Genomic DNA, 115,343 nt, shown 5'->3' with positions numbered 1-115,343 from the left:
AGGAAACACTATCAGAAATAAAAGCAGTGATGGTCGAGTTTTTAGAAGGTAAACTGAATCAGGAATCCTATCAGTTGACCGATGACCAGTTACGTTTTCTGGCTGAATATGCAATCGAGCAAACGGGCGTAGAAAAAGCGAATGATATAGGGAAAGTCCAGGGTTATGTTATGAAAAGAGTAAATAATCATGTAACTGGGGAAGAGGTACGAGAAATTGTGAGAGAGCTATTGGAGCAATAAATAGTTGGTTGAATAAGCCGCAGTGTGTTGTCTCACACCACCTGCGGCTTCCTCATGGCTAAAACTAGCTCTCATTGTATTTAAGTATCTATTCCCTAGTGAGTTAATGGATTACTACAATGGGGCCAGGCAGGGATAGAGCTTTTCAAATACTAACAAAAGGCAGCTACTAATATGGTAGATATATTCACTGATATCATGATCAAATTACCACTGGAACGCGTAGCAGCCTATGCAGGAAACCTCGATTATGCTCCGATTAATGGTGTGAAGCGTTAGAAGTATAGAAAATTTGATTTACAACTTAAATGGTTTACTGTAAAGTGTTAAAGGGTGAAGGTTTTAAAAATTTCAATTCTTATGAAAAGTGACCGAGGGATAAGCATGTTGACGTCACAGCGGCCTTCCCGTTGGAGTGGACGCTAATTCCTGCACAATCTTAGATTCTGCAAGATAAGAGTTTGGCAATTCATAGCGAAGCTCTTTCCTAATAGGAAAGAGTTTTTAATTTAAGGTTCTTTGATTAAAAAGACGATGATGAGCACATTAATCCTAAAAAGGGGGGCACTAGATGATTTCGATTGAGCAGCTGTGTAAAGTCTATCAAACGAAAGACCGCAAGATTATCGGCGTCGATAACGTAACGATGACGGTCGAAAAGGGAGAGATTTTCGGAATCGTCGGTTATAGCGGGGCAGGGAAAAGTACATTGCTTCGCTGCATAAATATTTTGGAAAGGCCGACAAGCGGGAAAGTGACGTTAGACGGAATCGACCTGCTATCCCTTTCTCCAAAGGAATTAAGGACCGCTCGGCAGTCGATCGGTATGATTTTTCAAGGATTTCACTTAGCGATATCAAAAACTGTATTAGAAAATGTCTCGTTTGCCTTGAAAGCCTCAAAAGTGGCAAGGGCTGAAAGAAAAAGGCGTGCTTTGGAGCTTCTTGATCTTGTAGGACTCTCCGATAAAGCCAATCAATACCCTGCCCAATTAAGCGGGGGGCAAAAACAGCGGGTCAGCATCGCTCGCGCACTGGCAAACAATCCAAAGGTGCTTTTATGTGACGAAGCTACTTCTGCTCTCGATCCGAACACCACGCAGTCCATTCTTAAGCTACTGAGGAAAATCAACCGCGAACTCGGTTTAACGATTGTATTGATTACTCATGAAATGGAAGTTGTCAAAGAAATCTGCAATCGTTGTGCGGTGATGGAAGAAGGTCGGATTGTGGAAGAAGGCGAAACATATGATATGTTCGCGCGTCCGCAAAATGCATTAACGAAGCGTTTCATTCAAACAGTGCTTGACTTCAACCTTCCAAAAGAGCTGCTGGAACGCAGTAAAGGGACGATCGTCCATATGAAATTCACGGGTGAGATAGCAGGGGAGTCAGTCGTATCTGACCTTTTGCAAAACTATGAAGTTCGCGGCAATATTCTTCACGGAAAAGTCGACTATATCCAAAATAAAGCGTTAGGAACTTTCGTCATAGAATTAACAGGTGAAGACAAAGAAGTACAACAGGCCATAGAGAGTGTAAATGAGAAAGTAGAAGTGGAGGTGCTGCCGCATGATAGATCAATTCATCACTCTGCTGCCGGAGCTGAATAAATCGTTTCTAGAAACGTTAGTTATGGTTGGTATTGGTCTCATTGTGGCCTTAATCGCCGGCTTACCGTTAGGGCTTTTGCTTTTTGTTACAGACCGTGATTTATTTCTTGAGAATAAATGGGTGAAAAGCGTGACAGGAGTTATTGTGAACTTGGTAAGATCCGTACCATTCATCATTTTACTTGTCTTTTTATTTCCTTTTACTAATTTCCTGGTAGGTTCAACGACGGGACCTGTAGCCGCATCGGTCGCCTTATCAGTGGCTGCTATTCCTTTTTATGCCCGAATTGTCGAAGCATCTGCCAGGGATATCGACCGCGGGGTTATCGAAGCGGCGATTGCCTGTGGAGCTTCGCCCTGGTTGATAATTAAAGATATTATTTTTCCAGAGATTAAGTCTGGTTTGATAAGTGGGCTGACAATTACCGCTATAAGTTTAATCGGCTATTCTGCGATGGCAGGAGCGATTGGCGGAGGAGGCATCGGTGACTTAGCGATCCGTTACGGCTATTACCGTTATGACAATTTTGTTATGTTTACGACGGTCATTTTATTAATTGTTCTAGTTCAAGTCATTCAGTATGCGGGTGACTTCTTAGCTAAATACGTAAAAAAAGGGTAAAACATTTTGAGGAGGATACAACATGAAAAGAGTATTCGCTTTATTCATACTTCTTTCCACCGTTTTCTTAACTGCTTGTGGAGAAGATGAGGGTAATGCAGGTTCATCAGATGAGAAAGATACGATTAACTTTGGTGCGACGGCTGGTCCGTATAGTGATATGGTTACGCAAGCAATCGCTCCTTTGCTAGAAGAAAAAGGGTATGAAGTAACAAACAAAGAATTTACAGACTATGTTCAGCCAAACAAAGCCCTAGCCAATGGAGACTTGGATGCCAATCTTTTTCAACATAAAATTTATTTAGATTCTTTCGCGAAAGAGAACAACCTGGATTTGTCTGAGGTTATCATTGTGCCAACCGCTCCTATGGGAATTTATTCAAATAAATACGAAGACCTCGACAGCGTGGAAGAAGGGAGTACAATGGGCGTTCCTAATGACCCGACAAACTTAGCCAGAGCATTGATTGTACTTGAAGATGAAGGTCTTGTGAAAATCAATGAAGATGTCGACCCTCTGCGAGCTTCTCTAGCAGACATTGAAGATAATCCAAAATCCCTCGATTTCGTAGAAGTAGAAGCAGGTCAACTGCCCCGACTCGTAGACAGTGAAGACTTAGCGGCTGTCCCGGGGAACTATGCACTTGCAGCAAAGATGGATTTGTTAGATGCCCTGGCTCTTGAAGATATGCCAGACGATTATCGTAACCGTGTTGTGGTAAATACAGAAGATATCGATGCGCCCTACGTAAAAGATATCAAGGAAGTGATCGAGTCGGATGAATTCGAAGAAATTATCGATGAAGAATTCCAAGGATTTGGTAAACCGAAATGGATGGAAGAAGAATAAATGTATTTAAGTATCTGATTAACTTTAATGCCGCAGTATGTTGCCTCACAACAACTGCGGTTTTTTATATCCAAAAATAGAGTTCCTTGTATTTAGTCTATTACCCAGTGAGTTGATGATTAACTATAGTGATGCTTAGGCATTTTTGTTTTAAATATAAAGTATCACATGCTTTCTATTTACATATATTGTATCAATACTGAAATTTTTGAATTTAAAACCAACTAAACCACTCGTATTAATTGATGATTAGTTCTGCGCCACAAAAGTAAGACTATCTTAGAGAGGTGAACAATTATGGCTAAGTGGGTTGGTACGGATCCCACGTTTTATCCTTCTCCTAAATCAGCAATGGAAGCTCCGAGGGAGAAGCTTGCTTACGTTGCGCTCCTGCAGCCGGATGCCCTTGGGGTCATTGATCTTGACCCTGACTCAGAGACTTACGGACAATTGATTAATCAATTGCTTTTACCTGGGGAGGAGGAAGACGAACTCCATCATTTCGGCTGGAATGCCTGCAGCTCTGCGCTTTGCCCTACCGCTTTTCATCCTACACTTGAAAGACGTTATTTAATCCTGCCTGGTATCCGCTCTTCCCGTATTTATATTGTCGATACAAAGCCAGACCCGAAGAGTCCCCGTATTGTAAGAACGATTGAACCGGAAGAAATCAAGGAAAGAACGGGCTACAGCCGATTGCATACTGTTCATTGCGGACCGGATGGAATCTTTATCAGTGCCCTGGGTTCCGGGGATGGCGACGGTGGTCCTGGCGGTATCCTTGTTTTGGATCATTTCAACTTTAATGTGTTAGGTGCCTGGGAAATGGACCGGGGACCACAGCATTTTTCCTATGATTTTTGGTGGCATATTGCCCATGATGTGACGGTAACCAGTGAATGGGCAACACCGGATCTTTTTGAAAATGGATTAAATCTGGATGCCCTGTTGCAACGGAAGTACGGTCATAAAATGCACTTTTTTGACAGCCGTTCCAGAAAGCATCTGACTGATATTGATTTTGGAGATCAGCATCAGATGGTATTAGAGCTTCGCCCCGCGCATAATCCGAAGAAAACGTATGGATTTGTGAGTGTTGTCACCGATGTGACCAATCTGGCCAGCTCGATTTGGACGTGGTACCAGGAGGATGGGAAATGGGACGTGAAGAAAATCATTGAAATTCCTGCCCAGCCGGCCGACCCGGATCAGCTTCCGCCAGCACTCAAAGACGTTGGTGCAGTACCGCCTTTAGTGACCGACATTGTGCTATCCCTTGATGATCGTTACCTTTATGTCCCGTGCTGGGGGACCGGGGAACTAAGGCAATATGACGTCAGTGACCCCCTCAACGCGAAATTGACTGGCAAAGTGGAGATTGGAGGAATTGTGAATCAGAAAGCACATCCAAATGGTAAAAAGATAACCGGCGGACCGCAGATGGTGGAATTAAGCCGGGACGGAAAACGGCTTTATTTCAGTAATTCCCTCTATAGTTCCTGGGATGATCAATTTTATCCGGAAGGCATTCAAGGAGCTGTCGTCAAAGTAGATATCCTTCCAGAAGGAGGAATGGAAATCGATCCAGACTTCCTGCTCCAATTAGAGAAGGGCAGGGCCCACCAAATCCGACTGGATGGGGGAGACTGCTCTACGGATACGTTCTGCTATCCATGATTTTGATCGGAGGAAATTAACATGGAAATGCTGGTTTCTGAGGGCAGTCAGATTGCCATCGCTGCCCTTCTTGGTGCCTTTCACGGGCTAAATCCGGCGATGGGCTGGCTCTTCGCCGTTTTCCTTGCCGTTCAAAAAGACGACTGGCGGGTTCTCATTTATGCGATTATCCCGATTGGCATGGGGCAAATGTTAGGGGATGGAGCAGTCGTCCTGCTTCAGACGATCGCTCGTTTTCAATTTCCTTTGCATATCGTCCATTTGAGCATCGCTTCCATCGTGCTTGGCTACGGGATCTATCGTTTGTTTCGCTATTTCCGTCATGTGAAATGGACGGGGGGATTGAAGGTAGGGTACGGACAGCTGCTGCTTTGGTCGTTTCTCGCTGCCTCGACCCATGGTTCCGGACTGCTGCTCTCTCCCTTCATTTTAGGAGCGGATTCTATTGCTGACATTCTGCCGCTCTATTTATTTCATGAACTTGCGATGCTGACTTCAATGACAGTGGTTGCGTTCACTGTGTACCATATTGGCATGATGAAAATACGAAAATATATCGTTAATTTTGATTTGATCTGGGCTGTACTATTAATCGTTGTCGGTCTGATTCTCTTTTTGATGAATGTGAACATTGGTGGAGAGATACCTGGTCATATGCATTGAAATCCGATAATTTTAAAGTGCCTTTAAAGTGCCGGACCCCCAGTAAGTTAATGCTTTACTGCAGTGGGGGCCAGGCACTTTTTCTTTAGTATTAGGTCCTGCTTCGATAGTGAATCCGAAACAAATAACTGGTATGGTAACTAAAGAGATGATTTACAGGGAAAAGGCTACTTAAAAGCGTCTGGTCTTTTGGGGCTTAATTAAGAACTAGGAAAGAGAGGTGAGGCTAATCAATTCAGAGGTTAGTATTTTAGGTGTGTTAGTAGCAATGGCGTTAACGATAATCTTGATATTCAGGAGAATTAACCCTCCATATGCCATGATGGCAGGTGCTTTAGCTGGCGGAATTGTCGGAGGCCTTCATATAACAACTACCCTCGACTTCATGATCGAAGGTGCTCAATTACTGACACCAGCCGTATTACGGATTTTAGCAGCAGGAGTTTTGGTTGGGGTTTTAATAGAATCAGGCGCGGCCAACGTCATTGCGAATACAATTGTTACAAAAATGGGAGAAACAAGAGCTTTATTAGCGATTACGGTATCCACATTAGTTTTAACAGCAGTAGGTGTGTTTATCGCAGCAGCTGTTATTACAGTTGCCCCGATTGCGTTAATGATCGCCAAACGAACCGGAGTTTCAAGACTAAGTGTTTTAATCGCCGTCGTATGTGGGGCGAGAGCAGGGAATGTAATGTCACCTAACCCAAATACCATTGCAGCGGCTGAAACCTTTTCCTTACCGTTAACGAGCGTCATGTTTGCTGGACTAGTGCCAGCTGTCGCAGGAGCGGCGTTTACATATTTTATAGCAAAAAAAATAAATAATAAAGGTTCCATGGTCACTAAAAACAGGGAAGAAAAGACAGATGAGATGAATAAACCTTCTTTTTTTGCGGCCATTTTAGGGCCATTGTTTGCGATTTTTCTCCTATCCTTACAACCGTTATTCGATATTAAAATTGATTCATTACTTGCATTACCAGCTGGAGGGATCTTTGGGGCGGTCGTGATGAGAAAAACAACAGATTTAAAGTCTTATATGTCAAGTGGGCTTCAGAAAATGGCTGGGATATCCATTTTAATACTAGCGACGGGTACGTTAGCCGGCATTATCGTGAATTCCTCACTCAATAGCATGATTATGAGCGGCTTGAATGCATTTGATTTACCCATCTCTTTCATAGCACCTCTATCAGGTTCGTTTATGGCGTTAGCGACAGCATCCGCAACATCTTCTGCGGCGATTTCCAGTAATGTGTTTGGTGAAATATTGTTAGAAAATGGAGTCAGCGCTTTAGCTGCTGCAACGATGATCAATGCTGGTGCCGTTTCTTTTGATCATTTACCGCATGGTCCACTCTTTCACATTTCACGGGATAGTTTCTTCATGCATATGAAAGAACGACTGAAAGCACTGCCATATGAAACGTTAATTGGGATTGTAATCGTGATTGTTTCTACAATTATTTATGGAGGTTTACTTTAAAAGCTTGAGTACCTGGAAAGTTCTTACTTACATCTGAAAATCCTCCAACATTTCGATATTAAGCTTGGGGAATATATTCATTCGTTTCGGATGATTAAACCATGTTCTGATTGGATTTTAGCAGTGCATTTTTAAAGTGCCTGACCCCCAGTGAGTTAACGCTTTACAGCAGTGGGGGTCAGGCACTTTTTATATGGTCACATGCATTAAAACCCGGCACTTTTTCTTTAAAACTAAGACAGTAAATCCAATATAGGGTTTACTGTCTTTTTGACTTTTTTGTGAACTTTTTTTGAAATGGATTTGTTAAAATTAAGAAAGTAAACACCTTGATATTAGTGGAAATAATCCCATTTCATAAAATGTTGTCACTTGTTCCTTGTGACAAACCTTGGTTAAGATTAGATTTACTCTGAATATTCTCAATTTTATAATGAAAACGTATTCAATAAAGGCCTTTATAATTTTAATTAAAAAGAGGGAGGAACGGTTGTGAAACACTTTAAAGTCTGGTATACAAGTGTACTTATTTTACTGTTAGTAGTTTTGGCTGCTTGTTCGGAAAGTAGTTCTCAGGATATCAATACGGAAAGTGAGGGAGCAGAGAACATCAATCCTGATAAACAAGTGGAAGCACCTTTTGAAGGATGGGTAGAAGGACTGCCGCAGATTACAGCTCCTGAAGGGTTTGAGTGGAAGCAATTTGAAGGGGTAGAGTTGAACTTTATTTCTGAAAATACACCGCCTTCTTCTGCAATTGCAGCGAATATCGAACAGTTTGAAGACGTGACAGGTATTAAAGTTAATATTGAGCAAACTGATTTAGCAACAGTGGTTGAGAAAGCAAGTCTCGATTTTAATGCTAAATCAGCTAAATATCATCTTATCTATGCGGATCCATATCAAATTTTAGCAAAACAATCCCAGCATTTTGTTGATTTAAACCAATTCATAGAGGAACCTACAATGCCTGGATTACCAGGAGGTCTTGAAGACTTTTCACAATCACAATTAGAAGCAGCTGGGTACATGGGTGATAAGGAAGCGCTTTATGCACTCCCTTATGACAACCCGACCATGGTGCTGGCATATCGCACAGATGTTTTTGAAAAATATAAAGATCAGTTTGAAGAGGAAATGGGATATGATTGGACACCTGATGAAGATATGACTTGGGAGCAATATTATGAGATTGCTAAATGGATCACTGAGAAAGCAGAAGAAGGAGTCATTACCGAAGTCAACTATGGGACAGGACATCAGGCAAAGCAGCATGACTCGTTAATGAACGATTTCAGTAATATATTAGCATCCAACGGAGGAGATTATTTTGAAAAAGATGACCTCGGAAGTGTCGGTTCTACGGAACCTGGAAAATCTGCCATGGATAGCGATGTAGCAATTGAATCCGCAGAGTTTTATAACAAATTATTAAAAGTTGCTGACCCGGGGAGTACTTCTTGGGATTGGTCAGGCCTTGCAGAAGGTTTTGCAGCTGGGAATATTGCAATGATTCCAGAATGGCATGAGTTTAGCTCGATGTTTGAAGATGAAAGTAGTTCCAATGTAGCTGGAAATGTAGCTTGGACGACACTTCCAACTGGTAACGAACGTAAAGCCCATATGTATGGTGGTACTGGAATCGGTATTAATAAATATGCGAGCGAAGAAGAAATTAAGGCATCCTGGTTATTTGTTCTATGGTCTACATCTCCTCAGGCGCAGTACATGATTTTAAAATCTGATCAGGGTGGTTCCACTCCTACTAGAAATTCTGTGTATGAGCTGGAAGAAGTTCAAAACGGAATGGAGCCAGGCACACCAGAATCAGAAGAAATGCCAAACCTTTTAGCTATGAAGCCAACACTAAAAGCATGGGAGGAAGAACATGCTTATATGCGTCCAAAGATTCCTCAATGGCCGCAGGTTGATACTTTTATTTTCACGGAACTTTCCAAAATGCTTGCTGGCCAACAAGATCCTGAAGAAACTGTAAATAAAATTGCTGAGCAGACGAATCAGCTGACGGATCGGTAATTACTGAAAGAAGGGGGAAGGGCTTCTTCTCCCTTTTTTCAATACTCATGAGAGGTGGTGTTCGTGTTGCAGAGTGAATCACAAAGTCTGGCTGCTCGGGCAGTAAAGTCTTCTAAAGTAAAGAACAAACGCAGGAAAAGATTCAGCACAGAATTCTGGATGCTTTTGCCGTCTATGATTCTTTTAGCTATTATCAGCATCTTCCCATTTTTGTACTTAATTTATGCAAGCTTTATGGATTTTACCTTATCCTTTGACACGCCTATGTTTGCAGGGCTGGATAATTGGATCAGAGTTTTGACAAATAGTCATTTCTGGGCGTCATGGGGAAGAACGGCGGTTTATGTGGGGGTAGGACTATCTTTGCAATTAGTATTGGGTGTCGGTATGGCCCTTGCTATCTATCATTTACCTAAAGGTAAAAATCTTGTCGTCACTCTATGGATGATACCCGTCTTTGTTGCTCCGGTAGTAGCGGGGTTGTTAGGAAGGTATCTTCTTAATTCCACCTATGGGTTATACGATTGGATGCTTAGTTTAGTAGGTATCGAAGCTCAGATCCTTGGAAATGTATCCACTTCTATGCCGGCCATCATCTTAATGGACGTATGGGAATGGACTCCTCTGATCACATTAATAGTTTTGGCGGGATTGAATTCCTTATCAACAGAACCTTTGGAAGCAGCAGATGTTGATGGGGCCACTTATATTCAAAAGTTGATTTATGTTATTTTGCCACTGATAGCAAAGACCATTGTGGTTGCCTTACTCGTCCGTTCTATGGATATCCTCCGTTTTGTAGATAAAATCAAGATTGCTACAGAAGGCGGACCGGCGGATTCGACTAAAGTTGTCGGCTATTACTTAATGGAAGTAGCCTTTAAATTTCAGGACTTCGGAACAGGTGCGGTGCTTGGGCTGACCATGTTGATCGTTACCATATTCTTAGGCCAATTTTTCGTTAAATTTATGGGGAAAGGAGAGTAATAAATGTCTACAACTACGTTAAAGAGAAAAAAGATGCTCTCACTAACTGCCTTATATTCTGTAGTTATACTAGGATTGATTTGGGCTCTTCTTCCCATTGTTTGGATGGTTTTGTCATCACTAAAAACACAAGCTGGTATGTTTACCATGCCTCCTAAATTTTTCTTTGAGCCTAATTTTGACACCTTCAAGTACATGTTTACAAAAGGTGGATTTTTAGGGTATCTCACTAATAGTCTAATAGCTTCTGTTTCTGCTACTGTTATTTCGCTGGTATTTGGCGCGCTTGGAGGATATGCACTGGCCAGAGGGAATTTTAAAGGTACCAAACATATCTCCTTCTGGATTATCAGTACGCGTATGGCCCCGATCCCAGCTGTAATGCTTCCACTGTATCTCTTATTCACCCATTTGAATTTAGTTGGAACGATGACTGGGTTAATTTTTGCTTATACGACATTTAACCTTCCATTTGCTTTGTGGATGATGATGATTTTCTTCAGAGAGGTGCCGGAAGCATTAGAGGAAGCAGCAATGATTGATGGCTGCAGTAAGTTTCAGGCATTTTGGAAAATTGCTGTTCCAACGGCAACTCCAGGATTAGTTGCCACAGGTATATTGTGTTTAATGTTCGCGTGGAACGATTTTATGTTTGCGTCGATCTTCTCTGGACATAGCACCCAAACAATACCGGTTGCTGCTTCGATGCTGATTACCCAGCAGGGGATTGCCTGGGGACAAGCGATGGCTACAGGAACCGTCATTATTACTCCAATGGTAGTAGCCGGGTTGGCAGTGCGTAAGTATCTCGTTCAAGGACTGTCTATGGGTGCTGTTAAATAAATACAGGAGGGATAAATATGAGTGTAAAGCAAGAACAAAATTTGACCGAGGCTATTCCGAAAACGATGAAAGCTGCAGTCATGAATGATCTTTTTGATATAGAAATAAAAGAGGTGTACGTTCCTGATTTAGAACCAGATGAAGTACTGATAAAGGTTATGGCTGTCGGCATTTGTGGATCGGACATACATTATTACGAGCATGGAAGGATTGGCCCTTATGTAGTAGAAGATCCAATTATTTTAGGACATGAGTGTGCTGGAATCGTCGTCAGGACAGGTGCAAATGTGACCAAACACCAGGTGGGTGATCGAGTAGCAGTAGAGCCTGGGGTTACCTGTGGAAGGTGCGAGTACTGTAAGTCCGGCCGCTACAATCTTTGTCCTGAAGTAGAATTTTTGGCCACTCCTCCAGTTGACGGGGCATTCGTCCAGTACTTCAAGCACCGCGAAGATTTTGTGTATTCTATTCCGGATCATTTGTCTTTTGAAGAAGGTGCTTTTATTGAACCATTCTCCGTGGGTATCCATGCCTGTAAACGAGCAGGACTGCAGCCAGGTTCTTCGGTAGCGATCATGGGAATGGGTCCGGTTGGTTTAACGGCTGTAGCGGCTGCTAAAGCATTCGGTGCCAAAGAAGTGATTGTTACAGATTTAGCACCTGTACGTCTGGAAGCTGCCAAGAAAATGGGGGCTGATCATATCATTAACGTAGCCGAGCAGGATACAGATGCGAAAATACGTGAGCTTACAAATGGAAAAGGAGTCGATGTTGCATTTGAAACCGCAGGAAATCCTAAAGCCTTACAATCGGCTTTAGCTTCTGTGAAAAGAGGCGGAAAAATGGCTATCGTCGGGCTCCCACCTCAAAGTGAAATCGGAATGAATGTTCCTTTGATTGCCGATAACGAAATTGATATTAGTGGCATTTTCCGTTATGTGAACACGTACCCTCAGGGAATTGAATTCTTATCTTCAAAGATTGTCGACATGCATAACCTTATTACTGGCCGTTTCCCTCTTGAACAAACGAAAGAAGCGATGGAACAAGCGCGCACGGATAAACAGGGAAGTGTCAAAATTATGGTGTATCCTAACGGTGTTCCAGAAGAACAGGGGGAGTAAGGTGAACATTGACCTCGGAATTTCCACTGGCTTTGCTATTAAAAGATGGCCGGATCCAAAGGATTGGACGAAAGTAGTAAGTGAAGAGTTAGGGCTTAATGCTATTCAATTTTCTTTTGATCAGTTTGACCCCAGAGGAAGGAAAAATAGTGTCGAGTCTTATTGTTATAGAGTCAGGAACGAATGTGAAAAGCATAATATCACCATTCATTCTACTTTTGCCGGGTTGTCCATTTACGCTCATAACCTGCTGTACCATCCGTTAGCCGAAGGAAGAATGGATGGGATTGATTGGTTTGAGCATGCATTTAAAATGACAAACCTCCTGGGTGTCAACGCTACAGGAGGACCTCTTGGCGGGCTGGATATTTCTTCATTCCTTAACGATAGGAGACGCAATTATCTCGAAGAAAGTGCCATGGAGCTAATAGCGTATCTTTTGGTTCATGCAAAACAGAAATATGGTATAGAAGAATACTATTGGGAGCCAACCCCGGTGAAAAGAGAAGGGGCTATCACAATTCATGACACGAAACATTTTGTAGACCAGGTTAATGAAAAAACTGGTAAGGAAGGCGCGCATTTCTCTGTTTGCTTCGATATTGGCCATACAACCAATCCGGAATTAAATCAATATGATCGAAACCCTATAAATTGGGTGAAAGAGTTAAGTTCAGACATCTCAATGCTTCACTTGCAGCAGACAGATGGATATCTAGATCGGCATTTTCCATTTACGGAAGCTTATAACGAGCGAGGAATCATCCATGCCGAAGATGTTCTGAATGAATTGCCTGCCAATGTGAATAATTTATACCTGGAAGTCGGCCATCCTTTTGAAGAAAACGATGACCTGGTGTTAATAGAATTGAAAGCAAGCGTGGATTATTGGAAAGATGCTTTAACAAAGAAAGGGTGGAAGCATGAGTAAAGTGCAAGAGCGTACGGTTATCGTAGATGAAGCCAAACAGGCTTTCAACTCTATCAAAGAAACGGATATTGAATCGTTTGTTACTTCCATTCAAAAAGCAAAGAAAATATTCATTTATGGGCTAGGAAGAGAACGGCTAATGCTGCAGGCCTTTGCAATGAGACTCATGCACCTGGGGTTGAATGTTCATGTGGTTGGTGACGTTACAACTCCTAAGATTGATAGAGGTGATCTTTTCATAACAAGCTCGGGAACTGGTTATCTATCAACTGTGGATGCGTTACTGCCAATTGCGGTCAAAAGCGGAGCAGATGTTGTGTATATGACAGCCAACCCTGAATCTGAATTATCCCATTATGCTACCCATACGATCCTAATTGAAGCACAAACCATGAAGGTAAATGTAGAAGAACGAAGCTCATTACAACCGATGGGAGCAGTATTTGAACAGGCTCAACTCTTTCTTTATGAATGGTTGATCATTTTATTGAAAGATAGAGGATCGATCACGGATGAACAGATGGAAGGATACCATACAAATCTCGAGTAAGTGGAGGGTCAAAAATGAAAGCATTAGTTATTGAAAAACCTTACGAAGCGGCGATTAAAGATGTGCCTTATCCTTCTCCGGGTGAAGGGGAAGTGACAATTAAAGTAGAAAATATAGGTATTTGTGGTACAGATATTCATATTTTCAAAGGGGAATTTTTATCCCCATACCCGATTATACCCGGACATGAATTCTCCGGTGTGATCCATGAAATAGGGGAAGGGGTCAGTCATTTTTTAGAAGGTGACCGGGTCACTGCTGACCCATCATTATTTTGCGGCGCATGTGAATTTTGTCTGACCAATCGCGGCAATCATTGTGAGAATTGGGGAGCACTCGGGAATACTGTAGACGGAAGTATGGCGGAGTATGTGAAAGTACCTGTCAAAAATGTTGTGAAACTTCCTGACAGTATGTCTTTTCAGGAAGGGGCCTTCATCGAACCGATGGCTTGTGTTGTTCATGGGATGAACCGACTGGATTTGAAGGTTGGTGACCGGGTCCTGTTATTTGGGGCAGGTGCCATGGGACAGCAGTTAATTCAATCAGTGAAAATGGCTGGTGCATCTGAGCTGGTAGTGGTGGATATTTCACAAGAGAAGCTGGACTTATCCAGGAAGTGGGGAGCTACGAAAGTTGTCCATAGTGATAACATTTCTGAAGCACTTAATGAAAATGATTATCCACATGGATTTGACGTAGTAATCGATGCGACTGGTATCCCAAAGGTAATAGAGCAGGCACTTTCTTATCTCGGACCTACAGGAAAATATCTTCAATTCGGCGTTACTCCTGATGATGCCAAAATTGAGGTGAATCCATTTAAGCTTTATAACAAGGACTGGACACTTTTAGGTTCGATGGCTATTAATCATACCTTCATTCCGGCTTTTCACTGGGTCAAAGAAGGAAGGATTCAAATTGATCATCTAATAACTAAAGAGATATCTCTTGAAGATATGGTTGACTTTCTGAACGGCCCAAGAAATCCGAATGATCTAAAAGTACAAATAAAAATGGAATAAAGAAAAGGAGTCACAGTTTTGTGGCTTCTTTATTCGTAGAAAGGTGGGATGACGGTGCTATTAGGGATTGATGTAGGGACTCAAGGGGCAAAGGTGTTGGTAATTGATGAGAACGCAAACATTATCGAAACTGCTACTACAAGTTACGATTTCCAAACTCCACAACCAGGTTGGACAGAGCAGCATCCAAATCTTTGGTGGGAGTCGATTTGTGAAGCACTTAAGCAACTCAAGGTCGATTTGAAAAAGGTCACCGGAATCGGTGTGTCCGGTCAGATGCACAGCCTGGTAATTCTGGATAATGAACGACAAGTCATTCGCCCGGCAATTCTATGGAATGATTTGAGGACAGAAGAAGAATGCAGGAAAATTGAAGGTATTGTGGGAAAAGAGAAAATATATCATATCACAAGGAATGCTGTCCTGCCAGGGTTCACGGCTCCTAAATTGCAATGGATAAAGAACCATGAACCAGAAAAGTATGCTCAGATCGACATAATGATGCAGCCAAAAGATTACATCGGTTATAAATTGACGGATTCACTGGCGTGTGACGTGTCGGATGCAAGCGGAACAGCGTGGTTCAATCTGGAAAGAAGAAACTGGTCTGAAGAAATTCTCTCATTACTGGATATACCCGCACAGTGGCTGCCGAAAGTAAATGAAAGCCAGGAAATTGTGGGTTATGTTACGAAGGAAGCTGCAGAGATAACTGGTTTGCCTGAAGGTATCCCTTTGGTAGCAGGAGCCGGAGATAATGCGGCGGCAGCCTTAGGAAATGGAATTTACCAGCAAGGAAAAGTAAGTATTAGTGTAGGTACCTCAGGCACTGTTTTCACCCCTCTTGAAAACGTACCGGCGGTGGAAGGTGAGTCTCTGGAAACCCTTCATCTATTTTGTCATTGTATCCCGGATACATGGCATGCGATGGGGGTAACTTTATCGGCAGGAATGTCGCTGAAATGGTTTTTGGACAGTTTCCAAATCGACTCGTATGAAGAATTGCTGGAGGGTGTTGATGAGGTCGCCGAAGGTTCAGATGGTCTAATCTTTCTCCCATATTTGAATGGGGAGAGAACCCCTCACAACGATGCAAAGGCGAAAGGAACGTTTATCGGTATCGGATACCAGCATAAACGTGAACATTTTGTCCGGGCAATATTAGAAGGTGTATCTTTCAGTATGAGAGACTGTCTGGAACTCATCAAGAAACTGGACGTGAAGATAGATCATCTGTATGTGACGGGAGGAGCAAGCAAAAGTAAAGTATGGCGTGATATTCTTTCCTCTATATTGCATGAGAGGCTTTATGCATTTGAAGAAAGAGAAGGACCTGCATTTGGAGCAGCACTTCTCGCAGGCTTAGGTACCAAGGTTTGGGGAGGAACAGATCAATTACCGGATTGTTTCGATCAAGGGGAAAAAACTAATCCAAAAAAATCTAATAGATATGATGAATATTATTCTGTTTACCAACAATCCTACGCTCAAGTAAAACCTTTATTCCAATCGTTGTCTCAACTATCAGAACATTCATGATATAATTTTAGGAAAAAAGTATTGGAATGGGAGATAGTCATGAGCACCAGCAATTTCAGCTACAGACAAAAAGAGATTGTGCGATATTTACTAAACACAGAAACTGTTACTTCCTATCAGAGTATTGCTGATTATTTCCAGGTTAGTAAACGCACCATTCAACGTGAAATGAACAACCTTCGTCCGTTACTGGCCCCCTATCATGTGAAATTAATGAAAAAAATTGGATCGGGAATTTATTTAAAAGGAAAAGAAAATGACATGGAACAGCTGAAAGACTTTATAGAGCAAACGGAGACACCATCCACCTTTTCCCCGGAAGACAGACGGGAATGGATGACGTATGACTTGTTACTATCTGAGGAACCAATTAAACAATTTACCCTCAGCAAAGAATATAATGTAACAGAAGCTACTGTCAGCAATGACTTAGAACAAGTAGCCAAGTTTTTAAAACATCATGATATTACTTTGATTCGCCGTCCAGGTTTGGGTGTTTACCTTAAAGCGACAGAATATCAGAGAAGAAATCTATTATCAAAGTTAATTCATAAAGATATTTCATTCGAAGAGTGGATGCAATTGTTTAATCAAGTAGAAAAAGAAACTGTGCTGGATGATATGATACGTGCCCGCTTGTTGAAATTAGCATCAGCAAGCCAGATCAATATAGTAGAAAGCATAGTAAAAAATATTCTTCAGCATGAATATAAACTCGAAATGTCAGATAAGAATTATGTGAATTTGATCGTCCATTTATTATTAGCAGTAGAAAGAATCAAAGCGGATCAATTTGTAACCGATAAGGATATCCCGGCAGCCTTAAGTGTTGAGGAAGATTTGTTTGGGATTTCTCAACTAATTGTTGATGCAATCGAAGAGGAATTTAGTATTACTGTTCCGGATATCGAAGTCGATTATATAGCCTTGCACCTCGCAGGGGCGCGGGTAGCGAAATATGATAGAGTTTCAACTGATCAGGAAGAGCTCTCCTGGGTTGAATTGACGGAAATGTTTATTAATGAAACAGAAAAAAATCTGCAGCGGTCACTGCAGTGGGATGAGGAATTAAGGGAGGGATTGATTGCACACTTTGCACCGGCAATTAATCGGCTCAAGCATGGATTACAAATACATAATCCATTATTAGAACGTACCAAGCAAGAGTATGGCGAAGTTTTTCAGGCCTGCCGAAACGCTTGTAAGACGTTAGAAGAATTAACGGATCTTAACATTCCTGATAGTGAAGTCGGATATTTGACGATGCATATGGGAGCCTCATTGATTCGGATGGAAAAACAGGGAGAGAAGCGGTACCGGGCGTTTGTCGTGTGTGCCAGTGGTTTCGGGACATCCACTTACCTGGCTTCTACGCTTCAACAGAAAATGCCTCATATTTCTGTTGTGGATATTATTTCTATCCAGCAGCTGCAAGCGATGGATGCACATCCGGTTGACGTAATCATTTCTACTGTTACTTTACCTATGGTTGAGGAGAATAAAGTCGTCCATGTCAGTCCCTTTTTCACTGAAGATGATAGGGAAAATGTAGAAGCAGCGTTAAAGAAGCTATCAACCACTAACACTAAGCCAGCGGAAGTACATTTGGAAACAAGACCACTAGCACAATATGGTGAAGCGATGATGAGAATCTTAGATGGTTTAACGTTCGTTCACCTAAGTGGCAAGGAAGCTATTAACTTATCCGTTTTACTGGAAGAAGTGGAAGATCACCCCTACCTCATTGACAAAGAAATAGTTTTAACCGACCTGGCAAGAAGAGAGAAGCTTGGTGGGTTTGTATTAGATGATGTGGCGATGATTCACACGAAGTCTACAGGTCTAGGGGGACTGTTGGTCAGCATATTTTTAATCGATCAGCAGATTAGCTGGATGGATGATACGGAAGCGGAACAAATGGTATCTACTATTTTATTATTAGCTTCACCTAAAGACGCACCGAAACCACATATCAAGATGATCAGTGAAATAAGTGCAGCCTTAGCAGATGAAGATTTTATAGAGACGATTCAATCGCATGATTCCGCCAGAATAAAAGCTGTGATAGAAAAAACGCTTAGTGATTCCTATGAAGAAAAGATGCGAGAATTGCTGAAAGGAAAACAATGATGAAAAAAGCCGGTCAACTGCTAAGTGCGATGGTTGCACAAAATATTACCGTGATCATTGTAGCAGGTATCATCCGAGAAATATTCGGTGTATATGGATGGTGGTATAATCATCAAATCCTTCTTCTGGTGAACCCGATATATAATACACTTCTTCCCATATTGATTGCCTATACTGGTGGTCGGCTGATCAGTGGACAAAGGGGCGGAGTGGCTGCTTCCATTGTTACTTATGGGCTTACACTGGCCAGTTCTGCCCCGGCAATCCTTGGTGCTATGATCGTCGGGCCGCTTGTCGGTTACATGACCAAATACGTAGACTTACTAGTCAAACGCCGTCTCCCCATTGCCGGCTATGAGTTACTTGTCACCAATGTCCTGCTCTCAATCCCGACGATATTCCTCACCATCGTCTGCTTCTTATATGTAGGGCAATCCTATGCAAGTGGAGTAGAGTGGACAGTACAAATGCTGGAAAAAATCATTTATTCTCCTTACCTTCCATTGGCAGCGACGCTCATCGAACCATTGAAGGTTTTTTTCTTCAATAATATTTTAAATTATGGCCTACTGGGTCCATTAGGAATTAATCAGGCCAAAGAATTAGGAAAGTCTATTTTCTTTTTATTGGAAGCTAATCCCGGTCCAGGGTTAGGGGTCCTGCTGGCATATTGGCTCAAAACGAAAGGGAACCAGCGACGAGGTGCCAAAATGGGGACCTTCATTCATATATTCGGAGGAATCCATGAAGTCTATTTTCCTTATATCCTATTGAACCCCAAACTATTAATTGCTGTGATTCTCGGAGGGGTAAGTGGCATATTCGTATTCCAAAACTACTATGTCGGTCTGGTATCAATTGCGTCGCCGGGTAGTATCTTCTTATTTGTCGGGTTGGCGCCGAAGCAGGATATGGTATTCGTATTTTTGGGTGTAATTATATCTGCCCTGGTATCGTTTTTAACGAGTATCATGTTATTGAAACAGTCCGATCTCTCCCCAACAGAAGATGAAAACCGCAGAACCATCCTCAATTTCACGCAGCTTCAAGAAATCGAAAGAATTGAACATTATAGAAAAGATGCTAGTGAAGAAGGAAGCATGAAAGAAGAAGCCCCTAGAACTATAAATAAGATTATTTTTGTGTGTGAAGCGGGTTTAGGTTCCAGTGCAATGGGAGCTGCCATGCTTAAGGGTAAACTTAGAAAAATGGACTTAGATATTGCAGTAGATAATGCATCTTTAAATGATATACCTGAGGATGCAGACATACTGATATGTCATCGCCAACTGCTCAAGGATGTAAAGCTAGTAGCAGGAAGTAAAAAAATTATCGATTTAAATACGTTTACGGATCGGAGTTATTACGAGGATATAGCTAATGATATTAAAGAAGGTCGTATTTAGTATTGTGTTAATGGAAAATAGTAAGGGAGGCACATGAAAATGGATGCCTCCAGTTGCTCTTTCTAATTTGTGAGTATTTAAAGTGCTGGACCCTCAGTGAGTTAATGCTTTACTGCAGTGGGGGTCAGGCACTTTTTAATAATGGTGGGAGTGTTAATATTTGTTAAGTTTTGATGTGCAAATCACCTTGATACAATATTAATCTTGTATGATATTACCCTCATCATCAAACTGAATCGTCTGCACATCATCATAGACACGGCGTTCCGTACGCACCAGGTCATAGTTATCATCCAGTATCGGGAAGATATAGACTGGTGCCATTGTTAATTCGATACCATCCGGCTTATTTTCAAAGTCCATCTGAAGATGGCCGTAATGTAAGCCGCCATCTATTAAGTGTTTGACGCCATTTTCGTTCGTTTCCCAATACTCCGGCTCATCTTTGGTGGCGCTCCATTGGGTGTGCGTATTAAATTCTTGCGGGACAAGGTTGCCGTCTTCATCTCTAATCATTTTTTCTCCTCGTAAGCCGTCAGCGGCTACACCCACGTCATAGGAATGAAAACCATTGCCGTCGCCATCCAAGTCAACCCAGCTTCGTTCGAACATTTCATCATGGCCGGAGATGACAGCGGCTACGCCATATTCTTCAAACATGGGGGAATAGACACGCATGGCGACACCGGATTGGTTGTCGGCATATTCGTGATTTGGCGGTGCCCCATGAACACCGCTGGAATAGGCAGCATGGTGGAACTGAACTAGAACAATCTGTCCCTGTTTACGTGCGTCTTGTAACTGTTCTTCAGCCCATTTATATTGCTCCGTGCCTGGATTGAAGTTAGGCAAGTCTGAATCCTCGAGTGATAGTCCATCGAAAAGTTTTGTGAACGCGTGATTATAAGCTTCGGTTGTAAATTGTCCCTGCGTATCGGTAGTGATATATGGATCACCATCCACACCTTGTTCTGCCCATACGGATTCATTTAGTGTAGCGTCATTTTCACTGTATAGTTCACCCGTCAAAGTCCCGGTTGCGGTAGACTCATCAGGGATGCCGTTGGTAGAATCCAAGGTTAATAACGTGATTGGCCCGATATCTGTCCGGTAGTAGGAATCTTCATACTGAGGGTTGTCCTCATCTCCAGGAGTATCGAAGTATTCATGGTACTTATTACGTGAGATGACCGCCGGTGAACGATCTTCAGCACTGCCATATCCGCCATTTATGGAGGCATAAGTTTCCCAGTTTCCTATCGCCGGTAATAACGGGGTATGTGTTGCGAAATCAGTAAAGTCACCAGCAAAGTGCCGCCAAAATTCATCCCAGGCCGGCTGGTATCCGGAACCTTGTGATAGATCCCCAGCAATTAGTAACGCATCGGGATCAGCTGCTTCGATATGAGCCAGGTTTTCATTTAAAGCCGTTTGCTGGTCCAGTGGATAACGTACCAAAAACATATCGTTTCGTTCCTGGTTGCCATACTTTTGATCAAATGCAGACCCTTCACCAGGACGCTCCTCAGAACCTGGAGCGTAAGGGTTGATCGGATGTAATTCCCATTCCCGATGTTCCAATTCACCGAATGGTTCGGTCTCCGTATCGGAAAAGGCAATCAACGATAATTCATCCCAATCTTCGCTGTCTGGAAAAGTTTCAAATTTAGACGTATGTGTCTTTTTCCCTTGCTTAACGACAACGTTGTATTTAGTGTCAGGTTCTAAACCGTCAATGGTTACCGAATGTTTATAGTTGGAATTGGATTCTAACCAGGAGCCTTGCGGAAGTGTTTCAACGACGCCATTGCCGCTATCATAGGTTAATTCCTGTTCCAATTCTTTCTGTGTATACTCCATTAAATCCATGTATTGCGGTGCAGAAGTCACTTTTTTCGCCTCCATGCCGGGACCAGTTACGATGACCCTGCCAGGTTCAACTATTTCTGAAACCCAGTTGATCGTCATGGATGTGCTGGATGGGGACTGTAAGTAAGGTAAGACCCGAAACCCTGTTTCTGGTTCACGGACGGTTGATTCTGAAACTTTCTGGTCTGCTTTTCCCTTTGGCGCTGCCTCTACAAAGGGAAGCGGACTCGTTACAGCGATTAATGAAGCAATGGTCGGAATTACAATCCGTCGTAACAATACACTTTTCTTCATTATGATTCTCCCTTATTTTTTTATTGCAGATTACTCTGCTTTGAAAAATTAATAGAAAAGGAACTAATCAACACCATTAGTTTCGTTGAAAAGGTAGAGAAGTCTATAGGTGTGAGGTTGATCTTAGAGGATAGAGACATTATTGAAGCTTTCTTTTCTTACACTTATTCCGAAAAAATAGAAGGGCATCCCCCCTATGAAATAGGATTGGTTAAAGCCTATCATACGGGTGTAGGAAAAGAATTGAATTCTAGCAGATAGTGATAAAATAACTATGAAATTGTAACTAAGTTACTAGACCATAAATAAAGCCTGCCCCCATCCCAGGGAGCAGGCTTTATTAAAATTAATTTAGTAGATAAGTTAATACGGTCGCTCTTCCTGAACAGGTAAGTCATGCCAGAAAGAAACATCCTTCTCCTGAATGCTGCCATCCGCAATCGCTCTGGCTGCTGCATCCATCGCTACTACTGCCTGTTTGGTCAGGTATCCATTACTCTTTTGACCTAGTACTTCAAAGTCATTGGCATTGTCCTGCGTTCCTCGCATTTCAAAAAGCAGGGTAGAAATGTCGTAATCATGAGCGAGCCCATAGACGCTGATGCCGTTGTCATACGCGGAACCTTTTCCGGCATAGTTAGCGAGATGACCCCAGCCTTTTGGTTCAATGGCATCGTAGACAACAGCGCCGAGCTGCTGGGAGCCGTGAAATACATCCGGTGCTGTATGGTCAGGGTGAGAAGGGAAGATGGCACCGGATACATATTTATCGTCTTTTATCCATTGGGCTCCTTGATGGTGGAGGTCGATCATATAATCAATATCATATTGCTGCAGAACATTTTCATGAAGGCCCTGCGTTTCTGGCTGTGTCTTGGCATCATGATCCCGGTTCAGATCTACCTCATTTGCGTTCAGGCGGGTCAGGTGGCGATCGCCCTTGGCTGCATAATCTTCTAATTCGTAATTGACATCTCCCATTGCACCGTCGGCATTATACATCGGGATGATCAGGAGATTGACATTTTCTAAAATTCCTTTTATCTTACCCGTGCCAAGTTGCTTGATGAATTCAAGTGACCCTTCTGTTGTTAGCGCCTCGTCACCATGCTGCTGGGCTATGTAGAGGATGGTCGGGTTGTCCGGATTCTGCATGTACTTCACCATATGCATGTCCCGTCCTTTCACCGTTTCCCCGATCACTTCGAGCTCCATATTTGCCTGTTTTTTCTCTTGTGTTTCCAGGAAGTTCACCATTTCTGTGTATGTATGGAGGATGGAAGTGTTGATCGTCTCGTGCCCCTGGTAGTCTGGTCCATTTCCTGCCGCCTGGGCTGTCGGGATGTCAGCAATTACTCCTCCGGCAAAGATTGTGCCGGATAAGGCGATGGTTGCTAGTTGTTTTTTCATACAAATTCCTCCTTTGTTTACACATTTCGACAAAGAACACTTGATTCCTTTTCTCAATACCCATTTATGAAAATGGTCTTACTGAGCTATTGGTCATTGGTCATAGAGTTCAGGAATATAATGACAATAAAAGGGGGAGAACAGGTGAAAGAATTTTTCAAATCGAAAACAGCTAAAGTTACTGGGATTGGTTTAGCTATCATCCTCATTGCATCCATATTTTATGGAGTTGGCACCACCCAGGCCAAAGGAGAATTCCAGGATTCAAAAGTAACCCTTTCCGAATTGCTAACCAAGATCGGCAAAGCGGAAGGAGAGCTAGAAAAACTGGAGGAAGAGGTAGAGCAGGCAGTGAAAGAGAAGGATGAGACGGTGACGGAGAACGAGGAAGAGATTCGGGATACCGAGCAAAGGCTGGATAAAGTGAAGGCAGATTATAAGAAGGAAAAAGAAGCGTATGATGAAGCGGTAAAAGTCATTGAAAAACGCGATGCAGCTGAACAGGAGCTATCCACTTTCCAAAAAGAGATTGATGACTTTAATTCCACCATCAAAGGCAAAAAGAAAGAAGTGTCTGACTTAGAAAGCGAGATTGAAAGATTGACTAATATAGTGGTAGAAACTGGAGAGGAGCCAAAGGAATTCGCTGCCGGGCAATACCTTGTTGGTCAGGATTTTCCAGAAGGGAGATACAAAGCAGTCCCTGTAGGGGAAGGAAGCAATTTTATCATTTATGGGAGTGCAGGTTATGCAGATGTAAATACCATCTTAGGGGATGGGAGTTTTGGGGAAACGGAATATATCTTCTGGACGTCTGATGGGGATGTTATGGAAACTGCTGCAAGGGTGAAATTGATCCCTTTGGAATAATTTTCGTAAAAGTAAATGTTTGCAGGGAGGTGCACGATACACAATTAAGGAGCTCTTTTCAACTTTTTGTTATAACGATGAGATTCATACCTGCAATCAAAGGAAATGCTCGGAGGGTAAGCTCCGAGCATTTTTTACTTTTAAGAACGTTTAACCTTGTTGAAGGATTAAAGTGTAAGAAAAATTTAGGCTTTCGCCATAAGGACTTGGCGATAAGCTAAGTTTTACTAATATTTTACCAGTGAAAGAGTAAGAAAATTGAAAAATATTCGATCAAATATGCTAAACTATTACATTATACGAAGGGAGGAGAGGTAGATGACTCGTTTGTTTTATGGTGCGGCTTTTATCATGTTTGTAACCGTTTTCTCGGTCTTTTTATATTTTTCTATTAAAGCTTTCAGTATAAATCCTGACACTGTAACACAGGCTTATTCATACCCCCGGCATCACATTGTTCTCATTCCCGAAGAAATCAATAATGATTATTGGCGACTGGTTGAAAAGGGGGCTCGGGATGCGGCCAGGGATTTCGGCATAGCCTTGGAATATACCGGGCCGAAGCAGGCGGATCAGGAAGAACATCTGAAATCTATAAATATGGCTGCGGCAGCGAAAGTGGATGGAATCCTTACTCAGGGGCTGAGTGAGGAACAGTTTACGCCTCTCATCAATAAAGTGGTGCAAAAAGGGATTCCTGTTATGACAGTTGATACGGATGCTGCGAAAAGCGATCGTATTTCTTATATTGGGACAGACAACTATTATGCGGGGATATTGGCTGGTAAGGCACTGCTCGCCGACACGGAAGGAGAAATAAAAGTCGGCATCATCACCGGAAAATTCGATACGAATCACCAGAAACTGAGAGTCCAAGGTTTCAAAGATGCAATAAGGGAGCAAAATCGTGTCGAGATCATTGCAATCGAGGCTTCCCAGATTACAAGAATACAAGCTGCGGAAAAGACTTATAAAATCCTTCAGGAACATCCAGAGATCAATGCTTTTTACGGGACGAGCGCACTCGATGCCCTTGGCATTTCAGAAGTGCTGGAATATATGGGAAAGTCACAGGAAACGTATGTCATCGGTTTTGATATTTTACCAGAGACGCTGGAATTGCTTGAAGCAGGAAAAATTGAAGCGACCGTAATCCAGCAGCCGTATGAAATGGGGTACAAAAGTATCGAGGCGATGGTTCAGGTGCTGGAGGGGAAAGCTGTCGATTCGATCAACCATACCGAAACGCGCGTAATCCGGCAAGGTGACCTGCCATTAAATAGGAATGAAATGATTGAGGCGGAGGTCCAATGAAACGCATCAGGACGAAAATCATGATATTTGTTGTCCTCCTTGTTCTGTTAGTAAATGGGGTCACGTTTTACCTTTATCAAAACAGCCAGCATACCATACATAAATACCATGACAGTTTCCAGCGATTTATCATACTTAATCAGATTTCCCAGGAAACAGCCACTGTATATGAAGAGATGAATGCTTATATTTTAGAAAAATCTCCGGAATTCCTCGTAAATTATGAAGAAGCCAGTACGAAGCTGAAGCAAGATAAAGAACGGTTGTTCGAAGAAGTAGGAAATGCAGAGAACCAACTGATGGTCACGAATTATTTTAATTTGATTGATACATTCCTGGAAGAATGCGAGCTTACGATTGATGCTTTCCACGAAGAGGACTTGAATGTCTATTCGTTCCACTTGAATGAAGCTTCGCAGGTTTCCCAATATATCCAGGATACGACATTGAGTCTGTTGAACAGTGAGCTTACCGGCTACCAGGATTTTTATCATCTGATGGAAGAGAAGAATTTCTACTTTCAAGCGATGGGAATTTCTCTGTTCTTCTCTACGATAATTTTGAGTTTGCTGGCAGCTCTCTGGTTTTCGAGAGGGCTAACGAAACCGATCAGGCTTTTGTCCGAATCTGCCAGGAAAATATCCAAAGGGGATTTTTCCGGTGAGGATGTTGAGGTACGGACCAATGATGAGATGGCATTATTAGGAGATACCTTCAATCGGATGAGGGGAAATATCCGCGAGCTGATCAAGGAAATCAAGGACCAGTCGGAACTCGACAGGCTTCTTAAAGAAATGGAGCTGAAGAGTCTGCAAAGCCAGATCAATCCTCATTTCCTTTTCAATACATTAAATACCATCAATAAGATGGCTTATCTGGAGGATGCCGATAAGACGAGCAGTTTAATCGAATCGGTCTCGGCACTGCTGCGCTATAACCTGGGAACCCTGGATAAACCATCCACCTTGAAGGATGAAGTGAACATAGTGAAGGAGTATTTTTTTATCCAGCAGACCAGGTTTGGTGATCGTGTGAACTTTGAGACAGCCATTGAGGAGGAGTGCTTGGATATCGAAATTCCAATTCTGACATTGCAGCCGATTGTGGAAAATGCCTTTATTCACGGCATTGAAGGATATGAACAGGAAGCAAAAATCGGGTTGAACGTATATAACGAGAACAACCAGGTAGTCGTTGAAGTATGGGACAATGGCGCCGGCATGGATGATATCGTCAAAAAGAAATTGTTGGATTCGGATGATGGCGCCAGGAATGAATTAACCTCAAAAGGTCATTCGACCGGTCTTGGCATGCGTAATGTCATCAAACGGCTGGAAATTTTTTATAAAGGAGCATGTGAAATCGATATTGAATCCGAATTGGAAATGGGAACTACTGTGCGATTTAAATTACCTTATTATGTGAGGCAGAGGAGCGATCACTATGTTGCGTCTCATGGCGGTTGATGATGAATGGATTGAGCGGGAAGGCTTGAAAAAGATAATTGCCAATGAATGTCCTGGCGCTGATGTGGTTGCCGAAGCCGCTAATGGCAGGCAGGCGATCGAGACAGCGCTTGAAGCCGAACCGGATATCATTCTAATGGATATTAAGATGCCGGGCATCGATGGGGTGGAAGCGGTCACGGAAATCAAAAAAAATTTACCGAACACACGGTTCATCATGGTGTCGGCGTTCGATACATTTGAATATGCGAAAAACGTGATGCAGCAGGGTGTCAAAGAATACTTGCTGAAGCCGAGCCGGAAACAGGAAGTCGTCGCGGCGGTACGGCGGGTGGAAAGGGAAATAGTCGAAGAGAGTCGTCAGGTGGCTGAAAAGCAGTACCTGGAACGTCAATTCAATAAAGCATTGAAGTTCATGCAATCCGAGTGGGCGCTATCTATGCTGGTCGATCACATGCAGGACCTTGACTTGACAGAATGGAGTGAGCTGTTGGATATCAATATAACCTGCGGCTATGCGATGGTAATCGATTTTCGTCAGGCGAACGATCGGGATAAGAGTTTTGCATGGGTGAAAGAGTATATTAGAAACCACTCGAAAGATGTTCAATTATTCAGTCCTAACCATGAAGAAAAGCTGCCGGTGTTTTTTTTGTCCGATCAGCTAACTGGTACGGACAAAAGCGAGTTTCTAAGCTATGTGCTTCCATTCGTACGTAATCTCCTTCATCAGTTTGAAAAACAAACAGGTATACGGATGCATGTTGGTATTGGGACCCCTTATGCGTCGACAGACGAGATGAATCGTTCCTATCACGAAGCACTCCATGCCCTTGAGCATATCAAAAGTTCTGACCAGGTGACTTACTTGTTTGCGGATAAAAATAATCATCATCAAAGTCCTGAAGTGTATGCATTTAAACGCGAAAAAGAACTGCTGGATGCGGTGAAAAACGGGGATATTTCCACTGCCTTAGAGCAATATTCACTTTATTTGAAAGACCAGCAGGTAGATGGACTCGGTATATTGACAGCCAAAATGAACGAACTGTTCATTATCGTAACACGAATGATGAACGACATGGGCATACAAGCTGAGAGATTCGACCACTTTTCCCATTTTCATTCGTATAGTGAACTGGAGGAAAAATGTGTGCATGAATTGCGTCGTATGGTCGAGAAAGTCAATACATGGCGAGCAGTCCATGCCAAAGGAAAACTCGGAAGCGCGATGGATTACATGAAAGAGAAGTATGCGAATCCATTGACACTTGAAGAAGTAGCTGCCCACGTGGATCTTAGTCCCTATTACCTTAGTAAATTGTTCAAAGAAAAGAAAGGTGTTACTTTCATCGAATATTTGACCGGTATCCGCGTGGGCAAAGCAAAGGAACTGATGAACGATCCGGTTCATAGCCTGAAAGAGATTTGCTTCAAAGTTGGTTACAAGGATCCGAATTATTTCAGTCGGGTGTTCAAGAAAAAGGTGGGAAGAAGCCCGAATCAATACCGGAAGCAGGCGCAGTTTAAAAAATAAAAAACATTCTTGTATTATGTATAAGTAAGACGCTGAGGTTTAATCCTTGGCGTTTTTTTGTTAGGCCGGAAGTTTGTCGCGTTAAGGCAAAACCTCGTTACGTTAAGGAGGAACATAGTCGAGTTAGGACAGAACATTACTTCGTTAGGAAAAAAACATATTTAGAATGTCATCTTTCTTTCTGGCAGTAACTAGGGGATTATAAATCGCAGGACAAAATAGTGAAGGTAATGACAAGATTGTGCAGGTAATAGTACCTAAAAAGGAAGAACCCCCATGATATATTTTAAATGATAGCGGTTTCATAAATATTCTTTAGGGGGTTAGTTTGTAATGAATAAGAAGAAGTGGACGTTTGTATCGCTTATGTTTGCACTAATATTGGCGCTTGCAGCCTGCAGTGACTCAAGTTCTAATGAAGCTGACGGAAGCAGTGGAGGCAGTGATGGCGACGCCAAGCTTGATATCTTCAGCTGGTGGACAGGTGCTGGTGAAGAAGACGGCTTGAATGCATTGATAGAGTTGTTCCAAGAAAAGCACCCGGACGTAGAAGTTGAAAATGCAGCGGTTGCCGGAGGAGCTGGAACGAATGCGAAAGCAGTACTCGCAAGCCGGATGCAGGGTGACGATCCTCCTGCAACCTTCCAGGTCCATGGCGGAGCTGAATTGAATGAAGGCTGGGTAGCAGCAGGGAAAATGGAACCATTGAACGATTTGTATGAAGAAGAAGGCTGGGAAGATAAATTTCCGCAGGATTTGATAGATTTGGTCAGTAAGGATGGGGATATTTATTCGGTACCGGTAAATATCCACCGTGGCAACGTCCTTTGGTATAACACGAAAGTATTCGAGGAAAACGGCATCGACGTACCGACGACGTTCGATGAATTTTTTGAAGCGGCAGATAAATTGAAAGCAGCAGGTGTTACACCATTAGCACTTGGTGATAAAGAGCCTTGGACAGCTACACACCTTTTCGAAACGGTATTGCTTGGTGAACTTGGTATTGATAATTACAATGCGCTATTCAATGGTGAATTGTCATTTTCAGATGACCAAGTGGTTGCTGCGGTAGAAACTTTCAAAAAAATGCTTGGATATGTGAATGAAGACCACAGTTCCCGTAACTGGCAGGACGCATCACAGCTGGTAGCCAATGGCGAAGCGGCAATGAATGTGATGGGAGATTGGGCGAAAGGTTATTTCGTAAACGATCTTGAGCTAACAGTAAAAGAAGATTTCGGGTGGACGGAAACTCCTGGCACGGACGGTCAGTTTATGGTAGTCACCGATACATTTGGTCTTCCAAAAGGTGTATCAAATCCTGATGATGTCAAAAAATTCTTGAGCGTACTTGGTTCTGTGGAAGGACAGGATGCTTTCAACACGTTGAAAGGATCGATTCCAGCCCGCAAAGATGCGGACGTTTCCAAGTATGATGAATATGGCAAGGAAACGATTGAGGATTTTAATGAAGCAAAACTGGCGCCGAGTCTTGCTCACGGATCCGCTGCTGCAGAAGGGTTCCTGACAAAAGTGAATCAGGCGGTGAACATCTTCGTAACACAACAGGATACCGAACAGTTCATCGACTCATTAGAGCAGGCAGCAAGTGAACTAAAATAACCGGAAGGGGGTAGAGGTCACACTCTTCCCCCTTTATTTTATTTTACAAAAGTGTACTAAAGCTTTAGGCAAAAAGGACTTGGCGACAAGCCGAGTGATATTTCATCTGAGTAGAGGGAGGTTTTACGATGGAACCAGCACGATCCTCTGTGGATCATTCAACTGAGACAGAATACAAAGTAGAATCCGAAAAGAAAAAGAAGAAAAAAGCGGTAACGAAAGACCACTGGATGGCGGTGGCATTTTTAGCGCCGTCCGTTATTCTGCTTGGTATATTCGTTTATGGCTTCATAGGCTGGACAGGTTTTGTGTCCCTGAGCAACTGGAATACGTTGGTACCCGACTTTTCGTTTGCGGGAATCGAAAACTATGTGAACCTGTTCCAGGACTACCGTTTCCAGGCAGATCTACGTAACACATTATTTTTTACCTTATTTTTTATTGGAGCGGTCATCGTTGTCGGAATTACCCTGGCAATCCTGTTGGATCAGAAAATCAGGCAGGAATCTTTATTCCGCAATATTTTCTTTTTCCCGATGGCATTATCGTTTGTTGTTACGGGTGTGGTATGGCAATGGTTACTGAACCCTTCGACTGGCGTGAACCTGTTTTTAAGCAAAATTGGTTTGGAATCGAAATGGTACACCGATACGACGATAATCCCTGGTGTCGAATGGGGGAAAATTGAGTTCGGGATTCCAGTGGCACTTATTGCGGTTGTTATTGCGGCAGTATGGCAGATGACCGGCTTTTCGGTAGCGATGTACCTTGCTGGGTTACGCGCCATTCCAGAAGAGGTGAGAGAAGCGGCGCGAATGGATGGAGCGTCTGAATTTATGGTGTATTGGAAAGTGGTATTGCCGATGCTGCGGCCGATTACTATCAGTGTCGTCATTATCATGGCGCATATCTCCCTGAAAATATTCGATCTCATCTATGCGATGACAGGCCCTGGCGCAAATTACGTTACCGATGTGCCGGGGGTTTATATGTTCGAAACAACCTTCCGCGGAAACTATTATGCAAATGGAGCGGCTATTGCAATCATCATGCTTCTGTCTGTCGCTATTTTCATCGTTCCGTATCTGATTTCGAGTCGAAAGGGGGACGCCTAAATGGCGGTGAGGACTTTGACACGCCCGATCATTTACCTGATTCTTATTGCGCTTACTTTATTTTATCTGATGCCTGTCTACGTCATGCTGGTGACAAGCTTTAAGCCGCTCCAGGAAGTTACTCTTGCTGATATGTGGAAGCTTCCGACCACAATCGATTTCAGCAGTTACGTTACTGCTTTTACACGGCTGGCGCCTAACCTGATGAACAGTTTCTACCTGGTCATTCCGGCAACAATTCTATCGGCACTGTTCGGTTCTTTAAACGGCTATGTGCTTTCCAAGTGGAAATTCAAAGGATCGGATGTGCTGTTTACTGCAATATTGTTCGGGATGTTCATCCCGTACCAGAGTATCTTAATTCCACTTATTCAATTTTTGCGTGAAATCGGCTTGTACAATTCCATCGCCGGTCTGGTATTCGTCCATGTTGTCTATGGACTGCCAATCACAACGTTGATGTTCCGGAACTTCTATGCCAGCATCCCCGATTCCATGATCGAGTCAGCGAAAATCGATGGAGCTGGATTCCTTGGTATTTTTCGGCATATCATGTTCCCGCTCTCGATCACTGGTTTCGTGGTGGTCGGCATCTGGCAGTTTACGAACATCTGGAACGAATTTTTGTTCGCGGTCACAATCACAACTTCAGCCCAGCAGCCAGTTATGGTTGCCCTGCAGAACTTGTCCGGCAGCCAGATCGTCCAGTGGAACGTCCAGATGGCCGGGGCATTACTTGCAGCATTACCGACATTGCTTGTCTACATCTTTTTAGGCAAATTTTTTGTGAGAGGGCTGTTGGCTGGTTCTGTGAAAGGATAAATTGCTCAGTTTCTATGACAAAATAGTACAGACCAGGACAAAAAAATGAAGATAGATAGGAATTTATCCCCCCTTCTCACCATGATAGAATGCATGAAAGCGTTATCTAATTTGGTGAGAAAGGGGGGCAGTGTTTAACACTAGATAACTTTTATAAAAAAAGGAGGAAATCATGGCTATTAAAAAAAGTTTCCTAGGGCTGTTTGTTTTTGTCATCATGTTATCGTTAACTGCCAGCCTGGTTTGGGCCAATGGTCCAGAAAAATCAGGCACCAATAATAATAAGAAAGTAAAAACTTCGGTTCACTCCCCGGATGGAAAGGTAAATGTTGATTTCCAGCTGACAGATGAGGGAGTACCTCAATATCAAATCGCTTATGAAGGTACGAGCCTGGTTAAGCCTTCTTCCTTAGGATTTCACTTCAAAGAGCAAGCTCCTCTGGATAGCAACTTTGAGATCGTTGACACCTCCATAGAAAACTTCAATGAACATTGGGAGCCTGTATGGGGCGAAAAGAAAAAAATCAAAAACCATTACAAGCAAATGACTGTTTATCTGCAGGAAAAGGGTAATCTGAATCGGAAGATGAACCTCATTTTCCGGGTGTATGATGATGGAGTCGGCTTCCGTTATGAGTTGCCAGAACAAGACAATCTAGATGAAAACCTGGAAATTACTTCAGAGGAGACGGAGTTCCGGTTTTCCAGCAATAATACATCCTGGTGGATCGAGAATGACTGGGACAGCTACGAATATAATTATAATCAAACACCTTTGAGTGAAGTAGATGAAGTAAGCACACCGTTTACCATGAAAACACCGGAAGGCATCCACCTAACTATCCACGAAGCTGCTCTTATCGATTATTCCGGAATGGCACTGAAGGCGGTGGATAATGAAGAAAATACACTGAAGAGTTATCTGGCACCATGGCCTGACGGTGAGGTAAAAGTGAAAAAAGACAGCCTGCCGGTCGAGACACCGTGGAGAACGATTGAAATCGGTGAAAATGCCGGAGATCTTGTTGAATCGGATATGATTTTAAACCTCAACGAACCATCCGCCATCGAGGATACATCCTGGATTGAGCCGATGAAATATGTCGGTGTCTGGTGGGAAATGATTAGTGGTAAGTCAACCTGGTCATCAGGAGAGAAACATGGAGCCACAACCGAGAACGCTAAAAGATATATCGATTTTGCTCATAACTATCTCGACACGGAAAATCAAAATATTGGTCTCTTAGTTGAAGGCTGGAATATAGGCTGGGATGGTAATTGGATAGATAATGGTCATCTGTTTAGTTTTACTGAACCATACCCTGACTATGATTTAGAAGGAGTCGTCCAGTATGCGCAAGATCGAAATGTTTCCTATATCATGCATAATGAAACGTCCGGAGATATTTTGAATTACGAAGAGCAGATGGATGATGCCTACAGTTTATATCAAGATCTCGGAATTCATGCGATCAAGAGTGGGTATGTCGCCGATCACGGCATTCACAACCCGGAAGGACAAAAACACCATGGACAATATATGGTGAACCACTATAATAATGCCGTTAAGAAAGCAGCCGAATATGAAATTATGATTAATACGCATGAGCCTATCAAATCGACTGGTCTGGAACGTACGTATCCAAACTGGATGAGTCGTGAAGGTGTAATGGGGATGGAATATGCAGCGTTCGGGGATGAAAACAACCCGCCAGAGCATGATACGATTCTGCCGTTTACCAGAATGATGGCTGGACCGATTGATTTTACGCCAGGTATCTTTGACGTTGAAATTTCTCATGCGGACACCAGGGTACATTCCACACGTGCCAAACAGCTGGCACTTTATGTAACCATCACCACTGGAACGCAGATGGCCGCTGACTTGCCGGAGAACTATAAAGATGAAGAAGGCAATATCCTGCCAGAATTCAAGTTTATCAGAGATGTACCGGTCACATGGGATGATATTAAAGTTCCAAATGCGGAAATAGGGGATTATGCTACGATTGTCCGCCGCAGTGGAGAAGAATGGTATATCGGAAGTATAACCGATGAACAAGCGAGAGACCTGGATGTAGCACTTGATTTCTTAGACAACGGAGAGAAATATGTGGCTGAAATATATTCAGATGGACCCGAAGCTGATTTAGAATCAAATCCTACACCAGTATCCATCGACAAGGTGATAGTTGATTCCAAGGATACACTGACAGCTTCGATGGCAGCAGGTGGTGGCCATGCTGTAAGAATTTACCCTGCTGATGAGGAAAACGTAAAAGAGCTGCCAGAATATGAAGCACCGGTTCTTTCCATGGAATATACAAAAGTTCCGGAAACAATCCAATCCAATGATGAGTTTGATGTGACGGTAGAAGTCACGAATGAAGGGAATATTATTGGTGGTAAACAATTGGAGCTGCAAATTGACGGGAAAACTGTAGCTGATGAAAAGGTGCGAATCGCCCCTGGGGAGACAAATGAAGTGACCTTAAGCTCGAATAAACTATTTGAAATAGGAAAGCATCAGGTAAGTATCAAAGGCCTCAATAGTCAAACAATTACAGTGAGGGAAAAGGAGCCGACCTTCAGCTATAGCGACCTTGAGGTTGCCGTAGACGATCAAATCATCACAACTGAAGCCACTGTCACTAACTATGGAAGTTATGCAGGAACTACAGAAGTGCCATTAACCTTTAACGGGGATGTTGTAGACAGTCAAGTAGTTGAGGTACCTGCCGGACCTGGAGGGGGCACTACAGAAGTTTCTTTCAGCTATCAAGCTCCTGATGAAGCGGGAATCTATCAAGTTGCCATTGGAGACGTTGATGCCAAGACGGTAGCGTTGCCAGTAATTGAAATGGCGGGGACCTGGCTGTTCCAAAAAGGTGACGATATGAGTTGGAAAGAACCAGGTTATGATGACAGCCAATGGCAGGAAGTTACCCTTCCATCCAGCTGGGAAGACCATTCGGATTACCATGATGACAATGTATATGGTTGGTACAGGAAAACCATCGAGATCCCGTCCGAATGGGAAGGACATTCGCTGAAAGTCAGACTGGGTAGAATAGATGACGTCGACGCTACCTATGTTAATGGTGAAAAAGTTGCCCAATCCGGTGAATTTCCGACCGGTGATGGGGAAGAAGGAATGATTTCGGCCTGGGATTGGGATCGAGAATATGTCATTCCTGCTGAAACTATCAAGTACGGGGAAGAAAATGTCATCAGCATCCGTGTATTTGACGCGGGTGGTGGCGGAGGACTCTATCAAGGTCCTGTTGATCCGATAGAGGTACTGCCTATAGAAGAATAAAGTGAAAAAATCTCCTTCCTGCCAGATTTCTAGTAAGGAAGGAGATTTTTATATTAGGGACAATAAAATTTTTAGAGGCAGACTAATCATTTAATGTTTGAAAAAAGGCCTGACCCCCAGTGAGTTAACGCTTTACTATGGTGGGGGTCAGGCACTGCTTGATATGAATTTTTTGCATTCAAACTTTCTTTTGGTATAGCGGTTAAAATTTTAAAACGCATTTTAAAGGAAACGTTGTTCTTAGTAATGCTTTTATTCTTTGTTTTATTTACGCTGCAACTACTAAACTTTTTGGATTATATGTACTTTTTATGCTTCAAAAAACGTTTAAAAATTGAATAAAAATAAATGTCATTCATCTGTGTAACCGTCAAGTAGTTTTGAACACTTTTTGCTCATTAATTTTGAACACTTTTCGATTCAAATAAAGGTTGACGATGTTTTATTCGATGGCTATCGCCATTTAAATGAATTACCTCAGATCGATGCAGTAAACGATCCAAAATAGCCGTGGTAATTCCTTGGTCGCCTAGTAACTCTCCCCACTCCTCAGGTCCTTTATTTGATGTCAATATGATTGAACTTCTTTCATATAAATGATTGATTAAATGAAAAAACAAATTAGCTTCATGCTGATCCATTGCCATATACATTAGGTCGTCAACGATGACTAGATCAGATTCTCTTATACGCTTGAGGCGTAGCTGTGCTTTGCGGATGTATTCTTCTGTCTTTAATAATGGGACCAACTCTCCCATAGATATGAATGCAACTCGATGGCCCCGTTGAATCGCCTCTAATCCTAATCCAATGGCCAAATGAGTTTTACCTACGCCGGGCGGTCCAAGAAATATCAAATTAAATAATTGCTCCAACCATGAGAGTTCTTTTAATTGCCTTAGCTGCCGCTCGCTAAGCGAAGGTTGTTCATCATGTTTAAACTCTGCCAGGCTTTTCTCATAAGGAAACTTCGCCCACTTCAAGTGTTTTTGAATAATCTTTTCTTCTCGACGTTTTTCTTCATAAGTGAGAAGTTCATGAAGCAACTCTTGGTATGTCCAGGGGTGAGCTTCTGCTTTCCTGAGGAAAGCAGGGAGCTCTTTAGATGTTTCTGACATTCTTAATTGATGAAATTGATTTTGCAGCCGCTCGACTGATCCTCCCATATCAAGCACCTCCTAGAATTTTAAGGTAGCCATCCATATCCCTTAAAGTTGCTTTTTGTTTTATTAGTTCCGTAGGAACTTGGGAAGGAATATCTTCGTATCCCGAGATGGCATCGCTTTTTCGTTCAATTCTAGAAAGGTGCTTATCTACATCCTGAAAGTCATTGGCACTCCATAAATTCTCCTGAACACAAATGTTAATCGCCTGATTAATAAAAGGCTCATAACTTCTCACAGCACGTTGTAGAATTTGGAGTTGATCTCGGATGTACCTTGGATACCGCTGATGGATTTCACTTAGAAAGGTCTCAATCTTATCCTCATTTTCAAAGGATTTCTTGACCGTCTCCATATATGCAATGATACCTTTGGAACGATCTCTTGAATGATCTTTATTCTTAATAAGCTTTCCTTTTCCAGTGTTAATTGCATGAGTAGCTATAGGTGTTCCATCTTTTGTTTTCTTAATGACAAGCTTTTCATTCTCTTCTTGGACATAGACTGTATTGCTTTCTCCTGGGCGGTAGGTTCCTAACGGAACGGAGTATCGGTTTGACTTATACTTAATGACCTTGTCCTTATGAACCATTCTTGCTATACTTGTATCAAGGTTGCTCTCGAAAGAGAGTGGTAGGGAGACTTTTCGTAAGTGTGGCTTTTCCAGGGCAAACACTTCGACAGGTCTCTTTTTTGTATTGTTATGTACCTGGAAATTCCCTTTTCGTTTTAACCAGGCTAGACATTGCTCATTCCACGTTTCAATGTTGTGGAAGACTCTGTTCTTTCCAAAATTTTGTTTCGCAAATTTAACAACGCTTTCTATTTTTCCTTTGGATTCAGGATCTGCTTTCTTACATAGGTATACTCGGAAGTTGCGGTTTGCTTTATATGCTTGGAACTCCTCGGTGAATATAACGTCTCCTCCATTTTCACTAACTGCAATTAACTTATCCTGATCATAGACTATCTCTTCTGTGATCCCACCATAATATTCAAAGGCATTTTCATGAGACCGTAATACATCTTTAGTAGTAAAAGGATGAACCTGCCATTCTATATATTTGTATCGAGAGTGGGAGAGAACAAATGCGATGGTATAAAGTTTAATCGATTTTCCTTGAGAGGTTTTTACTTTTAATTCTCCAAAGTCAACTTGCATTTGTTTGCCCATGGGTAATTCTTTTAGAGCTTCGTAAGTTCTGGTATGAAGCACTTTGGGAATATGATACTTTTCCCGAAGTTCTCTCACATAAGTACGAACCGTACTTTCTCCAACATCTGTGAAGGAACAACGTTCCTCGAGCCAATCTGATATTTGAGAGGCGGATAGATCTGGATGTTCTTGAAGCCAGTTCAAAATTTGCGATTGATAATTATCAAGCTTTCTTTTCCTTATACTTAGTCCACCAACCCAGCTTCTTGAAAATCCATTTCTAGGTACGTATAAACTGTGTTTCTCGAAAGGTCGCATTTCCTGGCAATCGCCGCTATGCTAAACCCTTCTCTTTTTAACTGATGAACGTAAACATGCTTTTCCAACCTTTCCACTCCTTTAAACCTCCAATCAGAAACTTATATACTCGATAAGTTTAACTGATTAGAAAGTTTAATTGATGAAAAAGTGTTCAATTCTATCAAGCGGAAACTGTTGAATTTAGTCTAGCAGTTACAAAGGCCTTCCGTAACCTACATTTTTATAATGCCATAAACATTTTTTATTCATTTAACACCTCCTGGATGCTTTTATAAACCGATACAGGTGCCCGCTTAAACTCTTTAAGTGACGCCTTAAATTGACTACCGGAGGCATCAATAATAATAAGTTGGTTATGTGATTCATCCAATTTAATCTTACTACGTCCTATACCAAACGACTCCACACCTGTTGAGTTATCCAAATGCGTATGGTCTAGCCTTGTTTGTACCTTATTCGAATATCTCCTCAGGAAACGCCATAGCTTTAGTTCTGTCTTTGATTTCATAAATAACTCCGGTAGATCTTTTGCATGCTTCAGCATTGTTAGTGTGGTTAAAGTATAAACTTGAATACCGTAACCAACCGGACGTATGGTCTTATTAAGTGTATTCCATTTGCTAACTGTAAACTTTACATACAACGCTTGAGAGCGGCTAGGTACCTCTTTTAGTTCGTATCGTTTTACGATCTCTACATTGGTTATTTCTCCATAATAAGTGATCCCATTTGGTGCTCCACTATCTGCAGCCTTCTGAGTAATATAGAGGGCGATGTGCTTCGCTTCTTGCCAGCCTTTCTTTACTTGATTTAATGGAATATGGTAGAAGCGATGCTGGATATGAGCAGTAAATCGGCGATTGTCGTTAACAACCCCTACAAGTACTTTTTCATCGAGAGAAGACTCCCAATATTCCAGCGCCCCTTTTGGTAAGATGCCTTGAGTTTGCAAATCCTCAGGACTACTTTCAATTAAGTGTTCCAGAAATTCCTCAACCAGCCGGATAGTATTCGGTAAAAACGGGAACCCACCGATATTTACTTCATCGATACTTTTGTAAAACGGATGGGATTCATAATTTTCTTCATCCATCCAAGGGAATAACACATAAGCTCCAAAGGCATAGCGTTCATAAGGTCCGTTATTTTTATAAATCCAGGCATCACGGTAGCGGTGCATAGTATTGATATCGTCTTCCATTGGGCCAGGAGTAGAGATTTCTTTTTCTGTCTGTCCAAAATCAATCCGGTATTTTGCATCAAAAATATAGTTATAAGCATAAGTGTGACCTTTCTTTTCTACGGTCAACATGATGTCTGGTTTTTGTCTTACTGTCGGAGGAGCTTGGTGTCTTTCTTGGAAGCTAAGAGTAATGAGCTCTTCAGTAAAAGGGTGTCGGAATCTTCGTTTGGCAGATTTGCTTTGATCGAGATCCACAAATAGCCCGTTCTGTTTAATTTTTATAATGTCCTGATCGACAGCTTCGTACCTGTTATGCAGAATTTGCCCCATCTTTAAATATGTCCAGTATTCATAAAGGGTAGCTACGTCTTTTACTGACATTTTAAAGATCTCACCTTGAAGTGATAGACCTTGCGATAAAACTAAATAAATCATATAAGCATCACGATAACCTTGCTTCATTTGCATAACAAGGGTGAGTACCGATCGATCCAGTCGGCTAATTTGGCGCCAGAAGGGTGACTTCTCAATAGCTTGCAGTTTCATTTGCATGTACGTTAACTCATCCAGTATCGAACGATCAGCAGTAGGGGAATTGCTTAAATAACGTTCGACATCGCGGCTTAATGATCTAATCTTATCTTGTAATCGTATTATCATAAATTTTACAAAGCGATTTTCTAGTGTGTCGTAAGAGAGAATTTTTTTGGCGTTCAACCCTCTTTCTGGCATTCGTTGCTTGTCATCTATGGTAATACCATTGCTGGTCTCTTTGAACAAATACGGCCTTTTCCGTAAATATTGCCGCGATCGGCTATCCGTTCTTTTTAATTGATCGCCTCTTACCTTGTGATATTCCGTTTTTAGTTGATGGTGAGGCTGCCTTTCAATGAGATGGATGGCGTTTAAGAATTGCTTAAAATAATGATTCAGTAACCTGTAAAACTCTGCGGGAGAAGGGGACTTCGATGAAATCTTAGAAGCCCCGATAAATGTCTTTTTCATAAAATGAAACGCTAGGTTATAAATTTCTTCACTTACTTCCTCCAACAGGCGTTTATAATCTACTTTATAATCAAGCTTTGTAGGGAACAGTTCGATCGTAATGTCAGCAAGCGTTCGGTTACCATCTAGGATATTAAATTGCGTTAAGCCGACTTCGTTCATAAATTGTAGCTGTCCCATCAAAAAGGTAATATTCCCCACTTTTTCCTTGCTAACTGATCTTCGTACTAACGGGTGTTCATGATAGAAGGACAGGTCTTCCCCTGTCTTAGAATGAACTACTAGTTGATAGACTTCATTTTCAAAAAAGATAGGGGCAAATGGCCCGCCCTCTAGTTCCACCATTTTCTCTAACAACGGATTAAATACATGTATATCTGCACCTTCTAGAGTTTGGATCCTTAATATCATCGTTTGTTGCGCTAGGTTTACTTTATTCTTATAGATTTTTAGGTTTTCAAAGCGACTGTTAAATGGGCGACCTTTTAAGTGCACAGAGAACTCTTCATGGTCGATTTCTAATAGTGTTGTATCATTAGCGTGAGACATGCCTGTCCACCTCCTTTGCCCGCTGTTATCCTAACCAAAATGAAGTGAAACCATGCTGTTCTTGATTCTTATACATAGTTGCTAGCTTTTCCGCTGATTTAGGGAATTTAGCATGTTCGATCGCTTGTTCATAGTTCGAAATATCATAGGACTGGCCTGTACAATACGTAAATAGCTCTCCGATAATTTCAGCGGTAGCGTAGTCACTCCCATTTAGCTTTGGTAACACTTTTTGGAGTAGTTGGCGATCGAAGGCTTCTTCTTTCGTCATTAAGCCACCGAGTTTGTTGTAAATCATATAAAAACAGATCTCATCACGAATACGGTAACCAAAATGACTATTATTTTTTTTCAATATATTGTTGATCTCGATCAGTCGATTCGTCGTATTTTGAATCAGAGCTTGATGGTCAGCTAACGCATCCTTTAAGGTTAAATACTTGGTCTTTAGGACGTCATTTGTAACGGGATAAGCTTCTACTTCTTGTTCATTTTCAGTAAGACTTGGAAAGAAACCAAGATCTACTTTGTTGAACTCCATTGTATTGGCACGGTCTAACACCTTAGAACTAAATGGGTGAGTAGTTTCATCCATATTAACGGTACCGATGATATAGACATTATCAGGAATGATGACTCGTTTCCCAAAGCTTTCTGGTGTAGGGACCTGGGAAGTTACAATTCGATCTCCTAACCACTTCCTGCTCTCCATGACACTTAATAAGTCACTAAAATAGTATTCTACTCTTGCCAAGTTCATTTCATCTAATAGGATAAAGTAGGGAAGTTCAGGGTTCTTTTCTGCTTCATGGAGCACCTTTGTTAGTGGGCCAGGTTTAAAGTCTCCTTTGATATCTTCATAGCCAATCAGTTCTGAACCATCACTCCAGTCTGGACGAACGGGAATAAGGTGAAATTGGCCGTTTTCTTCTGTTGCTCCGATACTGTTAGCAAACTTCTCTACTATTTTCGTTTTTCCTGTTCCCGATATACCGGAAAGAATGACAAATGGCTTCGTTTGTAAGGCGAGATAGAGACTCTTCACTTCTTCTTTTTGATAATAGAAGCCCTCATTCTGGATGTAGTTGTATACATGATCGACTAGTTCTTCATCTGAGAGATTAGTAACTATACGCTTCGGTTGGTTAGGAATAAACTTAGCTGGAAAGACATCAGAATAATTATTCAGTAGATACCCAGCAAATTCTTTCGATACCGGATAAAAATAACCTTGCTTCACATTGCCATTAACATCGAATGGACCTGTTTCTCGTTTGCGTTTATCCTCGGGAATAGTAATTTTTTTGAGTTTTGGGTCTAGAGGATAATATTGGACACGGAGAAGGTTGCCATCTTCACCCCATTGGTCCGTAGTAAACGTAGATGGTTTCTTACTGGTGATAGCTTTTTCTGTTACTTCACATATAGAGTGGATAGCTCCTTGAGAATAAGCAAACACGACGTCTCCAGGGTTAGCTTTTAATAAATCCGTATGATGGGTGAGCGGAGTGCCTTGCTTGTTTTTCTTAGGAGCCCATAAAAAGCCGCCCTCTACTTCGTCTTTCGCTGTTTGGCCTTGATTAACCCACCAGTAATTACGATTGCTAGTTTCGTCAGGCATTTCGAACACATTCCCATCCTCATCTATTATTTCCGCATATATTAGCCAGTTAAAAATATTTCTTATTCGATAATCCGCTACAGATTCTTTAATAGTTGTTTGGTCTCTGGAACTTACTACTGTTAAGTAGGCAATCTCTTTAACCACTTGAAACTTTTCATTCTTGGTGTAGTTCGGCATAACTTTTAACAATTCATAAACCATATGAATGAACGGGCTTTGGAGCATCTGGTTTCTAAGTTCCTCTAAAGAGTTATCATGGTTGATTAATCTATTATCACTGTCTAAATACCCTAGCAGTCGCAAACTTTGTCGAGCGTTTGACTTTAAACGTTGGATATTCTCTTTTGTAAATGCTTGACGGATTTCATCTGCAGAATATTCTTCATTTATTAGCTCCTGTAGCATGGTAAGTATTTGATCGATATTACTTTCCGGTAAATATAAAGTGTTGAATTTTTTTATTTGGATCCGATAATTATCGAGCTTTTCCACAAAAGGTAAGTAAGATAAAAAAGCCAAGATAAAAGAATGCCTACGTCCTAAATCTATAAAATCCTGATCGTTAACCGTTTTTTTATTGAGTAAGATATCCAGCGCTTGTTCCAACCATTTATATTGGATAAGTACATAAGGAACTTGTTTTTCTCCGTCTTGATACTTTTTGCGAGAAGATCTAGTTTCTACATGGATACCATTGTCGCTTGATGACACTATGTAATTAGGTGCTTTTGTACCTAATGTATAAATCGTTTCTAGTTGTTTAGCAAAATCTACTATAAATCTATTTAACATGGAAATTCCTCCGGCCAGGGGTGTTTTATATTAATGGTATCACAAAAGGAAATGATTTCTAATATACGAACAGGAGAAAGCAGTTCATGGGATACATTTATAGCTCTACAAAAAAGTTTTCTAAACCTACCATATTTTTCAATATTTAATAAGGAGAACTTAATATAATTAGATTATAGAAACTATTTAACTGATATAGGCTTTTTTAGGTCTTATGTAAAAAAACGAATTATGAAAAGCTTTTCGAAATATATTTATACAAACACGACTTAAAAACAAACCAGAAACTCAATAATTATCAGAAAAATAGGAAATATATTAATATTCTTGTTGATGTAGCGCTTTCATTTTGGTAAGATAAGTTTTGAAAAGCTTTTCAAAAAAGTTTTATCTATGAAGGGGGCACTCAAATGAAGAAATTCCTAGGTATATTTACTTTCTTTTCATTGATTTTATTAATGGTCGCTTGTAATGGAGATGAAGGAGAATCAACTGGTGATGATGGGGAAGTTACTTTGCAATTTTGGGGAGGGGTTCCTGCGGAAAATGGACCCCAAGAAGCTGTTGATAAGTGGAATGAAGAAAATCCCGATGTGCAAGTAGAATACACTAGATACGTTAATGACGAAGATGGGAACTTAAAGGTGAATACTGCATTGCAGACAGGGGAAGAACTGGACATCTTGATGTCCCATTCGCCAAATGATTACGAACAGAGAGTGGACTCCGGATTTTTAATGGATCTAAGCGATAAAGATGTTGAAACTTACATCGAAGAAAATATTGGTTCTGCTGCATCTAAATGGAAAATGAAGGATAGTTATTATGCATTACCAACTAACATAAATGCAATTTTTATAATGATGAATCAGGATGTTCTGGAAGAAAAAGGGATAGATATTCCTGAAAAGCTAACTTGGGAAGAACTGCAGGATATTGCAAAACAACTTAAGGGTGAGTTCGAATATCCTTACGCGTTAGATAGTAACAATATTCACGGAATAGTTCAAAATGCCTTGATTGATGAAGGTTTCGTAGGAGAAGATGGCAAATCAAACCTTGATCATCCAAATGTCAAAAAAGGATTGGAAATTACTTATCAAATGATGCATGAAGACGAAGTGATGCCTAAATTGTCTGAACAAGAAGCGACTAACATGGCTCCTGAGCAAATGTTCCTTAATGGAGAAATCGGCTTGTACCAGGCAGGAGCATGGCGCCTGCGCTTAGCTAACGACTTGGATGAATATCCGAGAGACTTCAAAATTGCCTTTGTTCCATATCCGAACTTTGAAGGTCAGAGTACACCAGCGCACCATGTGGAAGATGCGATGTCCATTGTGGCAGAATCTGAGCATCCAGATGAAGCTTGGGAATTCATCCAATGGTATGCAGAGGAAGGTATGATTGAACTTGCACCAGGTGGACGAGTACCTGCTTCTGAGAAAGGTCCTCAGGAAGAAGCGCGTGAAATGATTATTTCTGGTAAAGAAGATACTTATAACGTAGACTCTTTGAATCGTACGTATGAAGTGGAAAACACGGCTATCTTGCTTGAGCCAAACTACCAAGTCCTTGATAACATCAATCAGGAACTGGAAAAATACTTCTTAGGAAATCAAAGCATTGATGAAACGATAGAAAACATGGTGAGCTTCCACAACGATTATCTCTCACGTAACTGATAATGAAAGTTGAAGAAGAAGCAAGTTAATAAGGATTTTTTCCTCATTAGCTTACTTCTTCCTATTTTTATCATATTGTGCTTAGAACTAATGTACTGGAAAGGCGGAGTAGCGTGAAGTGGATGAAAAGGCAGAAATACATTGGATACTTATTCATATTGCCTAGTGTAATAGGTGTTTCTACTTTCTTCTTATTCCCACTGATATTTTCACTTGTGCTTGCATTCACTAATTGGAGTGGGCCAGCAGGGATAGGAAGAGAGTTTATAGGATTCGAAAATTTTAAACGTTTGTTGAGTGATCAGGTGTTTTTTGAGGCATTAGTTAATAATTTTTATTACTTGCTCCATGTGCCGATCTCTATATTTCTAGGCTTTATAATTGCGGTTATTTTAAATAAAAGCGTATATTTTAAGAATGCCTTAAGAGCTACTTTTTTTATGCCATATCTAATTAGCAGTATTGCCATTGGGTTTGTATGGATGTTGTTATTCCACCCGTCTAACGGTCCTATCAATAATATCTTGATGACGTTCGGAATTGATAATCCTCCAGGATGGCTATCATCTACTGATTCATCGATGCTGGCTATTGTTATCATGTCGGCCTGGCAGATCATGGGATTCAACATTATAATTTTTCTAGCTGCCCTCCAAGATGTACCTAAGAGTTTGGAAGAAGCAGCGATGATAGATGGTGCTAAAAAGTTTCAGATTGTCCGTTATGTAACTTTCCCGTTTGTAAGTCCAATCACGTTCTTTTTATTCATCATCGGAACAATCAATGCGTTCAAGAATTTCGGTTTAATCCAAGCTGTAACAGGCGGGGGACCTGCTAACAGTACGAACATTCTCCCGTTGTATGTTTATCAAACTGCTTTCAGATATTACGAACTTGGCTATGCTTCTGCGATTGCAATCGTGCTGTTTCTGATTATTTTTATTATTACTCTCGTCCAATGGTACGGGCAAAAAAAATGGGTGCATTACTAAAAGGAGGAGAGATGGGAAGTGCCACAGTCTACTACAGTACAAAATGAAAAAAGAAACAAAAGTAAGCTCATTACGACAATAATTATGATTATTGCCGGTTTGATCATGATTATTCCGTTTTTTTGGATGATAAGTACTTCTTTTAAAAGCCAATCGGAAGTGTTTGGAAGTGGATTTAGTTTGCTTCCTTCAACGTTCAATTGGTCCCCCCATGAAAGGGTATGGTTCGGTGATACAAGCTTTTTACTTTATTATTTCAACTCACTAAAAGTAGCCGTTATTGGTACTAGTTCAGCAATTATCATAGGAGCTCTAGCTGCATATGGTTTTGCCAAAGTTGAATTCAAAGGAAGAAATCTTCTTTTTATGTTATATCTGGCAATGATGATGGTGCCACCTCAAGTATTATTTGTGCCTAAGTTTATCATGTTTGATTTTGCCGGTATATATAATACTCACTGGGCTTTAATACTACCAACCGCTTTTACTATAATTGGTGTATTTTATATGAGGCAGTTTTTTCTCACGCTGCCAAAAGAGTTGTCAGAGGCCGCATTTATAGATGGAGCAGGACATTTCAAAATCTTTTTTCGCATTTGTTTGCCTTTAGCTAAGCCTACCATCGCTACGTTTGCTATTTTAGATTTTACTTGGAATTGGAACAATTATGAAGATGCCTTAGTATTTTTGGTCAGCGAACACTTGTATACTGTGCCTCTTGGGTTGAATAATTTTGTATTAGAATTTTCTATAGATTATCCTGGAATGATGGCTGCAGCTACTGCTTCTGTCGTTCCGATTATAATTATTTTTCTGATAGGTCAAAGGTTTATAATAGAAGGCTTAGTAAGCACTTCTGTTAAAGGATAAAAGGAGGATTATAATGAGTGAAAATAATTTAAAAGCAGATGTTGTCATTATAGGCGGAGGAGTAGGCGGTGTAAGTGCTGCTTTATCTGCCGCAAAAAGCGGTAAAAGTGTAATCATGACTGAAGAGACCCAATGGATCGGTGGTCAATTGACCGGGCAGGCAGTCCCACCTGACGAACATCCGTGGATTGAACAGTTTGGTTGTACTGCTACATACCGTGAATTCAGAGATCGTGTCCGTGAATATTATAGAAATCATTATCCTCTCACTCCAAAAGCTAGAAGAGAGAGGAATCTTAACCCTGGGAACGGTTGGGTGAGCCGGCTATGTCACGAGCCTAAAGTGGCTTTGGCTGTGTTAAATGATATGCTAGCTCCCTATATCTCTCGTGGCTCCATTACTTTATTATTAGAACACAGAGTTGCTGGTGCTGAATTAAACAAAGATGTAATTACTTCTTTGACTATAGAGAATGTAAGAACCAAAAAAAATAAAGAACTCGTCGGAGGATATTTTCTTGATGCTACAGAGTGTGGGGATGTTTTGCCGGTAGCTAATGTTGAATATGTTACAGGAGCAGAATCAAAAGAAGATACTGGAGAACCTAGTGCACTGGATGAAGCAGATCCAATGGATATGCAAGCGATTAGTTTATGTTTTGCATTAGATTACAAGGAAGGCGAAAATCATACGATAGAGAAGCCAGAACAGTATGAGTTCTGGAAAGAGTATCATCCTGATTTCTGGCCGGATAAGCTTTTAAGTTGGACCCACCCATTCCCCGAAAACCTTAAACCTTGGACGCGTGACCTTTTCAAACAGGAAGGCAGATCCATTATTGATTCCTTATGGCTTTTCCGACGTATCATCGACAAAGATAATTTTGAAGAGGGGACGTACGACAGTGATATCATCATGGTTAACTGGCCGCAAATCGATTACTGGCTGGGACCTGTTATTGATGTAAGTGAAGAAGAGCGTGAAAAACATCTTGAAGGAGCAAAACAGTTATCCCTTTCTTTCCTTTATTGGATGCAAACAGAAGCTCCAAGACCGGATGGAGGGAAAGGGTATCCAGGACTACGCTTGAGAAAAGATATTGTAGATAGCGAAGATGGTATGGCTGAGCCTTATATCAGAGAATCTAGAAGAATCGAAGGGTTATTTACTGTCAAAGAACAGCATGTCAGCCCAAATCACCAGGAAGGTGTTCGAGCTGAGTATTTCAAAGATTCGGTTGGAGTAGGAAGTTATAGAATTGATCTTCATCCGAGTACAGGGGATCGCAATTATATTGATGTTTCCAGTTTACCTTTTCAAATTCCTTTAGGGGCACTTATACCTAAGCGTGTCAAAAATTTGATTGCAGCTGGAAAAAATATAAGTGTTACTCATATTACCCAAGGATGTTACAGGCTGCACCCAGTGGAATGGAACATTGGTGAATCTGCAGGTTTCCTTGCGGGATATTGTTTGGATCATCAAATCGAGCCTAAGCAGTTGTATAATGAAGAAACACACGTAAGTGATTTTCAGGATTTTATTAAGGGTCACGGCGTAGAAATTGAATGGCCTCAGTTAGAAATCCGTTAAAGGAAGGGTAGCAATGGTAGAAAAGCAGTGGATGGGTACTTTGAATAATATATTTATCTGGTTTGCAAATATAGCTTATTTGAATATACTTTGGCTATTTTTCACTATATTAGGACTGGTAGTGGCTGGTATTGGCCCATCCACTGTTGCTTTGTTTTCAGTTATTAGACAGCTGCTTCCTAAAGATAGTGAAGTTAAAATCACCAAAACTTTTCTATACTACTATAAGCGTGCTTTCATACAAGCGAATTTACTATTTTATACGATGCTTCTCATAGGAGCAATCATCGCTGTTGATTTATACTTTTTATACCAGGTAGACAATATTTGGGCTAATGTTTTTCAGTTTTTATTATTGATTATCAGTATATTTTATATTGTAACAATCATTTATTTAGTTCCTGTGTATGTCCATTATGACTTATCCTTTATGCAATATTTCAAGCAGGCTGTATTGGTTTCTTTTCTGAAACCTTTCTATACATTGTTCATTATTCTATCTCTGATTCTATGTTATTTTATTTTCATTTACTTGCCGCCTCTTCTGATTTTTCTTTCAGTCAGCCTGCCAGCTTTTTTTATTGCAGCCACGGCTAACCATTTATTTTATAAAATTGAAATGAAATCCGGCAAGAATTCAGAGAGGACAGGTTGATTGATAATGAAAACTATTACGATAAAAGATGTTGCAAAACTTTCTGGGGTATCTATAAGTACAGTCTCCAGAGTGTTGAATGCACCAGAAAGTGTAAAAACTGAAAAAAGAGAAAAAGTATTAAAAGCAATTAAACAGTTAAATTATCACCCAAATGCATTAGCGCGGGGCCTTATATATAAAAGGACTAAATCCATAGGAGTGTTGATTCCGGATATATCCAATCCGTTTGTAGCTGGTGTCATAAGAGGAATGGAAGATGAAGGTCGTGAATTAGGGGTGAATTTAATACTTTGTAATACAGATAGAAATCAAGAAAGAATGGTTCGCTATTTGAAAGTTTTAAAAGAAAAACAGGTGGATGGTATCGTCTTCACCAGTGATCCTATCAACGAGGAATATTATCAAATATTCAATGAAATAGACCTTCCTATCGTTTTGGCTGCTACGGAGTCAAGGGAATATAACATTCCTTCTGTGAAAATAGAAGATGAGAAGGCAGCATATGACGCAGCCTTATATTTGATTGAAAAAGGTCACACTGAAATTGGAATGATCAGCGGCCCTACAACGGACACTATCGCTGGTTTCCCGAGGTACATGGGGTTTAAACAAGGGTTACGCGATAAGCTTTCTTTAGAAAATAATAATATAGAATTTGGTTTTTTTGATTATGATTCCAGCTATAAAGCAATGGAACGTTTGTATGATAAAAATCCTAAAATAACCGCAGTTTTTTGTGCAAGTGATGAAATGGCTCTAGGAGCTATATCTTTTTTGAATACCAAAGGAATTAATGTTCCTGAAGACATTTCTATCCTTGGTTTTGATAATACAAAAATCGCTCAAATGAGTATCCCAAAGCTTACTACAATAAGCCAACCAATGTATGAAATAGGAAAACACGCAATATTGAAGTTGGAAAAAATGATAAGTGGTGAAAGCCTGGAGGATGTAGTTACATATCTGCCCCATACAATTGTTGAAAGGGAGTCTGTAAAACATCTGTAATAGCAGGAATAACTGTATGGAAGGGCTTAAAGATTTAAGGAAATTACATAAAGGGTACGTAATATCCTCCATTAATTCAAATCGGTATTACTATAAATGTAAAAAGTAGTAAAGGGTGTTAAAGGTATGTCGTGGAGTATCGAAAGTAAGGAAGTAAACCATAACGATTTTTTGACAGAAGAAAGTCTTTTTTTTCTTGGGAACGGTTACTTAGGTGTAAGAGGTAATTTTGAAGAAGGGTATCAGGAAAACGATAAAACTATACGAGGCACCTACATTAATGCTTTCTACGATGAGGTAGAAATTAAATATGGGGAAAAGCTCTACGGTTTTCCTAATACCCAGCAAAAAATGCTTAATATCATCGATTCCCAAAGCGTACAAATATGGCTCGACGGGGAAAAGTTTTCATTGTTTCAGGGGGAAGTATTAGATTATCAACGCATGCTAAGGATGGATAAAGGCTATTCAGAAAGAATGGTACATTGGAAGTCTCCGAAAGGTAGAGAAATCAAAATATGGTTCAAGAGGCTTGTTTCTTTTGTAAGAAAAGAAGTATTTGTGCAGGAAGTAAAAGTGGAGCCTCTAACAGAAATCAAGGAGATTTCTATTAATTCTGTTTTGGACAGTGATGTGGCTAACTTTTCGGATCCGGATGATCCTCGCTTAGCTTCTGCACATGAAAAATTGCTTTCTGTAAAAGATGTATATGAAAAAAGCGGATGCCAAATTGCTATTGCTGAAACACTGGAAACAAAATTGTCAGTTTGCTGTGCTTCCAGAACTTTTTTGGATAGGGAAGATTATGAGTACTCTCATAAAATAAAAGATAAAAAGATAGAAGAATCATATTCACTCTCCGGCAATAAAAACGTGACTTTTACTAAACACAATATTTACATGGATTCATTAAGATATAATGAAAACCTTGGAGATCAGGCGTTTAACCTTCATCAGGGGATAGCTGATGATAGATTCGAAGATTTTTTGAAAGAGCAAATACAATATTTGGATGATTTTTGGAAAACTTCAGATATTCGTATTGAAGGAGATACAAAGTTACAGCAAGGAATCCGTTTCAATATGTTTCATTTACTTCAATCTGTCGGAAAAGATTCTATGAGCAATATTTCTGCAAAAGGTTTGTCAGGCGAGGGTTATGAAGGGCATTATTTTTGGGATACAGAAATATACATGTTCCCAGTCTTTTTAATGACAAATCCTCAGATTGCTAAAAACCTATTATTGCACCGTTATTCTATATTAGATAAAGCTCGTCAAAGGGCGAAAGAAATGGGACACCAAAAAGGAGCTTTATTCCCATGGCGTACCATTACAGGGGGAGAAAGTTCCGCTTTTTTCCCTGCAGGAACAGCTCAATATCATATAAATGCAGATATAGCATATAGTTATGTGCAATATTATTTAGTGTCAAAAGATGAAGAATTCATGAAAAAAGAAATGGCAGAAGTTATGTTTGAAACTGCGCGACTTTGGCTAGATGCTGGTCACTTTTATAAAGAACAATTCAGAATTAATAGTGTTACGGGTCCAGACGAGTATACCTGTATAGTGAATAACAACTATTATACAAATGTTATGGCGAAATATAATTTATTGTGGGCTGTTAAAGTATACAATCGTTTAAACAGTGATGATCCTGAGAGTTTATCAAGTTTAATGAAAGAACTCAATTTGAAAGAACAAGAAGTTTGTGAATGGGAAAAAGCTGCTGAAACAATGTTCCTACCACATAATGAAGAATTGAAAATAGATGAACAGGATGATACTTTTCTGACAAAAGAACTATGGGATCTCAGCTCCACTCCAAAAGAAAAATTTCCACTATTGTTAAACTATCATCCCCTTGTGTTATATCGTCATCAAGTATGTAAACAGGCGGATACCGTGCTTGCGCATTTTTTATTAGAAGATTTCACTGATAGGGAAACCATTGAAAATTCCTATAACTATTATGAAAAAATCACAACACACGACTCTTCTTTATCGTACTGTGTGTTCAGTATTATGGCTTCTAAACTAGGTTATAGAGACAAAGCTTATAATTATTTTAGTAAGACTTCCAGATTGGATTTAGAAAATATCCATGGGAATACAAAAGATGGGTTGCATATGGCTAATATGGGTGGTACCTGGATGGGAATAGTATATGGATTTGCTGGACTAAGAATTAAAGAAGCAGGTATTCATTTTTCACCTATACTTCCTGAAGAGTGGGATGCTTTAGAATTTAATATTACCTATGATAAGCGTCTTATCAATGTTTATTTAACTAAAGGGAAAGTAACTTATACGTTAAAGGCTGGACAAGGTGTTAACATTTTTCATCAGGGAATAGAGACATCACTTGAATTAGGGATACCGAAAGAAAAAGAAACGGAATCTCCTATTTATACTTCCTATTGAATAAAGTGCCTAGCCCCGATTCGTAGTAAATAATCACGAGCCGGGGTTAAGGCATTTTTAAAGAAAAAAGTGGCAGCGGAACCGTTTAATAGATGGAATCTCCTTGTGATGCATGGAGATTTTACATTTTCCTTTTATTACTTAATGTATATCGTCATTTCTATAAGCCTCTAAGAACGGTTGAAGCTTTTTCCTCGCTTCCCTTCCCCAGTTCTTCACAGCGTTGATGGTGGTATTTTCTAATTGGGCAATCTGAGCATATGTTAAGTCTGCCAAATGATGATGCTCGAACCATTTGGTTTGCTTTTCGTTGAGAACCTCTAATATCTCTTCTAGGAGAAATGGGTCTAAATGTTTGGACGGGTGGTACGGTATCGGTGTGGTGCTTAGGCTTTCCAATGTTTTTGCATGGGTCTTTTCGATACGGTGAAGATCGATGAAGCGATAGTTGATTCTATGATAGAAGTGTGTACAAAAGCTGGAGCGTTCTGGGTCGTGTATTTGCAAGGTTTCATATAACACAATGAGTCCTTCCTGGTACAACTCTTCTCGATCAAGAAGAGGGAATTGGTTAATGAATTTGTAGATTATTTTCTCGCATTTTGGGAGGTAGCTTGTAAAGTCTGTTGTCATGTAAGTTTCCATTCCGAAAGCTTTCTATCTTTTGCCAGCTACTTGATTATATATGGGTATTTAGTTGGTGTGGGTAAAAAATACATAAAGTACAAATTATTGACATATTACGACAATTTAATTTTGGATAAGTGACTATTAGCACATACGCCAGGATGATTTTTTGGGTATATTGGAGTGGTGTGCTTTTGGTTCGGGTCACTGACCCACGGTATTTTGATCTATGGATAGGGTTGACATTTACCAATATTAGTTTTTGTTGTGGAAGTGTGTGGGCTAAGTTCAGGCACCCTTGGTTGGTGGGCAACAAAAAGCAAGCACCTGCATGAATGGGTGCTTGTTTTAGTGTTGGGGGATCTAACTCTTCGTCATTTCTCTGACTAATTCACGGTTTCTCTTTTTTAAGACATCATTATGAGATGACACCATGGCAACAGCATTGGCGTCTGGTTGGATGAATTGTTTGGCTTTATTTATGGCGTTGGCTGCATCCTGGAAGGCGCCGGCGATCAGGTTCAGCTTTCCTTCGTGGTTCAGGATATCTCCTGCTGCATAGACGCCTTCCACCGAGGTTTCGCTCGTTGCCGTTCCTTTTACGAAGTACTGATCGACTAACTGGATATCGAATTTGGTGTTTTTCAGTAACGAGGTGTCCTGATCAAAGCCGTGATTGACGATGACGTCATCTACCTCTAAGTAAAAACTTCCCCCGGTCTGATTACTGGTCAGCTCCACCTGCGAGATGGTTTCATGGTCTTCTGAAGCCAGTAACTTCGAAATCGTGGTATAGGGAAAACACTCGACCGAGCTGTTTTCTAATTGGGTGATTTGCGCTTCATGGCCGTTCAGGCAATCTTTACGGTAAGCTAAGTAAACTTTTTTGGCGACTGGTTCTAATTCATTTGCCCAATCGATCGCTGAGTTTCCGCCGCCGGATATGATGACCGTTTTATCTTTAAATGTTTTCAGTGACTTTACCGTATAGTGGAGGTTGCCAAGTTCGAATCTCTCCGCTCCTTCAATGTTCAGCTTCTGAGGCATTAAGATTCCGCTGCCTACCGCAACAATGACTGTTTTGGAATAATGAATTCTTCCTGACGCCGCTTCGAGTAGAAAGGTGCCCGTTTCATCCCGTGAGATGGCAACGACTTTTTCATTGAGAACGACTTCCGGATTGAAGGTTAATCCTTGTTCAATCAGCTGGTCCATGAGCTGCTTTCCTGGAACGGGAGGGAGGCCGCCGACATCCCAGACCATTTTTTCCGGATATATTTGTACTTTCCCGCCTAATTGCGGCTGGAATTCGATGATTTTTGTTTTCATTTCCCGCAGTCCACTGTAAAAGGCAGAATAAAGCCCCGCAGGTCCTCCGCCGATAATGGTAACATCAAAGCATTCCTTTTCCATGAAATTACTCCCCCTCCAATATGTAAATCCATTTAAACCGATAAACTTTATATGGAAAATGTTGTTGACAAAGCGAGCGAGCCGACTTATAGTATCATTATAAACGAAAGTGATAATCATTCTCAACAAAATATTTTATTTGGAGGCTTCACGATGCGCCGTTTATCAACTGAACGTCTACATATCGGCTATGGGGACAAAACGATTGTCAGTGATTTGACATTGGAAATACCAGATCAGAAAATCACCACGATCATCGGTTCTAATGGGTGTGGGAAATCCACCTTATTGAAAGCGATGACACGGATTATTCCCTATCAATCGGGATCGGTGATTCTTGATGGTGCCAGTATCTCAAGGGAAGATACAAAATCGTTGGCCAAAAAGATGGCGATTCTCCCACAGAATCCGGAAAGTGCTGCCGGACTGACAGTCGGGGAATTGGTGTCTTATGGACGTTTCCCTTATCAGAAAGGGTTCGGCCGTTTGAACAAAAAAGATATCGAGGTCATTGACTGGGCGCTTGAAGAGACAGGGATCTTACCGTTCAAGTACCAGCCTGTCGATGCGTTGTCCGGCGGGCAGCGTCAGCGGGTCTGGATTGCCATGTCCCTTGCCCAGGAAACCGAGATGATTTTCCTTGATGAACCGACGACGTATTTAGATATGGCTCATCAGCTCGAGGTCCTGGAACTATTGCAGAAATTAAACAGGGAACAGGGCCGGACGATTGTTATGGTGCTCCATGATTTGAACCAGGCCGCCCGGTTTGCTGACCATATCATCGCGTTGAAAGAAGGAAAGGTTGTAAAAGCCGGATCCAGTGAAGCGGTGATCCAGAAGGAAGTCCTCCAGGAAGTATTCAAGATTGATGCGGAAATCGGCAGAGACCCTCGCACCAATAAACCAATGTGTATCACTTATAACTTACTTAAAGGAGAAGACGACAATGAAAAAGATACTTATGCCAATCCTGCTCTTATTCGTGCTTATTTTTAGCGCATGTGGAAGCACTTCAGGAGAATCTGCTTCCGGTGAAACAGAAAGTGACAAGGAAAATGACAAGTCAGAAACGATTACCTATGAGTCGGAAAATGGGCCGGTAGAAGTGCCGGCGAACCCGGAACGAGTCGTTGTATTATCGTCCTATGCCGGCAATGTCATGGCGCTTGACGTCAATCTTGTCGGAGTCGATGCCTGGTCGAAGATGAATCCACAATTTGAAGAAGAATTACAGGGTGTCGAAGAAGTCACCGATGATAACCTGGAAAAAATAATTGAGCTTGACCCAGATTTGATTATTGGACTTTCCAACATTAAAAATGTCGATAAATTGCAGGAAATCGCTCCAACTGTTACCTATACCTATGGCAGCCTGGATTATTTAGAGCAGCATATTGAAATCGGAAAACTTTTGAACAAAGAAGAAGAAGCGACACAATGGGTGGAAGATTTTAAAGCACGTGCCCAGCAGGCAGGCGAAGACATCCGTGCTGAAATCGGGGAAGATGCTACCGTTTCTGTCATTGAAAACTTCGAAAAGCAGCTGTATGTGTTTGGTGACAACTGGGGACGCGGCACGGAAATTCTTTATCAGGAAATGAACCTGAAGATGCCTGAGAAAGTAAAAGAGATGGCGCTCGAAGATGGTTACTATGCCATTTCTCCAGAAGTACTTCCGGAGTATGCCGGCGATTATGTCGTGTTCAGTAAAAATGCCGATTCCGAAACCTCTTTCCAGGATACAGAGACGTACAAGAATATCCCGGCCGTGAAAAATGACCAGGTCATCGAAGTGAATGCCAAGGAGTTTTACTTCAACGATCCGGTGACATTGGAGTATCAGCTGGAGACATTCAAGGACGCATTTCTAAACGAGTAATCTATGAGAGGAATTCATCCGTTGAATTCCTCTTCTTATTTGGCTAGCTTCAACGCCCAGACACTCGCGACATAAGCAACCCGTCTTGCGGAAGGGAAGGACGCCTTTCTCCAGCCGTTTTGTTTATGCGTGTCGTGTCTTTCCGGGCGCTTGCGCTTTTCTTTTTGAATCATTTTACAGAGAAGATGGGGTTTCTATGACGAAGTACAAACAGCTTACACGTTCATTTACATATCAGATTATGATTGGCTTGGTCGTATTGAGCCTTTCATTCGCAGCAGCGATGTTTTTTGGTGCAGCAGAGACGACAGCGCGCGATGTATGGCTGGCGCTGACTTCTAATGTGCAGTCGGAAAGCGTCAATATCATCCGTGAGTTGCGTCTCCCACGGGAAGTCGCCGCCATTTTAGTCGGAGCGGGTTTGTCTGTTGCCGGTGCCATCATGCAGGGAATGACGAGAAATCCGCTCGCTGACCCTGGACTGCTTGGGTTGACGGCAGGAGCTAACGCCGCTCTCGCTGTCACGCTGGCCATTTTTCCAACCACCAATTATCTCGGGATGACGATCGCCTGTTTTATCGGGGCAGGTGTCGGGGCAGGACTGGTGTTTGGGATTGGCTCGTTAAAAAGGGGAGGGTTCTCGCCGTTTCGGATTGTACTGGCAGGGGCTGCTGTGTCTGCATTTTTGTTTGCTGTGGCGGAAGGGGTCAGTCTAACTTTTAAAGTATCGAAGGATGTGTCGATGTGGACAGCCGGCGGGTTGGTCGGGGTTTCGTGGACACAAATCCAGGTAATCTTGCCATTCATCCTGATTGGTCTGGTGATTTCCTTTTTGCTTGCCAGGCAGCTGACGATCCTCAGTCTCAATGAGGAAGTAGCCGTAGGTCTCGGACAGAAAACGACGCAGATCAAGGCAATTTTATTTATCCTGATTATCCTGCTGACCGGTGCTACTGTAGCGGTAGTTGGAAATATCGCGTTTCTTGGCTTGATGATTCCTCACATTGTACGCCCGATCGTCGGAAAGGATTATCGCTCGATCCTCCCGATGTCGGCTGTATTCGGTGCTTCTTTTATGCTGTTGGCTGATACGGTCAGCCGGACGATCAACGCACCGTATGAAACACCGGTGGTAGCGATCATCTCCCTGATCGGATTACCTTTCTTCCTATTTATTGTACAAAAGGGAGGGAGGAGTTTCTCATGATACATCCGGCTCTTATAAAAAAACAACGCATGCTTATGGTGATATTGACTTGCTTAATTATCGTGACCATCCTTGTTAGTATGGGAATGGGCTATTCTTCTGTCTCTTTTGACCGTATTCTCCCGACGTTGCTTGGAAATGGAACCTTTAAAGAAGAATTTGTCCTGTTTTCGATTCGGCTCCCCGGAATCATTATTACTCTATTGGCAGGGATGGCACTGGCCCTGTCTGGGGCTATTTTGCAGGGAATTACCCGCAATGATTTAGCGGACCCTGGCATCATCGGGATTAATGCCGGAGCTGGTGTTGCAGTTGCTGTGTTCTTTTTGTTTTTTCCTATTGAAGCAGGCTCGTTCGTGTATTTTCTTCCGATTGCAGCCTTTGTTGGTGCTTTTCTAACGGCTTGCCTGATTTATGTCTTCTCTTACCAGCGAAAAGTGGGGATTCAGCCGACCAGGCTGATCCTGGTTGGTGTCGGGTTTTCGATGGCGTTATCGGGTGCCATGGTCGTCCTCATATCATCCGCTGAGCGGCAAAAAGTAGATTTTATTGCGAAATGGCTCGCGGGGAACATCTGGGGTACTGATTGGCCGTTTATTTTGGCTTTATTGCCATGGCTGATCATCCTGATTCCTTTTACATTGTATAAGTCGAACCGGTTGAATCTATTAGGACTAAGTGAGCCGGTTTCTGTTGGTGTCGGCCTCGCGGTTGAAAAAGAGCGGATCGTCCTGTTGGTAACGGCCGTGGCGCTTGCTGCTTCTGCCGTATCGGTTACCGGGGGAATCGCCTTTATCGGACTGATGGCACCGCACCTTGCTAAATCATTAATCGGTCCAAGAAACCAATTGTTTTTGCCCTTGGCTTTATTGATTGGCGGGTGGCTGCTGTTGTTTGCAGATACAATCGGACGAAATGTGCTAGAGCCTGAGGGGGTTCCTGCAGGGATTATGGCAGCGTTGATTGGTGCTCCTTATTTTATTTATTTATTGTTGAAGAAGGTTTAGCTTGTTTGCTGTGGGTGACTGACCCACGGTAGGAAACGCTTAGTTTTACAAGTAGTAGTCTTTCTTGTACTTTAAGAAAGTTTAACCTTGTTAAAGGATTAAAGTATAAGAAATACTTGGCTTTCGCCATAAGGACTTGGCGATAAGCCAAGTATTTCTAATGGAAGTGAGTGGGCGAGGCTCAGGAACCCTTGATGTCGCTGTGGGTTTATACTAATTAGGAGCCAACTTGATCGTAGGATGGTAGAATATAGATAGATATTCTGCGAGAGGGAGAAGAAGACATGGCTGGAAGCAAAACTAACAGGAAGTTCAAAAAAGCGTTGAGAAAAGTTTTCTTCAAAAATGTTCTCCCGTTGCTGATTGTCATCGGCGCCATTCAGCTATTTGCAAACAACCCTATTGATATCAATGTAAGCAACCTTACTAATGAAAATAGAGGAAATCTATCAAAGCAAGTGTTGCAGTATGAAGATAAAGTGGAGAAATACGCAAAAGAAGAGGGAATAGAAGATTATGTACCTATTATTCTTGCCTTGATGATGCAAGAATCGGGTGGAAGAGGGAATGATCCCATGCAAGCTTCCGAATCGTATTGTGGTTCTGTTGGTTGTATTGATGATCCGGAAAAATCGATTGAACAAGGAGTTTCCTACTTTGCTCTCACCCTGGAGAAAGCTGATTATAACGTTAAATTAGCTTTACAATCGTATAATTTCGGAGCTGGATTTATCGATTATGTCAGGAATAATGGCGGGGAATACACGGAAGCGTTAGCGATCGAATTCTCTGCGAAGAAGTACGAAGAGTTAGAACATACCGGTATCTATAGCTGTATTCGCGAAGAGGCGCTGCAGTATGAAGCTTGTTACGGTGACATTTATTATGTCGATGCGGTATTGAACTATTATGATGAAGAGAACGAGGAAATTATGTAAGCGAAAGAGGCTGCCTCCTAAAGTCTGTACTTAGGATGCAGCCTTTTTCTCTATTCTATTGGGACTATAGGAGTAATAAATCGGGATTTGCAGGGAAAAATGGAGTCTTGCTCTTTTTGTCGAAGTATGGAAAGATGAACATAGGTTCATTTTTCAAAGGAGGCAAAAGCGTGACTTGTAAACTCAAAGAATTCGAAAATAGTATCATTGCTGAACACCTTCATCGTGCGCTGATTAAAATGGACGGCGTGGAATATGATGATAGCGCCAAGGGGCCGACCATTGGTTACCGTTTAAGCAGGCAAACATTTCAGTTCGCTACGCTGCATGGTGGGAAGGGGTATCAGTCACTTATTTTACATATGAATCCAGGCAACCCGGACTCACGAATTGGCATTGAAAAGCAACGGGAGGTCCAGGAGGTACTGGATTTTGATATCGTAAGCTGCCGAAGTCACCTTTTGAAACGTCATGAAGTTTATATTCCTTTTGAGAAGCTGGATTGTTTGAATGCTCTTGTCTGCATTCAGCCGTTTATTAATGAAGCAATGGAAGTACAAGAGAAAGAAGGAAGGATTGTAGTTTAATCCTTCCTCTTATTTTTTTATTGGAGGAGAAGCTTTTGGCTATAGCAAATTATTCAAAGTTCGCTACATACAAACACCACATAGATTCCTTATCTTCGCCGGATTCAGATGAAATGTTGACCAGTGAGACTTTTCTGCTTGATCAAGATCAGGCGAAAAACCTGGAAATCTACTACGCACCATTTGAACATGTGAATGAGGATGCGAAAGTAGTGATTGTCGGAATTACTCCCGGCCTTCACCAAATGAAGAAATCTTTTTCTACGGTTTGGAATTTGAAAGATCAATACATAGAAGATAATGAAGTCCTGAGTGAAGTGAAGAAGAATTCAAGCTTCGAAGGACCTATGCGGAAAAACTTGATTACGATGCTGGACGAGTTAGGGTTGGCTGAGCAATTGGGACTGTCTTCGTCTAGTGAACTTTTTAGTTCTGCTAGTGACCTTGTCCATACGACATCAGTACTTACCTATCCTGTGTTTTACAAAGGAAAGAATTATAGCGGGTCGACTCCTAATCTATTGAAAAACGAGCTGCTCCAAAGATACTTGATTGCTAATTTTCCGCAGGAAATAGAAAAGATGGATAACCCTTTGATTATCCCTTTAGGTGTAAATGTCACCAAAGCTCTCCAGTTTCTGCAGGAGGAGAACTATATGAAAGCTGGGACGATTCAGGAAGGCTTTCCTCATCCTTCTGGTGGAAATGGCCATCGTCATCGGCAATTTGCTGAGAATAAGGACAAAATGAAAAAGATTATTGAGGACTATTTTCTATAACATAAAATGTTGAGCCAGCCTTAGTTCAAATACAATGAACTAAGGCTTTTTAGTTTTAAAAAAAGGTAAGTTTAAACTTCATTGTATTATGGAGGAATTTTCCTTATTATGTCGAAACGTGTAGTTATAAGGTATACATACATTATGAAAATATAGCGGGGGAGTTAAATGAATATAATCAATGAAATAGTTTTTACCTACCATAACAAAACGAAAAAGGATAAGCACCATCGATATAAGTCCTGGGAACACTGTTATACATATTTTCATGATAATCATCGTTCCCTGAATGAGGATGGGACCTTGGATAAAGGGAGTCTTCACCTGGCATTTTACCTGGCCAGCTGGGGGATGTTGCGGGGAGGCTCCATTCTCCTTCAAAAGGATTACCTAGTACATGAACACTTTCTAAAACAAGTTGTTTCTAAGAGAAAGTATCATAAATATTTTAACTTAGAATATAAACTGAATTTAGACGATTCATATTTGGAAGGTATAAATGAATTGATTGAAGATACTCGTTATGCATACGAGACTTACATAGCGCAAACCAGTGAAGAGGAGCCATATGTCCGTTTATCTGATACCCTGACTTCAAAGATACTACTGGGTGTTTATGGCAACGTTCCAGCCTATGATCGGTATTTCAAGCGGGGGTTAAAGCTGCATGGTATCAAGGACAACTTTGAACATTCCTTGGGGGAAGTAGTTGACTTTTATACAGCTAACAAAGAAGCTTTTGAAGAATGCCAGCGCAGATATAGCGTAGATGGAACAGTATACACCCCGATGAAATTGATAGATATGTACTTCTTCCAAGTCGGTCTGATGCTGGAAAATACCAGTACCGAGCCGGAAAAAATGGATCAATTAAAAGCTTTTGCTGAATCTTATGCGGAAGCTAAACATGAACCAGAAGTAGAAAAGTTACAAAGGACTGCTGGGGAAACGGACAGGATTCGCAACTATCTGGTTGATTACTTAAAACAGGCGAAAGAAGAAGGGCAGACGTACGTGGATTTAAAGTCAGGAGATCTCCACCGTATGTTAGAGCTTAAGAATCGTATGCCATCTGTTTGTAATGCGATGACGTCGATAGGCGCTTTCACGTATGAGATTTTACATGATACTCCTAGTGGAGCCAGTTCTACCAGACTGGTCAGGTATTATTTAAACAAGGAAAATGAGTGATAGTGTTTAAGTTTTTTTAGAGGTAGAGGAAGGAAGTAGTTTAATCCTTCCTCTCTTTTGTGGAATAAGATTTATAACTATTTAAGCGAAAAGTTGATCTTTCCCTCAAATCACTTTTGATGCTTAAGTTGAATTAATGCAAAAATTACTGAGGTGAATATATATGAGCGAAGGCATCTATCTTTTGCAAGACAATGGTGAGCTAGTTGAAATGAATGCCCAGGCCTATGATTCCGAAGAACTTTTACAAGGCCTGATCGCTAAATATCCTAACCTATTAGCGGGTGATCAGATGGATAAAGAATCACCAAGAAAATGGTTGCTTGTTTCACGAGAAATGGCTATTGCTTCCGAAGAAGAAGGATCCAATAGATGGTCAGTTGATCATTTATTTATTGACCAGGATGGTATTCCTACACTGGTTGAAGTAAAAAGAAGCAGTGATACGCGCATTCGCAGAGAGGTAGTTGGGCAGTTGTTAGAGTATGCGGCAAATGCAACTGTCTACTGGCCAATCGAAATCATCCGAAATAAATTTGAAAATAGATGCGATGAATTAGGGGTGCGTTCAGAAAGCGAAATAGCCTCGCATACGGACGGAAAAGATCAGGAGGAGTTTTGGGATTTAGTAGAAACTAACCTTAAAATGGGGGAAATCCGAATGGTCTTCCTTGCTGATGAGGTACCATCAGAGCTTAAACGCATTGTCGAGTTTCTAAATGAGCAAATGTCCGAAGTACTAGCAGTTGAAATTAAACAGTTCGTTGGGAACAACTTAAAAACGCTTGTGCCTCGTGTCATTGGTCAAACAGCAGAAGCAGCAGGCAAGAAGAACCGAAGTAAACCAGGTAAACGGTGGGACTACAATTCATTCTTTAAAGAAATAGATAGCAATATAGATAAGGATGAAGTACGGGTAGCCAGGCAGATATATGATTGGTCTGAGCACATGTGCGACTGGATATGGTGGGGGCAAGGAAGAAACGAAGGCTCCTTTGTCCCCATGTATGAGCATAATAGGGAATATCTATTATTTGCTGTAAGAACTAAAGGATATGTTGAACTTTATTTTCACACCTATCAAAGCAGGCCTCCATTTGATAAGGAAGAAAAGCGATTGGAATTACTTAATCGAATTAACTCTTTATTAGAGGATGAGATTCCTGCAGAAGCTATTACCAAGTATCCAAAAGTACCTATGTCTCTTTTAAAGGAACCGGGGAGAACAGAAGAATTTCTTGAGGTTTACGAGTGGTTTCTTAAAGAAGTTAGAGAGTATTACTCTGGAGAATAATTATATATAACCAATATTGTTAAGGCACACCTGTTCTAGAGGTGTGTCATTTTTATTGAATGGAGGAAAATTCCCTATGTTTATGCATGAGGTTAGAGGATAAAAAGGAGCTGTTCCCAGTTAAAACAACCAGTAACAGCTCCTCATTTTCACTACTTACTTTTTTATTGTTCTGTATAAACCCCTATATTCAATCTTCCTGACTTCCATTTTCCTGCTAACCATGTATAAATAATAGCAGCAATCAATATAAAGCCGAGATAACCCATCAATGGATAAACGGTTCCGACCAATGTGATGAAACCAACAAAGCTGGCCCCAAAAGCAGCTGCTCCGAAAAGAATGACGAAAAGGTTGAAGTTTGGATTTTCTCTTTTCACTACGCGTGCCGTGAAAGCATAAAGCATGCCAACCGTGGTATTAAAAATCATTCCCAGCAGAGCCACAAACATCAATAAGCCAAATCCTGGATGAATTTCGTTTGCTAACGCAAGGATAGGCATATCCGACCCGCCGACAACATCCATTTTAACCAGCATGCCTACATTGATAAGAATAATTAGTACACCTAATCCTACGCCACCTAGGATACCTCCCAAGCCAGCTTGCTTTTCATCTTTCGTTGTACCGCCCATCACCGTCATCATCGCTGCACCAGCTGCAACATTATAAGATACATATAAGAGTGCACCCATCAACCAATTAGACGCAGCTGGTGTCTGTTCCTCTGCCAATTGCTGAACTTCTGCAAAGTTAATATCCATTGTGCCCACTGCATAGCCGCCAATAATAATAATCATCAAAAGCAAAAACGGAGTAACAAGACTAATGATGGAAATAACCTTTTGGACATTTAGACAAACTGTCAGGATTGCCAATATTGCCATAATGATGTTCCCTGCGATACTTGGAATGCCGAACTGTTCTTCAAAAATAGATCCGGATCCCGCCATCATGACGACAGCAACCCCGAAAAGGAAGAAAGTAATGACGAAATCGACCGCCAATCCAAGGTATTTCCCACAAATATGATAGATGACATCTTTATGGGAATCGGTCTGCAACCGGCTACCAAGTTGCGTTAAATTCATACCGAGAAATGCAAACAAAAAGGTCGCCACAATTACTCCCATGATGCCCATCCATCCGAAGCTCGTAAAAAATTGCAAAATTTCTTGTCCTGAAGCAAACCCAGCCCCAACGATTACACCTATTAAGGCACCGGCGATTTGAATACTCTTTTTCATTTTTTTTCCTCTTTTCAGATATTAGAATTTTTCGACAATTTTGGTTGTAAAGAAAGAGAGCCTCTCTCTTTCTTAGGAATAGGTCTTTTCAAAAACCGTATAATCTTTAATCGTTTCCAGGCATGGTTCATATCCGATTCCTGGCTCTTCTGGTATAGAAATCATTCCATTATCCACTGTCACTTCTGGTTCAATCAAGTCCTTCTCCCAGTATCGTGATGAAGCAGCCGTATCTCCGGGCATCACAAAGTTTGAAAGGGCCGTTAAGGCAATATTGTGTGCCCGTCCAATTCCTGATTCAAGCATACCTCCGCACCATACCGGAATCTCGCGTTCCAGACAAAGATCATGAATTTTCTTGGATTCGGTTAATCCGCCAACACGTCCGATTTTAATGTTGATGATTTTGCAGCTTCCAAGGTCAATTGCTTTTCTGGCATCTTCATAGGAATGGATGCTCTCATCCAGACATACCGGCGTTTTGAGTTCTCTTTGAAGAGTGGCATGGTCGATTATATCGTCTGATGCAAGCGGTTGTTCAATCATCATTAAATCGAACTCATCCAACTGCTTTAATAGCTGAGTATCTTCCAGAGTATAAGCAGAATTGGCATCTGCCATCAGCTGGATATCGGGGAAGTGTTTGCGTACTTCTCTCATCACTTCAACATCCCAACCTGGCTTGATCTTTACTTTTATCCGTTTATAACTTTCATTTACATGTTCATCTATTAGCTTGAGTAAATCTTCGACAGTGTCTTGAATACCGATGCTGATACCGACTTCAATTTCTTTGGCTGTTCCGCCTAAAGCTTTAGCTAAGGGAATACCTTCCTGCTTCGCATATAAATCCCAAAAAGCCCCTTCAAAGGCTGATTTCGCCATATTATTTTTCTTTATATAAGAAAGTGTTTCGGTCACTTCATACGGGTGGCTAATCTCCTTGTGTAATAGATCTGGAATAATAAAATCTTCTAGCATATGCCAATTCGTTTTCAACGTTTCTTCATTGTACCAAGGGGAATGGAAGGCTACAGACTCTCCCCATCCACTTCGTCCATATTCATCCTTCGCTTCTAATAGAAGAAATTCTTTATCCCGAAAGGTTCCGAAGCTGGTGGTAAAAGGGGCTTTCATCCTCATTTTCATATGTCGTAATACGACTTCTGTCACTTTCATTTATCTTCCCGCCTTTTCATGTTAGTTAAGCTGCAGTTCGTTTCTTTGAACCAGTACATAGTAATGTACGTGCTCTTCTTTTCCTTTAATGACACTTGCCATCGTGTAACCCTTGGCAAATAAATGGGTGAAAATTTTTCTCGTTTTAAAACGCCAATCACTCGCAAGCTTATAATCACGACTTTTTATTGCCTGGAAGTTCGCAGGAACCGGGACAAGTACAGGTTCTTTGGTCGCTTCCCATTCGGTATTCAATAGCACCGGAAAGTCATCATCCGTTACATCCCATTCATACGGATGTACTGCAGAATCAGTTTCCACCAGCAATGGTTCCTTTACATGGGAACTATTAATCCACCACTCGACCTTCAAACGATCGGTCGGGAGGCCTGAATTCAAGCTGTCATCCATCTCTCCATAACAATTCTCGACATAAGTGGAGCAGATGGCATTGAGCTTAGAAAGGTTGAGATAAGCATTCCTGCTTTCCAGGGGATCGAATGTCCATGTAATTAAGTCATAGCCCATATCGGCAGCCATCTCTTTCTGCTTCTGTTTAAGAATTGCACCTAAGCCTTTTCCCTGGTGTGCGGGATGTATACCAAGCATGTGGGAGCAAAGATAGCTTTTGCCTTTGTAAAACCCCGAAAAACCGTAACTGAAACCTATAAGTTCCTCTTCAAAAAATGCTCCCAGCAGCAGTCCTCCATTCTGAGTTGCTGTAATGGTCTGATGAACTGGAACAGGGTCCATGTTCCAGATTTTATGCTCCAGCTTTTGTACAAGATTCATATCAGATGCTGTCTTAAGCACCCGCAGATCAAAGGAATTATTCCACGTTAATTCCATTTTTGTGTTCCCCCAATGTATGCAATAATGTCCTGGCTAATATCTCAACCCCTGAATAAATAGCTTCCTGATTGAACGTCATATCTGGATGATGAAGTCCCGGCTGCAAATCACAGCCCAATCCGAGCATCGTCGCCTTAATGTTGGGTTTTTTAAGCGTGTAAAAATGAAAATCTTCTCCGCCTGAGGTGATGATCGGCTCCTTTGTTTGGCTTTCACCAAGCACATCTACAATAGCTTGTTCCATAAACCGCCTGGCTTCGTCGTCTACCTCAGCTGCCGCCACATTTACTTTTGTTTCTAACGGAATCTTTACACCATATATGTTGGATACGGATTCGGTAATAACTTCAATTTTCTCAGCCAAGGCGGAAATCACTTCATTCGATTGAGCCCGCAAATCCAGACTGAAGGAAGCCTTGCCTGGTATGATGTTCCCGGAGTCACTTCCTGCATGGAACTTTGTCATTTTTGCTGTATACGGTACCATTGGATCCAAATGAATGCTTTTTATTTCATTCACAAGGGATGCACCAATCTCAATAGCGTTCTGCCCTAGATGTGGACGTGCTCCATGCGCGTCTTCTCCAAGAATTTCACCAGTCAAAAATCGGGCGGCACCATGACAAATGGCTGGAGACGCCTCTCCATCCCTGATTTCCTGGATTGGACGAAGATGGACACCATATAAGTAATCCACATCATCCAGTACACCCTTTTCAATCATTTTTAAAGCGCCTGTCCCTTTTTCCTCAGCCGGTTGAAAAATGAATTTCAGCTTCCCCTTTGAAGGGAAGCCTGCTTTTTGAAGTACAAGTATTGCTCCCAGCCCCATGCTCATATGAGCATCATGACCACAAGAATGATTGGCCTGAAACTTTCCGTCCACCTCCTGCCAGAGGGCGTCCATATCAGTTCTCAATGCTAAGCAAGGACTTCCTTCTCCAACTTCCGCAACAAGACCGGGACAGTCGTCAAACCCTTGTACATCAAACCCTTTGGATTGGAGAAATGTCCGCAAATACTCCGTCGTTTCATATTCCTTCCAGCTGACTTCTGGATTTTTATGCAAATGGTTAAAAACCTTATCTATCGTGGGTTTCAATTCTTCTATGTGCTGTTTCATTCCAACTTTCCTCCTGGCTGAATAAAAAAATGGTTGCTATCCAATTGCTCGTATTGTTCCTTCCGACGTCGGAATCTGTCACGATCCTTCATGGAAACACCGGCAAGCACAGCATTTAAAAATGAAAAGAGAGCTGGCGCTGCGTCAATCGTCGATTTTTTTTCCGATGAAAAGATTTTAAATACTAAATCTGCGTGTTCTTTAATAGGGGCGATATTGGAATCCGTTATCCCGATTACGAAAGCTCCTTGTTTTTTCGCCATTTCTGCAAGCTTCACCGTATCTTTCATATAACGGTCAAACGAAATGGCTATAAACGTCGAACCGACTTCCATTTCACTGATGGTAAGCAGCAAATCATCCGTATCTGGGCGAATCAGCCTTGTGTTGCCTCGTACAACTCCGAGTGTGAAAGCGAGCCAGCTTGCTGCAGAAAAAGAAGACCGTAACCCTGATACATAAATATTCTTTGATTCTATTAAACGGTCAACCATTTGTTCAAAATCTTCTTCAGCTATAGTTTGAGCAGTCTCGTGGATTAGATGGCAATCCTTCTCCATCACACTTGCAAAAAAATGAGGCTGTTCGGCTAATTCCACTTTGTTCGTGAAATATCGATCGAGTGTACTATAACCTTGCAGCAACTGATCACGAACCAACTTCTGGAGCTCCGAATAGCCAGAAAGATGTATAGAATAGCAAAAGCGAATCACCGTCGTTTCACTTATCCCGATTCGGTTACCGATTTCCCCTGCAGACTTTACTGCAAAATCCTCTGGATGATCCAGCAGGTAAATAGCAGCTTTCTGCTGCCCCTTAGAGAGGTTATGAAACTCTTTTTCTATGGTTTTTGTAAGTATCATATTCATTCACCTTCAACTAATGAAGTTAAAACTTTATATATAATGTTAATGAAGCGTAAACTTCATTTTTATTAAACTAACACACTTTATTTCACAATACAATAATAATTCTGACATTTTTAAGTTGAAGAATTATATACCAGTCCACATGCAATTAAAGACAGGTGAAGATATACCTCTTATTTAACGAAGAGTAATTAAATAAAAGAGTTGTTGAAGTCTTAGTGAGCTGCCAGGCCTTTTCTTGTTCCAATAATTTACATGTAAATCTCTCACTGAATCCTATAGTGTTATAGTTAATACCTACTGTTTTTTTATAGAGCTTATGAACTAGTGAGGGATGATGCAAAATGAAACCCATGCCTGATAAAATGGCTCGGCTATTTGAGATAAACCGAAGTCTGACACAATCGCTTAATTTGGAAGTGATTCTCCCGCAATTGGTCCAGGATGCCTTCCGTTTAATCAATAATGCGGATACTACTATCTTATACACGTTGAGGGAAGACGGGCTGCTTCACTTTTCTCATGGCGTTGGGGTAGATGAAGAACATATGAAACAGGTCAAATTCAAGCCTGGAGAATCTCTGACAGGCCAAGTTTTTCTTTCCAAAGAAGGTGTGGTCGTTCAGGGGGATGAATTTCGGGAGTATATGGAAACGATGTCTGAGGAGAATTATTCGCATTTTTTGAAGGGGGTATTTCACCGTGAAATAAAAAGCGGGATTGTTATCCCCTTGCTTTATAACGAAGATTGCATAGGTGTTCTTGTAGTGGATAATTTTGATAAGGATGTTCAATTTACCGAGGAAGAATATCAGTTGCTTGAGGTGGTAGCTGATCAGGCTGCTATAGCGATTATGAATTCTAAATTGTACCAGGAAGTGAAACGGAAGAATGAGGAACTAAGCTATTCCCTGGAGATTCATCATAGGTTTACAAAAATCTTATTGGAGGGGCGAGGTGCTTCCTTTATATTGGAGACCATTAGTAATATCCTGCAGACGCCAGTTGAATATTCAGAGGATCAACCTGATGCTGGCTTTACGTTCCCGATTATAAATGCCAATGAGTTATATGGATACTTTACTCTTCAGAAACCAATCGAGAGCTTGTCTACTATTGATAAAGCTGCTTTAGAGCATGCCGCTACAGCCTTGTCATTGGAGATTGTAAAGAGAAATACCCTGTTTGAGAAAGAGTTGCATGAAATTGAAGAACAGTTTCATGATTTATTGAATGGCTCACGGATGAAACGTGGAGCACTAAGGAAATTCAGTCTGGATGAAGATAGCAGGGTCATTTGCATGATTATTGATAGTAAGTCCGCTCCTATTTGGGAATCTCATACCATGTTACAGAAAGAAAAGCTGGTACGATCATTAAAACAGATCGTTTCCCGCTTTTGTAAAACACAGGTAATCTTTACGAAGGCGGATCAGATGGTCGTATTAATGGCGGGAGAGATTAAACGATTGGAGACCCTTGCAGAGGAGCTCCGTGGAGCTATCCAGATCAATCACTCCATAGCAATTGGGATAGGCAGAGAAGTCTCTATCCAGGAATTAAGTCAATCCTACCGGGAAGCGACGGAAGCGGCAGCCTATTGCAAAAAGTTGAAAGGAAAAACTTATGTCACTTATTCAGAGCTTGGGGCAGAGAGACTCTGGCTGAATACGGACCAAAACCTGCTGGATAAATTCGTTTCCGATAAACTCGGGGCCTTGTTTAAGATGGAAAAGGAGTACCGCGAAACCTTACAAACTTTCATTACGGAAAATAAAAGTCACAAAAAGACGGCGGAACTGCTTCACATTCATCCCAACACACTCACCTATCGGCTAAGAAAAGTGGAAAGTAATTTAGGTATTGATCTCAATAAGAATGAAGACTGGATCAATATGGTACTTGCTTTCCAAATCTATTATTATCTCAAGTGCTGATTGTGACCTGTCACATTTTATCCAGTGATTTTTTGTGAGTAGTAACATGTACAATGAATTTTCTAAATATTATAATTAATCTCAAATTACTATGTAAGGAGAGATTCGATGCCTGCCGAAGTTCCGTATACCAATGTGCCTAAAAAGAAAGCTAGTCCAGATGAGATTCCTACCTATTATAACTATATAGGTGGAGAGTGGGTTGCTTCCGTATCCGGCGAGGTCTATCCAAGCACGAATCCTGCCGATACAGAAGAGGTCCTGGGTTATTTCCAGAAGTCGGGTTCCGTGGACGTCCAGCAAGCGGTACAACATGCAAAGGAAGCTTTTCCAAAATGGAAAAAGACGTCACCGATCAGTCGCGGAGATATTCTATTTAAGTTAATTTATTTAATCCAGCAGGAAAAAGAGGTGCTGGCGGAAATCATTACAAAAGAAGTTGGCAAGACGATTGAAGCTGCCCGTAAAGAAGTAGATGCTACCGTCCAGGCTCTCAAGCATTTTAGCGGAGAGGCTAATCGATTATCGGGTGAGACAGTACCTGCCATCGACCCAAAAACTTTCACTTGTACGATACAGGAGCCGCTGGGCGTAGTGGCTGTCGTTACCCCGTTCAACTTCCCGTTAGGAATCGCTATCTATAAAATTGCTCCTTCGATGCTGGCTGGCAATACCATCATTTATAAAGCAGCAAGCGACACCTCACTAGTAGCTGTCAAGGTGGTCGAGTTGTTTGAGAAGGCAGGGATGCCAAAGGGTGTTCTCAATATGATTACTGGTCCCGGTTCGGTAGTAGGAGAGGAGCTTGGTAATAATCCGGAAATTAAAGCCCTGTCTTTTACAGGCTCTTCTGACGTTGGAATCAGCCTAGGCAAACTGGTTACCTCCCATGGAGGGAAAATGCAAGCGGAAATGGGCGGTAAGAATGCAACCATTATCCTAGAGGATGCCGATTTAGAAGAAGCCGTTCAAGGCATAGTCATTAGCGGTTTTTATAACAATGGTCAAAGCTGTACCGGTACAAGCAGGGTCATTGTTCCACGATCTATTTCCAAGGAAGTGACCGAACTGCTCGTTGAAAGAGCGAAGCAGGTGACCGTCGGTAATGGTATACAGGAAGGCTTTATTAATGGTGCTGTAGCGAATAAGCATCAGCTGAACACATACCTGCATTATGTGGATAGTGCTCTTTCGGAAGGTGCTGTGCTTGAATATGGTGGAAAGCAGTTAACTGAGGGGGATAAAGCGAATGGGTATTTTGTAGCTCCGACTGTTTTCAGTAAAGTTACGAAAGATTTCACAATTGCCCAGGAGGAAATATTCGGGCCAGTGGTCGCGGTAATGGAAGTAGATAACTATGAGGAGGCAATTGAGCTTGCCAACCATAGTGAATTCGGCTTGTCTTCTGCTATATTTACGAAAAATTTAGAGAAAGCGTTCCATTTTGTCCGGAATATAGAAACGGGTGTTACCCACGTCAATGTTCCTTCCAATCACTATGAGAACCAGCTTCCGTTTGGCGGGAAAAAGAATTCCAGTATTGGTCCGCGCGAACAGGGCAGTACCGCACTGGATTTCTGGCTGGATACCAAGACGGCCTATATCAAACCATAAAATGTCGGAGAAGGATGGGTTATACATGGAAATTATCGCTGTTATTGGCTGCGGCGCAATGGGCAGGGGAATTGTTAAAAATCTCGTGAAGAGTGGTTACAGGGTGTATATATATGATGCGAGTGAAGCGGCCGTTCGGTATTGTGAGGAACTGGGGGCCATTCCGAATGCTTCTTCTTACCAGGCGGCACAGCAGGCAGAGCTGGTCATTACTTCTTTACCTGGTCCAGAGATTGTGAACAACGTCATGCTGGGAGCGGAAGGGGTTTTCGCAGCCTTGAAGCCTGGGAGCTTTGTTCTCGACATGAGTACGATTGACCCCAAAACGGCACAGAACTTGTATGAAAGTGCGAAAGGACAGCAGGTTCATTTTTATGATTGCCCGCTCAGCGGGGGACCAAAAGGTGCCGATGAAGGGAAGCTTACCATCATGGTTGGTGGCGATGAAGTGCACGTATCAGCTTTTCGTCCGGTGCTCGATAGTATTGGTGAAAATATTTTTCTGCTTGGGCCTTCCGGTTCCGGGCAGGTAGCCAAGCTTTGTCATAATATGCTTGTTGCCGTCATTAAAGCCGGTCTTGGTGAGGCTATGACAGTTGGTGAAAAGGCTGGTCTTTCACGGGGGCAGCTGGCAGAGGTTTTACAAAGCGGTTCGGCTCATAATCGGGTATTGGATGTCTTTGGTGACAACATTCTTAAGAATGAATATGAGAACGTTCTTTTCAGCTTGGCACATATGAGTAAAGACATTCATTTATATACCGAAACAGCTGACTATTACCAAGCAGATTCGCCACTGGGGCAGATGGTTTCTGGCATGTATCAAGAAGCACTAAAGGACGGAAAGGGTAATCTTGATTCTTCAGCTATATGTGATTCAGGCAGCAAAATAATAACCTAGGGGGGACGACATGAAGAATGAACATACGGAGATATTGAAGGATTGGCGACTCCATGCAGTAGCACTCTTGTTAGTAGGTATCACAGAAGCAATCGGTCAGTTCAGCTTCAGTGTAGGGAGCGGAGTTGTACTCTTACTTCCGATGCTCTATGCATTTTTTCTTGGACTTGGGCTTTACTTTACTCCTTTAATAAAAACGAAACAGGCGAAGAATGCAGAGCCGCTGATCATTTTAGGTGTTACACTGTTGATTGCAAAAATTGGGGTGACAATCGGACCACAAATTGAGGCATTGATCGCAGCCGGTCCAGCGTTGTTACTCCAGGAGTTAGGAAACTTGGGAACGATTTTATTTGCACTTCCGATTGCTGTTTTGCTTGGATTTAAGCGAGAAAGTATCGGGATGACACACTCCGTTGCCCGTGAGCCTAATGTCGGTTTAATTATGAATAAGTTCGGCTTTGATTCCCCTGAGGGAAGGGGCGTTATGGCTATTTACATTTTTGGTACTGTGTTTGGTGCCGTCTTTCTGGGATTGATTTCCGGATTTTTAGCTACTGTTACACCGCTTAACCCACTTTCTTTTGCCATGGCTTCCGGGGTTGGAAGTGGAAGTATGATGGCAGCCGCGAGTGGATCATTAGTTGCTGCGTTTCCGGCATTGGAAAGCCAAATTGTTGCATTCGCTGGTGCTAGTAATTTAATTTCACTTTCAACCGGCTTGTATGTCAGTATCTTTATTGGCCTGCCGTTAACAGAGAAACTTTATGCCATGATGATCAGACGAAAAGAGAGAAAAGAAGCTGGTAATGAAGGGGGAGCGAATGATGTCAAAAAAGTTAATTGAATGGTTTCTGATTTTATCCGTGTTCGGTTTATCCGCTATTATCGGTAACTGGGTAGGATATGATGTGATGCCGCTGGCTGCCGTTCCAGGTATGATTGTATTAATCTTAATCAGTGTTTTAGGGCTATTGCTGGAAAAGGTGGTACCGTGGAACATTCCTGCTGTAGGATACATCGGGCTAATTGGAATCTTAATCTCCATTCCATGGTTTCCTGGATCTGAATATGTGGTTCAATGGACAACTGAGATTAATATATTAGCTCTGGCTACCCCTATACTTGCCTATGCTGGCTTATCAATTGGGAAGAATTGGGCGGACTTCACAAAGTTGGGCTGGAGAAGTGTCGTCGTTGCAGTCTTTGTATTTGTTGGTACATTCGTAGGTTCCGCTATTATTGCAGAAATTATTTTACGTGTTCAAGGTATCATTTAAATATCGTATAACCTAGCAGCTACTATACTGCTAGGTTGTTTTATTGTACTTTAAACAAGTTTAACTTTGTTAAAGGATTAAAGTATAAGAAAAACTAAGGCTTTCACCATAAGGGCTTGGCGATAAGCCAAGTTTTTCTAATATCAGGAAGGGGAGAAGTTTTACTATGAGCAGAGATCTATATGAAGAGTTGATGACGGGGTTCGATAATAAACTCAGCCACTCGGGAGTTAATGGCGAGAGGCTCGCCTCCAGGCTGCATGAGCTTTCCAGAATTGGACTTGATGATAATGGTGGTGTTACAAGACCTGGGTACTCCAAGGAAGAAAAACAGGCCAAAGAACTGGTTATCCGTTGGATGAAGGAAATTGGGATAAACGTGACAGCGGATGGAGCGGGCAATGTCTTCGGCAGGATGGAAGGGAAGCAGGACGGACCGGCCATTGTTTCCGGTTCTCACGTGGATAGTGTACCTAATGGAGGGCATTTCGATGGGCCGTTAGGTGTTTTGTCAGCTTTGGAAGTAGCTGAATCCTGGAAGGAGACAGGGTACATTCCTGAAAAAACTTATGAAGTTGCTATTTTTTCCGATGAGGAAGGATCCAGGTTCAAAAGCAGTCTAACAGGAAGCCGGGCATTTATGGGTCAAATAACCAAAGAAGAGATGAACAAGCTCCATGATGTCTCCGGTAAATCCTTTGAGGAAGTGCTTCACGAATATGGAAGCACAATCGAGGAATATTTAAATGCCGGTAAAACCAACAAACATATTGATACATTTGTAGAAGTACATATCGAACAAGGAAAAATATTAGAGCAAGAGAATCAGCCTGTTGGAATTGTAAGTGGTGTTGCAGGTCCTGCATTAGTAGAATTCACTTTCACAGGGGAATCACGTCATGCCGGTAATACACCTATGAATGATAGAAGAGACCCTCTCATTGCAGCATCGATGTTCATTCAGGCAGTGGAGAAGTTCCCAGAGCAAGTAAGTGAAACAGCAGTTGCAACGGTAGGAAAATTGAATGTAAGACCCAATGGGTTCAATGTTATTCCTCAGGAAGTAAAGCTTGTAGTTGATCTTCGTGACATTTATGAATCTACACGAGATGAACTTTTAGATTTAATTACACAAGAAGCGAAAAAGATTGCAGAAGAGAGAAATATTGATTTGGGAATAGCGATAAATGCAAAAATAAAGCCTCTCCCTATTCAAGAGGAGTTGCAGGGTAAATTAGCTGATTCTCTTGATGCGTTTGATATGGAACCGATTAAAATACCAAGCGGGGCTGGACATGATGCCATGATTATCGGTAGTAAATTTCCATCAGCAATGTTATTTGTAAGAAGTAAGGATGGATTGAGCCATAATCCGGGCGAATGGACGAGTTTAAATGACTGTGTGTATGGTGTCCATACTCTAAAGAGTTTTGTAGAGCGTTTGATGGAAGGTAAATCATAAAATTGAATAGATTTTAAGAGGCAGATCGTTATAGTAACGGTCTGTTTTTAATTTCTATTTCTTTTAATTTGATCAACACCTTTCCACAAAACCTCCCATATTTCATCAAAGGAAATGAATCATATCTTGCAGAATACATCTGATAACTGTGTTTATAAGACAAGTCGCGTGATGATCCATACATAGAAAGGAGGGTGTCCGTAGCTGGTTGTCGTGCCAAAGATGGTCTTTGAAAAATTTTATACAAAGGGTGATAGCTGTGCAGGATTTGTTGAAAAGCTATTTTTCAGCGAGAGATCTGAATGTTTCAGAAGAAGACTGCAGCAAGATTGCTCAACAGATGGAAGGGCTCGATGTACTCAGGAGAGGGTTGGATGTCCGTTATTTGAATGACTCGGATATTGGCTTGTACCACAGACCTTTAAGGAGGCGTGACCATGAGTAAGGAGCAATTGTTTTCGAAGACAATTGATGAGTTGAGTGGGTTGATTCGGGAAAAAGAGGTCTCTCCGGTTGAGGTTACCAAAGCGACACTGGAGCGGTCGAAGAATCTGAATGAGCAGGTCAACGCCTACATTACAATTACCGAAGACCAGGCACTGGCTATGGCCATGGAACATGAGAAGGAAATATTGAACGGAAATTATCGCGGTAAACTGCACGGCATACCGATGGCGCTGAAAGATATTTTTTACTTCGAAGGTGAAGTCGCAACGATGGGCTCGAAAATCCATCAGGACTTCATTCCGGATTATGATGCAAGCGTTGTATCGAAGCTGAAGGAAGCTGGGGTGGTGTTTACCGGTAAGTTGAATATGCATGAATATGCCTGGGGAGCGACTACGACCAATCCGCACTATGGTCCGTGCCGAAACCCATGGAATCTAGAAAAAATACCAGGCGGATCGAGCGGTGGCTCGGGGGCTGCGGTGAGTGCTGATATGACCATCGCCTCACTAGGGACAGACACGGGAGGATCGATTCGTATTCCGGCTTCTAGTTGTGGAATTGTCGGGTTGAAGCCGACCCATGGACGGGTGAGCAAGTATGGCTGTTTCCCGCTTGCCTGGTCGCTTGATCATATCGGTCCGATGACGAAAACGGTGACGGATGCAGCGATTTTATTAGAAGGAATCGCCGGCTTCGATCGTAATGACCCGACCACCGTAGATGTACCGACAGCTGCCTACACCAAGAACTTGAATGAAGACATAAGCGGCATGGTGATCGGAATTAATGAGGACTATTTCTTCCGTAACGTCGATCCTGAGGTGGAATCTCTGGTAAGGGCAGGCATTCGGAAGTTAGAAGATATGGGAGCGAGTGTCGTTCATGTAGAAATTCCATCCTTGAAAAATGCTGAGTTTGCCGAGCTGATAACGATTATGACGGAAGCAAGCACGATACATCACGCTAACTTAAAAGAACGGGCGCATGACTTTGGGGAGGATGTAAGACTGCTGCTGGAGGCAGGTGAGGTTCCATCAGCCGTCGACTATTTGCAGGCCCAGCAGATTCGGAGACAGCTCGATGTGGAATTTGCTGAAACAATGAAGCAAGTGGATGTCATGGTTACCCCGACGCTTCCTTTTACACCAATTGATATTGGAGCAGACACGCTGTCATTGAATGAGGAAATCGTAAACTTCCTCGATCACATTATCCGCTTCACACTACCTGGTAACCTGACCGGATTGCCATCCTTGTCCATCCCTTGTGGGTTGAGTAACGGACTGCCGGTGGGTATGCAGATCATGGGCAAAGCGTTTAAAGAAGAAGATGTTCTGAGAGCGGCGTATGCTTTTGAAAAGACGAATCCGATGAACGGGATAAAACCAAAGCTGTCCGAAAGTAATCTGGTTTAATAAAAAGGAGGAATAAGCATGGCAATTTCTAATGAACTGCAGTATAAGTCGGTTGCTGAATTATCTTCTTTACTTAAAAACAAACAGTTGTCGCCAGTGGAAATGCTGGACATGTTCATCGCACGGATCGAGGAGCGAAATGAAAGCCTGAATGCGTTTGTATTTACGGATTTTGAAGGGGCAAGGGAACGGGCAAGTGCTATAGAAAAGAAGTTGTTAGACGGGGAAGAAGTCGGCCCGCTGGCAGGGATTCCTACTGCAATCAAGGACCTGTTTGATTTTAAGCCGGGCTGGCCATCCACATTCGGTGGTATCCGGGCATTCAAGAATAATGTTGTTGATTTTTACTGTACGTATGCGGAACGGATGGAAGCGGAAGGTGCTGTACTGGTAGGGAAGACCAACAGTCCGGTGATGGGATTCAGGGGGACGTGTGATAATTATCTGTTCGGTCCGTCACGAAATCCTTTTAATCTAGCAAAAAATACTGGTGGATCATCTGGTGGCAGTGCAGCGGCAGTTGCAGACGGGCTCGTTCCGATTGCGGAAGGCACGGATGGCGGCGGATCGATTCGTATTCCTGCTGCCTGGTGTGGATTGTATGGCTACAAGGCTTCGTGGGGAAGGGTTCCTTTTATATCGAGGCCGAATGCGTTTGGCGGTGTTAATCCGTTCCTGTTCGAAGGGACACTGACCCGGAATGTGGAAGATGCGGCCATTGGCTTGAACGCGTTAGCTGGTTATGATGCGAGAGATCCATACAGTCTCGATCAGGAGGTTGATTTTACCGCTTCCTTGAAGAAGCCGCTGAAAGGCATGCGAATCGCTTACAGTCCTGACTTTGATGTTTTCCCAGTGGAAAAAGAAGTTGCTGATACCGTCAGGAGTGCGGTGACGTTGTTTGAAAAGGCGGGCGCACATGTGGAGGAGGTCAGTTTTGGTATTACGAGAGACCAGCGTGAACTGAGTGATTTATGGTGCCGGTTGATTTTGCCGATTAATATCGATACATTTGAGAGTTTCAAAAAGCAGGGAGTGGATATTCTAAGCGATTATCGACAAGACCTGCCGCCTGAATATATGGAATGGATTGAGCGAGGGTATCAGATGAATGTGCTCGATATGAACCGCGATCAGCATATGCGGACGGAAATCTATGATGCGATTCAAGGAGTGCTCCAGGACTATGACCTGATTGTCACGCCAACGCTTGCTTCTCTTCCAGTCGATAATGCGGACGATGGTAATACGGTTGGTCCTTCACAAATTAACGGGGTGGAGGTGGATCCTTTGATTGGCTGGTGCCTTACTTACTTTACCAACTTCACAGGCCATCCTTCTGCTTCAATCCCCGCTGGTTTGTCGAAGGACAACTTGCCGATAGGGATGCAGATCATCGGAAGAAGGTATGCGGATGAGGATGTCTTGGCGGCAAGTGCTGCTTTTGAGGAGATCAAGCCTTGGCAGCATATTTATGAAATTTGTAAAAATAGAACGTTGATAGGCAGTTGACAGTTAAAAGCCCGGTAATATGCCGGGCTTTTATTATGAGAAATTACATAACTATATATATCCAATTTTGTTTAGGCACACTTATTCTGATGGTGTGTCTATATTATTTAATGGAGGAAATTTCCTTTTTGTGGCGAAAAGGTACATCTATAGTAGTTCATCATTTATAGAGGTACCGCTGTGATATTTGATGTTATGTGCAACAAAGTTAGGAGAGTTATGGAGTAGAAAGGACGAGGATTATGAAGAAAATAAAGGCAATTTATCTAATTAACACGATTGTGAGTGGAATACTAGCAATCCTTATTTCCACCTTTTTTGCTGGGGGTACCATCGCAGAAAACTATACGGACAAGACTTGGGTGTCACCTCAGTTCTTTGTGATTTTACCTATATGGGCTTTAGGATTCTTACTTGGATTACTTGTTTACAAAAGCAAATCCCCTGGAATGTATTTATTTATTTCCATTCTTATCACCTGGGCTTCTATCCCATTCGGAATACGATTGGGTTTTTATCTAGCTACATAAATTTCAAGTCGAAATAGCGCTACAACTACAAATATAGCTGAAAAAAATGTATATACTGGTGCCTTCCCCAGTGCGCTAATACTTTAGCGTGCTGGGGGTAGGCATCATTTTTTATAGCTATTTGTGTAATTTAAGTAATATGGTTTGCAGCTCTGTCAAATCGTCAATTACGATATCAGCTTTAGAAAGTTCATCTTCTCGGGCAAAGTCAAAGTTGCATCCAATTGAAACTAAACCATTATCTTTGGCTGCATTTATATCTGAAAGTCGGTCTCCAACTACTGCTCCATTAGTGATGTCGTATTTTTTTATAATACTTTGGACCAATTCCGATTTATTCAATGATTTAATTTGTTGAATACTAAATGTTTCCGTAACCCATTCATCCAAATGATAATAACTGACAATCGTTTTTAAATATTCCGTTAAACCATTGCTTGCTATGTATATGGAACAATCATTCTCTTTTAAATAACTAAAGACTTCTTTTACGTTAGGATATAAAGCACCCTTCCCATTTCTTATATTTTCCATTAGTCTTTCTAGAAAATAAGCATCTGTTTGTTCTCTTTCTTCTAAGGAATGATTTGGTAACAAAGCCTCCCATACTTTTGGTAAAGGAACTCCCATAATTTCACGGTATTTATCAATCGGCGTTTCTTTATCCCATTTATTTAATGATCGTAAACGGCTGAAAGCATCATCCAGTGATAATTCCAGTATCTTATCTGTTTGAAATAGTGTTCCATCCATGTCAAAGATTAATGATTGTGCCATTTTTTTCTCTCCCTTTTAAAATACTTAACTTATTCCCTTTCTTAGTTTAACAATAAATGAATAAAAATTAACTTCAATCACGGGTGTTACCCAATTACACTAATGCTATAGCAAGGTGGGGTTCGGGCACTGCTTTTAGAGCCTGATCACTAAATACTATAACCTAATAGCTGGAGAACAAAAAAAGATATTGAAAGGGCTTTCTTCAGATGGTATGATAATTTCAACGTAAACGTTTACATGAATTAAGAGAGGTACACGATATGGTAACGATTAAAGATGTAGCCAAAAGAGCTAATGTATCAACAGCTACAGTTTCAAGAATTTTGAACAATCAGCCAGGTTATACGGAAAAAACAAGATTACGGGTACAGCAAGTGATCGAGGAGTTATCCTATAAACCTAATGCTGTAGCGCGCAGCATGAAAAGCAGGAATACACAGACGATCGGGGTTCTGTTTCCGGATGTTTCCAGCATGCTATCTTCTGAGATTTTGCATGGTATTGAGAGTGTAGCCCATGAGAATAATTCCAGCGTAATTGTATGCCATACTGCTGCAGATGGTATGCGGACAAACAAGTATTTAAAGCTCCTTCATGAAAAAAGGGTGGATGGTGTCATTTTCGTCAGCGAAACGTTGAGTGATGAATATTATGAAACCATCAAAAGCATGGAGGTCCCGTTAGTACTGGTTTCTACTGTATCTTACAAGCATCAGGTGCCTTATGTGAAAGTCGATGACCGTCACGCTGCCTATACAGCTGTCAATCACTTGATTGAAAATGGTCACAAGAACATTGGCATGATCAGCGGGAATGAGCAGGACATGATTGCAGGTAGACCGAGAGTTGAAGGATATAAAGAAGCGTTGTTCCATAATGGTCTACCATTTGAAGAAAAAAATATTACGTATCAGGACGGTTTTTCTTTTGTGGATGGAAAAGAAGGGGCTGTCCAATTGTTGGAACAAATCCCTGAAGTTACAGCTATCTTCGCTGCAAGTGATGATATCGCCATAGGTGCTATGTCTGCTCTGCATAAGATGGGCAAAAAAGTACCAGATGATATTTCGATTATTGGTTATGACGATCTGCCTATTGCCGAAATGATGATTCCGCCACTTACAACGATAGCTCAACCATTTTCAAAAATGGGAGCGAATGCCTCGGAAATGATCTTTCAAATGCTGGAGGACGATTCAAGAACCATTCAAAGCCGGGTTTTAAGGCATGACCTGATGGAACGGGAAACAGTGAAAAAAATATAAAAAAATACACTTAAATTTTTTACCCATTTACGTAAACGTTTACGTAAATTGGAGGGAGAAAGGACGAAAAATATGTTGAAAAAGCCAAAAAATGTGTTGATGACTTCCTTGGTGACAGTAGCGAGTGTGGTAACAATTGCAGGTTGCAGTTCCAGTTCTGGAGGATCAAGTGATTCTATTGAAGTTTTCTCTAATAAGTCAGAAAGCATAGATACGTATAAGGCAATCATCAAAGACTTTGAAGAAGAGCATCCAGATATCGATATCGAACTGAACGCACCACCAGAAGCAGAAACTGTCCTCAAGACCCGGATGACTAAAAATGATATGCCGGAAATCATGTCTATCGGTGGAAATGCTACATATGGAGAGCTTGCCCGCGCTGGGGTACTCCATGACTTTTCTGATTCAGATATGGCGAATAAAATACAGCCAGCCTACAAGAAAATGGTGAATGACCTTGTGGGTGAAGAAGAAGATGGGTTACACGGGCTCCCATACGCTACAAACGCCAATGCTGTCATTTATAACAAAGATTTGATGGACGAGCTGGGTATTGAAGAGCCGAAGACATGGGATGAATTTATTTCTACCTTGGAAGAAGCCCAATCCCAGGATGTCATTCCTATTTATTTCACGCTCAAAGATTCGTGGACAGGCATGATTCCATGGAACTCTGTTGCAGCTAATGTTGCCGGGGAAGATTTTGCTCAGAAGAAAAATGAAGGGGAAGCTTCTTTCCAGGAAGATTATGATGAAGTAGCCGACAAAATTTTGACGCTGCTCGATTACGGGCACAAAAATAACAATGGAGTAGCTTATGGAGACGGAAACAAAGCATTTGCTAACGGCGAAAGTCTTTATTATTTGCAAGGTAACTGGGCTATTCCTGAAATTAAGGAAATAAATCCTGATATCAACCTGGGTGTATTCGCGATGCCAGTAACCAATGAGCCAGAGCAAAATGACCTTGTTTCCGGAGTAGACGTATTGTTGACGGCATCGGAAGAAGCAGCGGAGAATGAAGACGTCATGACTTTCTTGAAGTACATGATGGAAGATGAGCGTGCTCAACAGTATATTGATGAACAAAAAGCATTCTCAGCTTTAGAAGGTGTTTACCAGGAAGATCCAGTATTTGATGGGATCAAATCCAACTTTGAAAACGGACAGCTGACGAGCTTCCCGGACCACTATTATCCATCCGGTATGCAAGCAGGTAACCTGATTCAGGAATTCATGATCAAGAAAAATAAAGATGCATTTTTGCAGAAGATGGACAAGGAATGGGAAAAAGTTCAAAACAGATAAGGGAGACGGGGACACTATATTGGTGTCCTCCCCTCATTTTTTCTTCGTAATTGTAGACTTCTTAGAAAGGAGAAAAGACGATGAAATCTAATAATCGTGCTTATTTTTGGATGACTGTTCCCGCCCTTATCTTATTCTTTGTTTTCCATACATACCCTGCTTTGCAAGGAATCTTTTATAGTTTTACTGATTGGAGAGGTTATGGGGACTGGGATTTTGTCGGGTTTAAGAACTATTTCAATGTATTTCAGGATGACCGAGCGTGGCACGCTTATCTATTTACCTTCCAGTTTGCCGTCGTATCTACGATTCTCGTAAATGTCTTCAGCTTATTAGTTGCGATTGGTTTAAACTCTAAAATCAAGTTCCAAAAAACACTTCGTGCTGTTTACTTCTTGCCTAATATCTTAAGTATTTTGATTATCGGATATATTTTCAATTTCATTTTCACCCATTTCATTCCGGATATTGCCGAGAGTATTGGGTTGAATGCATTATCCCAAAATATCCTCGGTGACCCGGATCTTGCCTGGATTGGGATAGTGGTTGTAGCTGTATGGCAGGCGGTGGCATTTAACACGATTCTTTACCTTGCCGGTCTTGTCACTATCCAGGACGACCTCTATGAGGCAGCCAGTATTGATGGGGCTGGAGCCTGGAAAAAGTTCTGGAAAATCACGTTTCCATTAATTGCCCCTTTTTTCACAATCAATATGGTGCTGGCCATGAAAAATTTCTTGATGGTATTTGACCATATTATCGCTTTGACAGGCGGCGGTCCAGGTCAGGCAACGGAATCGATATCCTTATTGATTTATCGCGGGGGATTTGAAGGGGGAGAATTTGCCTATCAATCTGCTAATGCGGTCATCTACTTCATCATCATTCTTGTTGTCTCTGTCGTTCAAATCAGAATTCTTCAGAAAAGAGAGGTGCAGGCATAATGGGTGGAAAAAAGACAAATTGGCCCGTAACCATACTGTTGATCATCGGATCGTTATTGGTTTTGTTTCCATTATATTTGACCGTTACCATTGCTCTGAAAACACCTCAGGAATTGGCCGGTAATCTTCTTGCTTTGCCTGAAGAATGGAGATGGCAGAACTTTATCGATGCTATAGAATTGACTAACTTTTTTCAGGCATTTACCAACAGCTTTATCATTACAGCTTCGGTAGTTGTGCTTACCCTGCTGACCAATTCTTTGGTTGCTTACGCCATAGCAAGAAACATGCATAAGCGTTTCTATAAATTTTTATTTTACTATTTTGTAAGTGCCATGTTTATTCCATTCCCAATTATCATGCTGCCAATAGTCAAGCAGACAAGCAGTTGGGGTATGGATAACTTGACAGGTCTGATTCTTCTCTATGTCGTCTATGGACTTGCGTTCAACGTTTTCATTTATGTCGGGTACATTAAATCTATTCCGAAAGAGCTGGAAGAAGCGGCGATCATTGATGGAGCAAGTCGCTGGCAGGTGTTCTGGAGGGTCATTTTCCCGTTATTGACTCCGATGAATGCAACTGTCGGTATACTGACTACTCTATGGGCATGGAACGACTTCATGCTGCCACTGGTTATTTTGAGCGATAATGATTTGGCGACATTGCCGCTCGTTCAGTATATTTTCCAGTCCCAATTCAGCACGAACTATAACCTGGCCTTTTCATCCTATCTCATGGCCTTAGCACCGATGGTCTTGGTGTATATCTTTGCACAAAAATGGATCATTAGCGGTGTGATGAAAGGATCACTCAAGTAACTGTATGCGTTCAGAAGAAGGGAGACTGTTTTTAAATGAGTCGAAAATGGTGGAAAGAAAGTGTCGTTTATCAAATTTATCCTAGAAGTTTTAATGATAGCAACGATGATGGTGTCGGTGACATTCCTGGAATCATCGAAAAACTGGATTATCTGAAGGAGTTAGGGGTAGATGTCATTTGGCTCTCTCCTGTCTATGATTCTCCTAATGACGATAATGGTTATGATATTCGCGATTACAAGAAAGTCTTGGGTGAGTTCGGTACGATGGAAGATTTGGAGGCTTTGCTTGACGAAGTCCACAACCGTGACATGAAACTGATTATGGACCTGGTTGTCAATCATACATCGGATGAACATCAGTGGTTCCAGGAAGCGAAGCAATCGAAGGACAGCCCGTATCGTGATTATTATATTTGGCGTTCTGGTAAAGAAGGCAAAGAACCGACCAACTGGGAAGCGGCATTCAGTGGTTCTGCCTGGGAGTATAATGAGGCTACCGGGGATTATTACTTGCATTTATTCTCCAAAAAGCAGCCGGATTTGAACTGGGAAAATCCAGATTTACGCGCCGAAGTTTACGATATGATGCGATGGTGGCTGGATCGTGGTATTGACGGCTTCCGTATGGATGTGATCAATTTCATCTCTAAAGATCAAAGCTATCCGGATGCAGAAGTGGAAGAAGGCAAAAGGTATGGCAGTGGCGCGGAGTACTATATGAATGGGCCAAAAATCCATGATTATCTTAAGGAAATGAATGAGCAGGTGCTATCTGGTTATGATGTGATGACCGTCGGGGAAATGCCTGGGGTTACGCCAGAGGAAGGAGCACTATACACTGGTGAACACCGCGACGAACTGAATATGGTATTCAATTTTGACCATGTGGATCTGGACTCTGGCCCAGGTGGAAAATGGGATGTGAAACCATGGTCTCTCGTTGAACTGAAGGAAATTTTCACAAGATGGCAAAACCAGCTTGCTGAAGATGGCTGGAACAGTTTGTATTGGAATAACCATGATCAGCCAAGGGTAGTTTCCCGGTTTGGAAATGATTCAGAGGAGTATCGTGAATTGTCTGCAAAAATGCTGGCGACAACCCTTCATATGCTGAAAGGGACGCCCTATATTTATCAAGGCGAAGAGCTTGGAATGACCAACGTGAAGTTTGCAAGCATTGATGAATACCGCGACATCGAAACCTTGAACATGTATCACGAGCAAGTAGAACAAGGTGCCGACCCTGATGAACTGATGGAAGCTATCTACAGTAAAGGCAGGGACAATGCTCGTACCCCTATGCAGTGGGATGCAAGTGAGAACGGAGGTTTTACTAACGGCGAACCTTGGCTTGCAGTAAACCCGAACTTCAAAAAAATTAATGCAAAGCAGGAACTGCAAAACCCAACGTCTGTTTTTTACTATTACCAAAAATTAATTCAGCTGCGTAAAAAGTACGACATCATCGTTTATGGTAATTATGATTTGATTTTGGGTGATCACAAGGACATCTATGCCTACACCCGTACGCTTGGAGATGAAAAACTGCTGGTGATGAGCAATTTCTCTGGTGAGAAGGTGGAGTTCGATTTGCCTGAAAACATTCAATACCAATCAAAAGAACTGCTGATCAGCAACTACGATGTGGAAGAAAATGAAGACATAGCTTCTGTTCCATTGAAGCCGTATGAAACACGGACCTATTTATTGAAATAGTCCATTTTAATGTGCCTGATCCCCATTACGCTAATGCTTTAGCATGCTGGGGGTCAGGCATTGTTTTTATAGCGGCAACTTTATATAGTATGAACATGTTAATACTAGACTAGTAGATTATGTTCATAGGAGTGATACGATGTTACCAATTATTAGTATTGTCATTTACAAATAAAGGAATTACTTTTATCGTTTATTATGAATATAAAGGGGAGGGTTATGAGTTTTATGGCGCAAACCACGAATAGTTTTTTGTTTAAGTCATTGTCAGTAGTTTTAGTATTTACGGTGTTTTTTCTTACTATTGCTCCGGTTGCTAATGCTCGTTCATCGAATGATGTCATCGATGAGGAGGCAAAAGAAATAGCGGAGGTATTAGAGTTTTTGTTTGAAGAAGCAACGGTTAAAAATGAACTTGGAGATCCAGTGGCCATAGACATAAAAAAGATAGAAGGAAAATATGGTAATATGCAAGAAGTAAAACAGTTACAACCATTGCTTACAAAAAGCACAACATCTCTAAGTAACGAGGCCCCAATTCAAACATACAGTACAGCATTAGACACTTGCATAATGAATAAAATTAAAAATGGATTTGGAGAACTGGTAACCGGTGCTATTCTTACTGATATAATTGAATATTTACAGCAAGGTGACTATTTAAGTGCAGGTAAAAAACTAGTTAGAGCAGGAGTAAGGGGCACTCCGTTGGGAGTAGGAGTTACTATTTATACTTATTTCTTTACTTGCTTAGCAACAGTATAAAAAAGAAAGAGTGAGACAAATGAGACTATTTAAAATAGCTTTATTTTTGTTCCTATTTAGTAGCATTGGGTTTATTTTATGGGATTACTATAAACACAATACCTTGAACCTTACAGAAAATATTGTGCAATCAATCATTTTTGTTGTGCTGTATCTTCTATTTGATGTTTTTTTGCGGCCTAGAAATCGTAAAAAGAATATGAACAAGGGATATAATTGAATGAGAATCACGACTAAAGCTCAGAGCAAAACTCTGGGCTTTTTTTACAAAAGCAAATTCCCTGGAATGTATTTATTTATTTCCATTCTTATCACCTGGGCTTCTATCCCATTCGGAATTCGATTGGGTTTTTATCTAGCTACATAAATTTCAAGTCGAAAATAGCGCTACAACTACAAATATAGCTGAAAAAATCGTATATACTGGCGCCTTCCCCCTGCGCTAATATTTTAGCATGCTGGGGGTCAGGCACTGTTTTATGATGCCATGGAAAATGGCTTCCTCCATACTTCCACTTATTCTCTATTGGCTGGCCGATAGGTGAGTAAGACGACGCCTGAAGTAAAGCTCCGGCTTTCGATGAGAGTCAGATTTACCCAGCGGGCGAGGGGTGCGAACATTGGCTTGCCCCCGCCTAACAAAGTCGGATAGACGATGACCCGGTATTCGTCGATGAGGTCAAGTTCGATGAAGCTCTTTGCTATTGTCGCTCCACCCACACTGATATCCTTGCCGTGTTCTGCCTTCATCCTTGCGACTTCGCTGGCAACGTCTGAATCGGCGAGGCGGGCTCGTCCCTCCACCGATGTCAGCGTTCGTGAAAAGACCACCTTGTCGAGGGCGTTCCATATACGGGCGTATTCGACGATCTCGGGCGCAGCGTCCGGATCGTCCTCGGCGGTGGGCCAAAAACCGTTCATGAATTCATAGAGGCGTCTTCCATAAATGTGCGTGTCGAACTGGGCTTCCATTGCATTGAAATAGCTGTGTAATTCGCGGTCTGGTCTAGTAAAACCGATGGAGCCGGAATCGTCCTCGATATAGCCATCGAGGGACATTTGCATTGAATAGATGACCTTACGCATGGCTCTTGCCTCCTCTCATTTGCTTTTTAGTATAGCCTGTAAAACTCCTTAAGATTTCTTTTCGATTGCTCAAATGATGTTCCCAAGGGTAAGATGATTAATATCATTCACAATAATTCTAAACATAGCCCAATCTAATTTTAATATGCAGCCGATTGACGATTACGCTAACGTTTTAGCATGCCGGGGGTCAGGCGATTTTTTGTAAAACAGAAGTATTGATTATCTAGGAAAGATAAATAATAATAAATGGTGCATTACGCTCTTTTTTATTCGAGTTAAATCCTCTGGATAATAATTATGTTTCTGGAAAAGGTGATGTTTTATGAAAGCAATGCAAGTAACAGGATATGGGGACGTAGATAAGTTAAAAGTAGTCGACATTCCGATACCTGAACCGAAGGAAAAGGAAGTCCTGGTGAAAGTAAAGGCTTGTGCCATTAATAATACGGAAATCTGGATGCGAGAAGGTGCCTATGGTACGGGTTCTAAGTCTGGCTGGCGGCCGGAAGGGGTGCAGTTCCCACGTATACCTGGATCCGATATTACTGGAGAAGTAGTTAAAGTTGGGGCTCAAGTAGACGAAGCAATAGCAGGTAAAAATGTAGTATTATTTCCTTTTACTTCTAGTGGGGAAGAAGGGAGCGAACATATCTCGGAGGATATGTCCTTTATCGGATCAGAATACGATGGGGGTTATGCGGAATATGTGGTATGGCCTGCTGACCTTTGTTTTGATATGCCTCTTGCTGATTATTCAGAGAGTGCCGTTTTTTCCGTAAGCGGGTTAACGGCTTGGCATATGGTACAACAACTTCAGGTTCAACCTGGAGAGACGGTTATGGTGACAGGGGCAAATGGGGGCGTCGGGTCCTTAAATGTGCAAATTGCCTCTCAAGTGTTTGGTGCTAAAGTTATTGCGATTGTCGGTGACTTGAATGCGGAGGAGACGATGAAGGAATTAGGGGCGACACATGTATTATCCTATCGATCCGATAATCTTGCAGAAGAGATTTTAGAGGCGAATGGAGGACCAATCGACTCCGTGCTGGACGTTGTAGGGGATGCATTGTTTCCCACATCTCTTCAAGTATTGAAAAAAGGTGGCAAGTTCTGTATCTCCGGGTCTGCTGGCGGCCAAAAGACAAATCTTGACTTTAGAACATTGTATCTCAAACATATTACTATGTATGGATCAGTGCTGGGGACAAGGGCTGAGTTTAAGGATATGCTTCAGGCGATAGCGGAAGGGAAAATAAAGCCAGTCATAGATAAAAGCTTTCCTTTGGAAGAGGCCAAAGAAGCGCAAGAGTATTTTAAGAATAAGGGTAAATTAGGGAAGATCTTATTACTGCCTGAGGAATAACTCCATTCATTATTGCAGCCGGCGAAATGTGCTGGTAAAGGATATTTTCAGACAAAGTGACAGGTTTTATCTCCTTTATTTTATGGTATAATAACTACAGAAGTAATATATATTAAAAAAGACCGCAGATGCGCCAACATCTACGGTCGGTAATAGAATGGTTCCCTGCAAGGGGGATCGGCTCTACAGACGGAATAATCCACCTGAGTCCTCAGCTCAAGGGTGGATTATTTTTTTGGTTAAACGACAGTATACCAATCACAAGTGTTACGAATGCTACTGCAAACATCAACGCTTCGAACACTGTCATCGGCCTCACCCCCTTTTTTAGGGATGATGCCGACCACCCTTGAGTCACCTATTCTATTACATAGTGATATTATAACATGGGTAAACATTCCTGATTGATAGGCATTGGCAGTATGTTTATAAGCAAAGTGGTATACGTAAAATGAGCTTTCGAATGAATGAAATCGTATATTTATTTGGATTTATCTCGAAATCAAGTCTTCTATATAAGGGCAGGATTGTGGAAGACTCAGTTTCAAGATAAAAACCAAAAAATTGAGAAAAATACGTTCTTTTGAAATAATTGGTATTAATTACAGAAAGGGAGAGAAAGTTTGTGGAAATTAAAAAGGCTATTTTAAAGACTAAAGATATTAATAGCATGAAAACATTCTATACCGATATTCTTGGAATGCCATTAAAAGAAGAAAGTGAAGATAAGTTCCAAATCTTAGCTGGATCCAGTCTATTGGAATTTACGTCCCGTAAAGTTGAAGGTGAACCTTTTTATCACTTTGCTTTTGATATTCCCTCAAATAAATTTAGGGAAGCAAAAACATGGGCGGAATCGAAAGTGAATTTAAATTCGGAAGACGGAGAGGATGAGGCGGATTTTTCGCATATCCCCGCTCATTCTCTATATTTTTATGATCCTGCTGGAAATGTAGTTGAATTTATTTCTCGTCATTCTACAGCAGAAAAGAGTGAGGAACCTTTTTCATCAAAAAGTATCTTAAATATAAGCGAAATGAGCTTAACAGTAGAGGATGCAATACAGACTGGACGAAAGCTTATAGAACTGGGGCTCAAAGAGCGTGATGACGATCCAATAAGTGATTCCTCTCTTAATTTCATGGGTAAGAATGTAACAGGTCCTTTCCTTTTATTAATTCAACCCGGTAGAAGGTGGATATTCTCTGACAAGATCTCAGCTGTTCATCCTATCGAGATTCTATTGGATACTAACGACAGAATAGTAGTAACAGATAATGATGAAATAGTTATTAATCCGAACAGCTGATTTTCTAAAAAAATTCACTTTTAAGGACGGCATCTATCCAACCAACAGAGGATTCGTTATTGTCTAATAGTCTAAAAATGTAAGAAAGAGGTGATGAGGTGCGCTTTGAAACAATTGATATAGATAAGCACCGAAATCAAGTGATGGAATTTCGAAGAGACTCTTTTAGAGTCAGTTTTGGAAACATCTCAAACTTTGATGAACAGGATTATATTAACTGGTTAAAGCAAAAAATAAAAGATTTTCCCGGTGGTTTCGTTATAGTGGAAGAAGGTAAAAAATGTATTGGACAACTTGAACTATCCATACGGGAATATGAAGGAAAAAGGATTGGCTATGTTCATTTGTATTATTTAATTCCTGAAGTGCGTAGAAAAGGGAAGGGAAAGGAATTAAATGAATATGCCACCCGATTTTTCAAAGAAAATAAAGTAAGTGAATACCATCTAAGAGTTTCTCCAACAAATACTACAGCCATTAATTTTTATCACAAGATTGGGATGGAAGAAGCGGGCGAAGAAATGGAGGGAAAAGTTATAAGGATGAAAGGTTACATATAAAGAGCTCTTGTTTGGCTGCGATTCACCAAAAATCTCGATTTCAAGTCTTCAACAATTGGGGGCGATTGCTCAATAGAGCTCTAGCCCTTTATTACATAAGCACAAGGAATATCAGGGCATTAAGCTATTTAACTAACAAAGAAGGGAACTTTTAAGATGGTACGGTATCTTTAAACTCCTGCTACTAAACACCAAATTGTTTTAAATGGTGGTCAAGATGCTTGTAGATTCCTTTTCCCCATTGTTCGGAAGTAAGTTTTCCGAAAAAAGGATGTGGATGATCTGTACAAGACTCTGGTCCATTCTTTTGAAATATTATTATTTTTTGTTTCAATTTTTCTCTTTCTATTTCAAAATCTCTTTCACTTGTAATTAAAGTTGTTGGAATAGTCGACATATTGGGGTCTAAAGGTTTGTCATTATAAAAGATAGGTTTTGCAAATCTACCTACTAATAACCCTAACCAACCTCTTGGGGGGAAAGAATATCCCATTGCGATATCTTGGAAAGATGAGCAATGAGCTAACATTTGAGAGACATCCATTTTTCCCCATTTTGGTTGTGAATTTATATTTAAGTTTTCGATACGATTTAATATTTCATCTGTATACGTGATCTCAAAAATATTATTCATAAGAATACTCCTTTTAGTTTTTTATTTTTACCAAAAAATGCTCTTGATTATTTAATATATAATTCAACGCCAACGTTATTTAATCCTTTTTACTAACGGGTGCTTTAGTTTAAAATCTGCTTTTTATAAATAAAGCTACATAAAATTATCAAATAGAATTGAGGAGAAATGGATGTCTCAAGATGGAATTGTATTAATAGCAAGTGTATCAATCATTGGTAATGATAAAGTCTTAATTATAAAAGAGAATAAACCTACTGCTATCGATAAGTGGAATTTTCCGAGTGGACATATAGATTATGGCGAGGACATTCTTTATTCAGCTCGGAGGGAAGTAAAAGAGGAAACGGGGTTAGATGTAAAACTAATTGGCACTAGTGGAGTATATAATTTTACCAGTAATACGAACAATCAAGTAATTTTATTTCATTTTATTGGTGAGGTTACTGGAGGTACATTAAATCTCGAAGAAGATGAAATTATTGACTGCAAGTGGATAAAAGTTAATGACCTTTTAGCATTTGATAACGAGGATTTACGAGAACCGCATGTAATAAAGCAGATAATTAATAACTTATTAGAAGAAAACATATATTCAATTAGTGTATTTAATGAACAACTTTTTAAATAGTTCTTACTGAGCTAACCCAGCAAATAGAAGTTAATTTCTTATTGCATTAACGGGTGCGTTAGTTAAAGATCTGCTTCAATATCTCGAAATCAAGTCTTCCGTTATTGGGGGCGGCGATTGTTCAAAAATGAGTAACCGTTTCTTTAAGGTCTGTAAATCTAAGTTGAGGTAAAAGGAAATACAGGGTTATACACTAGCACGCCATACAAATTTAGTTTTCAGCCTCAGTGATAATTGTGAAGGTTACTCCGAACTTGTCCATTACATAGCCTTGAGCAGGGGTGAAGGAGGTTTCCTCCAATGGACCGATTACCTTCCCATCCTGTTTTAAGGCTTCAAAAATTTGTTCTGTTTTCTCCACTTCGTTTGTTGTCACATAAATAGCTGCCTGATTTCCTATTTGACGGGGGAACCCAGGCGAATCGAAAAGTATCATCTCCGTTTCACCAACTTGTAATCTTGCATGTGCCACAAAGTCCAAGATTTTTTCAGGAAAAGACATTCCTGGAAATGCCGGAATCTCTCCGTACGTTTGGACCGAGAGAACTTTAGCATTTAATATGTTTTTGTAATGTTGGATCGCTTCCTTGGCATTCCCGTCGAACATTAAATGGGGCAATGCTCGTAAGGTCATGAAGAATCAACTCCTTAATTGACTATTTATTACCATGGTAGCATATGAACAAAGTGTTGTTTTCTTTTCGATTGCTATCTTGAATAGCGCTCAAAAGAAAACCAAGTACTTAATAACAATAGGTATTAGAATGGCGGTTCTATTTTTATGTTAAATTATCTTGAAATCGAGTCTTCAGGTTAAGGGGGCGATTATTCAATAAGAATAGTTTCCAGAGAACTCCTGTAGATAGGAAAGGGTAAGAATGATCTTAATGAAAAAACAAGGAGAGGGTAAATCAAATGAACCCTTTGTTATTAGATATTCCTTTACAATTAGAAACAGAAAGGCTAATTCTTCGAGCACCACTCCAAACTGGAGACGGAGAAATTGTGCACCAAGCAATTAAATATTCCTTTTATGATTTAAAAGCGTGGTTGTCACTATTCCAAGAACTCCCTACTGTTGAAGAAACAGAGGTCATGGTAAGGAATGCTCATATAAATTTTTTAAAAAGAGAAAGTTTTCGTTTTCTTATCTTTGATAAAGGTAGCAGTAAGGACTTTATTGGAACTACGAGCCTTCATCGGATTAACTGGGACATTCCAAAATGTGAATTGGGATACTGGATTAATACAAAATATAGCGGTAATGGATATATGACGGAAGCAGTAAATCGGTTAGTTAACTTCGGATTAAATCACCTCGAATTAAAGAGAATTGAAATAAGATGTGAAGCAACAAACTTTAAAAGTCAGTTTATACCGGAAAAACTTGGTTTTATATATGAAGGTACTTTAAGGAATGAGGATTTATCCGCGGATGGCAGCAAGCTTATTGACACTTGTATTTATTCCAAAATAAATTAAAATTGATTAAATTAAAGGGGCTAAAAAAAGAATTATCTCAATACATGTCTTCAAGAAAAGAGCGCAATTCAAGAATAGTGGATTACGCCCATTATTCGTTTAAAGAGGTCTAGAATTAAATAAGTCATAAATGACATCGGCCTGTTTTTTCACTGAAATATAGTTAGAGAATAGCATTGACACAGAGTACCATAGTGGTATTCTTAGGTATAGGAGAAATATGGAAGGTGGAATTGGATTTGCCAACAACTTGTAATGGTTAAAAAGTAATTAAATAGTACATCCTTTCGTGGCTTTTTTTAGTCATAGGATAAGTGTGTCTATTTTTAACCATTACAGGGAACGCGGGATAATCAGTTGTTTAAATCCAAGCGGGATTCCTCTAAGGTATTCCGCTTTTTTTAATGGGAAATCTTTCTCCACTCAACCGATATTGGCGTTCCTCTGAATTATAGGAGGAGCGATGAATGAGCTTTAAAGATTTATTAACTTATGAGATTATTCCTCAAGAATTACCCAAAGTAATCCGCAACTGTAGTAAGTGTAAAAGGCTTACAGAATTCTATTGTAGTAAGAAATTCAGGGTAAATTCAAATCAAAAAATGGTTGATATTTGGCTTATTTATAACTGTACACATTGTGAGGGAACCTGGAATTTCCCTGTTTTATCTAGAGTACATGTAAATAAAATTAGTTCAGAACGATATTCCCAATTTATGAATAATGATCAAGAGACAATCTGGCACTATGCTTTTCAATTCAATCACTTACGAAAACTATGTAATGAAGTGAATACAAATATACGTTACAAGTTAAGGGAGGAAAGGCTTGAACCAAATTCTAACAATCTTACCATTAGGATTTACTGTAAATATGATTTTGGTCTTAGAATTGATAAACTATTGGCAGAAATACTTGGCATTTCAAGGCCAAATCTAAAAAAACTGCAGCTTGAAGGAATGTTAATTTTAAATCCAGATATAAATATAAAGAAAAAAATTATTGATGATTTACAAGTAACAGTTGTTGGTAATTGTAAAAACTTAATACTATGATGTATTAATAAAAATCCTTCAAATGGGTTTTCTAACGAAGAAGGGGCTAACCTCCGTGGAAGGTTTTAGCCCCTTCTTCGTTAGAAAAAAATTCTCTTCACAACCTCGTAGTTACAAGAGGTTGTGATGGAGCATTATCTTGAATTCAAGTCTTCCATTATAGGGGGCGATTGTTCAATATAGACGATCGCTTTTTTAACTAGCGGAGCAGAACAACACTTCAACAATGGAGTGTTTTTTTATGGTAATTATATGTACCTAGCATTTGGTTTTAATTGGTTGAAAGGGGAGACATACCAAGGATGAAATTTATAGAATGGTTTGGTTTTATAATTTGTTTAGGTTTTATGATTGCTAACGGTATAATTCGACATAATGGCTTATCCGATACGTTTTGGGGGAATTTCACCTTTACTTCTCCTTTAACTCTATCCAAATTTTCAGTTTCACCATCTATCTGTAACCTTAATTCAGACAAAGCTTGTGCATCTTCCGAATGTGCAGATCTTACTTCGTAATGGAGATTACGAACTTCATATTCTTTTGAGTTTACTATCAAATTATTTTCCCTCCTAAGTCATCCCGTCGTGATCCAAGAACTTCTCTTTAATTTATTTGCTTCGCATCTAGAGAAAACAACAAGGGTTCCATTTACTTCAGCTACCAAGAAAATATTGTTCAGACTTTCTGAGTCACTTTTGATAATATCCTTAAAACCTTCTCCGTCTATGTATGCTTAATGTTAAATTGATGGCCTCTGGAATCGCGCAAGGGGAAGCCGGCGAAATGTTCATGGGTCATATGATAAATCGGAATGAAGCGGATGAAGCTGTGCTGAAATTGAAAATCCCCTACCAGCACTTAGAGGACGGCACACTCAGTCGTGTTCCGAATCCGGAACTTCGCGGCATGGATGCGGATGAATGGGTAAAGACAGTGAATAGCGAAGCGTTATTTGGTCCCCGTGCTAGTAAATCCAGCTACAAAGCCTTGGATTTCCCGAACACGTTGACCGTGGAAGGGGATACCGGAACAGAGTACATTGAGGGATCGAATAATTACAAAGGACAGTCGCTGGCAGGGTTAGCCGATTATGCAGCTAATCATAAAGGGCGTGTTTTGCGCGGGCTAGGGCTTGCGGGGCTTGGTGCAGGTGCCGTTGGCTGGGGAGGTAAGAAAATCTACTACACCCTGGAAGAACATCACGAAGCAAACAAATAAACGGAGACCCTTTGAGGTCTCCGTTACTTTTCTTTCTTCGCTTTCCACAGCTGCTGAAGTATCATACCGATAAGGGCGGCGTAATAAACAGGGATAGCGACGTATTCCCATCCTGCTGGGTTAACGAGCAACACTTTAAAAACCAGAATCGTCGAAAATACGAGGAAGATGGTTAGGTAAAGAGCGTTGTGGACGGGGTTTTTGCTAATCATGGGGTTTCCTCCTTCGCGCGAGTTTCTTTATAGTACCGTATCATTTTAAAGAAATTTTGTAAATAATTTTGAAAATATTCCAATTTTTGATAGACTGGCAACTAGTCACCAAACGGGGGAGGTGAAACTATGAAACTGGCAAGGAAATTATTTATGGTGCTTACCGTGATACTGACCTCAGTTGCATTTACCGGGAACGTATCAGCGGCTAAGACTGGTGGTACGGAAGCATACGTGCCACACGAAGGCGGTAGTTGTACATACAGTTATTACTGGACAGAAAGTGAAGTAGAATACCTGTTCCATCAAAAAAGTAACTATACTGAATGGACAGCGTGGGCTTCTCTTGCGCTTGGTCCGGCTGGATGGGTAGCCACTTCACTTATTTTAGGTGGTACTTCTCTCGGTTCCTCTAATACGGCTGACTGGATTAACCAAGCGTATTACAAAGATACAGGTGTCCGAATTTGTCATGACGGACTGGAAAGAGAAGATTATTATAATGCCGCCTATTATACGGGATTGATGAGGTATTTCTATTAATCTAAAATAAACGGAGACCCTAAAGGGCCTCCGTTTATTTATTTCCTATAGTGAACCATAAACCACATAAACAATTCATTACCAGGCTGAAACTTAATATCAATGATGTCATATACATCGCTGTATTCCGATAACCATCGTTCAATTGAAGCTGACTTTTGAACACTTGGACCTGATGCTTCCCTTCTGCCATTAATATGCGCCTATCTTAAACCGCTTGATTCTTTCCAAATCACGCTGGAGACAAACGAGAAAGCTATAACTCTTTATAAAAACTATGGTTTCAAGGTTGAAGGTGTATTACAGAAAGACAAGTTATTATCTGCTGGTAATTACTACAATACGTTATTGATGGAGAGATTAAATTAGTTGTGAGCGTGAATATCTTGATATCAAGTCTTCCGGAATAGGGGGCTTAAATGGAATATTAATTCCCTTTTAAGTCTGTAATAACACACATTTATCTAAGAATGCAAAACCGCTATTATTGAATAACTCGAGTATATATTTTTTTTCCTTGCCCATACTAGAATAAAGATTACTTGATTACTAGTGGGGGATTTAGAAGAACGGACAGATTCAAACCCTTGTTTATTCCTAACAGAAAGAAGACCGCAAAAAAGGATGAGTATTGACTTGATCAGGTATATTATTAAAAGAATTTCCAGTCGAGCGGGCATCAATAAAACCATTCATCCTCATCAATTAAGACATAGCTATGCTACCCACATGATCAACAACGGCGCTCCTATCGACGTAATCCAAAGCTTACTTGGGCATGAAAAGAGTGAGACGACGAAGATTTATGCTCAACTGAGTGGAAAACTAAGACAAGGTTTTTATACAAAGTACTTTTAGAAGCACCTTCAATAAGAAGGTGTTTTTTTGCGGGGTTGATTGCGCATTCAGCGCTGCTTTGAAATAATTGGTAGTGATGTAGGAGGAAGGGGGAAATTATGTGAAAAAGATAGAAGCAGTTTTTTTAGACAGAGATGGAACAATTGGTGGTGACAATACTGTCCACTATCCCGAAGAATTTGAACTTTTTCCTTATACTGCTGATGAGATCAATAGATTAAAAAGAGATGAAACAAGGATATTTTCCTTTACCAATCAGCCTGGAATATCAAGGGGGTTAGCTACAGGGAAAGAATTTGAAGAGGAGTTAATAGCGTTTGGGTTTGATGATGTTTATATATGTCCTCATGACCATAATGAAGGCTGCATATGCCGGAAACCAAATACGGGAATGCTGACTGAAGCGAGTAAAGATTATGATTTAGTCCTTGAGAATTGCGTAGTGATTGGCGATCGTTGGAGTGACATGGCTGCTGCATCAAAGGTAGGAAGTATAAAAATTTTAGTCAGGACCGGAGCTGGCGATTCTTCTTTAATTGAACACTTCGATAAATTAAAGGATATTAAAATAGATTACATAGCAAATGATCTTAAGGATGCCATAAGCTGGTTATATAAGAATTACCTTGTATGTCGTAAAGCATGATATTTTGGAAAAGAGGTATGTATGATGGGGATTGATTTCCATAGTAAGAAGAATCGTTTCACATATACTACTCGCACTGCAGACAGCTCATGGAAGAAGACAATAAAACAACTTGTACCTTTCGAGAATGTATCAAAAGCTGTAGATATTGGATGCGGAGGAGGAATCTATTCTAAGGCGTTAGCGGGCATGGGGGTAGCTTCTGTCACTGGCATAGATTTTTCTGAAGAAATACTTGAGGGTGCAACGATAAACTGTAAGGATAATAAAAACATATCCTTCAGATATGGGAGTGCTTACGATACTGGATTACATAGCAACAATTTTGATGTAGTACTTGAAAGAGCATTAATACATCATCTGGATGAATTAAAAAATTGCTTTAAAGAAGCCTATCGAATACTCAATGATGAAGGATATTATATTGTGCAGGACCGTACCCCTGATGATTGTCTACTAAAAGGCAACGATAATCATATAAGAGGATATCTTTTTGAATTATTTCCAAGATTAATCGATAAAGAGGTAAGTCGCAGGTATACCAGTCAATTCGTATTGGAGACTTTGAAGAAAGTTGGATTTAGAAAAATTGAGGAAGTAAAGGTGTGGGAAACCAGAAAAGTGTATCCTACCAAAAATCAATTACTAAAAGATTTAAGTGAGCGAACCGGAAGAAGTATTTTACATGAACTAGATGATAATGAATTGAGGATATTTATTAATCATGTAGATAAATCACTTTCAAGTAATAATAGCATAATTGAGAAAGATAGATGGACAATTTGGAAAGCGGTGAAATAGTTAAAAGATATCTCGATTTCGAGTTTTCAATAAAAGGGGGCAATAGTTGCGCAGTGGTTATCGCTTATTGCGCTACCGGAGCAGGTTCCTTCAAAAAAAGGGATATTAGTGAAAAAAGCTAATTCTTATTGACAAAAACAATTATATACGGGGTGGTTACATTGATATATTTCTTTGAATATAACTGGCAAGTAAGAGACGAATGGTTTGAATGGTGTAATCAACTATCAAATGAAGAGTTGCTAAAGGACCAAACTGGAGGAGTAGGAAGTATTTTATATACCCTTTTTCACATTATTGATGTTGAATATAGTTGGCTTCGTGGGATTCAAGACAAAGAAGACGTAGTAGTTGAATTTTCTGATTATGATACGTTGGAGAAGGTTAAATCTCTTTCAGATAAATACCGAAATGAAATAGCTGAATTTCTTAAAAAAAGCTTAGATGGATTAAAAAAGGATGTTGTGAGTGTCCCTTGGGATGAAGACAAATATACTGTTGAGGAAATATTACATCATATAATTGCTCATGAGATTCACCACATTGGTCAACTCTCTGTTTGGTCAAGAGAATTAGAACTCAACCCTGTATCTGCTAACTTTATTGGAACAAAGTTTAAATCCATCCGTTCTTATTAAGCTCAAGGGTGCGTTAAAGGTCTACTCGAAGATATCTTGAAATCAAGCCTTCAGTTATAGGGGGCAATAGCGGCATACTAGCTATCTCTTATTGTGCTAACGATGCAGAAGAGCTGTATAAGAATTTGTAGCAGTTGCATAAGAAAATAATAATTACCTAATGGTATGAATTCAGTTAGCATAGAAAGTAATAAGAGATTCACTATTTAAAGGGGGTATTTTAATGGGGATAGATATAAGGTTTAGGATGGCTACTGAAAAAGACTTAGATGCTATTGTTGCAATGCTTTCTGATGACATTTTGGGTAGTAAACGTGAGCGGTATGAATATCCACTTCCTAATAGTTACATAAAAGCATTTGAGGCTATTTCAGCTGACCCTAATAACGAGTTAATAGTAGCCTGTGACGCGCATAAAGTGATTGGGGTACAACAAATTACTTTTACTCCATATATAACTCATCAAGGTGGGTGGAGAGCTACTATTGAAGGAGTAAGAACATCAGCTTCTGTAAGAGGTAAGGGTGTAGGAACTAAACTCATAAAATGGGCAATTCAACGTGCAGAAGAACGTGGTTGTCATTTAGTACAATTAACAACTGATAAAAAAAGACCAGATGCTTTACGGTTTTATGAAAATTTAGGTTTTAAAGCAACACATGAAGGTTTAAAGCTGAAGTTATAATATTTTTATTAAACTATCCAGGGCGTTAGTTTAAGATCTACTTCAAAATATCTCGAAATCAAGTCTTCTGTAAAAGGGGGCGATTATTCAATAAGAATAGTCGCCTTTTTTATTAAGAATCGGGCAGTTTATTTTAAGAAGGAAAATTATACTTCAGTAGAGAAAGGGTATTAATTACGGATGTTAATTTAGAAAGGGAGTGACATCCCTCGGAATATTTTGGACAGAAGTTATGAATTTAAGTTTATTGAACGGGCATATAACCAAAAACCAGAGCCGTATTTTAACATTCGATTAATGCAGCAAAAACTACTGAAAATATTATTTTGATAAAGGGTGTGTAGTTATTAAAGCGATTATTTTTGATTTTGATGGTACACTTGCTGACACTTTGCCGGTTTGTTTTTATGCATTTCAATCTGTATTTAAGGACTTTGACAACAAAGAGGTTACATCAGATGAGATAAAGGCTATGTTCGGTCCATCTGAGACTGGAATCATCAGAGAAAACCTTATGGATTCAAATTACGACAAAGCAATTGAATTATATTATGAGAAGTATAGGAAAAAACACCAAGAACTTGTTCTTGAGAATGAGGAAATTAACGATTTACTCCTGTTTTTAAAAAAAGAAAGTTATAAATTGGGGATTGTAACAGGAAAAGCTAGCAGAAGTTTGCTTATCTCTTTAGATTGCCTTAATATGAATGGCTTATTTGATGTGATCATCACTGGTGATGATGTTTCTATACCAAAACCTCATCCCGAAGGATTGAACAAGGCATTGGCACAGCTTAACATAACTAATACCGATGCTATTTTTTTAGGAGATAGTGACGCTGACATTTTGGCAGGAAAACAAGCGAACGTACATACGATCGGCGTACAGTGGCTACCAAATTATCAGACATTAGAGTTTGGTGTTGAACCAGATCAGAGGTTAAGCAACATAAATGAATTTATACAAGTACTAAAGAATGTATATAACTGAATGGGAAAAATTTAGAGGTTGAGGTGCCTCTCCCTCCATTACGCTAACGTTTTAGCATGCTGGGGGACAGGTACCGCAATTGGCAAAAGTATTAACTGGCAGTTACGAAGTACCAGGTATAAAACGTGTCCAGTAACTAACTTTATATTTCTTTCTGGCAGACAAAAGAACAATGGGTATCATTGGTAAGTTTCTAGATCTATAGAAAAGTGCTTGAAAACAGAGAAATACCATTTTACTGTCAGGCACTTTTTTTAGACCGTAGGAAATTACGTATAACTGAAATCTGTGAAACGATTTGAAACAAGATTATTGGGGATTTGGCGGGCATTAAATCAATTGTTGTATATATTGAGTAGGCGAGTTGCATAGGATATTGGGAAAAATATTAAGGAAGTGAAAATATGTATTATGCTTCATATATGTATCGAAATCCTTATTATGTAATGCCAAACCCTTATTTTCCAAACCAGTTGTTATATCAGAATTACCCACAAGGGCAAGGGAATTTAAATCCTTATTATTTATCACAATTACCTAATAGGCAAGGAGTTGTGGCTTTATCTAAATCTAGAAAACAACCAATTAATATTGAAGAAGCTTCCATCAGGGAAAACAGTTCTTTAAACTCGTACAAGGAAAACTATGCGTACAGTTTAGGCATACAGGCCTATATATATGGGTACCCCCTTGTCACCGCGGAAAGAACCAGGCAGCTGCAATCGACAGTACAAGAGCCCTTTGGACCAGCATACACTGTGTCAAATGCGTTTATTTATTATGATGAACTTTTAACCCCGGACTTCAAAGATGTAGTAACACCCAATGTTGATACCATTTATTCCTTTGTCTGGCTGGATCTTACCCATAACCCTGTGGTTCTTCATGTGCCAGATACAAATGACAGGTACTATAGTGTGCAACTAATGGATGACTGGACCAATACCTTTTCCAATATAGGGCGGCGAACGACAGGTACGGATGCTGGAAAATTTGCTATTGTGGGGCCTGATTGGAAAGGCATTCTACCCGATGATGTTACAGAGGTTAACTCCCCCACAAACACGGTATGGATGAATATTCGTGTTTTAGTAGAAGGTGAAGATGATTTAGCTCATGCTCAAGCTATACAAAAGCAATTTGCACTGACGACACTGGATGGGAAAAAGGTTCCGGCCGTGATAAAACCTGCAAACACATTGCTTTTAAAGAATAAGGTGGAAGATCTTCCTGCCCTCGATTTCTTTAAAACGATGACAGATTTAATGATTCTAAACCCCACGATGAATAATGAGGCTCTTGAAAAGCAATTTGAGCATATCGGTATTGATTTAACATATGGCTTTGATGCGAATAAATTAGATGCAGAAACAATTGCGGGGCTGAATCGTGCTGCCAAAGATGGATTTCAAATTATTACAAATGGTTTAGAAGAATCAAACCCTAAGAATGTTAATGGATGGTTGGTAGTTATGGGATTGGGCAATTATGGAGACAGGTTTCTTTGGAGGGCATATGTTGCTTTTAGCGGATTTGGTGTAAACGTGGATGAAGAGTCTACCTTGATCAGAGCTTTTACTGATGATCAGGGGAATGAGCTAAATGGGAAAAATAAATACATTCTTCATTTTAATAAAGACCAGCTGCCCCCAGTAGAAGCTTTCTGGTCCGTAACCATGTATGGTTCGGATTTCTACCTGGTGCCCAATGAAATAAACCGTTACGCTATTGGGGACCGCACCGAGGGGCTTGAGTATAATGATGATGGCTCCCTTGATATCTATATCCAAAAGGACCGGCCAATAAATAATGAATCAAATTGGCTGCCTGCCCCGGAAGGAGATTTTAATTTAGTATTAAGGATGTATCAACCAACTGCTAAAGTATTAAATGGCACTTACGAAGTACCAGGGGTAAAACGTGTTCGATAACCAATTTTATAAGGACTAAGGGAAAAAGATATATGGAATCTGCTGGTGGAAAGGAATTAGTAAAGAAAAACCTAAAACTGTACAGATGACAAAAGAGGCATCTAGAGAAATAAAATCAAAACAATGGATTAAGTATAGGAAGGGGGAGTTGCAGTGTGTGAAGGCTTACTTCATCATGTGGAAATTTATGTATCCAATTTGGAGAAGTCAGAATCATTTTGGGGTTGGTTCTTGGAAGAGTTAGGTTACCAGTCTTATCAAAAATGGGATAAGGGACAGAGTTGGAAGTTAGGAGGAACTTATTTAGTATTTGTCCAGGCAGAAAATAAGTTCTTAGATGTTCCTTATCACAGGTGCAGGACTGGGTTAAATCACTTAGCTTTTCATGCTTCTTCACGTGAAAGAGTAGATGAGATGACTAAGTTGCTTAAGGAGAGAGGTATAAACATTTTATACGAAGACCAACATCCTTTTGCAGGCGGTGAAGATTATTATGCGGTTTACTTTGAAGATCCGGATAGGATAAAAGTAGAATTTGTTGCACCATCACCATAAAATATTTTTCCATTATCTTGATTTCGAGTCTTACATATACGGGTGCATTAGTTTAAGATTACCGGAGGATATCTCGAAGTAAGGGGGCGATTTTGAAACAAAAGAATCGCCCCTTTCTTATTGTTTAGGGAAGGATAATGGAAGACTTCATTCCGGGTAATGCATTCTTAAACAAGCATCATTTAGGAACGATTAATGAGTTTTTTTGCAACCAATCCAATTATAACTCCGGGAATAATGAATAGGATAGGCAAGAAAACAGGACCTGCTAAGTAACCGAAAATGGTGATCTTTGGGGAATAGATCAATCCTACAGTTACAGCGTATGCTATAAAAACAAAAGGGAGAAATAACAAAGGAGAACATGCTTCTCCTTCGTAAGCATCCTTTACAGCATCCCACATTGCAAAGAAATAAAGACAGGGATAAAACATAAGCCATTGGAAGTTGACCTGCTCTAGTGCAGCATGTGTATTCCCATGAAAGCTTAAAATGATTAATTTATTAAATCCCGACTGAAGGTTGATGAGCATTTCCAGTAAAAGGAACAGAATTCCTTTTACATAATTTTTATTTAAGAGTTGGCCAAACCCAGGTAGTGCAATTGACCATAATAATACTTCCAACACCTTTATATTCACATTTTTTGCCCTCCTTCAATAAAGAGGAGATTTATTGAAACCATCTGCTTGTTATGTCAAATTCCCTTGGATGATTTAGATAGCCTTTCCCTGTCCGCTGCCATAAATGGTTCTTCAAACCAGCCATGTTCTATCATGATATTGATTCCATCATTATTATACTTACCAATAATAGGAATTAACTTCACGAACTCTGCTGCCAGATCGTGCCTGAAAATTTGCGAAAGAGCTGTACCTAAGTTAGAGAGCGCAATATTTCCAGCTAATGCCCCATGATATATCATTAATTTATCTGAAAAAGGAGAAGAAGTGGAATCCGTTATATGTTCATCCATTAAAGTAGGTGCCGGTAAGTCTTGATTCGTTAAATGTTGAGAGAAACTATTTATTTGTTTTCCTGAAAGTTCAGCTCCAGCTCGGAAATATTTTCTGATTTTTTCCGATGAGGCAACCTGACTGAACCCTAACATAAGTGTTTTACCTAAAATATTTGTGAAAATGTTATATTGCATTTGCTTTATTTCATTTGCGGTAAGTGGACGTTCTCTACCAGTGATAAGGGAAATATAGGATTTTTTTTCAACGAAATCGACCTTTGTTGCATAAGGGATATTTGGGTAGCTGGTATCTATGCCCTTAAGAAGTAATAAATGCTTTCCTCTTTCATATGTTTCTGCTGAATCGTTGAGGCGTTCTCGAAAATATTGCATGATGTCCTGTCGGCTTGAAGTTGAAAATGCGTTTCCATATGTGACTATAGAAGAGGATGACATCTGAACAATATAGAAAACCATGAACTCATCACTAAAAAGCCGTGGAGCATCTTTACGAATATCCTGTTCTCCAAACCCAACTGGTACAGGAATATTTTCACTTTGAAAAATGTCTGTTATTTCCTTCATGTGTTTTTTAGAAAGGGCTAATGCAAATTTCACATAATCTCTGACCTCATCATCTTCCACAAGTTGAAGGAAGTGTTCATACATACAACTAAACAGAGAGTCACCAAGGTAATTGTTAAACATGTCTGCTAATTCAGCAGAAGTTAACTGTTTATTTTGTTGATGCTCTGAAATTTGATTTTGTAGCTCCTCATTTTTTTTCATTGTTGGACCTCCTCCGTAATCCTCTTTCCATGTAGTATTAGTTCTTCTAAGTCATTTTATTAATATCTCTTAATATGTCCAGATAGGTGTGTGGTCACCCTCTAATGCCGTGTCTTAAAGTAATAAATATTAAGGTTGGAGGCAGATTAAAGATAAACGGTACAAAAAAAGGGAGGACATAGATATGACCACTTCAGACCACCTGTCCATTTCGAGTGCAGAATTGGGAACACTTTGGATGGGGTATCAAAACAAGACGATGAACATGAGATTTTTGGAATATTATATGGAAAAAGCGGAAAACCCTGAAGCCAAAGATATTCTACAATCCTATTACGACAAGGAAGCCAAACATATTGAAACTATAATAAAAATATTTCAGGACGAAGGGGCTGTTTTACCTGTAGGATTTACGGAAAAAGATGTTACTCCTGGGGCACCACGACTATACGATGAATTGTTTGATATCATGCACTTGCGTTTGATTACACAAATCAATATGGGGCTTTTCACAGTGCATCTATCTATGGCCTACAGGGACGATATAAGAAAATTGTATAAGCTTTTTTCTGATGATGCTCAAGAAGCTTTTGACAGAACGACAGGTTTTCTGTTAAAGAATTCGGCTATCCCTCGCCCGCCTTATGTCCCGATGCCAAAAGATATTGCATTCGCACGAAACAAACAATATATGTCCGGTTTTAATCTGTTAACACATAAACGACCTTTAAATACAATCGAGATCGCCCACCTTTATCAAGCGTTAGAGGCAAATACAATGGGAATAACACTGATGACAGGATTTGCCCAAACAGCTCAAAATCATGAAGCTTCGAAATTATTTTTGGATGGAAAGGAACTTGCGAAAAAAATCGTTTCCAAGTTAAGTGACGTTCTGCGGCAAAGCGATATCCACACTCCTTCCATGTGGGCAGGTACGGCTACCGATTCAACTAACGCCCCATTTTCAGACAAAATGATGATGTATCAAACCAGTGTATTCTCGAGTTTCGGTCTTACAAGTAATGCGATTGGTTCAGCTTTTAGTTTACGAAGTGATCTCCCTCTAAAATTGGCGAAGATTGCACAAGACACCTTCAGTTTCGCTAAAAATAGTGGACAAATCATGATTAAAAATGGGTGGATGGAAGAACCCCCTCAAGCACAGGATAGAGAAAAATTAACAAAAGGGCAGCGTAACAAATAAGAGGAAATACAAATCAAAAGGCCTTCCATATACAATGATTTATATATCGGTTGTATGTTGAAGGCTTTTAGCATGCAAAAAATAGACAAACATGAACTAAATGCCAAATCCAATATGTTACTATTGATATGAAAAAGTTTAACGGGTGAATTGACAGCTAAAAAATGAAGAAAAGCTATTCGTTTTTGATGTATAAAGAGGAGAGTCCATATGGAAATAGTTTATTTTGCAGGTGGATGTTTGTGGGGAGTCCAGGCTTTTATAAAAACGTTATCTGGCGTCAAGTTTACAGAAGCCGGAAGAACTAATGGAACCAGTCATACCCTTGAGGGTGAATATGATGGGTATGCTGAATGTGTCAAAACAGGATTTGATCCCACGGTTGTAACGGTCAGAGAACTAATGGGATATTTCTTTGAAATCATTGATCCATACAGTTTGAATAAACAAGGGCAGGATGTTGGCGTGAAATACAGAACAGGTGTATATAGTGAAAAACCTGAACATTTAAAAAAGGCAAAGGCGTTTCTTCGTGAGAGGGATGATTATGACCGTATCGTGGTGGAAGTACTACCGCTTACCAACTATGTAAGAAGTGCAGAAGAACATCAGGATCGGTTAGCCAGGTGTCCGGATGATTATTGTCATATTCCAGAAGAAATATTAAGTAAATATAAGTAAGCGAGAAATGTCGGTTGATGAGCCCAAGCGCGTCATAATTATGAGGGGGATACCATGGAGGTAGGAAACGAGTATCTACGTGTCGTAATAGAACGGTTTGACAGCTTGAGGAATCTCGGGGTGAAAACTATCCATCAACTGTCGGAAGAAGATATTCATTGGAACTACAATGACGACTCGAACAGTATTGCCATTATTGTAAAACATCTGAGCGGCAATATGGTGTCCAGATGGACGGATTTTCTGACGACAGATGGGGAGAAACCAAGTCGAAAGCGCGATGAGGAATTTTTAGATGATATTACTTCCAAAAACGAGCTGCTTAAGCTCTGGGACGCTGGGTGGGATGCTTTATTTACGGCCTTGAAATCTTTGAATGAACAGGATTTGATACGCCGTATAACTATAAGGGGTGAAAGTCACCTCGTCCTGGAGGCGATCGAGCGGCAGATGGCTCATTATGCGTATCATATCGGGCAGATGGTTTATATTGGAAAGCAACTGAAAGGTGATGATTGGCAAAGCCTGAGTATTCCAAAAGGGAAGTCGGAGGAATATCTTAAGCACATGCAGGAGAAACACAAGGAGGAAGCGGATGATTAAAGATCCTTGGTTCACGGTTCAGCAAATCGATAATCAAACGTTCGGCATCAGTGAATACGGCCATTGGGAAAAGGTGCATTCTTTTTTGCTGCTTGGTGTGGAAAAAGCAGTACTGATTGATACTGGTCTTGGCATTGATAATATGAAAAGAATCACAGACCAATTGACGGGCTTACCAATTGATGTGATAACAACTCATGTGCATGCGGATCATATCGGGAGTCATGGGGAGTTTGAGCGGGTTTTTGTGCATGAAGGAGATAAAGATTGGTTAGTGAATGGAATCCAGGGCCTATCGATTAATCAAATTAGAAAGGATATCCGTAGAGATATTACGCTGCCGACGCCTGTGTCGTTTGATCCTGATACCTACCGCCCATTTCAGGTGGAACCCACGGGTTTAGTAAATGATGGTGATATCATTGATCTTGGGAATAGAAAGTTGATGATCTATCATACGCCTGGTCACTCGCCGGGGCATATCTGCGTTTTTGATGAAACGAACGGCTATCTATTCACTGGTGATTTACTTTATGATGAAACACCTGTCTACGCTTTCTATCCATCTACTAGCCCGGTCGATTTAGTAAACTCATTAGAAAGAGTCGCAGAGCTGCCGGGTGTTTTCATGGTCTATGGGTCCCATAATACGTTAGGACTGGAAGCCTCCATATTGGAGGAAGTGAAAAGAGCTGTTATCTATTTACGGGAAAATGATCTTGCCAGGTTTGGGACAGGGGTACATCACTTCGATGGTTTTAGCGTGAAGTTTTAATTTTATAGAAGAAACAGGAGGACATACAATGCTCAAACTATACATAACAAGGCACGGGGAAACAGAATGGAACGTACAAAAACGAATGCAAGGCTGGGGGAACTCTGAACTGACGGATAATGGAGTGGAAAATGCTCGTATATTAGGGGAGAGTCTAAAGGCTACTGCATTCGACGCTGTCTACACCAGCCCAAGCAAGCGAACAAGAAAGACGACAGAGTTGATCCTTGGAGACCGCGAGCTTCCGGTTACTTATGAGGAAAAGCTGAAAGAAATTAATGTCGGGGATTGGGAAGGTCAGACGAAGGAATTCATTGAAGAGAATTACGGCGATGCCTACCATTCGTTTTTCAACACGCCCCATCTCTATGAATCTTTTAATGGTGAAAGTTTTTTCGAGTTACGGGAAAGAGTAGAAGAGTTTCTCGAGCAGCTTAAACGAACCCACTCGTCTGGAAATATCCTGATTGTCACGCACTCTGTGTTTATTAAAAGTTTATTGGCGGTAATGAAAGAACTTCCAGTAGAAAAGCTTTGGGGACCGCCATATATTCAGGATACAAGTCTGAGCATCGTAGAATTGGATGGGGAAGCGTATAACGTGATGGTAGAAGGCGACGTCTCCCATAAGGAAAATCCACTGGAAGCATAAAGGTTAGACATGGAACTTTCAATATGGTAATCCTAGGAAAGGTTTTGACTTGGGGACCTTTTGTTATAGGGATTTTATTATTGGTCTGGCTGGTACTAAGAAAAATGGTCAAAGATGGATAAAGATTTAAATAGCGGTGTCTGATCTCACCTGTGCTAATGCTCTGGCATGCTCGGGATCAGGCGCTGTTTTATGCTTAGAGGACAGGTTGTTGTAAGAAAAGCATAACTGTGTCCTTAAAGGTGTCCAATAAGGACAGGTTTGCGCTGGAGAAGGGAAAAGTTGTCCGAAAAGGATGCCAATAAGGACAGGTTTGTGCTCGAGAAGGGAAAAGTTGTCCGAAAAGGGTGCCCATAAGGACAGGTTTACCCTGTCAAAAGAAAAAGTTGTCCAGAAACAAGGTTAATTAGGACAGGTAGAGGGGAAAATAGCCAATTGCTGTCCAATAAATGATTTATAATGATGGTGCCATTTTAATTTGAGACAAGATGGAAAAAAGAAGGAGTATGCAGGCTGCTAGTAGAATATTAATTCCGAGGGGATACATACAAGAATCAAAATTATAAAGGAGGGAAAAAATGGGGAGAATCATTCATTTTGAAATTCATGTTGATGACATGGAGCGGGCGAAGACGTTTTATGGAGAGGTCTTTGGATGGAGGTTTGAAGATTGGAGTGAATTTGCCGGGATGCCTTATTTCGGGGCTGTGACAGGCGATGAAAAAGAGCTGGGAATCAACGGTGCTTTGATGCAGCGGCAAAGTGCTCCTCCGGAAGTGAACCAGGCTGTCAATGGGTATGCGTGTACCATGGGCGTGGAAGACTACGACTCTATTGAAGCTAAAATTCTTGATCAGGGAGGCAAGGTGGCCATGCCGAAATCTGCACTGCCTGGAATGGCATGGCAGGGATATTATATCGATACCGAAGGAAATATTTTCGGCATTCACCAGCCTGATGAGAACGCCAAATAGAACCTAAGAGCCCTTTTTAAGGGTTCTTTTTATATACTTTTCTCAGACTCTACATAACAAGAGACACGGAGAAACAGAATGAAAACTCTACAATAGATTTTTAGTAGAAGGGAACGTTTGAATGGTTAATCAAAAAGAGCTGAAGGAACATATTTATTCTCTAGAAAAAGCGTTACTTAATAGTGAAGTTCGTAAGTCCCCTGATAGATTAAATGAGTTAATAGCAGATGACTTTGTTGAATACTCGAGTACAGGAGAAATTTATGATAAAGAAAACATCCTGAACCGTTTACCGAATGAAGAGGATCCGGGGATAACAATGAGTAATTTTAAGTTGAAGTATCTTTCTGCAACCACTGTACTAACTACGTTTAAGGTATTTATAGAAAGTAAACAAAAGTATTCTTTGCGGAGCTCTGTATGGATGTTGAACAATAATAAATGGCAAATGACCTTTCACCAAGGAACTGTCACTGACTTGGGTTATTGAAGGATCTTTGATTACTTTGAGGAGGGGTTTAGTATGAAAACAAGACTCTTGCATGCGCGTGCAAATGTCAAGGATTTAAATGCAGCCGTACAATGGTATGAAGAAGTACTAGGTTTTACTGTGGCAGCAATATGGCCACCAGAAAAACCTAATTATGTACATTTTGAACATGATGGGGGAGCGATGTTTGCATTATTGGAGCATGAAAACTATCCAACTCCAGGCCGTTTTAATTTTTATGTCGATGATGTAGATAGTCTATGGGATAAATTAAAAAACAAAACCGAAGTATTAGAGGAATTATTTTCTACACCATATGGAAGTAGAAAATTCACTATTCTTGATATTGATGGCAATGAATTAGGGTTTGTACAAGATAACACTTGAGATTAAATTTGAGGTACCTGTCCCCCATTACGTTAATGCTATAGCGTACTGGGGGTCAGCCTTATGGGTGAATTTAGCTGCATCAATTCCTACTAACAACAAATGGTCGGCTCCTGTTTCCCTGACAAATGTGCCCCAGTGACTTCCATTTTTCCCCTGAATGTGGTTCAATGAAAGTGCCATCGTTTTCATCTCCTTTTGTGGGATTGTAAAACTTGAAGTTCTGTGAAGAGTACTTCTATTTTACACTGAAAACGGTGGTCTTTTTATGTTTAATCTACCTATTTACTACACTAGGCACCGTTTTCTATTAGCATGATGGAGGTCAGGCACCGGAAACGTAATAAGATAGCGGGCTTAAGAAGACAGGTTGTTGTAAGAAAAGCATAACTGTGTCCTCAAAGGTGGCCAATAAGGACAGGTTTTTCCTGTCAAAAGAAAAAGTTGTCCAGAATCAAGGTAAATAAGGACAGGTCGAGAGGAAAACAGCCAATTGCTGTCCAATAAATGATTAATAAGGACAGGTTTTGTTAAAAAAAGACAAGTTCAGTCCATAACTGAATTGGATTCGAATTCGAGAATAATACAGTATTTGAAAATATATTTAGCAATGTATAGTATTGAATGTGGACTCGAGGCATTTTTCTAATAAAAAGTATGGGGGAACTCTAATGGACATACATAATATACTGGTGGCGGGAAACTATGAAAAGGAATTCCAAGAACACTTACCTGCTAAAACACCTCAGAGCTATCGTTTTAAGCATATGGATGAAATTACCGAAGAGGATTTTTCATGGGCAGATGCCTATGTCGGTTTCAAGCCATGCCCAGGCTTCCATTTTGCCGGAATTAAATGGGTTCATTCTTTTAATGCGGGTATCAATAACTATATGGAAATTGATGGATGGAAGGAACATGATATTCTTCTAACCCGAACGGTTAGCACGTTTGGACAAAAAATAAGCGAGTATTGTTTAAGTTATGTATTAAGGGATCTTCAGTTTCATCACTACTTTGGAATAAGACAATGGGAGAAGAAGTGGGATCCCAAAACTCCCCAAATGGTGAGGGACCAAACGATTGTTATATTTGGTACAGGGGAGATTGGACAGGAGATTGCCAAGGTATTTTCAAGCTTTGGAGCCACCGTTTTCGGTGTCTCACAAAGCGGCAAACAAAAGGAGTACTTTCAAAAAGTGACGAAAACCAGCTCTGCAAGCAAGCTGACTGCCCAGGCAGATTGGATTGTTAGTACATTGCCTTTGACAAATGAAACAAGTAAGTTATTTGATCGCACGTTTTTCAGCAATTTGAACGGTGCTGCCTTTATCAATGTTGGCAGAGGTCATACGGTAGACGAGCGAGCGCTTTTGGAAGCGTTAAATTCCGGAAAGGTTCGTTACGCGGTGTTAGATGTGCTTGAAACAGAACCGCTGCCAGAGAGTTCCCAGTTATGGGTTAGAAACGATATCATCATCACTCCTCATATATCGGCTGTGACCGAGTTGAACGAAGCGATCGCCTGCTTTTGGGACACATTGAAAAGAATTGAAAATAATGAAGATTTACCTAATAGGGTGGATTTTTTGAAAGGGTATTAATAGCATTTCATCACAAATGATGGTTCCTGCCCCACTGCTGTAATGCTTTAGCATACTGGGGGTCAGGTACCATTTATGAATGACTTCCTAATTATATAACAACATTGAGGACGGCGGTTTGATTAAAAAGTTAAAGGAATAGCTGCAAATATTATTACATAAGTATGGGGAGGAGATGTTTAAAGAGGAGGGGGCATCATGAGTAATCCGATTGTCGAGAGGTCCTTGGATGAAATTCGATTTTGGTCCAGAATCATGAAGGAACATGCTTTATTTCTCAGTTTAGGATTTACTTATGAACAAACGCAATTGATAGCGGAAGCTCAACAGTTTATTACCCTTTTTGAGCGGATAGAGGAGAAGTTAGCGAGGTTTAATGTAAACTCGGATATCCAGCAAGTTAAATCCTTCAACAATGAAGTTTATCAAGCGGCTGTTGCTATTTGGGGTTATAAGAGAAAAGTCTTAGGTTTAACGTTGCGCTGTGAAATAACGACAAATAACTACCCATTATTAGTGGACCATATCAGCAGAGAAGCTGCTTACTTTGCCAATCGTCTAAGGGATCTTAATGAGGGAAAGCTGGCACCCGAACCTGATACCATCATTCAGGAAAATTTATTCTTTCTCAGGATAATGGCTGACCATGCCAAGTTTATCGGACACCTGTTAGACCCATCGGAAAGAAAACTGGTAGACCAGGCAAGGGAGTTCAGCCATGATTTTGATCAATTGGTTTTTCAAGCCGTTGATTTAGATTCGATGCGTCCCCAGTCTGAAACCGTACCGCTGATGGATCAGTTTCTGGGTCAAAACAGGGTATCGGTTGTTTCTTTAAGGGATTTTAAGAAGACAGCTAGAGAGTTAATAGAGGCTTGTCGTATTAAGAGTAATATACACCCGCTTCTGGCCGATCACACATTTAGAGAAGCGGAGAGATTCTTAGAAATTATAGACTTATTCGATTCTCACCTATCAGGAGGAAGATAACTACATTTGTCGCCTTATCAGGTGATTTTTTTTACTTAAAAAAGTTAGTATAAATAAGTTGCCTGCCCCCTACTGCGATTATGTTTTAACATGCTAGGGGGCAGGCAACTTTTTGTTTGGTGGTAGATTTTTTATAAGAGGTGAAAGGTTCCTATCATTTCTTCCATACAAATGTTCTAAAGTAGATTCCCCTTTCATATATTTTTTCTCAGAAACTCTTCTTTTTGATAGAGGAGTATATAAAGGAGGAATCGAATGGTATATTCACAAGACCCTCAAAACCAGGTGGATGCCGTGGTACTCGGTGCCGGGTTTTCTGGTTTGTACATGTTGTATCGTTTACGTGAAGCAGGGTTATCTACCCGTGTCTTTGAAGCGGCAGATGGTGTCGGTGGGGTATGGTACTGGAACCGTTATCCGGGAGCACGGTGTGATTCGGAGAGTGTTTATTATAATTACACATTCTCGGAAGAGCTTTTCAAGGAATGGTCCTGGTCATCCAGATATCCGGAACAGCCGGAGATTCTGCGCTATCTGAATTATGTGGCGGACAAGTTTGAACTGAAGCCGGATATCACGTTCAACACGCGGGTAATGTCTGCGGTTTACGATGAAGCGTCAAACAGGTGGCAGGTGGAAACCGATACAGGAGAAACAGTCTCGGCGAAATACTTTATTACGGGAATCGGCTGTATCTCTTCGGCCAACGTACCGAACATAAAGGGGCTTAATG

Annotated in this window: 103 protein-coding genes, 3 pseudogenes and 1 riboswitch (2 of these 107 only partly in view); of the genes and pseudogenes, 84 read left to right on the top strand and 22 right to left on the bottom strand. The window is 40.8% G+C overall.

Annotated elements, in window-relative coordinates:
- The 17 genes from ACGTNI_RS01685 to ACGTNI_RS01605 form a co-directional block, all read left to right on the top strand.
- Positions 1 to 242, top strand: the 3' portion of a protein-coding gene (locus ACGTNI_RS01685) for a GatB/YqeY domain-containing protein (RefSeq protein ID WP_394459520.1). Its footprint begins 34 nt before the window's first position; 242 of the gene's 276 nt are visible here — the last part of the coding sequence; its start codon lies off the left edge, out of view; the stop codon is at positions 240 to 242.
- Between the two features lie 355 nt (positions 243 to 597).
- A riboswitch (SAM riboswitch) is annotated at positions 598 to 702 on the top strand.
- A 111-nt stretch (positions 703 to 813) separates the two neighbouring features.
- Positions 814 to 1,854, top strand: a complete 1,041-nt coding sequence (locus ACGTNI_RS01680) for a methionine ABC transporter ATP-binding protein (protein WP_394459518.1) — start codon at positions 814 to 816, stop codon at positions 1,852 to 1,854.
- Positions 1,814 to 2,476, top strand: coding sequence for a methionine ABC transporter permease (locus ACGTNI_RS01675; RefSeq protein WP_394459516.1), 663 nt, complete (start codon positions 1,814 to 1,816; stop codon positions 2,474 to 2,476). The genes ACGTNI_RS01680 and ACGTNI_RS01675 overlap by 41 nt, the downstream gene beginning before the upstream one ends.
- A 22-nt stretch (positions 2,477 to 2,498) precedes the next feature.
- Entirely contained in the window at positions 2,499 to 3,326 is an 828-nt protein-coding gene (locus ACGTNI_RS01670; RefSeq protein WP_394459514.1) for a MetQ/NlpA family ABC transporter substrate-binding protein, read from the top strand.
- Between the two features lie 297 nt (positions 3,327 to 3,623).
- Positions 3,624 to 5,003, top strand: a complete 1,380-nt coding sequence (locus ACGTNI_RS01665; RefSeq protein WP_394459511.1) for a selenium-binding protein SBP56-related protein — start codon at positions 3,624 to 3,626, stop codon at positions 5,001 to 5,003.
- 21 nt (positions 5,004 to 5,024) lie between these two features.
- A complete protein-coding gene (locus tag ACGTNI_RS01660) occupies positions 5,025 to 5,666 on the top strand; it encodes a hypothetical protein (protein ID WP_394459508.1) in 642 nt (213 codons plus the stop codon).
- Between the two features lie 229 nt (positions 5,667 to 5,895).
- Positions 5,896 to 7,155, top strand: a complete 1,260-nt coding sequence (locus tag ACGTNI_RS01655; RefSeq protein WP_394459839.1) for a GntP family permease — start codon at positions 5,896 to 5,898, stop codon at positions 7,153 to 7,155.
- Between the two features lie 492 nt (positions 7,156 to 7,647).
- A complete protein-coding gene (locus tag ACGTNI_RS01650) occupies positions 7,648 to 9,192 on the top strand; it encodes an extracellular solute-binding protein (protein ID WP_394459506.1) in 1,545 nt (514 codons plus the stop codon).
- A 63-nt stretch (positions 9,193 to 9,255) separates the two neighbouring features.
- Positions 9,256 to 10,179, top strand: a complete 924-nt coding sequence (locus tag ACGTNI_RS01645; RefSeq protein WP_394459504.1) for a carbohydrate ABC transporter permease — start codon at positions 9,256 to 9,258, stop codon at positions 10,177 to 10,179.
- Between the two features lie 3 nt (positions 10,180 to 10,182).
- Entirely contained in the window at positions 10,183 to 11,022 is an 840-nt protein-coding gene (locus tag ACGTNI_RS01640; protein WP_394459502.1) for a carbohydrate ABC transporter permease, read from the top strand.
- Positions 11,023 to 11,039: 17 nt separating this feature from the next.
- A complete protein-coding gene (gutB, locus tag ACGTNI_RS01635) occupies positions 11,040 to 12,146 on the top strand; it encodes a sorbitol/xylitol/iditol dehydrogenase GutB (RefSeq protein ID WP_394459500.1) in 1,107 nt (368 codons plus the stop codon).
- 1 nt (position 12,147) lies between these two features.
- Positions 12,148 to 13,077, top strand: a complete 930-nt coding sequence (locus ACGTNI_RS01630; RefSeq protein WP_394459498.1) for a sugar phosphate isomerase/epimerase family protein — start codon at positions 12,148 to 12,150, stop codon at positions 13,075 to 13,077.
- Positions 13,070 to 13,627 (top strand): 6-phospho-3-hexuloisomerase, encoded by a 558-nt coding sequence (gene hxlB / locus ACGTNI_RS01625; protein ID WP_394459496.1) that lies wholly within the window; start codon positions 13,070 to 13,072, stop codon positions 13,625 to 13,627. The genes ACGTNI_RS01630 and hxlB overlap by 8 nt, the downstream gene beginning before the upstream one ends.
- Positions 13,628 to 13,641: 14 nt before the next feature.
- Entirely contained in the window at positions 13,642 to 14,652 is a 1,011-nt protein-coding gene (locus ACGTNI_RS01620) for a zinc-dependent alcohol dehydrogenase family protein (RefSeq protein WP_394459494.1), read from the top strand.
- Positions 14,653 to 14,706: 54 nt separating this feature from the next.
- Complete coding sequence (gene xylB / locus ACGTNI_RS01615) at positions 14,707 to 16,191, top strand: xylulokinase (protein WP_394459492.1); 1,485 nt, start codon at positions 14,707 to 14,709, stop codon at positions 16,189 to 16,191.
- Positions 16,192 to 16,230: 39 nt separating this feature from the next.
- The gene (locus ACGTNI_RS01610) at positions 16,231 to 18,321 is read left to right on the top strand and encodes a BglG family transcription antiterminator (RefSeq protein WP_394459490.1); all 2,091 of its coding nucleotides are present in this window, start codon (positions 16,231 to 16,233) and stop codon (positions 18,319 to 18,321) included.
- Positions 18,321 to 19,727, top strand: coding sequence for a PTS transporter subunit EIIC (locus ACGTNI_RS01605; RefSeq protein ID WP_394459488.1), 1,407 nt, complete (start codon positions 18,321 to 18,323; stop codon positions 19,725 to 19,727). The genes ACGTNI_RS01610 and ACGTNI_RS01605 overlap by 1 nt, the downstream gene beginning before the upstream one ends.
- Before the next feature lie 198 nt (positions 19,728 to 19,925).
- Here the strand turns inward: ACGTNI_RS01605 and ACGTNI_RS01600 are convergent, their stop codons facing one another.
- The gene (locus ACGTNI_RS01600) at positions 19,926 to 21,890 is read right to left on the bottom strand and encodes a metallophosphoesterase family protein (RefSeq protein WP_394459486.1); all 1,965 of its coding nucleotides are present in this window, start codon (positions 21,888 to 21,890) and stop codon (positions 19,926 to 19,928) included.
- A gap of 363 nt (positions 21,891 to 22,253) precedes the next feature.
- Positions 22,254 to 23,300: a M14 family zinc carboxypeptidase gene (locus ACGTNI_RS01595; protein WP_394459484.1), complete on the bottom strand. Its 1,047-nt coding sequence runs from the start codon at positions 23,298 to 23,300 to the stop codon at positions 22,254 to 22,256.
- Between the two features lie 144 nt (positions 23,301 to 23,444).
- Between ACGTNI_RS01595 and ACGTNI_RS01590 the strand changes: the two genes are divergently transcribed.
- The 8 genes from ACGTNI_RS01590 to ACGTNI_RS01555 all read left to right on the top strand — a co-directional run bounded on the left by ACGTNI_RS01590 (position 23,445) and on the right by ACGTNI_RS01555 (position 35,369).
- Positions 23,445 to 24,170, top strand: coding sequence for a hypothetical protein (locus tag ACGTNI_RS01590; RefSeq protein WP_394459482.1), 726 nt, complete (start codon positions 23,445 to 23,447; stop codon positions 24,168 to 24,170).
- A gap of 318 nt (positions 24,171 to 24,488) precedes the next feature.
- Positions 24,489 to 25,484 carry a sugar-binding protein gene (locus ACGTNI_RS01585; RefSeq protein WP_394459480.1) on the top strand — a complete coding sequence of 332 codons (996 nt, stop codon included), beginning with the start codon at positions 24,489 to 24,491 and terminating at the stop codon, positions 25,482 to 25,484.
- Positions 25,481 to 26,950 carry a sensor histidine kinase gene (locus tag ACGTNI_RS01580; protein WP_085507133.1) on the top strand — a complete coding sequence of 490 codons (1,470 nt, stop codon included), beginning with the start codon at positions 25,481 to 25,483 and terminating at the stop codon, positions 26,948 to 26,950. Before ACGTNI_RS01585 ends, ACGTNI_RS01580 begins: the two co-directional genes overlap by 4 nt.
- Positions 26,928 to 28,487 (top strand): response regulator, encoded by a 1,560-nt coding sequence (locus ACGTNI_RS01575; RefSeq protein ID WP_394459478.1) that lies wholly within the window; start codon positions 26,928 to 26,930, stop codon positions 28,485 to 28,487. The genes ACGTNI_RS01580 and ACGTNI_RS01575 overlap by 23 nt, the downstream gene beginning before the upstream one ends.
- Positions 28,488 to 28,820: 333 nt before the next feature.
- Positions 28,821 to 30,113, top strand: a complete 1,293-nt coding sequence (locus tag ACGTNI_RS01570) for an ABC transporter substrate-binding protein (RefSeq protein ID WP_394459476.1) — start codon at positions 28,821 to 28,823, stop codon at positions 30,111 to 30,113.
- Positions 30,114 to 30,343: 230 nt separating this feature from the next.
- Positions 30,344 to 31,228, top strand: coding sequence for a carbohydrate ABC transporter permease (locus tag ACGTNI_RS01565; RefSeq protein WP_254901858.1), 885 nt, complete (start codon positions 30,344 to 30,346; stop codon positions 31,226 to 31,228).
- Positions 31,229 to 32,050: a carbohydrate ABC transporter permease gene (locus ACGTNI_RS01560; protein ID WP_085507137.1), complete on the top strand. Its 822-nt coding sequence runs from the start codon at positions 31,229 to 31,231 to the stop codon at positions 32,048 to 32,050.
- 172 nt (positions 32,051 to 32,222) lie between these two features.
- Positions 32,223 to 35,369, top strand: a complete 3,147-nt coding sequence (locus ACGTNI_RS01555) for a glycoside hydrolase family 97 N-terminal domain-containing protein (RefSeq protein WP_394459474.1) — start codon at positions 32,223 to 32,225, stop codon at positions 35,367 to 35,369.
- 398 nt (positions 35,370 to 35,767) lie between these two features.
- On the opposite strand, the gene istB is transcribed toward ACGTNI_RS01555, so the two are convergent.
- The 4 genes and pseudogenes from istB to ACGTNI_RS01535 all read right to left on the bottom strand — a co-directional run bounded on the left by istB (position 35,768) and on the right by ACGTNI_RS01535 (position 43,162).
- On the bottom strand, positions 35,768 to 36,535 hold the full coding sequence (gene istB, locus ACGTNI_RS01550; protein WP_394459472.1) for an IS21-like element helper ATPase IstB: 768 nt from the start codon (positions 36,533 to 36,535) through the stop codon (positions 35,768 to 35,770).
- Position 36,536: 1 nt separating this feature from the next.
- A pseudogene (gene istA / locus ACGTNI_RS01545) lies at positions 36,537 to 38,083 on the bottom strand (IS21 family transposase).
- Positions 38,084 to 38,250: 167 nt separating this feature from the next.
- Positions 38,251 to 40,746: a DUF2357 domain-containing protein gene (locus ACGTNI_RS01540; protein ID WP_394459470.1), complete on the bottom strand. Its 2,496-nt coding sequence runs from the start codon at positions 40,744 to 40,746 to the stop codon at positions 38,251 to 38,253.
- Between the two features lie 25 nt (positions 40,747 to 40,771).
- On the bottom strand, positions 40,772 to 43,162 hold the full coding sequence (locus ACGTNI_RS01535; RefSeq protein ID WP_394459468.1) for an McrB family protein: 2,391 nt from the start codon (positions 43,160 to 43,162) through the stop codon (positions 40,772 to 40,774).
- A 410-nt stretch (positions 43,163 to 43,572) separates the two neighbouring features.
- Between ACGTNI_RS01535 and ACGTNI_RS01530 the strand changes: the two genes are divergently transcribed.
- From ACGTNI_RS01530 to ACGTNI_RS01500, 7 genes are all read left to right on the top strand, one after another.
- Positions 43,573 to 44,847 carry an ABC transporter substrate-binding protein gene (locus tag ACGTNI_RS01530; RefSeq protein WP_394459466.1) on the top strand — a complete coding sequence of 425 codons (1,275 nt, stop codon included), beginning with the start codon at positions 43,573 to 43,575 and terminating at the stop codon, positions 44,845 to 44,847.
- Between the two features lie 122 nt (positions 44,848 to 44,969).
- On the top strand, positions 44,970 to 45,839 hold the full coding sequence (locus tag ACGTNI_RS01525) for a carbohydrate ABC transporter permease (RefSeq protein WP_394459837.1): 870 nt from the start codon (positions 44,970 to 44,972) through the stop codon (positions 45,837 to 45,839).
- Between the two features lie 18 nt (positions 45,840 to 45,857).
- Positions 45,858 to 46,709: a carbohydrate ABC transporter permease gene (locus tag ACGTNI_RS01520; RefSeq protein WP_394459464.1), complete on the top strand. Its 852-nt coding sequence runs from the start codon at positions 45,858 to 45,860 to the stop codon at positions 46,707 to 46,709.
- Positions 46,710 to 46,722: 13 nt separating this feature from the next.
- On the top strand, positions 46,723 to 48,303 hold the full coding sequence (locus ACGTNI_RS01515) for an FAD-dependent oxidoreductase (protein WP_394459462.1): 1,581 nt from the start codon (positions 46,723 to 46,725) through the stop codon (positions 48,301 to 48,303).
- Between the two features lie 13 nt (positions 48,304 to 48,316).
- Entirely contained in the window at positions 48,317 to 48,958 is a 642-nt protein-coding gene (locus ACGTNI_RS01510; protein WP_394459460.1) for a YesL family protein, read from the top strand.
- A 6-nt stretch (positions 48,959 to 48,964) separates the two neighbouring features.
- Positions 48,965 to 49,969: a LacI family DNA-binding transcriptional regulator gene (locus ACGTNI_RS01505; protein WP_394459458.1), complete on the top strand. Its 1,005-nt coding sequence runs from the start codon at positions 48,965 to 48,967 to the stop codon at positions 49,967 to 49,969.
- 126 nt (positions 49,970 to 50,095) lie between these two features.
- The gene (locus tag ACGTNI_RS01500; protein ID WP_394459456.1) at positions 50,096 to 52,396 is read left to right on the top strand and encodes a glycoside hydrolase family 65 protein; all 2,301 of its coding nucleotides are present in this window, start codon (positions 50,096 to 50,098) and stop codon (positions 52,394 to 52,396) included.
- A gap of 141 nt (positions 52,397 to 52,537) precedes the next feature.
- On the opposite strand, the gene ACGTNI_RS01495 is transcribed toward ACGTNI_RS01500, so the two are convergent.
- Positions 52,538 to 53,041: a sigma-70 family RNA polymerase sigma factor gene (locus ACGTNI_RS01495; protein ID WP_394459454.1), complete on the bottom strand. Its 504-nt coding sequence runs from the start codon at positions 53,039 to 53,041 to the stop codon at positions 52,538 to 52,540.
- Positions 53,042 to 53,386: 345 nt separating this feature from the next.
- Positions 53,387 to 54,436, bottom strand: a complete 1,050-nt coding sequence (locus ACGTNI_RS01490; protein ID WP_394459452.1) for an NAD(P)/FAD-dependent oxidoreductase — start codon at positions 54,434 to 54,436, stop codon at positions 53,387 to 53,389.
- Between the two features lie 153 nt (positions 54,437 to 54,589).
- Here ACGTNI_RS01490 and ACGTNI_RS01485 point away from each other — a divergent pair, with 153 nt between their 5' ends.
- From ACGTNI_RS01485 to ACGTNI_RS01445, 9 genes are all read left to right on the top strand, one after another.
- Positions 54,590 to 55,435, top strand: a complete 846-nt coding sequence (locus tag ACGTNI_RS01485) for an ABC transporter ATP-binding protein (RefSeq protein ID WP_394459450.1) — start codon at positions 54,590 to 54,592, stop codon at positions 55,433 to 55,435.
- Complete coding sequence (locus tag ACGTNI_RS01480; protein WP_394459448.1) at positions 55,386 to 56,318, top strand: iron-hydroxamate ABC transporter substrate-binding protein; 933 nt, start codon at positions 55,386 to 55,388, stop codon at positions 56,316 to 56,318. Before ACGTNI_RS01485 ends, ACGTNI_RS01480 begins: the two co-directional genes overlap by 50 nt.
- Positions 56,319 to 56,514: 196 nt before the next feature.
- Complete coding sequence (locus ACGTNI_RS01475) at positions 56,515 to 57,525, top strand: FecCD family ABC transporter permease (RefSeq protein WP_394459446.1); 1,011 nt, start codon at positions 56,515 to 56,517, stop codon at positions 57,523 to 57,525.
- On the top strand, positions 57,522 to 58,532 hold the full coding sequence (locus ACGTNI_RS01470) for a FecCD family ABC transporter permease (RefSeq protein ID WP_394459444.1): 1,011 nt from the start codon (positions 57,522 to 57,524) through the stop codon (positions 58,530 to 58,532). The genes ACGTNI_RS01475 and ACGTNI_RS01470 overlap by 4 nt, the downstream gene beginning before the upstream one ends.
- Positions 58,533 to 58,816: 284 nt before the next feature.
- A complete protein-coding gene (locus ACGTNI_RS01465; protein ID WP_394459442.1) occupies positions 58,817 to 59,470 on the top strand; it encodes a lysozyme family protein in 654 nt (217 codons plus the stop codon).
- A gap of 170 nt (positions 59,471 to 59,640) precedes the next feature.
- Positions 59,641 to 60,057: a hypothetical protein gene (locus ACGTNI_RS01460; RefSeq protein WP_394459441.1), complete on the top strand. Its 417-nt coding sequence runs from the start codon at positions 59,641 to 59,643 to the stop codon at positions 60,055 to 60,057.
- 35 nt (positions 60,058 to 60,092) lie between these two features.
- The gene (locus tag ACGTNI_RS01455; RefSeq protein WP_394459439.1) at positions 60,093 to 60,836 is read left to right on the top strand and encodes a uracil-DNA glycosylase family protein; all 744 of its coding nucleotides are present in this window, start codon (positions 60,093 to 60,095) and stop codon (positions 60,834 to 60,836) included.
- 168 nt (positions 60,837 to 61,004) lie between these two features.
- Entirely contained in the window at positions 61,005 to 62,027 is a 1,023-nt protein-coding gene (locus ACGTNI_RS01450; protein WP_394459437.1) for a TetR family transcriptional regulator C-terminal domain-containing protein, read from the top strand.
- Between the two features lie 163 nt (positions 62,028 to 62,190).
- Positions 62,191 to 63,321 (top strand): hypothetical protein, encoded by a 1,131-nt coding sequence (locus ACGTNI_RS01445; protein WP_394459435.1) that lies wholly within the window; start codon positions 62,191 to 62,193, stop codon positions 63,319 to 63,321.
- A gap of 164 nt (positions 63,322 to 63,485) precedes the next feature.
- Here the strand turns inward: ACGTNI_RS01445 and ACGTNI_RS01440 are convergent, their stop codons facing one another.
- The 5 genes from ACGTNI_RS01440 to ACGTNI_RS01420 form a co-directional block, all read right to left on the bottom strand.
- The gene (locus ACGTNI_RS01440; RefSeq protein ID WP_394459433.1) at positions 63,486 to 64,568 is read right to left on the bottom strand and encodes a YkvI family membrane protein; all 1,083 of its coding nucleotides are present in this window, start codon (positions 64,566 to 64,568) and stop codon (positions 63,486 to 63,488) included.
- 72 nt (positions 64,569 to 64,640) lie between these two features.
- Positions 64,641 to 65,747, bottom strand: a complete 1,107-nt coding sequence (gene menC, locus ACGTNI_RS01435) for an o-succinylbenzoate synthase (RefSeq protein WP_394459431.1) — start codon at positions 65,745 to 65,747, stop codon at positions 64,641 to 64,643.
- Between the two features lie 21 nt (positions 65,748 to 65,768).
- Positions 65,769 to 66,596 (bottom strand): GNAT family N-acetyltransferase, encoded by an 828-nt coding sequence (locus ACGTNI_RS01430; protein ID WP_394459428.1) that lies wholly within the window; start codon positions 66,594 to 66,596, stop codon positions 65,769 to 65,771.
- Positions 66,577 to 67,722: a M20 peptidase aminoacylase family protein gene (locus ACGTNI_RS01425; RefSeq protein WP_394459426.1), complete on the bottom strand. Its 1,146-nt coding sequence runs from the start codon at positions 67,720 to 67,722 to the stop codon at positions 66,577 to 66,579. The genes ACGTNI_RS01430 and ACGTNI_RS01425 overlap by 20 nt, the downstream gene beginning before the upstream one ends.
- A complete protein-coding gene (locus ACGTNI_RS01420; protein WP_394459424.1) occupies positions 67,719 to 68,585 on the bottom strand; it encodes a MurR/RpiR family transcriptional regulator in 867 nt (288 codons plus the stop codon). Before ACGTNI_RS01420 ends, ACGTNI_RS01425 begins: the two co-directional genes overlap by 4 nt.
- A 350-nt stretch (positions 68,586 to 68,935) precedes the next feature.
- On the opposite strand from ACGTNI_RS01420, the gene ACGTNI_RS01415 reads away from it, so the two are divergent.
- From ACGTNI_RS01415 to ACGTNI_RS01370, 10 genes are all read left to right on the top strand, one after another.
- The gene (locus ACGTNI_RS01415) at positions 68,936 to 70,528 is read left to right on the top strand and encodes a helix-turn-helix domain-containing protein (RefSeq protein WP_394459422.1); all 1,593 of its coding nucleotides are present in this window, start codon (positions 68,936 to 68,938) and stop codon (positions 70,526 to 70,528) included.
- Positions 70,529 to 70,636: 108 nt separating this feature from the next.
- Entirely contained in the window at positions 70,637 to 72,142 is a 1,506-nt protein-coding gene (locus ACGTNI_RS01410) for an aldehyde dehydrogenase family protein (protein WP_394459420.1), read from the top strand.
- Positions 72,143 to 72,167: 25 nt separating this feature from the next.
- A complete protein-coding gene (locus tag ACGTNI_RS01405) occupies positions 72,168 to 73,043 on the top strand; it encodes an NAD(P)-dependent oxidoreductase (protein ID WP_394459418.1) in 876 nt (291 codons plus the stop codon).
- A 10-nt stretch (positions 73,044 to 73,053) separates the two neighbouring features.
- Positions 73,054 to 73,890, top strand: coding sequence for a DUF3100 domain-containing protein (locus tag ACGTNI_RS01400; protein ID WP_394459416.1), 837 nt, complete (start codon positions 73,054 to 73,056; stop codon positions 73,888 to 73,890).
- Positions 73,871 to 74,323, top strand: coding sequence for a hypothetical protein (locus tag ACGTNI_RS01395; protein ID WP_394459414.1), 453 nt, complete (start codon positions 73,871 to 73,873; stop codon positions 74,321 to 74,323). Before ACGTNI_RS01400 ends, ACGTNI_RS01395 begins: the two co-directional genes overlap by 20 nt.
- Positions 74,324 to 74,489: 166 nt before the next feature.
- The gene (locus ACGTNI_RS01390; protein ID WP_394459412.1) at positions 74,490 to 75,785 is read left to right on the top strand and encodes a Zn-dependent hydrolase; all 1,296 of its coding nucleotides are present in this window, start codon (positions 74,490 to 74,492) and stop codon (positions 75,783 to 75,785) included.
- 259 nt (positions 75,786 to 76,044) lie between these two features.
- Positions 76,045 to 76,230, top strand: coding sequence for a hypothetical protein (locus tag ACGTNI_RS01385; RefSeq protein WP_394459410.1), 186 nt, complete (start codon positions 76,045 to 76,047; stop codon positions 76,228 to 76,230).
- Positions 76,223 to 77,650: an amidase gene (locus ACGTNI_RS01380; RefSeq protein ID WP_394459408.1), complete on the top strand. Its 1,428-nt coding sequence runs from the start codon at positions 76,223 to 76,225 to the stop codon at positions 77,648 to 77,650. Before ACGTNI_RS01385 ends, ACGTNI_RS01380 begins: the two co-directional genes overlap by 8 nt.
- A gap of 18 nt (positions 77,651 to 77,668) precedes the next feature.
- Positions 77,669 to 79,162 carry an amidase gene (locus ACGTNI_RS01375; RefSeq protein WP_394459406.1) on the top strand — a complete coding sequence of 498 codons (1,494 nt, stop codon included), beginning with the start codon at positions 77,669 to 77,671 and terminating at the stop codon, positions 79,160 to 79,162.
- A gap of 242 nt (positions 79,163 to 79,404) precedes the next feature.
- Entirely contained in the window at positions 79,405 to 79,692 is a 288-nt protein-coding gene (locus ACGTNI_RS01370; RefSeq protein ID WP_394459404.1) for a hypothetical protein, read from the top strand.
- Between the two features lie 117 nt (positions 79,693 to 79,809).
- Here the strand turns inward: ACGTNI_RS01370 and ACGTNI_RS01365 are convergent, their stop codons facing one another.
- On the bottom strand, positions 79,810 to 80,469 hold the full coding sequence (locus tag ACGTNI_RS01365) for an HAD family hydrolase (RefSeq protein WP_394459402.1): 660 nt from the start codon (positions 80,467 to 80,469) through the stop codon (positions 79,810 to 79,812).
- Positions 80,470 to 80,732: 263 nt separating this feature from the next.
- On the opposite strand from ACGTNI_RS01365, the gene ACGTNI_RS01360 reads away from it, so the two are divergent.
- The 6 genes from ACGTNI_RS01360 to ACGTNI_RS01335 all read left to right on the top strand — a co-directional run bounded on the left by ACGTNI_RS01360 (position 80,733) and on the right by ACGTNI_RS01335 (position 87,296).
- Entirely contained in the window at positions 80,733 to 81,737 is a 1,005-nt protein-coding gene (locus ACGTNI_RS01360; protein ID WP_394459399.1) for a LacI family DNA-binding transcriptional regulator, read from the top strand.
- 72 nt (positions 81,738 to 81,809) lie between these two features.
- Complete coding sequence (locus ACGTNI_RS01355) at positions 81,810 to 83,048, top strand: ABC transporter substrate-binding protein (protein WP_394459397.1); 1,239 nt, start codon at positions 81,810 to 81,812, stop codon at positions 83,046 to 83,048.
- Between the two features lie 80 nt (positions 83,049 to 83,128).
- Positions 83,129 to 83,992, top strand: a complete 864-nt coding sequence (locus tag ACGTNI_RS01350) for a carbohydrate ABC transporter permease (protein WP_394459395.1) — start codon at positions 83,129 to 83,131, stop codon at positions 83,990 to 83,992.
- The gene (locus tag ACGTNI_RS01345) at positions 83,992 to 84,813 is read left to right on the top strand and encodes a carbohydrate ABC transporter permease (RefSeq protein ID WP_394459393.1); all 822 of its coding nucleotides are present in this window, start codon (positions 83,992 to 83,994) and stop codon (positions 84,811 to 84,813) included. The genes ACGTNI_RS01350 and ACGTNI_RS01345 overlap by 1 nt, the downstream gene beginning before the upstream one ends.
- Positions 84,814 to 84,848: 35 nt before the next feature.
- The gene (locus ACGTNI_RS01340; protein WP_394459391.1) at positions 84,849 to 86,531 is read left to right on the top strand and encodes a glycoside hydrolase family 13 protein; all 1,683 of its coding nucleotides are present in this window, start codon (positions 84,849 to 84,851) and stop codon (positions 86,529 to 86,531) included.
- A 228-nt stretch (positions 86,532 to 86,759) separates the two neighbouring features.
- Positions 86,760 to 87,296 (top strand): hypothetical protein, encoded by a 537-nt coding sequence (locus ACGTNI_RS01335; protein WP_394459388.1) that lies wholly within the window; start codon positions 86,760 to 86,762, stop codon positions 87,294 to 87,296.
- 516 nt (positions 87,297 to 87,812) lie between these two features.
- On the opposite strand, the gene ACGTNI_RS01330 is transcribed toward ACGTNI_RS01335, so the two are convergent.
- Positions 87,813 to 88,382 carry a dihydrofolate reductase family protein gene (locus ACGTNI_RS01330; protein ID WP_394459386.1) on the bottom strand — a complete coding sequence of 190 codons (570 nt, stop codon included), beginning with the start codon at positions 88,380 to 88,382 and terminating at the stop codon, positions 87,813 to 87,815.
- Between the two features lie 325 nt (positions 88,383 to 88,707).
- On the opposite strand from ACGTNI_RS01330, the gene ACGTNI_RS01325 reads away from it, so the two are divergent.
- The 3 genes from ACGTNI_RS01325 (at position 88,708) to ACGTNI_RS01315 (ending at position 91,617) form a co-directional block, all read left to right on the top strand.
- On the top strand, positions 88,708 to 89,748 hold the full coding sequence (locus tag ACGTNI_RS01325; protein WP_394459384.1) for a zinc-binding dehydrogenase: 1,041 nt from the start codon (positions 88,708 to 88,710) through the stop codon (positions 89,746 to 89,748).
- Between the two features lie 625 nt (positions 89,749 to 90,373).
- Positions 90,374 to 91,057, top strand: coding sequence for a toxoflavin lyase-like VOC family protein (locus ACGTNI_RS01320; protein WP_394459382.1), 684 nt, complete (start codon positions 90,374 to 90,376; stop codon positions 91,055 to 91,057).
- A gap of 98 nt (positions 91,058 to 91,155) precedes the next feature.
- Positions 91,156 to 91,617 carry a GNAT family N-acetyltransferase gene (locus ACGTNI_RS01315; protein ID WP_394459380.1) on the top strand — a complete coding sequence of 154 codons (462 nt, stop codon included), beginning with the start codon at positions 91,156 to 91,158 and terminating at the stop codon, positions 91,615 to 91,617.
- A 184-nt stretch (positions 91,618 to 91,801) separates the two neighbouring features.
- Here the strand turns inward: ACGTNI_RS01315 and ACGTNI_RS01310 are convergent, their stop codons facing one another.
- Positions 91,802 to 92,251 carry a DUF1569 domain-containing protein gene (locus ACGTNI_RS01310; protein WP_394459378.1) on the bottom strand — a complete coding sequence of 150 codons (450 nt, stop codon included), beginning with the start codon at positions 92,249 to 92,251 and terminating at the stop codon, positions 91,802 to 91,804.
- Between the two features lie 172 nt (positions 92,252 to 92,423).
- Between ACGTNI_RS01310 and ACGTNI_RS01305 the strand changes: the two genes are divergently transcribed.
- Positions 92,424 to 92,882 (top strand): NUDIX hydrolase, encoded by a 459-nt coding sequence (locus tag ACGTNI_RS01305; protein ID WP_394459376.1) that lies wholly within the window; start codon positions 92,424 to 92,426, stop codon positions 92,880 to 92,882.
- A gap of 211 nt (positions 92,883 to 93,093) precedes the next feature.
- Here ACGTNI_RS01305 and ACGTNI_RS01300 read toward each other — a convergent pair whose 3' ends face one another.
- Positions 93,094 to 93,516: a VOC family protein gene (locus ACGTNI_RS01300; RefSeq protein WP_394459374.1), complete on the bottom strand. Its 423-nt coding sequence runs from the start codon at positions 93,514 to 93,516 to the stop codon at positions 93,094 to 93,096.
- 281 nt (positions 93,517 to 93,797) lie between these two features.
- Between ACGTNI_RS01300 and ACGTNI_RS01295 the strand changes: the two genes are divergently transcribed.
- Positions 93,798 to 94,364, top strand: a complete 567-nt coding sequence (locus ACGTNI_RS01295) for a GNAT family N-acetyltransferase (RefSeq protein WP_394459372.1) — start codon at positions 93,798 to 93,800, stop codon at positions 94,362 to 94,364.
- Positions 94,365 to 94,831: 467 nt separating this feature from the next.
- Complete coding sequence (locus ACGTNI_RS01290; protein ID WP_394459370.1) at positions 94,832 to 95,419, top strand: DUF1062 domain-containing protein; 588 nt, start codon at positions 94,832 to 94,834, stop codon at positions 95,417 to 95,419.
- A 415-nt stretch (positions 95,420 to 95,834) separates the two neighbouring features.
- Here ACGTNI_RS01290 and ACGTNI_RS01285 read toward each other — a convergent pair.
- Positions 95,835 to 95,978 (bottom strand): annotated as a pseudogene (locus tag ACGTNI_RS01285) (GNAT family N-acetyltransferase); the annotation flags it as partial.
- Between the two features lie 227 nt (positions 95,979 to 96,205).
- On the opposite strand from ACGTNI_RS01285, the gene ACGTNI_RS01280 reads away from it, so the two are divergent.
- Positions 96,206 to 96,640, top strand: coding sequence for a hypothetical protein (locus ACGTNI_RS01280; protein WP_394459368.1), 435 nt, complete (start codon positions 96,206 to 96,208; stop codon positions 96,638 to 96,640).
- A gap of 23 nt (positions 96,641 to 96,663) precedes the next feature.
- On the opposite strand, the gene ACGTNI_RS01275 is transcribed toward ACGTNI_RS01280, so the two are convergent.
- Positions 96,664 to 96,852: a hypothetical protein gene (locus ACGTNI_RS01275; protein WP_394459366.1), complete on the bottom strand. Its 189-nt coding sequence runs from the start codon at positions 96,850 to 96,852 to the stop codon at positions 96,664 to 96,666.
- 129 nt (positions 96,853 to 96,981) lie between these two features.
- Between ACGTNI_RS01275 and ACGTNI_RS01270 the strand changes: the two genes are divergently transcribed.
- From ACGTNI_RS01270 to ACGTNI_RS01230, 9 genes and pseudogenes are all read left to right on the top strand, one after another.
- On the top strand, positions 96,982 to 97,395 hold the full coding sequence (locus tag ACGTNI_RS01270; RefSeq protein ID WP_394459364.1) for a hypothetical protein: 414 nt from the start codon (positions 96,982 to 96,984) through the stop codon (positions 97,393 to 97,395).
- Between the two features lie 561 nt (positions 97,396 to 97,956).
- A pseudogene (locus tag ACGTNI_RS01265) lies at positions 97,957 to 98,253 on the top strand (tyrosine-type recombinase/integrase); the annotation flags it as partial.
- A gap of 100 nt (positions 98,254 to 98,353) precedes the next feature.
- Entirely contained in the window at positions 98,354 to 98,899 is a 546-nt protein-coding gene (locus tag ACGTNI_RS01260) for an HAD-IIIA family hydrolase (protein ID WP_394459362.1), read from the top strand.
- Positions 98,900 to 98,923: 24 nt separating this feature from the next.
- Positions 98,924 to 99,700 carry a class I SAM-dependent methyltransferase gene (locus tag ACGTNI_RS01255; RefSeq protein ID WP_394459835.1) on the top strand — a complete coding sequence of 259 codons (777 nt, stop codon included), beginning with the start codon at positions 98,924 to 98,926 and terminating at the stop codon, positions 99,698 to 99,700.
- 161 nt (positions 99,701 to 99,861) lie between these two features.
- Complete coding sequence (locus ACGTNI_RS01250; RefSeq protein ID WP_394459360.1) at positions 99,862 to 100,338, top strand: DinB family protein; 477 nt, start codon at positions 99,862 to 99,864, stop codon at positions 100,336 to 100,338.
- 223 nt (positions 100,339 to 100,561) lie between these two features.
- Complete coding sequence (locus ACGTNI_RS01245) at positions 100,562 to 101,023, top strand: GNAT family N-acetyltransferase (protein WP_394459358.1); 462 nt, start codon at positions 100,562 to 100,564, stop codon at positions 101,021 to 101,023.
- Between the two features lie 346 nt (positions 101,024 to 101,369).
- Positions 101,370 to 102,014 (top strand): HAD family hydrolase, encoded by a 645-nt coding sequence (locus ACGTNI_RS01240; protein ID WP_394459833.1) that lies wholly within the window; start codon positions 101,370 to 101,372, stop codon positions 102,012 to 102,014.
- Positions 102,015 to 102,418: 404 nt separating this feature from the next.
- On the top strand, positions 102,419 to 103,945 hold the full coding sequence (locus ACGTNI_RS01235; protein WP_394459355.1) for a DUF1254 domain-containing protein: 1,527 nt from the start codon (positions 102,419 to 102,421) through the stop codon (positions 103,943 to 103,945).
- 153 nt (positions 103,946 to 104,098) lie between these two features.
- Positions 104,099 to 104,500, top strand: a complete 402-nt coding sequence (locus ACGTNI_RS01230; protein WP_394459353.1) for a VOC family protein — start codon at positions 104,099 to 104,101, stop codon at positions 104,498 to 104,500.
- Positions 104,501 to 104,682: 182 nt separating this feature from the next.
- Here the strand turns inward: ACGTNI_RS01230 and ACGTNI_RS01225 are convergent, their stop codons facing one another.
- Together ACGTNI_RS01225 and ACGTNI_RS01220 are read right to left on the bottom strand one after the other, a co-directional pair.
- Positions 104,683 to 105,141 (bottom strand): hypothetical protein, encoded by a 459-nt coding sequence (locus ACGTNI_RS01225; RefSeq protein WP_394459351.1) that lies wholly within the window; start codon positions 105,139 to 105,141, stop codon positions 104,683 to 104,685.
- Between the two features lie 56 nt (positions 105,142 to 105,197).
- Positions 105,198 to 106,247, bottom strand: a complete 1,050-nt coding sequence (locus tag ACGTNI_RS01220) for a DUF3231 family protein (protein WP_394459349.1) — start codon at positions 106,245 to 106,247, stop codon at positions 105,198 to 105,200.
- 184 nt (positions 106,248 to 106,431) lie between these two features.
- Between ACGTNI_RS01220 and ACGTNI_RS01215 the strand changes: the two genes are divergently transcribed.
- From ACGTNI_RS01215 to ACGTNI_RS01180, 8 genes are all read left to right on the top strand, one after another.
- A complete protein-coding gene (locus tag ACGTNI_RS01215; protein WP_394459347.1) occupies positions 106,432 to 107,454 on the top strand; it encodes a DUF3231 family protein in 1,023 nt (340 codons plus the stop codon).
- Between the two features lie 210 nt (positions 107,455 to 107,664).
- On the top strand, positions 107,665 to 108,135 hold the full coding sequence (locus tag ACGTNI_RS01210) for a peptide-methionine (S)-S-oxide reductase (protein WP_394459345.1): 471 nt from the start codon (positions 107,665 to 107,667) through the stop codon (positions 108,133 to 108,135).
- Positions 108,136 to 108,189: 54 nt separating this feature from the next.
- Positions 108,190 to 108,738 (top strand): DUF1572 family protein, encoded by a 549-nt coding sequence (locus ACGTNI_RS01205; RefSeq protein ID WP_394459343.1) that lies wholly within the window; start codon positions 108,190 to 108,192, stop codon positions 108,736 to 108,738.
- Complete coding sequence (locus ACGTNI_RS01200; protein ID WP_394459341.1) at positions 108,731 to 109,513, top strand: MBL fold metallo-hydrolase; 783 nt, start codon at positions 108,731 to 108,733, stop codon at positions 109,511 to 109,513. The genes ACGTNI_RS01205 and ACGTNI_RS01200 overlap by 8 nt, the downstream gene beginning before the upstream one ends.
- A gap of 28 nt (positions 109,514 to 109,541) precedes the next feature.
- Complete coding sequence (locus ACGTNI_RS01195) at positions 109,542 to 110,165, top strand: histidine phosphatase family protein (protein WP_394459339.1); 624 nt, start codon at positions 109,542 to 109,544, stop codon at positions 110,163 to 110,165.
- A 578-nt stretch (positions 110,166 to 110,743) separates the two neighbouring features.
- Complete coding sequence (locus ACGTNI_RS01190; protein ID WP_394459337.1) at positions 110,744 to 111,139, top strand: VOC family protein; 396 nt, start codon at positions 110,744 to 110,746, stop codon at positions 111,137 to 111,139.
- A 121-nt stretch (positions 111,140 to 111,260) separates the two neighbouring features.
- Positions 111,261 to 111,629 (top strand): nuclear transport factor 2 family protein, encoded by a 369-nt coding sequence (locus tag ACGTNI_RS01185; RefSeq protein WP_394459335.1) that lies wholly within the window; start codon positions 111,261 to 111,263, stop codon positions 111,627 to 111,629.
- A gap of 33 nt (positions 111,630 to 111,662) precedes the next feature.
- Entirely contained in the window at positions 111,663 to 112,016 is a 354-nt protein-coding gene (locus ACGTNI_RS01180) for a VOC family protein (protein WP_394459333.1), read from the top strand.
- A 27-nt stretch (positions 112,017 to 112,043) separates the two neighbouring features.
- Here the strand turns inward: ACGTNI_RS01180 and ACGTNI_RS01175 are convergent, their stop codons facing one another.
- On the bottom strand, positions 112,044 to 112,199 hold the full coding sequence (locus ACGTNI_RS01175; RefSeq protein ID WP_394459331.1) for a hypothetical protein: 156 nt from the start codon (positions 112,197 to 112,199) through the stop codon (positions 112,044 to 112,046).
- 488 nt (positions 112,200 to 112,687) lie between these two features.
- On the opposite strand from ACGTNI_RS01175, the gene ACGTNI_RS01170 reads away from it, so the two are divergent.
- From ACGTNI_RS01170 to ACGTNI_RS01160, 3 genes are all read left to right on the top strand, one after another.
- On the top strand, positions 112,688 to 113,620 hold the full coding sequence (locus tag ACGTNI_RS01170) for a D-2-hydroxyacid dehydrogenase (protein ID WP_394459329.1): 933 nt from the start codon (positions 112,688 to 112,690) through the stop codon (positions 113,618 to 113,620).
- A gap of 198 nt (positions 113,621 to 113,818) precedes the next feature.
- Positions 113,819 to 114,610, top strand: a complete 792-nt coding sequence (locus tag ACGTNI_RS01165) for a DUF2935 domain-containing protein (protein ID WP_394459327.1) — start codon at positions 113,819 to 113,821, stop codon at positions 114,608 to 114,610.
- Positions 114,611 to 114,865: 255 nt separating this feature from the next.
- Positions 114,866 to 115,343, top strand: the 5' end (the start) of a protein-coding gene (locus ACGTNI_RS01160) for a flavin-containing monooxygenase (RefSeq protein WP_394459325.1). The gene runs 1,136 nt beyond the window's last position; only the first 478 of its 1,614 coding nucleotides appear in the window; the start codon lies at positions 114,866 to 114,868; its stop codon lies beyond the right edge, outside the window.

This window comes from Thalassobacillus sp. B23F22_16, from assembly GCF_043496955.1.
In the GTDB taxonomy this organism is placed as follows: Bacteria; Bacillota; Bacilli; order Bacillales; family Halobacillaceae; genus Thalassobacillus; species Thalassobacillus devorans_A.
The sequence above is the reverse complement of the archived record's forward strand: the minus strand, read 5'-3'. Positions and strand labels throughout refer to the sequence as shown.

Bases quoted from the DNA above. Each gene is read 5' to 3' on its own strand.
- ACGTNI_RS01680 (WP_394459518.1), top strand. From the start codon at position 814: ATGATTTCGATTGAGCAGCTGTGTAAAGTCTATCAAACGAAAGACCGC.
- ACGTNI_RS01675 (WP_394459516.1), top strand. From the start codon at position 1,814: ATGATAGATCAATTCATCACTCTGCTGCCGGAGCTGAATAAATCGTTT.
- ACGTNI_RS01670 (WP_394459514.1), top strand. From the start codon at position 2,499: ATGAAAAGAGTATTCGCTTTATTCATACTTCTTTCCACCGTTTTCTTA.
- ACGTNI_RS01665 (WP_394459511.1), top strand. From the start codon at position 3,624: ATGGCTAAGTGGGTTGGTACGGATCCCACGTTTTATCCTTCTCCTAAA.
- ACGTNI_RS01660 (WP_394459508.1), top strand. From the start codon at position 5,025: ATGGAAATGCTGGTTTCTGAGGGCAGTCAGATTGCCATCGCTGCCCTT.
- ACGTNI_RS01640 (WP_394459502.1), top strand. From the start codon at position 10,183: ATGTCTACAACTACGTTAAAGAGAAAAAAGATGCTCTCACTAACTGCC.
- gutB (WP_394459500.1), top strand. From the start codon at position 11,040: ATGAGTGTAAAGCAAGAACAAAATTTGACCGAGGCTATTCCGAAAACG.
- hxlB (WP_394459496.1), top strand. From the start codon at position 13,070: ATGAGTAAAGTGCAAGAGCGTACGGTTATCGTAGATGAAGCCAAACAG.
- ACGTNI_RS01620 (WP_394459494.1), top strand. From the start codon at position 13,642: ATGAAAGCATTAGTTATTGAAAAACCTTACGAAGCGGCGATTAAAGAT.
- ACGTNI_RS01610 (WP_394459490.1), top strand. From the start codon at position 16,231: ATGAGCACCAGCAATTTCAGCTACAGACAAAAAGAGATTGTGCGATAT.
- ACGTNI_RS01605 (WP_394459488.1), top strand. From the start codon at position 18,321: ATGAAAAAAGCCGGTCAACTGCTAAGTGCGATGGTTGCACAAAATATT.
- ACGTNI_RS01600 (WP_394459486.1), bottom strand. From the start codon at position 21,890: ATGAAGAAAAGTGTATTGTTACGACGGATTGTAATTCCGACCATTGCT.
- ACGTNI_RS01595 (WP_394459484.1), bottom strand. From the start codon at position 23,300: ATGAAAAAACAACTAGCAACCATCGCCTTATCCGGCACAATCTTTGCC.
- ACGTNI_RS01585 (WP_394459480.1), top strand. From the start codon at position 24,489: ATGACTCGTTTGTTTTATGGTGCGGCTTTTATCATGTTTGTAACCGTT.
- ACGTNI_RS01580 (WP_085507133.1), top strand. From the start codon at position 25,481: ATGAAACGCATCAGGACGAAAATCATGATATTTGTTGTCCTCCTTGTT.
- ACGTNI_RS01575 (WP_394459478.1), top strand. From the start codon at position 26,928: ATGTTGCGTCTCATGGCGGTTGATGATGAATGGATTGAGCGGGAAGGC.
- ACGTNI_RS01570 (WP_394459476.1), top strand. From the start codon at position 28,821: ATGAATAAGAAGAAGTGGACGTTTGTATCGCTTATGTTTGCACTAATA.
- ACGTNI_RS01565 (WP_254901858.1), top strand. From the start codon at position 30,344: ATGGCGGTGGCATTTTTAGCGCCGTCCGTTATTCTGCTTGGTATATTC.
- ACGTNI_RS01560 (WP_085507137.1), top strand. From the start codon at position 31,229: ATGGCGGTGAGGACTTTGACACGCCCGATCATTTACCTGATTCTTATT.
- ACGTNI_RS01555 (WP_394459474.1), top strand. From the start codon at position 32,223: ATGGCTATTAAAAAAAGTTTCCTAGGGCTGTTTGTTTTTGTCATCATG.
- istB (WP_394459472.1), bottom strand. From the start codon at position 36,535: ATGGGAGGATCAGTCGAGCGGCTGCAAAATCAATTTCATCAATTAAGA.
- ACGTNI_RS01540 (WP_394459470.1), bottom strand. From the start codon at position 40,746: ATGTCTCACGCTAATGATACAACACTATTAGAAATCGACCATGAAGAG.
- ACGTNI_RS01535 (WP_394459468.1), bottom strand. From the start codon at position 43,162: ATGTTAAATAGATTTATAGTAGATTTTGCTAAACAACTAGAAACGATT.
- ACGTNI_RS01530 (WP_394459466.1), top strand. From the start codon at position 43,573: ATGAAGAAATTCCTAGGTATATTTACTTTCTTTTCATTGATTTTATTA.
- ACGTNI_RS01525 (WP_394459837.1), top strand. From the start codon at position 44,970: ATGAAAAGGCAGAAATACATTGGATACTTATTCATATTGCCTAGTGTA.
- ACGTNI_RS01515 (WP_394459462.1), top strand. From the start codon at position 46,723: ATGAGTGAAAATAATTTAAAAGCAGATGTTGTCATTATAGGCGGAGGA.
- ACGTNI_RS01510 (WP_394459460.1), top strand. From the start codon at position 48,317: ATGGTAGAAAAGCAGTGGATGGGTACTTTGAATAATATATTTATCTGG.
- ACGTNI_RS01505 (WP_394459458.1), top strand. From the start codon at position 48,965: ATGAAAACTATTACGATAAAAGATGTTGCAAAACTTTCTGGGGTATCT.
- ACGTNI_RS01500 (WP_394459456.1), top strand. From the start codon at position 50,096: ATGTCGTGGAGTATCGAAAGTAAGGAAGTAAACCATAACGATTTTTTG.
- ACGTNI_RS01495 (WP_394459454.1), bottom strand. From the start codon at position 53,041: ATGGAAACTTACATGACAACAGACTTTACAAGCTACCTCCCAAAATGC.
- ACGTNI_RS01490 (WP_394459452.1), bottom strand. From the start codon at position 54,436: ATGGAAAAGGAATGCTTTGATGTTACCATTATCGGCGGAGGACCTGCG.
- ACGTNI_RS01485 (WP_394459450.1), top strand. From the start codon at position 54,590: ATGCGCCGTTTATCAACTGAACGTCTACATATCGGCTATGGGGACAAA.
- ACGTNI_RS01480 (WP_394459448.1), top strand. From the start codon at position 55,386: ATGAAAAAGATACTTATGCCAATCCTGCTCTTATTCGTGCTTATTTTT.
- ACGTNI_RS01475 (WP_394459446.1), top strand. From the start codon at position 56,515: ATGACGAAGTACAAACAGCTTACACGTTCATTTACATATCAGATTATG.
- ACGTNI_RS01470 (WP_394459444.1), top strand. From the start codon at position 57,522: ATGATACATCCGGCTCTTATAAAAAAACAACGCATGCTTATGGTGATA.
- ACGTNI_RS01465 (WP_394459442.1), top strand. From the start codon at position 58,817: ATGGCTGGAAGCAAAACTAACAGGAAGTTCAAAAAAGCGTTGAGAAAA.
- ACGTNI_RS01450 (WP_394459437.1), top strand. From the start codon at position 61,005: ATGAATATAATCAATGAAATAGTTTTTACCTACCATAACAAAACGAAA.
- ACGTNI_RS01445 (WP_394459435.1), top strand. From the start codon at position 62,191: ATGAGCGAAGGCATCTATCTTTTGCAAGACAATGGTGAGCTAGTTGAA.
- ACGTNI_RS01440 (WP_394459433.1), bottom strand. From the start codon at position 64,568: ATGAAAAAGAGTATTCAAATCGCCGGTGCCTTAATAGGTGTAATCGTT.
- menC (WP_394459431.1), bottom strand. From the start codon at position 65,747: ATGAAAGTGACAGAAGTCGTATTACGACATATGAAAATGAGGATGAAA.
- ACGTNI_RS01430 (WP_394459428.1), bottom strand. From the start codon at position 66,596: ATGGAATTAACGTGGAATAATTCCTTTGATCTGCGGGTGCTTAAGACA.
- ACGTNI_RS01425 (WP_394459426.1), bottom strand. From the start codon at position 67,722: ATGAAACAGCACATAGAAGAATTGAAACCCACGATAGATAAGGTTTTT.
- ACGTNI_RS01420 (WP_394459424.1), bottom strand. From the start codon at position 68,585: ATGATACTTACAAAAACCATAGAAAAAGAGTTTCATAACCTCTCTAAG.
- ACGTNI_RS01415 (WP_394459422.1), top strand. From the start codon at position 68,936: ATGAAACCCATGCCTGATAAAATGGCTCGGCTATTTGAGATAAACCGA.
- ACGTNI_RS01410 (WP_394459420.1), top strand. From the start codon at position 70,637: ATGCCTGCCGAAGTTCCGTATACCAATGTGCCTAAAAAGAAAGCTAGT.
- ACGTNI_RS01405 (WP_394459418.1), top strand. From the start codon at position 72,168: ATGGAAATTATCGCTGTTATTGGCTGCGGCGCAATGGGCAGGGGAATT.
- ACGTNI_RS01400 (WP_394459416.1), top strand. From the start codon at position 73,054: ATGAAGAATGAACATACGGAGATATTGAAGGATTGGCGACTCCATGCA.
- ACGTNI_RS01395 (WP_394459414.1), top strand. From the start codon at position 73,871: ATGTCAAAAAAGTTAATTGAATGGTTTCTGATTTTATCCGTGTTCGGT.
- ACGTNI_RS01390 (WP_394459412.1), top strand. From the start codon at position 74,490: ATGAGCAGAGATCTATATGAAGAGTTGATGACGGGGTTCGATAATAAA.
- ACGTNI_RS01380 (WP_394459408.1), top strand. From the start codon at position 76,223: ATGAGTAAGGAGCAATTGTTTTCGAAGACAATTGATGAGTTGAGTGGG.
- ACGTNI_RS01375 (WP_394459406.1), top strand. From the start codon at position 77,669: ATGGCAATTTCTAATGAACTGCAGTATAAGTCGGTTGCTGAATTATCT.
- ACGTNI_RS01370 (WP_394459404.1), top strand. From the start codon at position 79,405: ATGAAGAAAATAAAGGCAATTTATCTAATTAACACGATTGTGAGTGGA.
- ACGTNI_RS01365 (WP_394459402.1), bottom strand. From the start codon at position 80,469: ATGGCACAATCATTAATCTTTGACATGGATGGAACACTATTTCAAACA.
- ACGTNI_RS01360 (WP_394459399.1), top strand. From the start codon at position 80,733: ATGGTAACGATTAAAGATGTAGCCAAAAGAGCTAATGTATCAACAGCT.
- ACGTNI_RS01355 (WP_394459397.1), top strand. From the start codon at position 81,810: ATGTTGAAAAAGCCAAAAAATGTGTTGATGACTTCCTTGGTGACAGTA.
- ACGTNI_RS01350 (WP_394459395.1), top strand. From the start codon at position 83,129: ATGAAATCTAATAATCGTGCTTATTTTTGGATGACTGTTCCCGCCCTT.
- ACGTNI_RS01345 (WP_394459393.1), top strand. From the start codon at position 83,992: ATGGGTGGAAAAAAGACAAATTGGCCCGTAACCATACTGTTGATCATC.
- ACGTNI_RS01340 (WP_394459391.1), top strand. From the start codon at position 84,849: ATGAGTCGAAAATGGTGGAAAGAAAGTGTCGTTTATCAAATTTATCCT.
- ACGTNI_RS01335 (WP_394459388.1), top strand. From the start codon at position 86,760: ATGGCGCAAACCACGAATAGTTTTTTGTTTAAGTCATTGTCAGTAGTT.
- ACGTNI_RS01330 (WP_394459386.1), bottom strand. From the start codon at position 88,382: ATGCGTAAGGTCATCTATTCAATGCAAATGTCCCTCGATGGCTATATC.
- ACGTNI_RS01325 (WP_394459384.1), top strand. From the start codon at position 88,708: ATGAAAGCAATGCAAGTAACAGGATATGGGGACGTAGATAAGTTAAAA.
- ACGTNI_RS01310 (WP_394459378.1), bottom strand. From the start codon at position 92,251: ATGAATAATATTTTTGAGATCACGTATACAGATGAAATATTAAATCGT.
- ACGTNI_RS01305 (WP_394459376.1), top strand. From the start codon at position 92,424: ATGTCTCAAGATGGAATTGTATTAATAGCAAGTGTATCAATCATTGGT.
- ACGTNI_RS01300 (WP_394459374.1), bottom strand. From the start codon at position 93,516: ATGACCTTACGAGCATTGCCCCATTTAATGTTCGACGGGAATGCCAAG.
- ACGTNI_RS01295 (WP_394459372.1), top strand. From the start codon at position 93,798: ATGAACCCTTTGTTATTAGATATTCCTTTACAATTAGAAACAGAAAGG.
- ACGTNI_RS01290 (WP_394459370.1), top strand. From the start codon at position 94,832: ATGAGCTTTAAAGATTTATTAACTTATGAGATTATTCCTCAAGAATTA.
- ACGTNI_RS01280 (WP_394459368.1), top strand. From the start codon at position 96,206: ATGTTCATGGGTCATATGATAAATCGGAATGAAGCGGATGAAGCTGTG.
- ACGTNI_RS01275 (WP_394459366.1), bottom strand. From the start codon at position 96,852: ATGATTAGCAAAAACCCCGTCCACAACGCTCTTTACCTAACCATCTTC.
- ACGTNI_RS01270 (WP_394459364.1), top strand. From the start codon at position 96,982: ATGAAACTGGCAAGGAAATTATTTATGGTGCTTACCGTGATACTGACC.
- ACGTNI_RS01255 (WP_394459835.1), top strand. From the start codon at position 98,924: ATGGGGATTGATTTCCATAGTAAGAAGAATCGTTTCACATATACTACT.
- ACGTNI_RS01245 (WP_394459358.1), top strand. From the start codon at position 100,562: ATGGGGATAGATATAAGGTTTAGGATGGCTACTGAAAAAGACTTAGAT.
- ACGTNI_RS01235 (WP_394459355.1), top strand. From the start codon at position 102,419: ATGTATTATGCTTCATATATGTATCGAAATCCTTATTATGTAATGCCA.
- ACGTNI_RS01220 (WP_394459349.1), bottom strand. From the start codon at position 106,247: ATGAAAAAAAATGAGGAGCTACAAAATCAAATTTCAGAGCATCAACAA.
- ACGTNI_RS01215 (WP_394459347.1), top strand. From the start codon at position 106,432: ATGACCACTTCAGACCACCTGTCCATTTCGAGTGCAGAATTGGGAACA.
- ACGTNI_RS01210 (WP_394459345.1), top strand. From the start codon at position 107,665: ATGGAAATAGTTTATTTTGCAGGTGGATGTTTGTGGGGAGTCCAGGCT.
- ACGTNI_RS01205 (WP_394459343.1), top strand. From the start codon at position 108,190: ATGGAGGTAGGAAACGAGTATCTACGTGTCGTAATAGAACGGTTTGAC.
- ACGTNI_RS01200 (WP_394459341.1), top strand. From the start codon at position 108,731: ATGATTAAAGATCCTTGGTTCACGGTTCAGCAAATCGATAATCAAACG.
- ACGTNI_RS01195 (WP_394459339.1), top strand. From the start codon at position 109,542: ATGCTCAAACTATACATAACAAGGCACGGGGAAACAGAATGGAACGTA.
- ACGTNI_RS01190 (WP_394459337.1), top strand. From the start codon at position 110,744: ATGGGGAGAATCATTCATTTTGAAATTCATGTTGATGACATGGAGCGG.
- ACGTNI_RS01185 (WP_394459335.1), top strand. From the start codon at position 111,261: ATGGTTAATCAAAAAGAGCTGAAGGAACATATTTATTCTCTAGAAAAA.
- ACGTNI_RS01180 (WP_394459333.1), top strand. From the start codon at position 111,663: ATGAAAACAAGACTCTTGCATGCGCGTGCAAATGTCAAGGATTTAAAT.
- ACGTNI_RS01175 (WP_394459331.1), bottom strand. From the start codon at position 112,199: ATGGCACTTTCATTGAACCACATTCAGGGGAAAAATGGAAGTCACTGG.
- ACGTNI_RS01170 (WP_394459329.1), top strand. From the start codon at position 112,688: ATGGACATACATAATATACTGGTGGCGGGAAACTATGAAAAGGAATTC.
- ACGTNI_RS01165 (WP_394459327.1), top strand. From the start codon at position 113,819: ATGAGTAATCCGATTGTCGAGAGGTCCTTGGATGAAATTCGATTTTGG.